This window comes from Streptomyces mesophilus, assembly GCF_011044995.1.
Taxonomy (GTDB): Bacteria; Actinomycetota; Actinomycetes; order Streptomycetales; family Streptomycetaceae; genus Streptomyces; species Streptomyces mesophilus.
In genome coordinates, this window is sequence record NZ_JAAKZW010000001.1 from 1 (window position 1) to 115,343 (window position 115,343).

The 115,343-nt window shown below is 70.1% G+C and carries 89 protein-coding genes and 4 pseudogenes (1 of these 93 running past the window's edge); 49 read left to right on the forward strand and 44 right to left on the reverse strand.

Annotation, left to right across the window (positions count from 1 at the left end; genetic code table 11):
* On the reverse strand, nucleotides 1–566 hold a 566-nt coding region (locus tag G6045_RS00005), incomplete at its 3' end, for a TerD family protein (RefSeq protein WP_165329742.1).
* A gap of 351 nt (nucleotides 567–917) precedes the next feature.
* Between G6045_RS00005 and G6045_RS00010 the strand changes: the two genes are divergently transcribed.
* The 3 genes from G6045_RS00010 (at nucleotide 918) to G6045_RS00020 (ending at nucleotide 3,686) form a co-directional block, all read left to right on the forward strand.
* The gene (locus G6045_RS00010; protein ID WP_165329606.1) at nucleotides 918–1,916 is read left to right on the forward strand and encodes a class I SAM-dependent methyltransferase; all 999 of its coding nucleotides are present in this window, start codon (nucleotides 918–920) and stop codon (nucleotides 1,914–1,916) included.
* Nucleotides 1,917–2,344: 428 nt separating this feature from the next.
* On the forward strand, nucleotides 2,345–2,803 hold the full coding sequence (locus tag G6045_RS00015) for a DUF6643 family protein (protein ID WP_165329607.1): 459 nt from the start codon (nucleotides 2,345–2,347) through the stop codon (nucleotides 2,801–2,803).
* 70 nt (nucleotides 2,804–2,873) lie between these two features.
* Nucleotides 2,874–3,686 carry an MOSC domain-containing protein gene (locus G6045_RS00020; RefSeq protein ID WP_408056281.1) on the forward strand — a complete coding sequence of 271 codons (813 nt, stop codon included), beginning with the start codon at nucleotides 2,874–2,876 and terminating at the stop codon, nucleotides 3,684–3,686.
* Nucleotides 3,687–3,828: 142 nt separating this feature from the next.
* On the opposite strand, the gene G6045_RS00025 is transcribed toward G6045_RS00020, so the two are convergent.
* The gene (locus tag G6045_RS00025) at nucleotides 3,829–4,218 is read right to left on the reverse strand and encodes a RidA family protein (RefSeq protein WP_165329609.1); all 390 of its coding nucleotides are present in this window, start codon (nucleotides 4,216–4,218) and stop codon (nucleotides 3,829–3,831) included.
* Nucleotides 4,219–4,291: 73 nt separating this feature from the next.
* Between G6045_RS00025 and G6045_RS00030 the strand changes: the two genes are divergently transcribed.
* The 3 genes from G6045_RS00030 to G6045_RS00040 all read left to right on the forward strand — a co-directional run bounded on the left by G6045_RS00030 (nucleotide 4,292) and on the right by G6045_RS00040 (nucleotide 8,570).
* Nucleotides 4,292–5,248 (forward strand): LysR family transcriptional regulator, encoded by a 957-nt coding sequence (locus tag G6045_RS00030; RefSeq protein ID WP_165329610.1) that lies wholly within the window; start codon nucleotides 4,292–4,294, stop codon nucleotides 5,246–5,248.
* Nucleotides 5,249–5,438: 190 nt separating this feature from the next.
* A complete protein-coding gene (locus tag G6045_RS00035) occupies nucleotides 5,439–6,038 on the forward strand; it encodes an Rv1733c family protein (protein ID WP_165329611.1) in 600 nt (199 codons plus the stop codon).
* 138 nt (nucleotides 6,039–6,176) lie between these two features.
* On the forward strand, nucleotides 6,177–8,570 hold the full coding sequence (locus tag G6045_RS00040; RefSeq protein WP_165329612.1) for a right-handed parallel beta-helix repeat-containing protein: 2,394 nt from the start codon (nucleotides 6,177–6,179) through the stop codon (nucleotides 8,568–8,570).
* Here G6045_RS00040 and G6045_RS00045 read toward each other — a convergent pair.
* Nucleotides 8,540–10,822 carry a hypothetical protein gene (locus G6045_RS00045; protein WP_235967338.1) on the reverse strand — a complete coding sequence of 761 codons (2,283 nt, stop codon included), beginning with the start codon at nucleotides 10,820–10,822 and terminating at the stop codon, nucleotides 8,540–8,542. The genes G6045_RS00040 and G6045_RS00045 overlap by 31 nt on opposite strands.
* A gap of 300 nt (nucleotides 10,823–11,122) precedes the next feature.
* On the opposite strand from G6045_RS00045, the gene G6045_RS00050 reads away from it, so the two are divergent.
* The 3 genes from G6045_RS00050 to G6045_RS00060 all read left to right on the forward strand — a co-directional run bounded on the left by G6045_RS00050 (nucleotide 11,123) and on the right by G6045_RS00060 (nucleotide 13,172).
* Nucleotides 11,123–11,953 (forward strand): DeoR/GlpR family DNA-binding transcription regulator, encoded by an 831-nt coding sequence (locus G6045_RS00050; RefSeq protein ID WP_165329613.1) that lies wholly within the window; start codon nucleotides 11,123–11,125, stop codon nucleotides 11,951–11,953.
* Nucleotides 11,954–12,108: 155 nt separating this feature from the next.
* A complete protein-coding gene (locus G6045_RS00055; protein ID WP_165329614.1) occupies nucleotides 12,109–12,591 on the forward strand; it encodes an SRPBCC family protein in 483 nt (160 codons plus the stop codon).
* Nucleotides 12,592–12,632: 41 nt separating this feature from the next.
* Nucleotides 12,633–13,172: a YciI family protein gene (locus tag G6045_RS00060; RefSeq protein ID WP_165329615.1), complete on the forward strand. Its 540-nt coding sequence runs from the start codon at nucleotides 12,633–12,635 to the stop codon at nucleotides 13,170–13,172.
* Nucleotides 13,173–13,205: 33 nt separating this feature from the next.
* Here the strand turns inward: G6045_RS00060 and cds1 are convergent, their stop codons facing one another.
* The gene (gene cds1 / locus G6045_RS00065; protein ID WP_165329743.1) at nucleotides 13,206–14,303 is read right to left on the reverse strand and encodes an L-cysteine desulfhydrase Cds1; all 1,098 of its coding nucleotides are present in this window, start codon (nucleotides 14,301–14,303) and stop codon (nucleotides 13,206–13,208) included.
* A gap of 378 nt (nucleotides 14,304–14,681) precedes the next feature.
* Between cds1 and G6045_RS00070 the strand changes: the two genes are divergently transcribed.
* Entirely contained in the window at nucleotides 14,682–15,011 is a 330-nt protein-coding gene (locus G6045_RS00070; RefSeq protein ID WP_165329616.1) for a hypothetical protein, read from the forward strand.
* A gap of 230 nt (nucleotides 15,012–15,241) precedes the next feature.
* Nucleotides 15,242–15,721, forward strand: coding sequence for an ATP-binding protein (locus G6045_RS00075; RefSeq protein ID WP_165329617.1), 480 nt, complete (start codon nucleotides 15,242–15,244; stop codon nucleotides 15,719–15,721).
* 214 nt (nucleotides 15,722–15,935) lie between these two features.
* On the opposite strand, the gene G6045_RS00080 is transcribed toward G6045_RS00075, so the two are convergent.
* The 9 genes from G6045_RS00080 to G6045_RS00120 all read right to left on the reverse strand — a co-directional run bounded on the left by G6045_RS00080 (nucleotide 15,936) and on the right by G6045_RS00120 (nucleotide 26,019).
* The gene (locus tag G6045_RS00080; RefSeq protein ID WP_165329618.1) at nucleotides 15,936–18,500 is read right to left on the reverse strand and encodes an ABC transporter permease; all 2,565 of its coding nucleotides are present in this window, start codon (nucleotides 18,498–18,500) and stop codon (nucleotides 15,936–15,938) included.
* Complete coding sequence (locus G6045_RS00085; protein ID WP_165329619.1) at nucleotides 18,497–19,267, reverse strand: ABC transporter ATP-binding protein; 771 nt, start codon at nucleotides 19,265–19,267, stop codon at nucleotides 18,497–18,499. Before G6045_RS00085 ends, G6045_RS00080 begins: the two co-directional genes overlap by 4 nt.
* Nucleotides 19,264–19,557, reverse strand: a complete 294-nt coding sequence (locus tag G6045_RS00090; protein WP_165329620.1) for an SHOCT domain-containing protein — start codon at nucleotides 19,555–19,557, stop codon at nucleotides 19,264–19,266. Before G6045_RS00090 ends, G6045_RS00085 begins: the two co-directional genes overlap by 4 nt.
* A 325-nt stretch (nucleotides 19,558–19,882) precedes the next feature.
* Nucleotides 19,883–20,842 carry a DUF4073 domain-containing protein gene (locus tag G6045_RS00095; protein ID WP_165329621.1) on the reverse strand — a complete coding sequence of 320 codons (960 nt, stop codon included), beginning with the start codon at nucleotides 20,840–20,842 and terminating at the stop codon, nucleotides 19,883–19,885.
* Between the two features lie 127 nt (nucleotides 20,843–20,969).
* Entirely contained in the window at nucleotides 20,970–21,980 is a 1,011-nt protein-coding gene (locus G6045_RS00100; protein WP_165329622.1) for a LacI family DNA-binding transcriptional regulator, read from the reverse strand.
* A gap of 110 nt (nucleotides 21,981–22,090) precedes the next feature.
* Nucleotides 22,091–22,513 carry a cupin domain-containing protein gene (locus G6045_RS00105; RefSeq protein ID WP_165329623.1) on the reverse strand — a complete coding sequence of 141 codons (423 nt, stop codon included), beginning with the start codon at nucleotides 22,511–22,513 and terminating at the stop codon, nucleotides 22,091–22,093.
* Complete coding sequence (locus tag G6045_RS00110; protein ID WP_165329624.1) at nucleotides 22,510–23,739, reverse strand: ROK family transcriptional regulator; 1,230 nt, start codon at nucleotides 23,737–23,739, stop codon at nucleotides 22,510–22,512. The genes G6045_RS00105 and G6045_RS00110 overlap by 4 nt, the downstream gene beginning before the upstream one ends.
* Before the next feature lie 135 nt (nucleotides 23,740–23,874).
* Nucleotides 23,875–25,347, reverse strand: a complete 1,473-nt coding sequence (locus tag G6045_RS00115; RefSeq protein WP_165329625.1) for a translation initiation factor 2 — start codon at nucleotides 25,345–25,347, stop codon at nucleotides 23,875–23,877.
* Nucleotides 25,348–25,362: 15 nt separating this feature from the next.
* Complete coding sequence (locus G6045_RS00120) at nucleotides 25,363–26,019, reverse strand: alpha-ketoglutarate-dependent dioxygenase AlkB family protein (protein WP_165329626.1); 657 nt, start codon at nucleotides 26,017–26,019, stop codon at nucleotides 25,363–25,365.
* Between G6045_RS00120 and G6045_RS42300 the strand changes: the two genes are divergently transcribed.
* Nucleotides 26,018–26,203 (forward strand): hypothetical protein, encoded by a 186-nt coding sequence (locus G6045_RS42300; RefSeq protein WP_408056282.1) that lies wholly within the window; start codon nucleotides 26,018–26,020, stop codon nucleotides 26,201–26,203. The two genes, G6045_RS00120 and G6045_RS42300, sit on opposite strands and share 2 nt — an antisense overlap.
* A 61-nt stretch (nucleotides 26,204–26,264) precedes the next feature.
* Here the strand turns inward: G6045_RS42300 and G6045_RS00130 are convergent, their stop codons facing one another.
* Entirely contained in the window at nucleotides 26,265–26,921 is a 657-nt protein-coding gene (locus G6045_RS00130; protein ID WP_165329627.1) for a GntR family transcriptional regulator, read from the reverse strand.
* A 206-nt stretch (nucleotides 26,922–27,127) separates the two neighbouring features.
* On the opposite strand from G6045_RS00130, the gene G6045_RS00135 reads away from it, so the two are divergent.
* From G6045_RS00135 to G6045_RS00180, 10 genes are all read left to right on the forward strand, one after another.
* Complete coding sequence (locus tag G6045_RS00135; protein WP_165329628.1) at nucleotides 27,128–28,600, forward strand: chlorohydrolase family protein; 1,473 nt, start codon at nucleotides 27,128–27,130, stop codon at nucleotides 28,598–28,600.
* A gap of 98 nt (nucleotides 28,601–28,698) precedes the next feature.
* Nucleotides 28,699–29,904, forward strand: a complete 1,206-nt coding sequence (locus tag G6045_RS00140; RefSeq protein ID WP_165329629.1) for an amidohydrolase family protein — start codon at nucleotides 28,699–28,701, stop codon at nucleotides 29,902–29,904.
* Nucleotides 29,905–30,174: 270 nt separating this feature from the next.
* A complete protein-coding gene (locus G6045_RS00145) occupies nucleotides 30,175–31,371 on the forward strand; it encodes an MFS transporter (RefSeq protein WP_408056283.1) in 1,197 nt (398 codons plus the stop codon).
* 312 nt (nucleotides 31,372–31,683) lie between these two features.
* Nucleotides 31,684–33,456 carry a SpoIIE family protein phosphatase gene (locus G6045_RS00150; RefSeq protein WP_328707606.1) on the forward strand — a complete coding sequence of 591 codons (1,773 nt, stop codon included), beginning with the start codon at nucleotides 31,684–31,686 and terminating at the stop codon, nucleotides 33,454–33,456.
* Between the two features lie 472 nt (nucleotides 33,457–33,928).
* Complete coding sequence (locus G6045_RS00155) at nucleotides 33,929–34,972, forward strand: beta-ketoacyl-ACP synthase III (RefSeq protein WP_328707612.1); 1,044 nt, start codon at nucleotides 33,929–33,931, stop codon at nucleotides 34,970–34,972.
* Between the two features lie 64 nt (nucleotides 34,973–35,036).
* A complete protein-coding gene (locus G6045_RS00160; RefSeq protein WP_165329632.1) occupies nucleotides 35,037–35,276 on the forward strand; it encodes an acyl carrier protein in 240 nt (79 codons plus the stop codon).
* A 12-nt stretch (nucleotides 35,277–35,288) separates the two neighbouring features.
* On the forward strand, nucleotides 35,289–36,044 hold the full coding sequence (locus G6045_RS00165) for an SDR family NAD(P)-dependent oxidoreductase (RefSeq protein ID WP_165329633.1): 756 nt from the start codon (nucleotides 35,289–35,291) through the stop codon (nucleotides 36,042–36,044).
* A gap of 17 nt (nucleotides 36,045–36,061) precedes the next feature.
* Entirely contained in the window at nucleotides 36,062–37,396 is a 1,335-nt protein-coding gene (gene ccrA / locus G6045_RS00170) for a crotonyl-CoA carboxylase/reductase (RefSeq protein WP_165329634.1), read from the forward strand.
* A 63-nt stretch (nucleotides 37,397–37,459) separates the two neighbouring features.
* Nucleotides 37,460–38,458: a 3-oxoacyl-ACP synthase III family protein gene (locus G6045_RS00175; protein WP_165329635.1), complete on the forward strand. Its 999-nt coding sequence runs from the start codon at nucleotides 37,460–37,462 to the stop codon at nucleotides 38,456–38,458.
* Nucleotides 38,455–39,369, forward strand: a complete 915-nt coding sequence (locus G6045_RS00180) for a 3-hydroxybutyryl-CoA dehydrogenase (RefSeq protein WP_165329636.1) — start codon at nucleotides 38,455–38,457, stop codon at nucleotides 39,367–39,369. Before G6045_RS00175 ends, G6045_RS00180 begins: the two co-directional genes overlap by 4 nt.
* Here the strand turns inward: G6045_RS00180 and G6045_RS42070 are convergent.
* From G6045_RS42070 to G6045_RS00220, 8 genes are all read right to left on the reverse strand, one after another.
* On the reverse strand, nucleotides 39,344–39,916 hold the full coding sequence (locus G6045_RS42070; protein WP_165329637.1) for a 4'-phosphopantetheinyl transferase family protein: 573 nt from the start codon (nucleotides 39,914–39,916) through the stop codon (nucleotides 39,344–39,346). The genes G6045_RS00180 and G6045_RS42070 overlap by 26 nt on opposite strands.
* Complete coding sequence (locus tag G6045_RS42075; protein WP_165329638.1) at nucleotides 39,909–40,337, reverse strand: MaoC family dehydratase; 429 nt, start codon at nucleotides 40,335–40,337, stop codon at nucleotides 39,909–39,911. Before G6045_RS42075 ends, G6045_RS42070 begins: the two co-directional genes overlap by 8 nt.
* On the reverse strand, nucleotides 40,334–43,612 hold the full coding sequence (locus tag G6045_RS42080) for a beta-ketoacyl synthase N-terminal-like domain-containing protein (protein ID WP_165329639.1): 3,279 nt from the start codon (nucleotides 43,610–43,612) through the stop codon (nucleotides 40,334–40,336). The genes G6045_RS42075 and G6045_RS42080 overlap by 4 nt, the downstream gene beginning before the upstream one ends.
* Nucleotides 43,609–44,880: an acyltransferase domain-containing protein gene (locus G6045_RS00200; RefSeq protein ID WP_165329640.1), complete on the reverse strand. Its 1,272-nt coding sequence runs from the start codon at nucleotides 44,878–44,880 to the stop codon at nucleotides 43,609–43,611. Before G6045_RS00200 ends, G6045_RS42080 begins: the two co-directional genes overlap by 4 nt.
* A gap of 86 nt (nucleotides 44,881–44,966) precedes the next feature.
* The gene (locus G6045_RS00205; RefSeq protein WP_165329641.1) at nucleotides 44,967–45,716 is read right to left on the reverse strand and encodes an SDR family NAD(P)-dependent oxidoreductase; all 750 of its coding nucleotides are present in this window, start codon (nucleotides 45,714–45,716) and stop codon (nucleotides 44,967–44,969) included.
* Nucleotides 45,713–48,883, reverse strand: a complete 3,171-nt coding sequence (locus G6045_RS00210; RefSeq protein ID WP_165329642.1) for a hotdog fold thioesterase — start codon at nucleotides 48,881–48,883, stop codon at nucleotides 45,713–45,715. Before G6045_RS00210 ends, G6045_RS00205 begins: the two co-directional genes overlap by 4 nt.
* On the reverse strand, nucleotides 48,880–49,305 hold the full coding sequence (locus tag G6045_RS00215; RefSeq protein WP_165329643.1) for a nuclear transport factor 2 family protein: 426 nt from the start codon (nucleotides 49,303–49,305) through the stop codon (nucleotides 48,880–48,882). Before G6045_RS00215 ends, G6045_RS00210 begins: the two co-directional genes overlap by 4 nt.
* Before the next feature lie 60 nt (nucleotides 49,306–49,365).
* Nucleotides 49,366–50,760: a cytochrome P450 gene (locus G6045_RS00220; RefSeq protein WP_328707607.1), complete on the reverse strand. Its 1,395-nt coding sequence runs from the start codon at nucleotides 50,758–50,760 to the stop codon at nucleotides 49,366–49,368.
* Nucleotides 50,761–51,068: 308 nt separating this feature from the next.
* Here G6045_RS00220 and G6045_RS00225 point away from each other — a divergent pair, with 308 nt between their 5' ends.
* From G6045_RS00225 to G6045_RS00240, 4 genes and pseudogenes are all read left to right on the forward strand, one after another.
* Nucleotides 51,069–52,472: a hypothetical protein gene (locus G6045_RS00225; RefSeq protein WP_165329644.1), complete on the forward strand. Its 1,404-nt coding sequence runs from the start codon at nucleotides 51,069–51,071 to the stop codon at nucleotides 52,470–52,472.
* A 227-nt stretch (nucleotides 52,473–52,699) separates the two neighbouring features.
* Complete coding sequence (locus tag G6045_RS00230; protein ID WP_165329645.1) at nucleotides 52,700–53,311, forward strand: glycoside hydrolase family 6 protein; 612 nt, start codon at nucleotides 52,700–52,702, stop codon at nucleotides 53,309–53,311.
* 479 nt (nucleotides 53,312–53,790) lie between these two features.
* On the forward strand, nucleotides 53,791–54,084 hold the full coding sequence (locus tag G6045_RS00235; RefSeq protein ID WP_165329646.1) for a hypothetical protein: 294 nt from the start codon (nucleotides 53,791–53,793) through the stop codon (nucleotides 54,082–54,084).
* 416 nt (nucleotides 54,085–54,500) lie between these two features.
* Nucleotides 54,501–54,800: pseudogene (locus G6045_RS00240) on the forward strand (DNA-binding response regulator); the annotation flags it as partial.
* Nucleotides 54,801–54,826: 26 nt separating this feature from the next.
* On the opposite strand, the pseudogene G6045_RS00245 reads toward G6045_RS00240, so the two are convergent.
* Nucleotides 54,827–55,354 (reverse strand): annotated as a pseudogene (locus G6045_RS00245) (LuxR C-terminal-related transcriptional regulator); the annotation flags it as partial.
* A gap of 95 nt (nucleotides 55,355–55,449) precedes the next feature.
* On the opposite strand from G6045_RS00245, the pseudogene G6045_RS00250 reads away from it, so the two are divergent.
* Nucleotides 55,450–55,881 (forward strand): annotated as a pseudogene (locus tag G6045_RS00250) (MMPL family transporter); the annotation flags it as partial.
* Between the two features lie 29 nt (nucleotides 55,882–55,910).
* On the opposite strand, the gene G6045_RS00255 reads toward G6045_RS00250, so the two are convergent.
* Entirely contained in the window at nucleotides 55,911–56,918 is a 1,008-nt protein-coding gene (locus G6045_RS00255) for a LacI family DNA-binding transcriptional regulator (protein WP_165329648.1), read from the reverse strand.
* 120 nt (nucleotides 56,919–57,038) lie between these two features.
* Here G6045_RS00255 and G6045_RS00260 point away from each other — a divergent pair, with 120 nt between their 5' ends.
* Nucleotides 57,039–57,794, forward strand: coding sequence for a sugar phosphate isomerase/epimerase family protein (locus G6045_RS00260; RefSeq protein WP_165329649.1), 756 nt, complete (start codon nucleotides 57,039–57,041; stop codon nucleotides 57,792–57,794).
* Nucleotides 57,791–58,888, forward strand: a complete 1,098-nt coding sequence (locus G6045_RS00265; protein ID WP_165329650.1) for a Gfo/Idh/MocA family protein — start codon at nucleotides 57,791–57,793, stop codon at nucleotides 58,886–58,888. The genes G6045_RS00260 and G6045_RS00265 overlap by 4 nt, the downstream gene beginning before the upstream one ends.
* A 92-nt stretch (nucleotides 58,889–58,980) precedes the next feature.
* Here the strand turns inward: G6045_RS00265 and G6045_RS00270 are convergent, their stop codons facing one another.
* Nucleotides 58,981–59,442: an alkyl sulfatase C-terminal domain-containing protein gene (locus tag G6045_RS00270; RefSeq protein WP_328707608.1), complete on the reverse strand. Its 462-nt coding sequence runs from the start codon at nucleotides 59,440–59,442 to the stop codon at nucleotides 58,981–58,983.
* A 199-nt stretch (nucleotides 59,443–59,641) separates the two neighbouring features.
* On the opposite strand from G6045_RS00270, the gene G6045_RS00275 reads away from it, so the two are divergent.
* The 5 genes from G6045_RS00275 to G6045_RS00295 all read left to right on the forward strand — a co-directional run bounded on the left by G6045_RS00275 (nucleotide 59,642) and on the right by G6045_RS00295 (nucleotide 74,691).
* Nucleotides 59,642–62,755, forward strand: a complete 3,114-nt coding sequence (locus G6045_RS00275) for an ATP-binding protein (protein WP_165329652.1) — start codon at nucleotides 59,642–59,644, stop codon at nucleotides 62,753–62,755.
* 77 nt (nucleotides 62,756–62,832) lie between these two features.
* Nucleotides 62,833–63,192, forward strand: coding sequence for a hypothetical protein (locus G6045_RS00280; protein WP_165329653.1), 360 nt, complete (start codon nucleotides 62,833–62,835; stop codon nucleotides 63,190–63,192).
* On the forward strand, nucleotides 63,189–66,515 hold the full coding sequence (locus G6045_RS00285; protein ID WP_165329654.1) for a S8 family serine peptidase: 3,327 nt from the start codon (nucleotides 63,189–63,191) through the stop codon (nucleotides 66,513–66,515). Before G6045_RS00280 ends, G6045_RS00285 begins: the two co-directional genes overlap by 4 nt.
* 330 nt (nucleotides 66,516–66,845) lie before the next feature.
* On the forward strand, nucleotides 66,846–70,658 hold the full coding sequence (locus G6045_RS00290; protein ID WP_165329655.1) for a S8 family peptidase: 3,813 nt from the start codon (nucleotides 66,846–66,848) through the stop codon (nucleotides 70,656–70,658).
* 319 nt (nucleotides 70,659–70,977) lie between these two features.
* Nucleotides 70,978–74,691 (forward strand): S8 family serine peptidase, encoded by a 3,714-nt coding sequence (locus G6045_RS00295; protein WP_165329656.1) that lies wholly within the window; start codon nucleotides 70,978–70,980, stop codon nucleotides 74,689–74,691.
* A 92-nt stretch (nucleotides 74,692–74,783) separates the two neighbouring features.
* Here G6045_RS00295 and G6045_RS00300 read toward each other — a convergent pair whose 3' ends face one another.
* Nucleotides 74,784–75,794 carry a helix-turn-helix domain-containing protein gene (locus G6045_RS00300; RefSeq protein ID WP_165329657.1) on the reverse strand — a complete coding sequence of 337 codons (1,011 nt, stop codon included), beginning with the start codon at nucleotides 75,792–75,794 and terminating at the stop codon, nucleotides 74,784–74,786.
* Nucleotides 75,795–76,098: 304 nt separating this feature from the next.
* Between G6045_RS00300 and G6045_RS00305 the strand changes: the two genes are divergently transcribed.
* The gene (locus G6045_RS00305; RefSeq protein WP_165329658.1) at nucleotides 76,099–79,830 is read left to right on the forward strand and encodes a S8 family serine peptidase; all 3,732 of its coding nucleotides are present in this window, start codon (nucleotides 76,099–76,101) and stop codon (nucleotides 79,828–79,830) included.
* Between the two features lie 85 nt (nucleotides 79,831–79,915).
* On the opposite strand, the gene G6045_RS00310 is transcribed toward G6045_RS00305, so the two are convergent.
* Nucleotides 79,916–81,874, reverse strand: coding sequence for a thioester domain-containing protein (locus G6045_RS00310; protein WP_165329659.1), 1,959 nt, complete (start codon nucleotides 81,872–81,874; stop codon nucleotides 79,916–79,918).
* Nucleotides 81,875–82,035: 161 nt separating this feature from the next.
* Here G6045_RS00310 and G6045_RS00315 point away from each other — a divergent pair, with 161 nt between their 5' ends.
* Nucleotides 82,036–82,392 carry a SpoIIAA family protein gene (locus G6045_RS00315; protein ID WP_206343108.1) on the forward strand — a complete coding sequence of 119 codons (357 nt, stop codon included), beginning with the start codon at nucleotides 82,036–82,038 and terminating at the stop codon, nucleotides 82,390–82,392.
* Between the two features lie 12 nt (nucleotides 82,393–82,404).
* Here G6045_RS00315 and G6045_RS00320 read toward each other — a convergent pair whose 3' ends face one another.
* From G6045_RS00320 to G6045_RS00340, 5 genes are all read right to left on the reverse strand, one after another.
* A complete protein-coding gene (locus tag G6045_RS00320; protein WP_165329660.1) occupies nucleotides 82,405–84,336 on the reverse strand; it encodes an alkyl/aryl-sulfatase in 1,932 nt (643 codons plus the stop codon).
* A gap of 117 nt (nucleotides 84,337–84,453) precedes the next feature.
* The gene (locus tag G6045_RS00325; protein ID WP_165329661.1) at nucleotides 84,454–85,290 is read right to left on the reverse strand and encodes an SDR family NAD(P)-dependent oxidoreductase; all 837 of its coding nucleotides are present in this window, start codon (nucleotides 85,288–85,290) and stop codon (nucleotides 84,454–84,456) included.
* Entirely contained in the window at nucleotides 85,287–85,658 is a 372-nt protein-coding gene (locus G6045_RS00330; protein WP_165329662.1) for a MaoC/PaaZ C-terminal domain-containing protein, read from the reverse strand. The genes G6045_RS00325 and G6045_RS00330 overlap by 4 nt, the downstream gene beginning before the upstream one ends.
* Complete coding sequence (locus G6045_RS00335) at nucleotides 85,655–86,113, reverse strand: MaoC family dehydratase N-terminal domain-containing protein (RefSeq protein WP_165329663.1); 459 nt, start codon at nucleotides 86,111–86,113, stop codon at nucleotides 85,655–85,657. Before G6045_RS00335 ends, G6045_RS00330 begins: the two co-directional genes overlap by 4 nt.
* Nucleotides 86,113–87,303 carry a lipid-transfer protein gene (locus G6045_RS00340; RefSeq protein WP_165329664.1) on the reverse strand — a complete coding sequence of 397 codons (1,191 nt, stop codon included), beginning with the start codon at nucleotides 87,301–87,303 and terminating at the stop codon, nucleotides 86,113–86,115. Before G6045_RS00340 ends, G6045_RS00335 begins: the two co-directional genes overlap by 1 nt.
* A 168-nt stretch (nucleotides 87,304–87,471) precedes the next feature.
* On the opposite strand from G6045_RS00340, the gene G6045_RS00345 reads away from it, so the two are divergent.
* The 3 genes from G6045_RS00345 to G6045_RS00355 are packed head-to-tail and all read left to right on the forward strand — an operon-like array spanning nucleotide 87,472 to nucleotide 90,901.
* Nucleotides 87,472–88,629, forward strand: coding sequence for an acyl-CoA dehydrogenase family protein (locus tag G6045_RS00345; RefSeq protein ID WP_165329665.1), 1,158 nt, complete (start codon nucleotides 87,472–87,474; stop codon nucleotides 88,627–88,629).
* Nucleotides 88,626–89,855 (forward strand): TetR/AcrR family transcriptional regulator, encoded by a 1,230-nt coding sequence (locus G6045_RS42085; protein WP_165329666.1) that lies wholly within the window; start codon nucleotides 88,626–88,628, stop codon nucleotides 89,853–89,855. Before G6045_RS00345 ends, G6045_RS42085 begins: the two co-directional genes overlap by 4 nt.
* Nucleotides 89,852–90,901 carry an MBL fold metallo-hydrolase gene (locus G6045_RS00355; RefSeq protein WP_165329667.1) on the forward strand — a complete coding sequence of 350 codons (1,050 nt, stop codon included), beginning with the start codon at nucleotides 89,852–89,854 and terminating at the stop codon, nucleotides 90,899–90,901. The genes G6045_RS42085 and G6045_RS00355 overlap by 4 nt, the downstream gene beginning before the upstream one ends.
* A 73-nt stretch (nucleotides 90,902–90,974) precedes the next feature.
* On the opposite strand, the gene G6045_RS00360 is transcribed toward G6045_RS00355, so the two are convergent.
* Nucleotides 90,975–92,522, reverse strand: a complete 1,548-nt coding sequence (locus G6045_RS00360; protein WP_165329668.1) for an acyl-CoA synthetase — start codon at nucleotides 92,520–92,522, stop codon at nucleotides 90,975–90,977.
* Nucleotides 92,523–92,800: 278 nt separating this feature from the next.
* Between G6045_RS00360 and G6045_RS00365 the strand changes: the two genes are divergently transcribed.
* Both G6045_RS00365 and G6045_RS00370 read left to right on the forward strand, forming a co-directional pair.
* Nucleotides 92,801–94,171, forward strand: coding sequence for an MFS transporter (locus G6045_RS00365; protein ID WP_165329669.1), 1,371 nt, complete (start codon nucleotides 92,801–92,803; stop codon nucleotides 94,169–94,171).
* A gap of 42 nt (nucleotides 94,172–94,213) precedes the next feature.
* Nucleotides 94,214–95,404: a TetR/AcrR family transcriptional regulator gene (locus G6045_RS00370; protein WP_165329670.1), complete on the forward strand. Its 1,191-nt coding sequence runs from the start codon at nucleotides 94,214–94,216 to the stop codon at nucleotides 95,402–95,404.
* A 55-nt stretch (nucleotides 95,405–95,459) separates the two neighbouring features.
* On the opposite strand, the gene G6045_RS00375 is transcribed toward G6045_RS00370, so the two are convergent.
* Nucleotides 95,460–97,367: an alkyl/aryl-sulfatase gene (locus G6045_RS00375; RefSeq protein ID WP_165329671.1), complete on the reverse strand. Its 1,908-nt coding sequence runs from the start codon at nucleotides 97,365–97,367 to the stop codon at nucleotides 95,460–95,462.
* A gap of 420 nt (nucleotides 97,368–97,787) precedes the next feature.
* Here G6045_RS00375 and G6045_RS00380 point away from each other — a divergent pair, with 420 nt between their 5' ends.
* The 4 genes from G6045_RS00380 to G6045_RS00395 are packed head-to-tail and all read left to right on the forward strand — an operon-like array spanning nucleotide 97,788 to nucleotide 102,517.
* Complete coding sequence (locus G6045_RS00380; RefSeq protein WP_165329672.1) at nucleotides 97,788–98,717, forward strand: acyl-CoA thioesterase; 930 nt, start codon at nucleotides 97,788–97,790, stop codon at nucleotides 98,715–98,717.
* Nucleotides 98,718–98,745: 28 nt separating this feature from the next.
* Complete coding sequence (locus G6045_RS00385) at nucleotides 98,746–100,230, forward strand: aldehyde dehydrogenase (RefSeq protein ID WP_165329673.1); 1,485 nt, start codon at nucleotides 98,746–98,748, stop codon at nucleotides 100,228–100,230.
* Nucleotides 100,231–100,263: 33 nt separating this feature from the next.
* Nucleotides 100,264–101,340 (forward strand): zinc-binding dehydrogenase, encoded by a 1,077-nt coding sequence (locus tag G6045_RS00390; RefSeq protein WP_165329674.1) that lies wholly within the window; start codon nucleotides 100,264–100,266, stop codon nucleotides 101,338–101,340.
* 37 nt (nucleotides 101,341–101,377) lie between these two features.
* Nucleotides 101,378–102,517, forward strand: coding sequence for a CaiB/BaiF CoA transferase family protein (locus tag G6045_RS00395; RefSeq protein WP_165329675.1), 1,140 nt, complete (start codon nucleotides 101,378–101,380; stop codon nucleotides 102,515–102,517).
* A gap of 63 nt (nucleotides 102,518–102,580) precedes the next feature.
* On the opposite strand, the gene G6045_RS00400 is transcribed toward G6045_RS00395, so the two are convergent.
* Genes G6045_RS00400 through G6045_RS00435 form a run of 8 tightly spaced genes read right to left on the reverse strand, consistent with a single transcriptional unit; the run spans nucleotide 102,581 to nucleotide 112,108 of the window.
* On the reverse strand, nucleotides 102,581–103,372 hold the full coding sequence (locus G6045_RS00400) for an enoyl-CoA hydratase/isomerase family protein (RefSeq protein WP_165329676.1): 792 nt from the start codon (nucleotides 103,370–103,372) through the stop codon (nucleotides 102,581–102,583).
* A gap of 12 nt (nucleotides 103,373–103,384) precedes the next feature.
* Entirely contained in the window at nucleotides 103,385–104,401 is a 1,017-nt protein-coding gene (locus tag G6045_RS00405) for an acyl-CoA dehydrogenase family protein (protein ID WP_165329677.1), read from the reverse strand.
* Nucleotides 104,398–105,534, reverse strand: coding sequence for an acyl-CoA dehydrogenase family protein (locus G6045_RS00410; protein WP_165329678.1), 1,137 nt, complete (start codon nucleotides 105,532–105,534; stop codon nucleotides 104,398–104,400). Before G6045_RS00410 ends, G6045_RS00405 begins: the two co-directional genes overlap by 4 nt.
* Nucleotides 105,531–107,258 (reverse strand): AMP-binding protein, encoded by a 1,728-nt coding sequence (locus G6045_RS00415; RefSeq protein ID WP_206343109.1) that lies wholly within the window; start codon nucleotides 107,256–107,258, stop codon nucleotides 105,531–105,533. Before G6045_RS00415 ends, G6045_RS00410 begins: the two co-directional genes overlap by 4 nt.
* A 9-nt stretch (nucleotides 107,259–107,267) precedes the next feature.
* A complete protein-coding gene (locus G6045_RS00420; RefSeq protein ID WP_165329679.1) occupies nucleotides 107,268–108,413 on the reverse strand; it encodes an acyl-CoA dehydrogenase family protein in 1,146 nt (381 codons plus the stop codon).
* Between the two features lie 39 nt (nucleotides 108,414–108,452).
* A complete protein-coding gene (locus tag G6045_RS00425) occupies nucleotides 108,453–109,658 on the reverse strand; it encodes an acetyl-CoA acetyltransferase (RefSeq protein ID WP_165329680.1) in 1,206 nt (401 codons plus the stop codon).
* Nucleotides 109,659–109,660: 2 nt separating this feature from the next.
* The gene (locus G6045_RS00430; RefSeq protein WP_165329681.1) at nucleotides 109,661–111,166 is read right to left on the reverse strand and encodes a zinc ribbon domain-containing protein; all 1,506 of its coding nucleotides are present in this window, start codon (nucleotides 111,164–111,166) and stop codon (nucleotides 109,661–109,663) included.
* A gap of 21 nt (nucleotides 111,167–111,187) precedes the next feature.
* On the reverse strand, nucleotides 111,188–112,108 hold the full coding sequence (locus tag G6045_RS00435) for a LysR family transcriptional regulator (protein ID WP_165329682.1): 921 nt from the start codon (nucleotides 112,106–112,108) through the stop codon (nucleotides 111,188–111,190).
* A gap of 158 nt (nucleotides 112,109–112,266) precedes the next feature.
* Here G6045_RS00435 and G6045_RS00440 point away from each other — a divergent pair, with 158 nt between their 5' ends.
* The 4 genes from G6045_RS00440 (at nucleotide 112,267) to G6045_RS00455 (ending at nucleotide 114,520) form a co-directional block, all read left to right on the forward strand.
* Nucleotides 112,267–113,202, forward strand: a complete 936-nt coding sequence (locus G6045_RS00440) for an SDR family oxidoreductase (RefSeq protein WP_165329683.1) — start codon at nucleotides 112,267–112,269, stop codon at nucleotides 113,200–113,202.
* 1 nt (nucleotide 113,203) lies between these two features.
* Entirely contained in the window at nucleotides 113,204–113,647 is a 444-nt protein-coding gene (locus G6045_RS00445) for an FAS1-like dehydratase domain-containing protein (RefSeq protein WP_165329684.1), read from the forward strand.
* Nucleotides 113,644–114,069 carry a MaoC/PaaZ C-terminal domain-containing protein gene (locus G6045_RS00450; RefSeq protein WP_165329685.1) on the forward strand — a complete coding sequence of 142 codons (426 nt, stop codon included), beginning with the start codon at nucleotides 113,644–113,646 and terminating at the stop codon, nucleotides 114,067–114,069. Before G6045_RS00445 ends, G6045_RS00450 begins: the two co-directional genes overlap by 4 nt.
* 64 nt (nucleotides 114,070–114,133) lie before the next feature.
* On the forward strand, nucleotides 114,134–114,520 hold the full coding sequence (locus G6045_RS00455) for a Zn-ribbon domain-containing OB-fold protein (protein ID WP_165329686.1): 387 nt from the start codon (nucleotides 114,134–114,136) through the stop codon (nucleotides 114,518–114,520).
* Between the two features lie 45 nt (nucleotides 114,521–114,565).
* Here G6045_RS00455 and G6045_RS00460 read toward each other — a convergent pair whose 3' ends face one another.
* Both G6045_RS00460 and G6045_RS41070 read right to left on the reverse strand, forming a co-directional pair.
* On the reverse strand, nucleotides 114,566–114,994 hold the full coding sequence (locus G6045_RS00460) for a DUF7144 family membrane protein (RefSeq protein WP_165329748.1): 429 nt from the start codon (nucleotides 114,992–114,994) through the stop codon (nucleotides 114,566–114,568).
* A 228-nt stretch (nucleotides 114,995–115,222) separates the two neighbouring features.
* Nucleotides 115,223–115,343 (reverse strand): annotated as a pseudogene (locus G6045_RS41070) (SulP family inorganic anion transporter); its annotated part runs 269 nt beyond the window's last position; the annotation flags it as partial.

Sequence of the window (115,343 nt, forward strand, 5' to 3'; positions counted from 1 at the left end):
GCCGGGGCGGGTGCAGGTGCCGGGGCGGCGGCGGGCGTCGCCTGCTGGGGTTCGTCGACGGTGATCCCGAAGTCGGTCGCCAGGCCTTCGAGTCCGCTGCTGTACCCCTGGCCCACCGCGCGGAACTTCCACGCGCCCTGGCGCCGGTAGAGCTCACCCAGGACGAAGGCCGTCTCGACCGAGGCGTCCGCGCTGTCGTACCGCGCGATCTGCGCCCCGCTCGCCGCGTCCACCACGCGGATGTTCAGTCCCGGCACCTGCCCGAAGGTGCCGCCGTCGGCCGAGGCGGCGATCACGATCGTTTCGATGGCCGGCTCCACGCGCCCGAGGTCCACGCTCAGGCTGTCGACGGTCTGCCCGCCCTCGGCTCGCTTGCCCTCGTACCGCACCGCACCCGACGTGTGCGCGGCCTGGTTGTAGAAGACGAAGTCCGCGTCGCTGCGCACCTTGCCGGCCGCGAGCAGCAGCGCCGAGGCATCGGCGTCGGGCACGCCGGGGCCCGACTGCCAGCCGATCTCGATCCGAACGGCGGGCGCGGGCACCGCAACGTTCGAGCCCTTAGGCATGGACTGCATGGACATTCGTGCCCCCACTAGCGCGTCGTCGCGTCGACAAGGTCCCCACCGGCGGGGCCACCGGGCATCGCCGCCGGTGGGACCCCGGATGTTCCCGCACAACTTAGCCCGACCGCCAGGTCCGGCGCTTCCGGTCTTCACGGCAAATTCCTGGCCGGCCGGTGGTGGTACGGCGGGATTCACCGTCGTACGGCGATGCGGCGTTCATGGCATGTACGCCGGGTCGTCATGGCGCATCCATCCGCGCGCGCGAGCCTGCGACACCCACAAGTGCCTTGCTCCCCCCACCACTTGGCTCCGCCGTTCGACGTTCACCGGTTCCGCGCGAGACATGAGGTCACCATGCCGACCCTCGGCCAGCTCTACCCGCAGCTCGACTCCGTCCAGCTGCCGGAGAACCTTCCGTACACCCAATGCAGCGCCTTCGAACTGCGCTTTCTCTACCTGCTCGGCAAGCACCGGCTGACCGGCGCACAGGGGGACCTGATCGAACTGGGCTCGGGCGGCGGGGGTTCCACTTACGCCGCCGCACTGGGTCTGAGCGAGAACCCCGAGTTCGACCGGAGTTCCGCGAAGCTGCACGCGTACGACTTCTTCCGCGTCGGAAAGGGCACTTTCGCCACCGAGAAGTTCTTCGCGGGCGGCAAGGCACCGGACGGGCAGAGTTCCTTCCTCGAGGACTTCCAAGAAGTCCTCGGCCCCTTCCTCGACTTCGTCGAGATACACGCCGGCGACATCTGGGAGACCTCCGACCCCCACGAGAAGCGGCCCATCGAGTTCCTCCATGTCGACATCGCCAAGACGGCCCGGGTGTGGACCTGTGTGGCCGAGCGCTTTCTGCCGCGTCTTCGGCCCGGATCGGTGCTCCTTCACCAGGACTTCGCCGGTCCGCGGCTGCCCTGGCTGCACTACAGCACCGGTGCACTGCTCCCCTACATCGAGATCGCGGGCCCGCCGATCCGCTCGACCCTGGCCTTCGAGGTCACCGAACGGATTCCGGACGAGGTGTTCCGGGCCATCGCCGAGGACGACTTCAGCATCGAGAAGAAGATCGATCTGATCTCCGCCGTACAGGAACAGATCGACCGCGATCACACGGACGGCATCCCTTTCCGGTCCGTACTGGAACTCGCCAAGGCCTTCGTGCTGCATTACGAGGGTGATCACCGACGGGCCTGGAAGATCGCGGAGCCGCTGACCGACGACGCGTATCTCGCCCGGACCCGCGCCGACCACTTCCGCCAGATCAAGGCCGAACTGCCCGCTCCGGCACCCGCCGTCCGGCGCTCCACCATGCGGCGCCGTCTGGGCCGGCTCGCCCGCAAGGCCGGGCTGCGCTGACGGCCAGTTACCGGATCCGGGTTCCCTGGTCACGGCGGCAGTCCGGCTCACCGTCCCGGGTGAACTTCCCGGGGGCGGCGAAGGGGGCAGCCGGCCACCCTTCGTGCGCCCCCTGTACGCGCCGGGCTCCCGCTCCTCGAGGCCGCCGGCTCGAACGGATCCGGAGCTTCGCCGCGCCACTTGTTCCTGCGGCCCGCGCCGCCCGAGTCCGAGGTTGCGCGGGCCGTGCCTGTCCCGTGGCCGGTTCCGTGAAACCAAACTGGACAATTGAGCGACATTTTGACCGTTCGGATGCGACTTCGGGGCCGCCGAGTTGAGCCCATGGCTCGCAAAGCGAAACGGGTGCGTCAAGTCCTGATGATTTCCACACAAGCCCCACCGATGTCAGGGCTATCCAACCAGCACATCGTGGGCTTAACTTATGTGCCATGACCTCCCCCCGCTCCACCTACGGCGGCGGTTACTACTCCGCGCCGTCCTTCCCGGACACCCCGATCTACGACTCCCTCGTGGCCGAGCGGGGTACGCCGCAGATCGCCCCGATCCGGGTGCCTTCCGCGTACGACACGTCGGGCAGCTACCTGCCCGCCCTGCCGGCCGCGCTTCCCGCGCTGCCGGCCGCCCCTTCGCCAGGGCCCGCGCAGCACTCGTACTCCTACGGCCAGCAGCAGGCGCCCCTGCAGCACGCGCCTGCCCCGTACATCCCGCAGCAGCCTTCGGTGCAGCGCGGCGGCTACGCCGGTGCGCAGCCCATGCCGCAGCCGCAGCGCCCGGTGGCGGGCTCCGGCTACGAGGCCATGCGGCCCGCCGCCCCGCGGCCCGCACCGGCGCCCGTGCCCTACGAGGACCCGTACTACCGCCAGCATCCTGGCGGCCGCGGTTACTGATCGACCGGCTGCGGGGGCCTGGGAGCGGACTGGCAGGATGGGTGTCATGCCGACCGCGACATCGCATTCGATGACACTGCATTCGATTCATGTGCACCCGTTGAAGGCGGCGCGAGGTTTCGCGCCGCCTTCAGCTGTGGTCGAACCCTGGGGTCTCGCCGGTGACCGGCGCTGGCTCCTGGTCGACACCGACGGTCGGCTGGTCACGCAGCGCGGGCAGCGTCAACTGGCTCTGGTCGAGCCGGAATTGACGACCGGCGGTGTGACGTTCATCGCGCCCGGACGCGCTACGCTGTCCGTCACCGTCCCCGCGTCCGACGAGACCGTGACGGTGGGGGTGTGGCAGGACAAGATCGAGGCCGTGCTCGCGGACGATGAGGCGCACGCCTGGTTCAGCGACTATCTGGGGACCGACGTCCGGCTGGTCCATCTCGACGATCCGGCCACCCGGCGGCCCATCGACCCCGAGTACTCCGAGCCCGGCGAGACGGTGTCGTTCGCGGACGGCTATCCGCTGCTACTCACGACGCTCGCCTCGCTCGACGCCCTCAACTCGCTGATCGCGCAGGGCGATCATGCCGATGAGGGTCCGCTGCCGATGAATCGTTTCCGCCCCAATGTGGTCATCGCGGGCACCGCCCCGTGGGCCGAGGACGACTTCCGGCGGGTCGCGATCGGGGAGGCCGTCTTCCGGTTCGTGAAGCCCTGCGGGCGCTGCGTCGTGACGACGACGGACCAGACGACCGCCGAGCGCGGCAAGGAGCCACTGCGCACGCTGGCCCGCCACCGCCGCTTCGACGACCAACTCGTCTTCGGCCAGAACCTGATCCCCGAGACCACGGGCACGATCCGGGTGGGGGATACGGTGCGGGTGCTCGACTAGCGGGCGCCTCCCTTGCGAGGGCAGCCGAGCCCGGCAGTACGCGTGCAGCTCAGCCCGCGCGGCCTTACCAGTACAGCCAAGCCCGGCGGTCTCCGCCGCCGGGCAGGCTTGCCAGCCGGTCTTCCCTGCCCGGGCGCGCCCATCAACCAGCCTGCCGGCGCGCGTACACCTCGATTTCGATCTTCATTCTCGGGTCGGCGAGGCCGCACATCAGCATCGTGGCGGCCGGGCGGATCTCGCCGAAGCAGCGGCGCAGGACGGGCCAGCAGGGCTCGAAGTCCTCGCGGTCGGGCAGCAGGTAGCGCACCCGCACCACGTCGGCGAACGTGCACTGCGCCTCGGTCAGTGCGGCCTCGATGTTGCGCAGGCACTGCTCGGCCTGTTCCACCACCTCGTCGGAGATCGTCATCGTCGCGTAGTCGAAACCGGTCGTCCCGGACACGTGCACCCAGTCGCCGTCGACCACGGCGCGGGCATAGCCGATCTGTTCCTCGAAGGCCGAACCGCTGAGGATCGCGCGTCGCTCTGTCATGCGCCGAACGCTAAGCGGGCCGAAACCGATACGTCTAATACGTCTGTACGGATGCTCTGATATCCCTAGGCGTATGGAGCGCCCCGAACTCCCCCTCCCCCAGCTGCACGCCTTCGTCGTCCTCGCCGAGGAACTCCACTTCGGCCACGCGGCCGCACGGCTCGGCATCGCCCAGCCGCCGCTGAGCCAGCAGATCCGCCGCCTCGAGGACAAGGTCGGCCACGCGCTGTTCACCCGGGCTTCCGGTGGTGTCGCCCTGACCCCGGCCGGCCGCGAACTCCTGCCCGCCGCACGGCAGTCACTCGCCGCCCTGGCCAACGGCCTGTCCGCGGCCAGGGATGCCGGCAGCGGCCGGGCCGGCCGGCTGCGGATCGGCTTCGCCGCCTCCCTCGCCCTGACGGTCCTGCCCGGCCTACTGCGCACGTATCGCGACCGATTCCCCGGCGTGCAGTTGGACATTCACGAGATGACCACCGCTCCGCAGCTCGCCGCCCTGCACGAGGGGAGCATCGACGTCGGCCTGGTACGCGAACCCCCGACCGACGAGCCGGAGCTCCGCTTCAGGACGGTGCTCAGCGAACCCTTCGTGGCCGTGCTGCCGTCCGCCCATCCACTGGCCGCCCAACGGACCGTACGAATCGCGCAGTTGGCGGACTCACCGTTCGTGCTCCTGCCCCGCACCGTCGGTCCGACCCTGCACGACCGGATCATCGGTCTGTGCACCGCGGCGGGATTCACCCCCGAGGTGGTCCAGCACACGGTGGAGTGGCAGACCGTGTGCGCGCTCGTGGAGACCGGTCTCGGCGTCTCCCTGGCGCCCGCGAGCATCCGGCGCATCCGCCTCAAGGGCGTCGCGTTCCGCACGCTCGCACCCGGCACCGCCCGCACACACGTGGCCGTCGCCTGGCGCGCGAACGACCACAATCCGCTGGTCACCCACCTGTTGGAGACCGTCAGTCAGGATCCGTCGGACGAGCACCGGCCCGGACGACGAGCCGCTCGCCCCTCCGCAGGGAGCCGCGAAACCTGACCCCGCTCTGGGAAACCGCAGGGGGACGGGGGAGAATCACAGACACGCGAAATGCCCCGCGGCCGTGGCGGGCCCGGGGCGATCAAAAGGGGCGCCATCGCAGGGATGACGCCGTCCGTTATGGGCACCTGTTGTACTGAACCGTGCCGTGCCGTCACCGCGGACACGGAAGGGGTGCGCAGTGTTGCAAATGATCACAGGACTGTGGCGCTGGCGGGGAAATCCGCTGCGCCGCGCGACCGACGCCCTGGAGGCCTGGGTCGCACTGTCCGCCTTGCTCGCCATGCTCCTTGTGGCACCACTCGTCGGGGCCGCGGTCGGGGCATCGAGCAGTGCGGCGCTCAACCGTGCAGTACAAGTTCAGCATGACTCCCGGCATCGTGTACAGGCGACGGTAGACAAAATCTCCGGGCTGTACCGCGTCGATCCCGACCCCGAGACCTCGAGCGACCGGGACACCGGTGCCCGCGTCCAGGCCGACTGGCAGGCCCCGGACGGCACATGGCAACACGGCTCCGTGGCCAGCGGCAGGGCCCACCCGCAGGTGGGCGACACGTTCACCCTCTGGGTCGACGACCAGGGCAAGCCCGTCGCACCGCCCATGGCCACCGGCACCGCCGGTGTCCATGCCGCGCTCGCCGGAATCGGTGCGGCCGGTCTCACGGTCGGCCTGATCGAGGGGCTGCGCCGGCTCGCCGTCTGGTCGATGCTGCGCCGCCGTTACGACCGGTGGGACACCGAGTGGGCGCAGGCGGGCCCCGACTGGGGACGTACCGGTACCGGCAGTTGAGGCCACCGGCCACGCTCGGCGGTGTGGGTTCCTCGTCACGGTGACGACCTGGCCGACCGGTCAATGCGGTCGTCGCGCGCACGCTACGGTGGTGCGTCAGACGCGACGAATACGCAGAGGTGGGGGCTAAGCAGCGCCATGGCTCAGGGCACGGTCCAGGTGACGCACACCGGCACGTCGCGGTGGCGGCGCCGCACCGGCGAGTACGCCTCCCTCGCCGCCGCACTGGAGGCGGCGGGCGACGGCGATGTCCTGACCGTCGCCCCCGGCACGTATCGCGAGAACCTGGTGGTGCTGCGGGCCGTGACCCTGCGCGGCCCCGAAGGCTCGCCCGGTTCGGTGCGGCTCGCGCCCGTGGACGGGGTGCCTTTGACGGTAAGAGCCTCCGCCGTCGTACAGGATCTGCAGCTCGAAGGACAGGACACGGCGGCGCCCGCGCTGCTCGTGGAGGACGGGGCGCCCCAGCTCGCGGATCTGCGGATCGTGACGCGCTCGGCCAGCGGCCTCGAAGTGCGCGGAGGCGCGCGGCCCACCGTGCGGCGCTGCACCGTCGACAATCCGGCCGGCATCGGGATCGCCGTACTCGACGGTGGCGGCGGGGTGTTCGAGGAGTGCGAGGTCGTGGCCGCCGGCCAGACCGGTGTCGTGGTGCGCGGTGGTGCGCACCCGCGGCTCGAACGCTGCCGGGTGCACCACGCCTCGGGCGCGGGCCTGAGCGTCACCGGGGAGAACTCGGCGCTCGAGGCGCTGGGTTGCGAGGTGTACGAGATCAAGGGCGCGGGCGTCCAGATCACCTCGCGGGCCACCGCACATCTCACGGACTGCGATGTGCACCGCACGACCGCCGACGGGGTCACGCTCGACACGGACGCGGTACTGACCCTCTCCGACTGCCGGTTGCACGACATCCCGGAGAACGCGGTGGATCTGCGCTCGCGTTCGGTGCTGACCCTGACGCGCTCCACGGTGAGCCGCTTCGGGCGCAACGGTCTGTCGGTGTGGGATCCGGGCACCCGCGTGGACGCCAACCAGTGTGAGATCCATGACAGTACGGGCGACTATCCGGCGGTCTGGGTCAGCGACGGCGCCACGGCCGTGCTCGATGCCTGCCGCGTCCACGATGTACCGGACGCCTTGTTCGTCCTGGACCGCGGCTCGCGCGTCGAAGTGGTCGACTCCGATCTCTCCCAAGTACGCAACACCGCCGTGTCGGTGAGCGACGGCGCCACCGCCCAGCTCGACGACTGCCGGATCCGGGAGGCGGCGACCGGCGCCTGGTTCCGCGACCACGGCAGCGGCGGCACGCTGTCCGGCTGCACCATCGACGCCGCGCAGACCGGCGTGATCGTCACCAAGGGAGCCGATCCCTCGATCGAACGCTGCACGGTGACCTCGCCCGCGGAGGCTGGCTTCTATGTGTCGGCCGAGGGCCGCGGTTCGTTCCACGGCTGCCGTGTGACGGGCAGTGGCGGCTACGGCTTCCATGTCCTCGACGGCTGCCGCACGACACTGCGCAAATGCCGTACGGAGCGATGCGCCCGCGGCGGGTACGAGTTCGCCGAGGACGGTCCGCAGGTCGAGGACTGCACCAGCGACGAGAGCACGGTCACCCGCCCCGCCGTCCAGGAGGGAGCGGTGCAGACGGCGACGCAGACCGCCGGGCTGCTCGGCTCGATCCCGGGGCAGCGCAGCACGGAGCACGAACCGTCACCGGTGCCGGTGCGCACGTCGAACGCCGTGCTCGGTGAACTCGACAAGCTGGTGGGCCTGGAGAGCGTCAAACGGGAAGTGCGGGCGCTCACCGACATGATCGAGGTCGGCCGCAAGCGTCAGCAGGCCGGACTCAAGGCGGCTTCCGCGCGCCGGCACTTGGTGTTCACGGGATCCCCCGGCACCGGAAAGACCACGGTCGCGCGTCTTTACGGGGAGATCCTGGCCGCCCTTGGAGTCCTGGACAAGGGCCATCTCGTCGAGGTGTCCCGGGTCGATCTGGTCGGCGAACACATCGGATCGACCGCGATCCGCACCCAGGAGGCCTTCGAGAAGGCCCGCGGCGGTGTGCTGTTCATCGACGAGGCCTACGCCCTGTCCCCCGAGGACTCGGGACGCGACTTCGGCCGCGAGGCGATCGACACCCTGGTGAAGCTGATGGAGGACCACCGCGAGGCGGTCGTCGTGATCGTCGCGGGCTACACGGCCGAGATGGAGCGCTTCCTGTCCGTCAACCCCGGTGTGGCCTCGCGCTTTTCGCGCACCATCACCTTCGGCGACTACTCGCCCGAGGAGCTGCTCAGCATCGTGGAGCAGCAGGCCGAGGAGCACGAGTACCGGCTCGCGCCCCACACCGGTGAGGCGCTGCTCAAGTACTTCACCGTGCTGCCGAAGGGCCCGGCGTTCGGCAACGGCCGCAGCGCGCGCCAGACCTTCGAGGCGATGGTGGAACGGCATGCGGGACGGGTCGCCCAGCTCGCCGAGGTGGACACGGACGACCTGACCCTGCTCTACCCTGAGGACCTGCCCGAACTGCCCTGAGATCCCTCGGAGTCAGGCCCGGGCTGGGACGGAACCGCACCGAGCCCCTGGGTCACGGCGGGCCGCAACCGCTGGAGCAGCTCCTCGCGCTCCTCGTCGAACGCGGGGTCGGCCTGGTATTCGGAGTGCCCGAGGATCGGCGCGGGCAGCGGATGCGTCTGCGTACGCCCGTACGCCAAGGGGTCCTTGAGCGGCGGATGGTCGACGGCCGGACCGCACTCTCCTTCGAGGCCGATCGGTCCGCCGATCGGATCGGTGGGCCGGTGCAGATTGCGCCAGCAGTCGACTTCGCGGTGCAGCGCGGTGAGTGCGGCGGGTCCGAAGTGGGCGGGGAACCAGCGCCCGTAGAGCCGCTGGAGCGGTGAGCCGTAGGTCAGCAACCCCACGCCCTTGCGGACCGCGGGGCTCAACTGCCAGGCGGCCGCGGCCGCGAGGACACTGCCCTGCGAATGCCCCGAGATGATCAGACGGCCCTCGGTCTTCTGCGTCCACGTGGCCATGCGCCAGGTGAGATCCGGCACCGCGCGCTCCGCGTAACAGGGCGGTGCGAACGGGTGCGCGGCCCGCGGCCAGAACGTGCCGACGTCCCACAGGATGCCGATAGTGCGGCGCGCGGAGGCGTCACGGTAGGCGCGCCGGCCCCAGGTGACGAACAGTATGAACCCGAAGCCGATCAGCCAGGATCCGAGCGCCTGCGCGGTCTGAGCGGCCCCACCTATGAAGCCGGGCGCGCCGGCCGCCGCCACTCCGGGCACCTCACCGGTCGTCCACGCCCCGGTCAGTGCGCCGGCGCCGAGCAGCAGCGTTATGGCCGCGACGCAGCCGATGAGCACCGGTGCGCTGTCGGTGAGGGCGGCGGTCGCGCGCACCCGGGCGATCTTCCGGGTGCGGGGCTCATGCGGCCGCTCCCCCGCGTACTCCCGTTCCACCCGGGCCTGTTCGAGACGGCGGCGGCGCAGCGTACGCACGCCGAAGACCAGGGCGAGCAGCAGCACCACGACGAGAAGCAGCGGGATCATGGCGGCCTGCCAGGACAGCAGGACGGGCGGGCCCGGCAGCGGTGCGTCGGCGTCGCCCGGTGTGGCCGACCCGTCCAGCCAGTCGCCGACGCGCTGGGCCACGCCGCCCGACATCACTGAGCCGAGCGCGCAGGCCAGCATCGCCACGCAGGGGCCGCCGAGGCCGCGCAGGGCCGTGCTCGCCAACCGGTCGCTGCGGTACAGGACGGCCGCGGCGACGGCGAGCGCCAGCACAAGCAGCCCCTGCACCAGCGTGATCCCGCCGAAGGTCTGGTCGCCGGGAAGCCGGCCGGACGAGACCCAGCCGGGGCGGTCCCACCCCGCGTACAGGAGACAGAGCGCGAGGACGGCGAGGCAGGCGAGCGGCAGGACGGTGACGACCATACGGTCGAGATGCGCGTCCACCGTCGTGTCCTTGCGGCCTCGGCGGCACAGCACATAGACGACGATCAGGCCGCCCGCGATCAGGACGCCTTCGAGCACCCGGCCCGCGCCGTCGAGCAGCGCGGGTCCGCCGGCCTCACGGTCGTGGCGGGCCGCGGAGGTGGCGACCGCCGCGGCGACCGTGAGCAGTCCGGCCGCGGTGTGCGCGGCGCGCAGCCGGGCCACGAAGGGGCGGCCGTACCAGAAGCCGGGCCGGGAGAGCGCGCTGCGGTGCGGGTCCTCGTCCTGTTCCCGCTGCTGCGGATACGGCTGCGCCGATTCGTATGCGCTCCAGGTGCGATGCGAGAGATACCAGAGCAGTCCGGTGAGCGCGGCGGGCACGAGCGCGGCGAGTGAGAGCCGGCGTCCGGGCTGGCTCCACCAGCCGCCGCCGGACACCTCGGGCGAGAGGAATCCCAGCCATGCGCGGTCGTCGGCGCAGGACGGGGTGCCCGCACACTGCCAGGCCGTCAGATCGAGCGCGACCTCGCAGGCCGCGGCGACCAGGAGCACGGTCAGGGTGAGGCCGACGAGCCGGACCAGGACCCCGTACACGCGGATGGTGCGTCTGCGCCCGCGCGAGCTCGGGCGCATCCAGTGCGCGAGGTTGGCCACCATGAACGGCAGCAGGAGCAGCCACAGCGCGCGGGCGCCGTTGCCTGAGGTCAGGCCGCACCAGACGTAGGCCTCGGCGACGGGTTTGTCCCGGTAGTCCTCGGGGCGCTGTTCGGCGTCCGCGTCATCGGTGCGGCGGTATATGGCCGCGGTGTCGTCGCCGGTGATCCGCACGGTGCGCGGGTCACCGAGCATCTTCTCGGGTGTGGCCCCGCCCACTCCGTGGACGAGCAGTTCAAGAGCGGTCTTCTCCGCCGTGGCACGCTGCACCGGTCAGCAGCTCCCCCGTGAGTCACCTACGTACTGAGCGAACGTGTGCGAGATCAGGATCCCGCCACCACCGGCCCGTGTGCACCCCTCGTCACGGAATCTCCCCGCCGTGTACGGTTCCGTTCCCTCCCTCGGACCGCGGGGACGAGGACGCGGTGTCACGTGCAAAGATGAGGGCTCTTTCGCCCGAGGGGCGACGCGACGGCAACAGGAGTGGGAGCGGGCGTGAGCGAGAACCAGAACCTCCTCGCGGAACAGCGCCGCGCCCTGATCCTCGACGAGGTCAGGCGCCGCGGCGGGGTCCGCGTCAATGAACTGACGCGCAAGCTCGGTGTCTCCGACATGACGGTGCGCCGCGACTTGGACGCGCTGGCCCGTCAGGGTGTCCTGGAGAAGGTGCACGGCGGCGCGGTGCCGGTGGTCGAGGCGTCCACGCACGAGCCCGGGTTCGAGGCCAAGTCGGGACTCGAACTCAGCGCCAAGGAGGACATCGCGCGCTCGGCCGCCGAACTCGTGGCGCCCGGCAGCGCGATCGCCCTGTCCGGCGGTACGACCACCTTCGCACTGGCGCACCGGCTGCTCGACGTCCCGGATCTGACCGTGGTCACCAACTCGGTGCGGGTGGCCGACGTGTTCCACGCGGCGCAGCGCGCCGGCAGCCAGGGACAGGGCGCGGCGACGGTGGTGCTGACCGGTGGCGTGCGCACTCCGTCGGACTCGCTGGTAGGGCCGGTCGCGGACCAGGCGATCGGCACGCTCCACTTCGATCTCCTCTTCCTCGGCGTTCACGGCATCTCCATTGAGGCCGGGCTGTCCACGCCGAACCTCGCCGAGGCCGAGACCAACCGCCGTCTGGTGCAGTCCGCGCGCCGTGTCGTGGTGGTCGCGGACCACACCAAGTGGGGCACGGTGGGCCTGAGTTCCTTCGCGCAGCTGGAACAGGTCGACACCTGGGTCACGGATGCGGGTCTGCCCGGCGAGGTGCGCGAGGAGATCGCGGACCGGGTGCAGCGGCTCGTGGTCGCGGGCAAGGACTCCGAAGAGACGCAGAGCTGAACGACCGCGCGGGCCGGGGCAGTTGCCGTCTGCGAACTGCGCCATGGCCAGTCGGTCGGCGAGTGCGGTCCTTCCGCATCTGACACACCCTCAGCTATGGTGACCGGGCCCGGCCCACGGGCGCTGAGCTGCTGGATTCAACTGGGGGGATTCCCATGGCACGCCGACTGAGCCCGGTGGGGCTCGACTTTCTCGAGGTGGCGCCCGTACGTCTGGTGTTCGCGCGCGAGATCAGCGCGACGCCCGCCGAGGCGTACCACGCGATAGCCGAGGAAGTGGAGTCCCTGCCCACGTGGTTCCGGTCGGTCAAGCGGGCCACTCCGCACGACGAGGGTGCTCGGCGCACCGTTCAACTGGCGGGCGGTATCCGCTTCGAGGAGACGATCCTCGCCAAGGAGCCCGACGAGGTGTACGCGTACCGCGTGGACGAGACCAACGCCCCGGGCGTGCGTCATCTCGTCGAGGAGTGGCGGATCACTCCGGCCGGGACGGGCAGCCGTGTCCAGTGGACGTTCGCGGTGGACGGCGCGGCTCCGCTGCGCGCGTTCTTCAAGATCGCGTCGCCGGGGCTCGGCACGGCCTTCCGCGGAGCGGTGTCCTCGCTCGACAAGCAGCTCACCAAGGCGCGGACTTCGTAGCTCTTCGCCGGGCAACGCAGCTTCCCGAGTACCTTCTGCGCATGCTGTTCTACGTGCACGCCACAGACGCTCCGGATGTCCAGGACCGGATGATCGCGCAGGGCGAGGCGCACTGGTCATACATGGACCGCTTCGCCGACCGGCTCGTCCTGCGCGGTCCGACGCTCTCGGCGGACGGCGAGGAGCACACCGGCAGCCTGCATGTCGTGGAGGTGGCGGACCGCGCCGCCGCCGAGCGTTTCGCGACGCAGGAGCCGTACTGGATCAGTGGTCTGTACCGGGACTTCACCGCGGACCGGATCATCGTGCGGCAGCAGGGCGAGATCAGCCGCGACGAGGACGCGACGCTGGTGACGGCCCGGTGGAGCGCACGGCCGCTCGACACCGGCGAACCGAAGCTTCCCCATGACGTGTTGGGCTTCTTCGGCCTGCTCGTCGATGACGAGGGCGTACGGTCCACCGGTTGTGCCGCCGTCGTACGCACCCTCGTGGACAAGGAAGTTCAGGCCCTCGTCGACGAGATCGCGGACGAGGGCGTGACGGTCACGGCGCGGCGTTGGTGCCGGGGCGGACGCGCCTGAGCAGTCACCCGCCGCGGGGCAGGGCCCGCCGCGTCAGCTGGGCCAGATGCCCGTCTCCAGGAAGGACTCGATGGCGGCGCTGTACGGGCCGATGTCCAGGCCCTGTTCGGCGAGCCAGCTGTCCGAGTAGTACTTGTCGAGATAGCGGTCGCCCGGGTCGCAGATGAGGGTGACGACACTGCCCTTCTCCCCCGCGGCGACCATCTCGGCGATGATCTTCAGCGCGCTCCACAGGCCGGTGCCGGTCGAGCCGCCCGCCTTGCGGCCGATCGCCGACTCGAGGGCGCGTACGGCCGCGACGCTCGCCGCGTCGGGCACCTTCATCATCCGGTCGATCGCTCCCGGCACGAAGCTGGGTTCCATCCGCGGTCGGCCGATGCCCTCGATACGGGAGCCGCAGTCGCTGGTGCAGCCCGGGTCGCCGTTCAGCCAGCCTTCGAAGAAACAGGAGTTCTCCGGGTCCGGTACGCAGATCCGGGTGTCGTGCTGCATGTAGTGCACATAGCGCGCGATCGTCGCCGAGGTGCCGCCGGTGCCCGCCGTGGCCACGATCCAGGCCGGCTCCGGGTAGCGCTCCAACTTCAGCTGCTGATAGATCGATTCGGCGATGTTGTTGTTGCCGCGCCAGTCGGTGGCCCGCTCCGCGTACGTGAACTGGTCCATGTAGTGGCCGCCGGTGCGCTCGGCGAGCGCGGCCGCCTCCTCGTACATGGCGCGCGAGTCGTCCACGAAGTGGCACTGCCCGCCGTGGAATTCGATGAGTCGGCACTTCTCGGCGCTTGTCGTACGCGGCATCACCGCGATGAACGGCACCCCGATCAGCTTCGCGAAGTACGCCTCCGACACGGCGGTCGACCCGCTGGACGCCTCGATCACGGGGGCGTCGGGACGGATCCAGCCGTTGCACAGTCCGTAGAGGAACAGCGAACGGGCCAGGCGGTGCTTGAGACTTCCCGTCGGGTGGGTCGACTCGTCCTTGAGGTACAGGTCGATGCCCCACTGCTCCGGCAGCGGGAAGCGCAGCAGATGGGTGTCCGCCGAACGATTCGCGTCCGCCTGCACCTTGCGCACGGCCTCTTTCAGCCAGCGCCGGTACGCGAGATCGCTGCGGTCCACGTCGACGGTGGACATCACCGCTGAGGTCTGAGGCTTCTCCACCGTGCTCACCGCGGACGCTCCCTTGGTTGCCGCATACCTGCCGGGTCTCCCGGCAGGCCCTTCCGGCCCGCTGAAAACGTCTCGGCGAAGCCGTTGCTCCGCCTCAAGCATAGACATCCAACCCACGCTTCTCACCTGCACAAACACCCCTTTGGGGAGCCCAAAGGCACCCTTGGGGCTCCCCATTCGCACGCCCGCCATGCGCAACCGGGGCACAGGTGCGCGACGTCCTGAGGGGCACTGGTGCTCGAGCCGTATCGCGGGCAGACTGCCAGGACCGTCCCCCCGGCGGCCAGCCGTTCGCGGCGGGGGCGGACCACGGCGGATGCGGACAGCTTGGGGGCGAGCTTCATGGCGGAGACGGAGTTTCGGGCCACGGGCGTGCGGATCGGCCGGCGGCTGCGCTCGCTCACGCGGGCCGGGCAGGTGCGCATCGCGGGTGGCCGCCTGGAATTGCTGACGAGCAGCGGCCGGGAGATCGACAGCGCGCCCCTGACCGAGGTGAGCGCCGGTCAGCCCTGGTTCGTGCCCGAGGACAAGGCTCTCGCCACCGTCAACGGCACCCGCTATTCGCTGACGCTCGGTGAGCGCGACCCGGCTCCCGGCGAGGCGGGGCCGCCCGCCGCGAGCCGCTTCATCGAGGCCGTGCGCCAGGCCACCGGCCGTTTCAAGCGCAGCTGACCCTCGGGGCCGACGGGGTCGCGCCCCGCCGTGTGACCTCGCGGTACGTCACGCAAGTTGCACAGCCGTATCCCCTGGGTCACCCTGGACTCACCTCGCTACTCAGGGTTCAACGGCGGTCACGCTGCGACCCAGCCACCGCCCAGCAGACAGCCACTGTGGGACATCCGGAGGCGACTCCGGATGCGTCAGCCGTCTTCTTCCGGACCTCAATTCGGGGAGTCGCAGCCGTGATCAGCCAGCCAAGCAGGCACTGCACGGTGGAGCTCCAGGCCCTGCCGTCGCGGATCGGGCAAGTCCGCAGAATCGTCTCGGCGCAGCTGCGCTACTGGCATCTCGATCCTCTGATCGACTGTGCCGCGCTCGCCGTCACCGAGTTGCTCACCAACGTCCACCGGCATGCCGAGCCGGACAAGATGTGCACGGTCGAGATCGAGCTGCTGCTCGACCACCTCACCGTCTCCGTGCACGACCACGATCCCCGTGTGCCGCAGATCCGCACGGCCGATCCGCTGGCCACCTGCGGGCGCGGGCTCGCGATGGTCGCGGCCGTCAGCGAGAGCTGGGGTGTGCGGCCGCAGGGCCCGGCGGGCAAGACCGTGTGGTTCACCCTGCCGGCCCCGTCCCCGGCGGTGGCGCTCCCGGCGTACCCGATGCACGGCGCGATCCCCTTCACCGAGACTCCCGCCCGGCCGGCCGTGGTGGGCTGACCGGGCGGTGATCTTTTTCTTGTACGGGGTGGACGCGCCCTCCTCCGTACGGGTTGGACGCGCTGTCCTTCGTACGGGTTGGGAGGGTTCTCCGCCGTAATGGTTGGGAGCGCCCTCCGCGGTAAGGGTGGGGAGTGCCCTTGCGCCGTACGGGGTAACGGCGCCCCCCTCCGTGCGAGGGGGACGCCGTCAGCCGCTGGCGGGTGCCGCGCAGTCACTCCGCGGCGATGGCCCGCAGCACGTTCAGCCTTGCCGCCCGCCGGGCCGGTCGGAGGCCGGCCACCGCGCCCGCGGCGAGGCCCACCAGGGCCACCACCGTCAGCTGAAGCGGCGGCAGGGCGAAGGCGAACGCGCTGTCGCTCGCGCCGTCCGAGGCCTTGACCAGGATCCAGCCGAGGAAGCCGCCGAGCGCGAGCCCGCCCGCGGTGCCGAACGCGGCGACCAGGACCGATTCCCAGCGGACCATCGCGCGCAGTTGGGCGCGGGTCTGGCCGACGGAGCGCAACAGGCCCAGTTCGCGGGTGCGTTCGTGTACGGACAGGGTGAGGGTGTTGGCGATGCCGAGCAGGGCGATCAGGACGGCCAGGGCGAGGAGGGCGTAGACCAGGGTGAGCATCATGTCGATGCCGCCGGCCGCGGACTGTGCGTACTCGTCGCGGGTCTGTACCTCGGGTCCGCCGTAAGCGGCCGCGGTCTTCTCGACCGCCGCGCGTCCCTCGGACGCGCTCACGCCGTCCTTGAAGGTGACCGCGATCAGGGTGTCGGAGTCCTGTGCGCGGTGCGGGGCCCAGGCCTCACGGGTGATCACGTAGTCGCCCGCGAGTTCGGACCGGTCGAAGACGGCTCGTACGGTGAAGGGTTCCTTCTTGCCGTCGGTGAAGGCGAGTTGGGCCGTGTCGCCGACGGTGAGGCCCCTCTTGTCGGCCTCGTCCCGGGCGATCGCGAGCCCGTCCGTGCCGAGGCTCCGGAGCGAGCCGTCGACGGTGCCGAGGTCGAAGCCCTTGGCCAGGTCCACCGGGTCGGTCACGGTCAACTGGCGTCCTGCGCCGTCGACTTCGGCCACCCCCCTGCCCAGGCCGACGGAGTTGCCGACCTCGGGGAGCTCGGCGATGGCGGGTGCGAGCCGGGGGCTGAGTCCGCTGCCGCCCGCGCCGAAGGCTGGCGCGCTCACGGCGACATCGCCCGCGAAGGAACGGGACACGGTCTGGTCCATGGTCGCCTTGAGGGAGGCGGCGAACACCGTGAAGAGACCGACGACCGCGACCCCGATCATCAGCGCACTCGCGGTCGCCGCGGTCCGCTTGGGGCTGCGCAGTGCGTTGCGGCGGGCGAGGCCACCGGTGACGCCGCGCAGCCGGTCGAGGGGTCCGCCGAGGATCCGTACGGCGCGGCTGGACACGACCGGCCCGAGGACCACGAACGCGACGAGGGCGAGCACCGCTCCCGTGCCGGCCAGCCAGAGCGACGGGCTGACGAGGACACCGACGAGCGTGATCGCCAGCGCCAGGACGCTCAGCGCACCGCCCGCGACCGCACGTCGGCGCGAGGCTCCGGAGTCGTCGACCTGGCTCTCGCGCAGGGCGGCGAGCGGCGCGGTGCGTCCGGCCCGTACGGCCGGCAGGAGCGCCGAGCCGAGGCAGACCACGATGCCCACGATCAGCGGCAGTGCCATCGAGAGGGCCTTGATCACCAAGTCGCCCTCGGGGAACGGGAATCCGATCGCCGGGAACAGCGCCTGCAGCCCGGCCGCGATGCCGATCCCGCCGAGAAGTCCGGCAGCGGAGGCGGCCACCGCGACGACGGCCGCCTCGACGAGGGTGGCGCCGAGCACCTGCTGACGCGAGGCGCCGAGCGCGCGGAGCAGCGCGTTCTCTCGGGTGCGCTGGGCGACGACGATCGCGAAGGTGTTGTGGATGGAGAAGGTCGCGACCAGGAGCGCGATGCCGCTGAAGACGAGCAGGAAGGTGGTGAACAGGTCGAGGAACTGCCCGGAGATCATATCCGTGTTCTCCTCGGCGGACGCCTGGCCCGTGATGGCCTCGACGCCCTGAGGCAGTACGGGAGTCAGCGCGTCCACCAGCTGCTGCTGGCTCACGTCGGGTCCCGCGCGGACCGAAATGGTCGCCGCTTCACCGGGGTTGGGAGTGAGGTACTTCTCCGCGTCGGCCTGCGTCATGCCCGTGAACGTCACCTGCGCCATACCGTCCGCGCCACCGAACGTCGCGAGGCCGACGACGGTCACCTTCACCGGGTCGGGGGTGCGCAGCGTCGTCGTATCGCCGATCTTCAGATCGCCGCTCTTCGCGGCGCCGCGGTTGATGACGACCTCGCCGGACTTCTGCGGGGCGCGTCCTTCCGCGAGTTGGTACGGGTTGAGCTCGGGGTCGGCGATCCAGTTGCCGGCCAGGGTGGGCGGGCCCGCCCCGCCGATCGGGTCACCGTTCTTGCCGACGAGCTGACCGGCGCCCTGGATGCTGGGCGCGGCAGCGGCCACACCGGGCACCTTCTCGATGCTGTCCACGAGCGCGGTATCCACCGGGCTGCGCACACCTTGGCTCTCGCCGGGTGTGGTGATGGTGTCGGCGCTGCGGACGACGGCGTCGGTGCCGCCGGCCGCGTTGCCGAACATCGAGCCGAAGCTCGCCTTGAGGGTGTCGCCCATCACGAGGGTGCCCGCGAGGAAGGCGACCCCGAGCAGCACCGCGGTGAACGTGCCGGCGAAGCGGCGCTTGTGGGCGCGGAGCGAGGAGAGGCTGATCCGCGCGGTGGCGGCGTTCATGACGCTCCTCCCTGATCCTTGGTGCGGCTGTCGAAGGCCTTCATGCGGTCGAGGACCTTGTCCGCGGTCGGCGCGGCCATCCGGTCGACGAGCCGGCCGTCGGCGAGGAAGACCACCTCGTCGGCGTGGGCGGCGGCCACCGGGTCGTGGGTGACCATGACGACGGTGCGGGCCATCTGCCGCACCGCGCGGCCGAGCAGTCCGAGGACCTCTTCGCCCGCGCGGGAGTCGAGGTTGCCGGTCGGCTCGTCGGCGAAGACGACGTCGGGCTGTCCGGCGAACGCCCTTGCCACGGCGACGCGTTGCTGCTGTCCGCCGGAGAGTTCGGTCGGCCGGTGGTGCAGCCGGTCGCCGAGACCGACCACATCGACCAGGGCGTCGATCCACTCGTGGTCGCGCCTGCCGCCCGCGAGGTCGATCGGCAGCGTGATGTTCTCCGCCACGGTGAGGGTCGGCAGCAGGTTGTACGCCTGGAACACGAACCCCACCCTGTCGCGTCGCAGCAGGGTGAGCCGCTTGTCGTCGAGGGCGCTGAGCTCCGTATCGCCGATGAACGCGGAACCGGAGCTGAGGGTGTCGAGGCCGGCGGCGCAGTGCATGAGCGTGGACTTGCCGGAGCCCGAGGGCCCCATGATCGCGGTGAAGCGGCCGGCCGTGAAGTCGACGCTCACCCCGTCAAGGGCCCTCACCTCGGTGTCGCCGGCGCCGTACACCTTCACGGCGTCGACGACCCGGGCGGCGGTGGCGGTCAGGGTCGCGGTGCTCATGCCGCACCGCCCTTGCGGCCTTCGCGGAGCCCGAACTCCTCGTTCAGGACGGTCAGCCGCCGCCAGTACTCGTCCTCGTCGATCTCACCGGTCGCGAAGCGGTGGCCGAGCACGCTGATCGGGCTCTGCGCGTCGGGGCGCTCACGCCACGAGCCCCGCGGTCCGCGTCCGCGCCAGACGGTGCGGCGAAGGAGCGTGATCCCGCCGATCACGACGGCCGCCCAGATCAGCGGGAAGAGCAGAATCCACGGGCCGGGCCCGCCGTCGCCGAAGTGCGCCAGGGTCTGCATCCGAACCATCTCCTCGATGAGGTCTCATTGCTTCTCGATGCTTTGAGACTCGCTCGTGGACGGGGTCCGGGTCGTCGTACGGGCAGCGGCTGTCCGGCTGCTCCCCCGGGAGTACGCGGGGGCCCGAGCTGAGGCGGGAGCGCAGCTTCCGGTGGTCGCCCGGCTGGTGGGGGCCTGCGTCCATCCGCCTGCCATGGGAGTACGGCGTGCGGAGTCCTGCCTGCGTTGCCCGCTCACCGTGCAGGTCGACGGACGCGCGCGAGCCGCCCCGAGGGGCTGCCCACCTGGACAGCACCCGGAGCGGCTCGTTGTCCCCTGCCGCAGCTCAGACCGGGAGAGTGCGGATCACTCTGTTGCGCCGAAGATCGCGGGATTCGATGGTGAGCTTGCCGTCGGTGCCCTTCAGGACGCGCAGGCCCTGCGACTCGGCGCCGCTGATGGCCTTCTCGCCACCGTTGCCGTCGGGACCGTAAAGGGTCTGGATGAAGCCGGTGTTGACCACGGTGAAGCCGGCCGGGTCACCGCCCTCGACGATCTTGCGGGCGGCCCAGTCGCTGCGGGCGAGGTCCCAGTGGGTGTGGCCGGAGAAGAAGATGACGTTGGGGTGCCGGCCGAGGATGGTCAGCAGGTCGGTCTCGTCCACGAAGTCCTGGTCGTAGAAGCCCGCCTTGTCGTCTCCGATGGTGCCGGACACGGTGCCCGGCAGGACGTGGTGGCTGAAGATGAGGACGTAGGGCTCGGCGGAGAGCTCGTTCAGGGTGGAGTCCAGCCAGCTCAGCTGGGATGCCCCGAGCGTCACGAACGGCGGGCTCGTGCCGTTGACGGCTGGTGCGGTGGTGCCGATGAAGAGCAGCGGCAGCCCGGCCGCGGTCATCCGGAAGTACACATCGGGCATGCCGGTGTAGTCCAGGAACCGCTTGACCTGGGTGTCGAACGGGTCGGAGTTGTACTGCTCGTGGTTGCCCAGCGCGGCCAGTACCCGCTCGGGGTGGGGGTGGCCGGCAAGGGTGCCGTAGAGATCCTCGTACTGCTGCACGGTGCCCTGCGCCACCAGGTCGCCGGCGATGACCAGCGCCTCCGATGCGCCGAGGCCGGACAGGGTGTCCAATGCCTTGCCGAAGTCGGCGAGATCGCCCTGGATGTCGCTGATGACGTCCAGGGCGGCAGCGGGCGCCTGCGGCTTCCTGGCGGCGGCGGCCTCGGCGGCGGTCAGTCCACCCAGCGGCACGGTGGCCAGCGTGAGCCCACCCGCCGTGAGGAGCGTTCTCCGAGTGAGGGGAGTCATGGGGCGCAACGTAACGGGCGTGACCCTTGCGGTCCTTGGACAGGTGGTGCGGGATCTTGGACATTCCTGACCCGTGGCCCGGCCGGGATTCACCCGGCAACCCCCTTGGCTCGCAAGGGCGTTGCTCCTACGCCGACTCGCGCACCACAAGACGCGGTGTGAAGAGCACGTTCGGCTCCGGAACATCGTCTTGCCGCAGCCGGGCAAGCAGCAGGAGCGCTGCCTCGCGGCCCATGTCTTCGAGGGGCTGGTGGATCGAGGTGAGCGGAGGGTCGGCGGCCGCGGCGACCCAGGTGTCGTCGAAGCCCACGACGGCGACGTCGTCCGGTACGGTCCGTCCGGACTCCCGCAGTACGTCCACTGCGGCGGCGGCCATGAGGTCGTTCGCCGCGAACAGCGCGTCGAACTGCTCGCCGCCCGCGAGGAGTTGCCGCACGGCCTCCTCGCCGGAGACGCGCGAGAAGTCGCCCTGCGCGACCGGCCCGTGTGCCAGCCCTGCCTCGTCGAGCACGGCGCGAAAGCCGTGCCAGCGGTCGATGCTGGCGCGGATGCTGAGCGGTCCGGTGATGACGGCGATGCGACGACGGCCGCGTTCGATCAGGTGGTGCGCGGCGAGGCGCCCGCCGGCCGCGTTGTCGACATCGACGCCGTAGGCCGGTGTGTAGCCGGCGGGCGCCCCCACCAGCACGGTGGGTACGGCGCTCGCGTCGAGCCGCCCGAGCAGCGGATCACCCTCGTGCAGCGAACTGAGCAGCACGCCGTCGACGTGGCGCGCGCTGAGGAATGCGGTGAGCTGGGCGTGTTCCTGCCGGGACTGGGCGATGGCGAGAAGGAGCTGGATGCCTTCGGCGGCGAGGGCCGCGGACGCGCCGCGTACGAGGGGCGAGTAGAACGGGTCCTCCCAGAACCCGCGGTCGTCGGTCACCGCCGCGACGAAGGCCACGGTGTCCGTGCGCTGGCGCACCAGTGCGCGGGCGGCCGAGTTGGGGACGTAGCCGAGTTCCTCGACGGCGCGCAGGACGGCTGCGCGGGACTCCGGGCTGACGTGCCCGGACCCGTTGATCACCCGCGAAGCCGTACCCCGCCCGACCCTTGCCCGTGCCGCGACCGCCTCGAGCGTCGGCCTGTGCTCCTTCATCCGCCGGTCACCTCCTCCGGGCCGCTCCACCAGCCACTGTTGATCTCAAGCTAATCCGTACGGTGCTCCGAGGACGCCCCCTCCCGGAAAGAGGGCCGAGCGGACTTGGTTCAGTCGGCGGGCGGTGGGTCCACGCGATAGCCGGGGACCGATGGCCAGCGCACCGTCAGGACGACCGATTCCTCCTCCGCGTACCAGGAGTGGTCGACGCCCTTGCCCCACAGGATGTACTCGCCCTGCTCGGCGAGGACCACGTCGCGGCCGGGGAATTGCATTCGGAAGCGGCCGCTGATCAGGACCAGGAGTGCCGTGCGGATCTCTCCGGTGGCCCATTGCGCACGTCGGTCACCCGCTGGATGGACGCCCCATTTGATCTCCAGCTCGGCGCAGTGTCGGGGGTCGGCCGGGTCCTTGAAGTGGCCGAGGAGCCAGCCGCGGTCGAGCGCGGCGTCGCGGTCGGCCCGGCCCACGTGCACGCCGTCCACGACCTCGTGGAACGCTGCATCGCCGCCCAACGCCTCGTCGTCGCTCATGCGAGGACCCCCATCGGGTCGTCGAGTACGGGTTGCCAGGCCAACTCGGCCGCTCCGACCAGGGAGTTGTGGTCGAGCGTGCAGGCCAGGATGGGGACTCCCCCGCTGCGGCCCCACAGGCTGCGGTCGGCAACCACGGCGCGCAGTCGGTCGGGGTCGGCGTCCAGGAGGGCGCGGTGGAGGCCGCCGAGGATGATGCGGTCGGGGTTGAGGATGTTGACCAGGCCCGCGAGGCCAAGGCCCAGGCGGTCGATCATCTCCTCTGCCGCCATGCGCACCTGCGGCGCGGCATACGAGCCGCGCAGCAGATCGGTGGACTGCTGAAGGAGCGACACCTCGGGGCCGGGCTCGCGGCCCGCCGCCATGAGGAAGGCGAGCGGGTCGGCCTCGACGTCCAGACAGCCGCGGCTGCCGCAGTGGCAGGGCCGGCCCTCGGGGTTGACGGTGAGGTGGCCCACTTCGAGAGCGAGGCCCGAACTGCCCGTGTGCAGCCGTCCGTCGAGCACCAGCGCGCCGCCGACCCCGCGGTGGCCGGTGGCGACGCACAGCAGGTGCGCGGCGCCGCGGCCCGCGCCGTGGCGGTGTTCGGCGAGCGCGGCGAGGTTGACGTCGTTGCCGGTGAAGGCCTGCACGTCCAGGCCCGCGGCCTCGATGCGTTCGGCGAAGATGCGGCGTACGGGCGCGCCGACCGGCCAGGCCAGGTGCAGCGGATTGAGGGCGAGTCCCTCGGGGTCCTCGACGGCGGAAGGGACGGCCAGACCGGCACCCGCGCATCTGCGGCCGGAGGCTTCCAGCAGTTCGGCTCCGGCGTCCACCACCGCGCCGATCACCTGTACGGGATCGGCGTCGACGCTCTCGCAGCCGGGCGTCGTCGCGACGATCCGCCCGCCGAGCCCGACGAGGGCGGCGCGGTATCCGTCGGCGTGCACCTGCGCGGCGAGTACGACGGGGCCGTCCTCGGCGACGGTGAGCCGGTGCGAGGGCCGGCCCTGCGATCCGCCGGCCGCACCGGGCTCGACGGTGATCAGCCCGAGCGCTTCGAGTTCCGCGGCGACCACTCCGGCGGTGGCCCGGGTGACGCCCAGTTCGGCGGTGAGCACGGAACGGGTCGGGGCACGCCCCGTGTGCACCAACTCCAACGCGGGGCCGAGCGCTCCGCGCCCTCGGTCCAGCCGGGAACGCGCGGATCCTGACCGCACTTCACTGGGCGCCGCCTTGCCGTTCATGGCGCCGAGTCTCCCATGATCCGCCGGGGGCTCAGCGGCAGGTTCCCTCACGTTCTCGCTCAGCGTTCGAGTTCCCTGACCCTCAAGGTGAGGTCGAGACTCTGGCGGAGGGAGCCTCGGGAGACCGGCCGGTGATCATGACAGCAGGTCCCTCATCACGGTTGTCGGAAGAGCCGGATTGGCCGCGGCGTGAGCGCCCAGTTCGGCGTCGTCCAGGAGCGCCATCAGGCTGGGCGCGGGCAGCCGTGGATGTGCGGCAGCTCCGGCTCGGACGGCTGCGTCCGGGTCGTGGGTGAGCCGCTCGGCCGCGTCGGGCGCCAAGTCGGGGTCCAGGAGGGCGAGGTGGCGCTCGGCAGGCGTGTCGGCCGTCGCGAAGCGTCTGCCGAGGTCTGCGGTCGGGAAGTTCGGGTGCTCGGTGAGCAGGTCGCGGTGGTGGTCGGGGCCGGGGTGGGACAGGTAGCAGTCGAGGAGCAGGTCGGACGGGGCTGCCGGGTGGTGGTGGGCGAGCCGGAGTCGTACGCCTGCGTCGTCGTCCCGCGCGAGCAGGGTGACCAGTTCGGTGGGCAGGGCGGGGTCGGTGGCCGCCCGGCGGCGGAGCAGGGGGTGGCGCGAACGGGCGTGGGCCGCGGAGACGGCCGGGTCGGCGGGTGCGGAGGCATGGGGCTCCCACGGGACGCCCGTGTGCCGGTCGGGCTCCACGACGTAGTCGATCGCTGCCCGTTCGTCCTCGCTCAGTTCGGGCCGCAGGGAGACTTCGGTGCGCACCTGCGGGTCGGGGTCGCGCGCGAGGACCCGCACCAGGGCGGGTGGAAGGTCGTCGCGGCAGGCCAGTTGCCGGCGTACGTCGGGGTCGGGGTGCTCCATGAGCGAGGCGACCACGTCCGGCGGGGTGCTGTAGTTGTGCGCCAGGGTCCAGGCGGCGTCGCGATCGGGATCGTTCATCATCCAGTCGACGACTGTTCTGGGCAGACGGCAGTTCACCAGGAGGTGCGTGGTCCAGTGGTTGCGCGGCGGAGGCAGCGTGCCGAGCTCGCGTTCCGTCACCGCCTCGTCGTCCTCGTCACGCCGGCGTCGGACCGTGTTCTGAGCGGCCGCGCGAAGATCGGGGTCCGGGTCGTCGAGCAGCGCCGCCTGCTCCGCCTCGGTCAGCGAGCCCCACACGTTCAGGGCGTACCGGCGGACGGCGGCCAGGGGGTGCCGAGCAAAGGAGAGCTGGACACGAAACGGGATCTGGCGCGAGGAGAACAGCTCGGACAGACAGTCGTTGTCATACGTCGTGAGCATCCGGTCGATCACCCGGTCGGGCAGGGGCCGCACCGGCCGGTTCCGGTCCGGGCGGCCCGCGAGCCACGCCTGGACGATCCACTCGGGATCGTCCACGAGCAGCCCGCGCACCTCCGGTTCCACGTACGGATTGCGGGCCAGTGCCTTGCGGACGCGGACGTCCGGGTGCGCGACGATCGCAGCCGCCACTTCCTCGGGGAACGAGGCGCGCCGGCCGGCAAGGGCGGACCAGGTGTCCTCGTGCTCAGGCGCCAGCAGCTTCAGCAGCACCTGCGCCGGCGCGGCCGGATTGACGGCCAGTCCACTCAAGCGCGCGTCGTTCACCGACACCCTCCCCCGTCAGTCCGTCCACTCCAGGCCGCTCACCCGCAAGGTGATGTTGAGCCGCCCCACAAGCCCCAGTTCAGCGGGGGCGGTTCCCCCGTGCACCCGCGGCACCCCGTGATAGTTCAGCCGTGACTTCCCGCCGAACACGAACGCGTCTCCACTGCGCAGCTCCACGTCCGTATAAGGCTTGGCCCGTGTCTCGCCGTTCCCGAACCGGAAGACGCAGGTGTCGCCGAGGCTGAGCGACACTACTGGATCAAGGGATTTCTCGTCCTGGTCGCGGTGCATGCCCATGCGGGCGTCCGCGTCGTAGAAGTTGATCAGGGCGATGTCGTACGGGGCGTCGGCGAACTCCTCGCCTACGGCCGCTGCCGCCGTGCGTCGGCCCAACTCCACGAGCGCTTCGGGCATCGGCTTGACCGGTGCGCCGTCGCCGTCCACCGCGGTGCGCGCATAGCCGTACGGAAACCAGTGCCAGCCCAGGCCGAACTGACGGACGGACATCCGGCCGCCGCCCGGGGTGGCGACCTCGCGGAGCCCGGCGGGCGGGCGGGCCCAGGCGCGGCACTGCGCCAGGAGCGTGCGCTGCTCGGCAAGGTCCAGCCAGTCCGGGAGGTGTACGGCGCCGGGTGCGATGGTGCGGCGCGGGCGCCGGAACAGCTCGTCCATGAGCCCGAGGCTACGACGACGCGCCGCCGCACCGATCGCCCAGGCCGCGAACGCCGTGGGCCTGACCGCCCTGGCCCACTTCGCCCGTGATCTCCAACCTCTCGGGGCGGAGCGCCGCGCCGCGTTCGAGGAGCTCCTCGCCGCTCAGCTCGCCCAGATCGAGACGGCGATCCACCGGAGCTGACGGGCCGCTCCTGAGCCCGCGGACCCCAGAGGCCGCAAACTCCTGGCCCACGGGGCCCGTTCTACTCGGCGCCGGCCGCGTTGCGCCGATGCGCCGCGATCTTCGCCCGGCTGGTCGCGAGGTGCTGGGCGGCCAGTTCGTCGACGCGCTGCACGTCCCGCGCCTCGATGGCCAGGTACAGCTCTTCGTGCTCATGCGCGAAGACATCGAGATCGTCGTGCTGGCCGAGCAGCCAGCGCAGCCTGCTCTGCAGGATCCCGTCGAGCTCGCTGAGCAGTGCGTTGTCGGCGAGTTCGGTGACGGTCTGATGGAAGTCGGCGGCCTTGCGGCGGGCGGCGCCGCCGTCGCCCCTCTCCGACGCGGCCTGCTGCTCGTCCAGATCGGCGCGGAGTTTGGCCAGGCCGGCGCGGGTTCGGCGCTCGGCGGCGAGGCGGAATGCCAAGGTCTCCAGAGCGGAGCGCACCTCGTTGAGGTCGGAGACATCGGACTGGCTGAACTCGCGCACCACGGCCCAGGTCCGGGGCCGCGGCGTGACCAGGCCTTCGCTGACGAGACTGCGCAGCGCATCACGTACGGGCAGCCGGCTGACGCCCAGCTCGGCGGCGATCTCACGCTCGACCAGCTTGCTGCCGGGAGCGCGCGTACCGTCGATGATCTCGTCGCGCAGGGTGTTCATGACCCGCTCCGACTCGGGGGTGAATTCCTCAGCCGTTGCCATGCCGCCATTTTCGCATCCGAGATCGTCCGTGCGGCGCTCTGCGGGCATGTGGGTGGCCACAATTTGTATACCGAGTTACTTATCGGCAAGCACGAAGGACCTGTGAATTCCGGCGAATCCCCATATCAGAGGCCAGCAAGGCCGCCGAATATTTGGTATCCCAAGTGTTAGGGTCCGGGAGTCGCCCTACCCACAGGAGGCTCCTCGTGCACACCCGCTGGCGTGCCGCCCATGTGCTCGCGTACCAGAACGGGCAGCATGCGCTGCTGCGCGACGGTGAGGTGGTGTGGCAGGACGACACCATCGCCCATGTGGGCCGCGGTTGGGAAGGGCCCGTGGATGAGGACGTGGACCTCGGCGACCGCCTGGTCATGCCGGGCCTGATCGACCTGGACGCCCTCACCGACATCGACCATCTGATCCTCGACTCGTGGCACTCCCCCGAGACCGGGCCCGGCCTTCAGTGGTCCCAGACGTACGCCCGCACGAGCCGTGATGTCTTCACACGTGCCGAGCGCGCCGTGATCCGCGAGTACGCGCTGGTCCAGCTCGCGTTGCACGGCGTCACCACGTACATGCCGATCGCGTCCGAGGTGCACAGCTCCTGGGCGGAGAGCTTCGACGAGTTCGCGGACATGGCCGAGACCTCGCGGCGGATCGGACTGCGCGGCTATCTCGGGCCCAGCTACCGCTCCGCGGTCAATGTCGTCGATGCCGACGGCCGGCGCGATCTCCACTTCGACGAGGAGCGCGGACGCGCCGGCCTGCGGGACGCCGAGCGGTTCCTCGACCACGTCGAGCAGCTGGCCGACCCGCTGGTGCGCTCGGCCCTGCTGCCCTGCCGTATCGAGACGATGACCCCCGAGCTGTTGCGCGCCACCGCCGCGCTCGCGCGCAGCCGCTCGGTCCCGGTCCGGCTGCACTGCCTCCAGGGCACCGTCGAGCGGGAACTCGTGCAGCGCCTGTACGGATGCACCCCGCTCGAACTCATCGAGCGGACCGGCCTGTTCGACGCGCATCTGCTCATCCCGCACGGCATCGTCATCGACCTCCACCCCTCCGTACACGGCGAGGACAATGGCGATCTGGACACCCTCGTCCGGGCCGGCGTGTCCGTCATCCACTGTCCGCAGACCTCGCTGCGCTACGGCGATGTCCTGCATTCCTTCGGCGAGTACCGCCGCGCCGGGCTCAATCTCTGCCTCGGCACCGACTCCTTCCCGCCGGACCTGATCCGCGGCATGGACCTCGGCGTGCACCTCGCCAAGGTGGTCGACGGCCGCGCCGACGCCGCACCCGCCGAGGCCTATGTCGAGGCCGCGACGCTCGGCGGCGCCCGCGCGCTCGGCCGAGACGACCTGGGGCGGATCGCCCCGGGCGCCCGCGCCGATCTGGTGGCCTTCCGCCTCGACGACATCCGCGACGGTGTGCTCGACGACCCGGTGCGCACCTTGCTGCTCAACGGCACCGCCCGCAATGCCACCCACTCCGTGGTCGACGGCCGACCGGTCCTCGTCGACGGGTCGCTGCCCGGCGTCGACACAGGGGCGCTGCGCGTTCAGGCACAGGAACTCTTCGCCAAGATGCGGGCCGCGTACGGCGAACGGGACTTCAAGGGGCGCGACGCCGACGAGCTTTTCCCGGCCACGTTCCCGCCCTTCGTGGACGAGACGCGCTGATCCGCCTTCGTGGAAGGGATGCGCTCCTTCATGGACGAGACGCGCTGAACCACCCCGCACAGGCACCACCCCCCGACCTCAGCGAGGAGCCACCACGCATGCTCATCAGGAACGTCCGCCCGTGGGGCGGCGAGGCCTCCGACATAGAGCTGAAGGACGGCAAGATCGCCGCCGTACTGCCGCACGACCCCGCGCGCGCCGAGGCCGGCGAGAGCGTCGACGGCCGCGGCCGGCTCGCCCTGCCGACCTTCTCGGACGTCCACTGCCACCTCGACTCCAACCGCATCGGACTGCCGTTCCGCCCGCACACGGGCAAGCCGGGCGTCTGGGGCATGACGATGAACGACCGCGAGCACTGGCGCGAGGACGGCCCGGTCGCCGACCGCACCACGCGGCTGCTCGGCCGGATGATCGAGCGGGGCACCACCCGCGTCCGCAGTTACGCGCAGATCGACGCGGACTGCGGTCTCGAGCGCTTCGAGGGTGTGCTCGCCGCGAAGGAGGCGCACAAGGACCGCGCCGACCTCGAGATCATCGCGTTCCCGCAGGCCGGTCTGCTCCTGGAGAAGGGGGTGCCGGAACTGATGGACCAGGCGCTCGCCTCGGGCGCCGCGGTGGTCGGCGGTATCGACCCCTGCACGCTCGACCGCGACCCGGTCAAGCACCTCGACATCGTCTTCGGGCTCGCGGAGAAGCACCAGGCGCCCGTCGACATCCATCTGCACGAGCCAGGCCACCTGGGTGTGTTCAGCACCGACCTGATCCTGGAGCGCACCCGCGCGCTCGGCATGCAGGGCAAGGTCACGCTCTCCCACGCGTACGAGCTGGGCACGGTCGACGAGGCCACCACGCGCCGTCTGATCGAGGAGTTCGCGGACCTCGACATCTCGATGGCGACGATCGCCCCGGCCCAGCAGCTCACCGCGCTGCCGCTCGTCGAGCTGACGAAGGCGGGCGTCCGCGTCGGTCTGGGCGAGGACGGTCAGCGGGACTTCTGGTCCCCGTACGGCAATGGCGACATGCTGGACCGCACTTGGCAGCTGGCGTTCACCAGCCGCTACCGCGCCGACGAACTGATCGAGCACGCCTGGGCGGTGGCCAGCCGCGGCGGTCACTCGATCCTCGATCCGTCGCTGCAGCGTCTCACCTCGACGGCCGACCGGCCGGGCGTGGACGCCGGTGACGCCGCCGATCTGATCCTCGTCGACGGCGACACCGTCTCGGCCGCCGTGATGGACCGCGGCTCGGACCGCACGGTGATCCACGCGGGCCGTGTCGTCGCGGACCGGCTCCAGCTCGTCTGAGCACCACCGAACAACGCCCCTGCCCCGGAACTGGCTTTTGGGGCAGGGGTTTTGCTCATACGGGGAGTAGGCGCCCTCGCCGCAGCGCACTCCAGCGTCAGCGTGGCAACGTCAATCCGCCCTCCCATGCCCCATATGCCCGGGGCGAATTGGAGCATTTCCGACTTCCGCATGGCGGGCGATCGTCACCCGCCCGAGCCTTTGGTATCCCATTTGCAGAGCGCGGGAATCCCCTTGTCCGAAACCGCCCACACCCCTACGCTGTGTTTTGTGCCGCTACTGAACAAACTAGGGTCCGGATCCACCACAACCACCAAGCCGCCGAGCGCCCTCACGCGCCTGCGCATCGTCCTGACCGTCTTCTTCGCTCTCGACGGATTCATCTTCGCGGGCTGGGTCGTCCGCATCCCGGCCATCAAGGAACAGACCGGCGCCTCGTCCAGCGCCCTCGGTCTCGCGCTGCTCGGCGTTTCGGTCGGCGCCGTCATCACGATGGTGTTCACGGGCCGTCTCTGCCGCCGCTACGGCAGCCACCCGGTCACAGTCGTCTGCGCGGTGCTGCTCTCGCTGAGCGTCGCACTGCCGCCGCTGACGCACTCGGCGGCGGCACTGGCCGCGGTGCTCGTCATCTTCGGCATCGCGTACGGGGGCATAAATGTCGCCTTCAACAGCGCGGCCGTCGACCTCGTGGCCGCGCTGCGGCGCCCCATCATGCCGAGCTTCCACGCTGCGTTCAGCCTCGGCGGCATGGTCGGCGCGGGAGTAGGCGGACTGATAGCCGGCTCCCTCTCCCCCACCCGCCACCTGCTCGGCCTCACCCTGATCGGCCTGGTCGTCACCGCCATCGCGGGACCCGCCCTCCTGCGGCTGTCACCCCCGGCGGCCCCAACTGATCAACCGGCCAAGGGAAACGCCCCGCACCGCCTCGACGCCCATACCCGCCGCCTCGTCCTGATCTTCGGCTTCATCGCCCTGTGCACCGCCTTCGGCGAAGGAGCCCTCGCCGACTGGGGCGCACTCCATCTCGAACAGGACCTCAACGCCCACCCCGGCATGGCAGCCGCCGGCTACTCCCTCTTCGCCGGCGCCATGACGATCGGCCGCCTCAGCGGAACCACCCTCCTCGAACGCCTCGGCCAGACCCGGGTCATCGTCGCGGGCGGGGCCACCGCCGCTGCCGGCATGCTCCTCGGCGCCCTCGCCCCCACCGTCTGGTTGGCGTTGGTCGGCTTCGCCATCACCGGCCTCGGACTCGCCAACATCTTCCCCGTCGCCGTCGAACGCGCCGGCGCCCTCGCCGGCCCCAGCGGCGTCGCCACCGCCTCCACCCTCGGCTACGGCGGCATGCTCCTCGGCCCACCCGCGATCGGGTTCATGGCGGACTGGTTCACGCTGCCGATCGCGCTGACCAGCGTCGCCGCACTCGCAGGTGTCGCCGCGCTGATCGGGTACACGACTCGGCGGTGAATGCACGGAAAGCAACAACGTCTGAGGCTTATCCCGTACGTGGTCTCCGAGCCGCCTCGGGCGTGGTGGACGCGCATGGAGTTACGGCGCGGCCTGGGTCCCGGGTAGCAGGGCACCGGAGCCGTCGCACGCGTGGTGACTCCTCTGTCGGTGCCTGTCTTGAGGGCGACACGCTGCTCTCACTGCGATGCGCGAGGGATGCCCATACCTGGCAGGAAGCCGCAGGCATGGCTTGCCGACTCCCGGATGCGCCGGGCACGTAGCCGTTCGACTATGGGTGAAACCGTGGGCCCGTTCATGGAGAGGTGTGTCGTGAGTACCGACGCCTCCGCACGCAGGCCTCCGTTGTCCGGCGACGTCCAGGACGTTCTGGCCGATCCGCTGCGGCTGGCCGAGGAGTACGCGCTGCTGCGCGACGTGGTTGAGGGTACTGAGGCGGCGGTGTCGATCCTCGACACTCAGCTGCGCTATCGGTACGTGAATCCGCAGATGGCGCGCATGAGCGGGCTTCCCGCCGACGCCCACCTGGGCCGACCGCTGAGCGCCGTGCTGCCGGGGGTGAAGCGGTCGGACGAGGTGTTGCGCAAGGTGCTGGCCGACGGCACGCCGCGGCAACTGGTGGTGAGTGGACGGACCTGGGCGGACTCGCCGTACGACCGCCGTGTGTGGCGTGCCACCTATCACCGCTTGCAAGATCGGCAGGGACGCGTGCTCGGTCTGGTGGGGATCGCGCTGGAGGTCAGTGGACGGCGTCAGTATGTGGACGAGCTGGAGCGGGCCCATCGGCGTCTGGCCCTCCTCGACACGGCAGCCACGAAAATCGGCACCACCTCGGACGTGGTGACGACCTGCACGGAGCTCGCCAACTTCGTGGTGCCTGAGCTGGCGGACGCGGCCGGGGTCGAGCTGCGTCTTGACGAGTCGGATGTACGGTGGCGGGCACCTCAGGGCGTTCTGCGGCTGCGCCGTACGGCACTCGCCCTGCGGCCTGATCTCGTACCGCTCGCCCAGGCGGCGGCCAAGCCGGGCCAGCTGATCGACTACCAGCCCGGTGCAGCGATCCGGCAATGCCTGGAAACTGGCCGGTCCTGGTTGCGCAACAGGATCACACCACCCGAGTGGCGGGCGGTCGCAGCCCAGCCGGAGCTCGCGGACGGCTACATCGCCGCCGGCTACCACTCGGCATTGGTGGTGCCGCTGATCGCGGAAGGGCACGTGCTCGGCTCGCTGTCGCTGGCCAGGGCGAGCGGCTCGGCGCCGTTCTCCCGCGACGACGCGGTGGTGGCCAAGGAGCTGGCCGCCCGCGCCGCCCAGGGGTTGGCCCGGGCGATGCGCTTCAGCCGCGAACACACCATGGCCCTCGAACTGCAGCGATCCCTTCTCGCCGAGCCCTCCCGCGCACACCAGAACTTGGAGACCGCGGCGCGCTACCTACCGGCCGACGACCGCGCGCTGGTCGGCGGCGACTGGTACGACACCCTGTCCTTGAGCGGCGGTCGCACCCTACTCGTGATCGGTGACGTGATGGGACACGGCGTGGAGGCGGCCGTGGCGATGAGCCACTACCGCTCCACGCTGCGCGCCCTGGCCCAGGCCGGCCTGAAGCCCCACCAGGTGCTGCGGCACGCCGACCGCATGGTCGCCGAATCCGGCTTCGACCGGGTCGCCACCTGCCTGCTCGCCCTGGCCGACCCCCGCGACGGGAGCGTCACCTACGCCAGCGCGGGACATCTGCCGCCGCTCGCGCTCACCTTCGACCAGCGTGCCCGTCTGATCTCCGTGCCGGTCGGCCCGCCGCTGGGCACAGGGCTGGGCGGGTACGCCTCCTCGACCGTGTCTTGCCCCGCGGGCGGCGTCCTGCTCCTTTACACCGACGGACTGATCGAACATCGCGACGAGGACATTGACACCTCCCTGTACCGCCTCACCCGCCTGCGCCTTCCCACCACGGGCCCGCTGATGCGCATCATCGACAAGGCCCTCGAGTCCCTGACCCCTGAGGGCACTGACGACATCGCCCTGCTCGCCGCCCGGTTGGAATGCCCGGCCACGGCTTCGATCAGCCGCACCCACGGCGAGCTGTAGCCGCCGGCCCTCGCGAGACCCCACTGGTGCCCGGGGCCCGAACCGTGCAGGTGTTGCGGATTCCAGGACGTCGCGGTTCGTGCGCTCATCCTGCGGACTGGTCTTCCGGCATGGGCGATTGCCGGCCAGGTAAGCGCCGCACTGGGCGGTGGTGATCAGGTAGCAGACGAGTCCGAGGAAGGCTTCGCGGATGACCCGCCGTGCGGACACGGCCACCGGGGCCGTTGCCAGCTCATCGTGTCAGGCGATCTCAAGTCGCCGCCCGCTCCAGGAGAGTGACGTTCCCTCACCAGCACACATTGCGAAGTCTTGAAGATCTGAGATTCAACGCCTTCACGCGTTAGCCGTCGAACTCTCTATCGCGCACTACGCAGTTGATGATTCATTGAATTGTCGCCACGGACCAGTTCCCCCCTGACGACACATTGACTGCCTTGCAGCGACGGAGAGGTTTGACGTGACGCGGAATGCCGTGATTTCCGGAATGGGTGGCTGCCTACCGTCGCGAGTCGTCGACAACGACCAACTCGCAACGGAATTGGGTGTCTCCGATGAGTGGATCCGCTCCCGTACAGGCATTTCCACCAGGCGTCGCGTCGAACCCGGAATGGGCACCGCCGATCTCGCGGTGTCCGCCGGGCTTGCCGCGCTCGAGTCCGCCGACGCACGTGAGGTGGGGATGGTCATCGTGGCCACGACGACCCCGGACCGCACATGTCCTTCCACTGCACCCGAAGTGGCTTGGCGCCTCGGGCTCGGCAACACACCGGCCGTCGATCTCAACGCGGCATGCTCGGGTTTCGTCTATGCCTTGACGATGGCTTCCGCCCAGATCAGGTCCGGCGAACAGGACAGCATTCTGGTCATTGGCGCCGATGCTTTCTCCACGATCGTCGACCCGCTCGACCGGAACACGGCGATCGTCTTCGGCGACGGCGCCGGGGCGGTGGTGGTCCGCCACGGCGACATGGACGAGCCCGGGGCCGTACTCGCCACGCACTTGGGGAGCGACGGCAGCGGGAGCGACTTCGCAGCCGTGGCGGCGGGCGGGTCACGCATGCCCCGGCCCGATGACACCATTCCCCGGCAGCTGCGCTACGTCGACCTCAACGGGCGCCAGATCTATCTGCAGGCGATCCGCCGCATGACCGCGTCCACCCTGGCCGTCCTGGAGCGTGTCGACTGGACCACGGACAAGCTGGAAGCACTCGTCGCCCACCAAGCGAACCAGCGCATCCTCGACGCGGTGGGAAAGAAGCTCGGACTGCCCGGACATCTACTCATCGGCAACATCCGCGAAGTCGGCAACACGGCGGCCGGTTCCGTGCCGCTCGCCATGACCGACGCGGCCTCCCGGGGCGCCGTCGACGCCGGCGCCCGCACGGTGCTGACCGCCTTCGGCGCGGGACTCACCTGGGGAGCGATCGCGCTCAGCTGGCCGGACCTTCGCCCCGTGGTGCACGCACCCCAGCTCCGGCACCCGTCCGAACAGAGCTGCCCCGCCGGGCATTCCTGACCCCGGCCCGCCCATATCCGCCTCGAAAAGGTAGTTCCAGCACCGAAGAGAGACGAGGAATGCCGTGAGTACCGTGATCTCCCAACTCACCGCCATGCTGACGGAAAGGCTCGGCATCGAGCCGTCGAAAGTGCAGTCCGACGCCACCTTCGAACAACTCGACCTGGACTCGCTCGCCGTAGTGGAACTCACGGAGATGCTGCAGGACGAATTCCAGGTGACTCTCTCCGACGACGACATCACCCACACCAATTCCCTGTCGGACGTCATCGCGCTCCTGCACAGCAGGGGTGTGCTCGCCTGAAGGAGAACCGTCGTGTCCGAACGATTCGAAGGAAAAGTAGCCCTGGTCACCGGCGGGGGTTCGGGAATCGGTGCTGCCTGTGTGCGGCAGCTTGCACGCGAGGGTGCCCATGTCGTGGCCCTGGACACGGACAAGGACGGCGCCCAGCGCGTAGCCGCGTACGACAAGGTTCGTATCCGCGCAGTCCATGCGGACGTCACTGACGCCGACGCCATGCGCCATGCGGTCGACGACCTGATGTCCGAGCACGGAAGGCTCGACATCGCGGTGAACAATGCCGGCGTGCTCGGCGGCCTCGCACCGGTCCACGAACTGGCGTACAACGCGTTCCAGCACGTCCTCGAAGTGAACCTCGGGGGCGTTTTCCACGGTATGCGGTACGAGATCCCGGCGATGCTCGCGTCCGGCGGCGGAGTCGTCGTCAACATGGCGTCGGTGGGGTCCGCCTCCGGATTCGCCGGCGCCTCCGCCTACTGCGCCGCAAAGCACGCGGTGTTGGGCCTCACCCGCAGTGCCGCTCTGGAGTACGCAGCGCACGGGGTGCGCGTCGTCGCGGTGGCGCCGGCCTTCGTCGACACGGCGATCGGTCACCGGCTGCCCCCGGAGCAGAGCGCGGCCCTGGCTCAGCAGTTGGTCTCGGCCCAGGGCATCCAACGACCGGGAACCGCCGAGGAAGTCGCCGAGCTCACATGCTTCCTGGCCTCGGACGCCGCGTCCTTCGTCACCGGCTCGTTCCACCCCGTAGACGCCGGGTATCTGGCGCACTGAGAAGGTGAGGCTGACTCATGGAAAGTCTGTCGACAGCCGTCCTCGCAGCCGCACCGGCGGACGAGTTGCTCCGCGCGGCCATCCCCGCCCAGTACACGGCGGCACACCTGCGCATCGAGGACACCAAGATCTTCGACGCCGTCGCGGACGGCGACGACAGGGACGTGAGCCGCTCGCTCCACGTCGGCGAGGTTCCTATGCCTCAACTGGCCCCGGACGAGGCCCTCGTGGCCGTGATGGCCAGTTCGATCAACTACAACACGGTGTGGTCGGCGACCTTCGAACCCCTGCCCACCTTCGACTTCCTGCGCCGTTACGCCCGGGAAGGGGCCTTCGCGCAACGCCACGACCAGCCCTTCCACGTCGTGGGCTCGGACGCGGCCGGTGTGGTGGTACGCACCGGCGCCGGCGTCACCCGCTGGCGCTGCGGCGACCACGTCATCATCTCGCCCGTCCAGGTGGACGATCACGAACCCATGACCCACGCGGACAGCATGCTCGGCGCGCGCCAGCGGGCCTGGGGATACGAGACGAACTACGGCGGCCTCGCCCAGTACGCCGTCGTCAAGGCCAGCCAGCTGCTGACCAAGCCAGGGCATCTGACCTGGGAGGAGTCGGCGGTCACCATGCTCACTGCGGCGACCGCGTACCGCATGCTCATCGGCAGCAAAGGGGCACGGATCAAACTCGGTGACATCGTGCTGATCTGGGGTGCCACCGGCGGCCTTGGCGCATACGCCGTGCAGTTGGTGAAGAACGCGGGCGGCATCCCTGTGGGGGTGGTGGGTTCCCGGGACAAGGAGAAGGCCGCGCGTGCCCTCGGCTGCGACGTGGTCATCAACCGCCATGACATCGGGCTCACCGGCGCCCGCACCACCCAGGAGGCCGTCGAGCAGGGCAAGCGTCTGGGCAGCGCGGTCCGCGAACAGGTCGGCGAGGACCCGCACGTCGCGTTCGACTACGTCGGCAAGGAGACGTTCGGGCTGTCCGTCTTCGCCGTACGCCGCGGTGGGACCGTGGTGACCTGCGGGTCGAGCACCGGCTACGAGCACCTCTACGACAACCGCTATCTGTGGATGAACTCCAAGCGGATCATCGGCAGCCACGGCGCCAACCTCCAGGAACACGCCGAGTGCAGCCGCCTGTTCAGCCTCGGAAAGATCATGCCGGCCCTCTCCGCAGTCTTCCCGCTGGCCGACGTCGCCAAGGCTGCCCGGCTGGTGCAGACGAACCGGCACACCGGCAAGGTCGGCGTGCTGTGCCTCGCCCCGCAGGAAGGACTCGGCGTCACCGACCCGGAGCTGCGCGCGCGGATCGGGGAGGCACGCCTCAATCCCCTGCGAACCGTCTAGGGATCCGGCGCCACACGGGAGATGCCCCTCGTACCCGCATTCACCGTCCAGGAAGGCACGTTCATGCCCACGCGACCGATCGGCATCCTCGGCACCGGTTCCTACGTCCCTCGGTCGAATATCACCAACGCTGAACTGGCGGCGCGCGTAGGCGTCGACGAGGAGTGGATCCACCGGCAGACCCGCATCACGGGGCGCCGCTACGCCGCGGACGACGAGGCGACCTCCGATCTCGCGACGCACGCTGCCCGCACGGCACTTGACCGGGCCGGCATCGACGCCGGCCGACTCGACCACCTCATCGTGGCAACGTCCACACCCGACTCACCCCAGCCGCCCACAGCTCACCGCGTCCAGCACGCGTTGGGAGCGCAGGGCGCGGCCTGCTTCGACATCAACGCAGCCTGCAGCGGCTTCGTCTACGGTCTCGCGCTGGCCCGGAGTCTCGTCGCACAGCGCCGGGACAGCCGCATCCTGGTCGTCGCGGCGGATGTCTGCTCGCGCTTCCTCGACTTCAGCGACCGGCGGACCGCCGTCCTGATGGGGGACGGAGCTGGCGCGGTCGTGGTGGGTCCCGTAGAGGAGGGGCACGGTTTCCTGGACTTCGAGCTGGCCGGCCGCGGCCACGCCGCCAGGCTGATCAGGGTGGACGCCGGCGGCAGCAGGCTGCCGGCCTCGGCCCGGACGGTCGAGGCCGGGGCGCACTTTCTGCGCATGGACGGCCGTGGTGTCGTCGAGTTCCTGCTGCGGGAATTCCCCCCCTTCATCGACGCGTTGCTACGCCGCGCCGGTGTCACGGCCGATCAGGTAGACCACTTCGTTCCGCATCAGCCCAACGGAGTGCTTCTGAGCAGGCTCGTGGAACGCGCCGGGCTGACCAAGGCACGCACCCACCGCACCGTGGAGGAGTACGGCAACACCGGTGCTGCCTCCGTACCGCTGACGCTCGACATCGCCCACCGCACCCGGGAGTTGCGCCACGGCGATCTGGTACTGCTCGCCGGCTTCGGCAGCGGCATGTCGCTTGGCGCATCGCTGATGCGCTGGACGGAGGTCTCATGAACACGCATGTCCCCGACGACGCATCCATCAGCCGCGTAGGTGTGGTGGGCTGCGGAATCATGGGTGCGGGAATCGCCGAGGTCTGCGCGCGGTCCGGACTGCACGTGCGGATCGTCGTCTCCCGGCCCAGTGCACTGGGGCGCGCCGCCGGACAGCTGCACGCCTCGCTGGACCGGGCCGTGGCGAAGGGGCGGATCTCGGAGGCCGAACGGGAGCGCGCCGTCGGTGCTGCAGAGTTCACGGCCGACCTGGCGGACCTCGCGGACCGGCAGTTCATCGTGGAGGCCGTGCCCGAGGACGCGTCCGTCAAAGCGGGGGTCTTCCGTACCCTGGACAGCCTGCTCGGCGATTCCCCGGCCATTCTTGCCTCCACCACGTCCTCGCTGCCCATCGGCCGGATCGCCGAAGCCACGTCCCGCCCCGGGCGGGTGCTCGGCACGCACTTCTTCAGTCCGGTCCCGGTGGCACCGCTCGTCGAGTTGGTGGGAACACGGTTCACGGAGCCTGCGCTCCTGGACCGGACCGAGTCCCTGCTGACGGTAACGCTGGGCAAGGAGGTCATCCGGGCCGGGGACCGCAGCTGCTTCGTGGTGAACGCTCTGCTGGTGCCGTATGTCATCTCTGCCATCCGCATGGTCGAGTCCGGATTCGCCCGCGTCGAGGACGTGGACCGCGGCATGGTCCTTGGGTGCGGCCATCCCATGGGGCCCTTACGGCTCGCGGATCTGGTCGGACTCGACACCGTCGCCGCCACCGCGCGTTCGCTGTGCGAGGACTCGGGGGAATCCCTGCACGCACCTCCGGCACTGCTCGAGCGCATGGTCGAAGAGGGACGGCTGGGGCGCAAAACCGGCACGGGCTTCTACGAGGACTACCGGTCGGGCGTCACCGATCGCGCATCTGGACACTGAAGTTCGCCGGCCCGGCGCAGGCGACCGCCAGCACGTACGGGCCATAGCGCAGGTCCCGTACTCGGTGCACGGCGCCGCTGCGACCGACGGCGAAATGAAGCCGTCCGTTCCCGCCGACCGGTACCGGCCAGTCCCGCGGGTCGGCCCACAGCCCGGCTCCCACCGCCTTGAGCACCGCCTCTTTACGTACCCACCAGGGCACGAGCGCTTCGGCGCCGCACCGCGCGGCCTCCCGGCGCTCGTCCAAGGTCATGAACCGTCCGAACGCGTCCGGGTCCGGCTGCTGAGCGGCCGGTTCGGCGTCCACACCCAGCTCCCGCGGACCGCCGACAGCTACGGCCAGCAGTCCGGGGCAGTGCGTGAGCGAGAAGCGCAGGCCGGGGCCGGCCGGCGCTTGGACGTACGGTTTTCCCCTACTGGTGCGCGCCAGGACGAGTTCGTCCCGGCTGCACCCCAACTGCGCGGCCAGCAGGGCCCGTACGAGATCCTGGTGTCGGCGGCGCGGCACGTACGGACGCAGATGCAGTACGACTCGGTCCTCAGTCACCGACGGTCGCACCCTGCACCGTCGCCTCGGGCCGGTGTACGGGGTCCGGCGGCAAGGAGCAGCCGACCGTGCCGCGGCCCAGCAAGTCGCCGTGCTGGTTGCGGAGGGTGAAGTCCGCGTTGAGCAGGACACCCAGCTGTCCGCCTGACTGGACGTCGGTGATCTCGATCCTGGTCTCCACCACGTCACCGGCGTACGCGGGGGCCATGAGCTCGACAGTGATCCGGTGGCCCAGGGCGCTGCGGCCGCCGAGCATGGACAGCGCGGCCAGCAGATAGGCGCCGTGCGCGACGGGGCGTTCCACCGCAGGTGACACATGGTGGGCCGCGAGATCCGCGGTGAGTTCGCCGAAGGCGCGGATCATCGAGGCGCTGATGCGGCGGCGCACCACATGGACATCGCCCACGCGCGGCCCGGTCACCGCGCGCCCCCGGACGCGCGCGTGTAGAGCCGCAGCCCGCGCACTTCCGCCAGGACTGTGCCGTCGGGCGCAATGGCCCGTTGCAGGCGATCCGTCGCTCCGCCGGTTGCGGCCGGCCGATGGTGCAGTGTCACTCCCGAGCCGAACAGGCCGGCCAGGGCGAGGTCGTTCGCCTGCGTGTACAGGGTGAGTTCGCTCAGGCCGACCGGCATGGGCGGTTCGTGGGCGAGATGGTGCTCACCGTTCAGCTGCCCGGTGCGGAACATGGCGTCCAGGAGCACGGCGGGAGTCCGGAACTTTGAGAAGGCCGGGTGGTCCGGTGCGATGGTGCACCGCCAGAGCGCCGTCCCTCCGCGGTGGTGTGCACGCAGTCGACGCAGCGAGTCGAAAGTACCGCTGAGCAGATGCGGTCGGTTGGGGCGGCAGTAGACGTCGGGGAGTTCCGGTGCGTCGGACGAGGGCTCCGGGAGGTCGTCGGCGTAGGGACGTTGGCCGATGAACGAGGACAGCCGAACCTGGGCGGACATATGGATCCGGTCGGCCTGGATGACCTTGCCGTCGGGCAGCGTCACATCGCTCAGGAGGCGCACAAAGACCGTGGCCCCCGCGTCGTCGCAGTGCAGGACTTCGGCGTCTGCCTTGAGCGTCAGGGGCGGTCGCCCCGTGTCAGGGAGGCGTACGAACGCCTCGAACTCCACCTGGGCGAAGGACTGCGGCAGGAAGCGCGGCACCAGTGCGGTCGCGGCCTCGGCTGCCAGCTCCAGCATCAACGTGCCGGGCATCGTGGGCCGTCCGTCCACCCGGTGCTCCGAGAGGAAGCCGTCCCGGTCCCTGTCCAATGGCACCCGCCAGCGAGCGCGCTCGGCACTCCGCTCGACGGTTTCCCGAAGGTAGAACGCCTCCACAGCTCTGGGCGGTTGCTTCGGTACGGATGTCGGGTGCGCTGCAGCCAGTCGAAGCGCCGGCAGGTGCCGGTCCTGCTCGGGTGCGATGACAGCATCCCCGGCGTCGGAGGCAGTGGCGCGCAGGATTCTGACGGCGCTGTCGGCTCCCAGGAATCCGGTGTGTGCTGCGGGCCGCGGCTCGGTCGGCGGCTGCCTCTTGCCCTGTGTCCTCTCAAGGCGACGCAGAACCGGGAGCTTCAGTCGTTGTGCGGTGGAGCGGCGGGTCAGGGCCAACGCGAACGCTCCTTCGCGCAGTCGCCGCCCCCGCGCGAGACCGAGCAGCGCGTCGCCGTGCTCCGCGTTGCCCGCCACCGCGAAGACCAGCGCGAACTCCACTCCCCCGGTGACGAGTTGCAGACGGGCCGCTTCGAGTGCGGCGAGCGCGGAGTCGGGTCCCGCCTCGAAACTGAGGGCGGGTCCGTGCAGGTCGTACTGCACGGCCACGCGCGAGGCCATGATGCAGCACAGCAGCCCGGTGTAGGTGTCGGAGATGCCGCGCGGCACCTGTCCACGCACTTCCTCGGCGAGCCGACGGGCGGTGAGCTGCCGGGTGCCCGGCAGCGGATCGTCACCCGTCCTGCGCCGGAAGTCGTCCATCGAGGCGCGCAGTGCATAGGCGACGCTGCCCGCGGTCGGCCCCATGTGACCAAGGAAGACGCCTGTCTCCGCGGCCAGTTGTCGCCAGGCTCCGCCGAGCTCGCGGTCGAGTCCGTGGGCGCTGTCGAGGATCATCAGGTGCGAGCGGTCAAGGGTGTCGAAGGTGGCCGGAGGGAGCCGGCACGCCGCGAAGGGCGGTGGCGGATACGGGGTGGGGAAGGCATCGGCCCATGTCTGTGCACCGGTGGACAGCCATCGCTCGACGGCTGCGCGGTGCGGAGCGCCGGGCAGGTGCGCGTACCAGGCGGTGACCACCACGTCGTCGGCGGATGGCACGGATGCGGTCGCTTCGCCGGCGTGTGCCGAACGGGCCTCAGGCGTCGTTTCAACAGCGAGCGGCCCATCGCTGATGACCGCACACCCGTTGACACCACCGAGACCGTAGGCGCACACGGCCGCGATACGCGGTGCGCTCTGCGTACGGCGCCGCCACGCCACGTCCTCGGTGGGGATGGCCAGCGCGCCACCGCGGAGCAGCGCCGGGTCGGTCACCTCGTCGAACTGCCGCTGTGCGGGGATGAGTTCATGTTCCATAGCGAGCAGGCCGTGGATGACGGAGGCGACGCCGGCCGTCCAGCCGGTGTGTCCGATGAGCGCCTTGTTGGAACTCACCTGCCAGCGCGCGCCGTCCACCAGTTCGCCGAGCATGCGCAGTTCGGCGGCGTCACCGGCCCGGGTGCCGGTGCCGTGGGCGATGATCCACTGCACGTTTGCGGGCACGATCCCGGCCTGCCGCAGGGCGCGCCGGACGGCAAGCTGCTGTCCCTTGGGGTTCGGTGTGACGATCGACGTGCCGGGCCCGTCCGTCGATGCGCCCGTGCCGAGCAGCACGCCGTGGATGCGGTCACCGTCTGCCACGGCCCGGTCGTAGCGTTTGAGCGTCAGCAGTCCGGCTCCCTCGCTGAACACGGTGCCGTCGGCGCCCTTGTCGAAGGGGCGGACACCGCCGGTACGGGGCGCGGCCCGCATCACGGAGCACAGCACATTGGTCAGTCGGTTCAGCACGAAGGTGCTGCCGCAAACGGCGATGTCGCACTCGCCCGACCTCAGGGCCCTGAGTCCGGCGTCCAGGGCCTGCAGGGAACCCGAACAGGCCCCTTGGAGCACCGAGATCTGGATGTCGTCGGGCAGGACCCCGGACGCTGCTGCTTCCACCTGACGCGGAGCGAGGTAGGAGGCGGGGGTTGCTCTTGCCTGCGGATAGTGGTCCTGCAGGCTGCGGCGCACCTCGTCGACCCTGCGCCCGTCCTCGCAGAGCAGCGTGGCCACCCTGTCGACGACCAAGGACTCCTCCAGGCGCTGGGAGGATTCCGCCGCCGCCCCCACGGCAAGCAGCCAGCGGTCCGCTTCCTCGCGCCCGATCCCTTCGGTCGCCTGCAGCAGACAGTGGCGCAGCCACCGTCCGGCCTCGGAGTCGAGGTCCGCCGGCGCACCGCGATCGATGTCCGCGTGCGGGCGAAACCCGGTGACGTACCCCATCTCCCGCCGGTAGACCCGGTCTTCGGCTGTCAGCTCGGGAGCGAAGAGTGTCTCCAGGTCCCACCGCTCATCCGGCGGGCCGAACTGTGGCTCGTCCTGGCACAACACCCGCCAGAACTCCTGGGGCGAACTGGCGCCCGGCACCACGAGCCCCATCCCGACGACGGCGACGGCTTCGCCGCGGTGCGCGCTCACTTTCCGGCCCCGGGAGCGGGGGCCGCGTGGGCCCGTACGAACTCCAGGATCTCGCCCATCGTCGGGTAGGCGGAGACGGCGAAACTGTCCGGCAGGTCGGCGAGTTCGAACCGGTTGAGCACCTTGCCCAGGATTTCGGTCTGCCGCATGGAGGTGATGCCGAGGTCGGCCTCCAGATCGGTTTCGGGCTCGAACGCCTCCGGCGGGTAGCCGAGCGCCTCGACGTACACCGCACGCAGCTCGTCGAAGGTGCAGGTCTCGCCGGGCGGAGCCGGTGCGGCGACGGGAATCTCGGGGGCAGGCAACGCGGTCTCCCGACGCTGCTGGGGAGGTACGCTGCGGCGCTCCGCGGGCTCCGTGCGGGCCGGAGCACCAGGTGTCAGGACGGTGGCGATGAGCGGGGTGAGCAGAGGGCGCGCGGCGCACTCGATGAACTCCTCCACTCCCGTGCTGTGCAGGAGCTGCAGGGCGGTACGCAGCCGCACCGGGCGGGAGATGTGGTCCGCGACGGCGCGCGCCAGGTCTTCGCCGTCCCGGTAGAAGCCGCCGCTGATCGGCGAGTACACGGGTTCGCGCAGCGGGCGCTGCGGCAGGCCTTTGATGTCATGCCAGAGGCGGTCGCTCACGTGCTGATAGGACGGATGGTGCGACGCGAACGGCGTGGCGATCCGGCTGGCCCGCAAGCCCAACTGCTGGGCCAGGTCATGAAGTTCACCGACCGCGGTGGCCGGGCCACAGACGACGGTCTGTGTCGCGGTGTTCTCCACCGCCACCGCGAGCGACGGGTTTCCGAGTGCCGCCAGGAGGTGCTCCGCGCGTTCCGCGTCCGCCTCCAGGACCACCGCTCCCGTGTCCTCACCCAGCAGATCGCACAGGAGCCGGGTGCGGTGCGCGACGATGCGGGCACCGGACACGACGTCATACGCGCCGCCCGCCACCAGCGCCATCACCTCGCCGAGGCTGAGCCCCAGGAGAATCCTTCGATGGCCTTCTGGCCGTTCGGGCAGAGCGCGGTAGGCGGCCAGCGCACCCGCGTAGATGGCCAGATGGAAGGCGATCGGATCCTCGCGCATCAGGGTCGGCAGATCACGCTCCCCGCGTTCGAGCAGCGGTCCGGTCACCGGTCCGCCGTCGAACTCCTGAGAGACCTCGTCGATGACGGACAGGAACCCGCGCACCGTGCCGTCCTTTTCGGCGAGGGAAGCAAGTGCCCCGGGCTGATAGGAGGCAGCCCCGGGAAAGGCGATCAACGTCGGTGAGTCACTCATGCCTGTCTCCGATCCGGCGGACCGAAATCCCCCAGTCTTTCCTGTCGGTACGCGAAGAACCGCGGTGTGTTCCGCACCGGCACCCGTCAGCCACGCCCCAGCACCGCCCCACCGTTGACCTGCAGGATCTGGCCGGTGACGTACGAGGCGTCGGGGGACGCGAGCCAGCGCACCGCCGAGGCGACCTCTTCGGGGCGGCCGGGCCTGCGCAGCAGCACCTGTTCGATGGCCTTGCCGCGTGCCGCGGCGCCCGCGCCGACCGCCGCGGCGTTCTCGGTGCCTTCGATGAAGCCGGGGGCGATGGTGTTGACGGTGACCCCCTTGCCGCCCAGTTCCGCGGCGAGGGAGTACATCCAGGTGTGCAGGGCCGCTTTGGCCGAGGCGTACGGAGCGTTTCCCGGAAGGAACGCACCGTACGAGCTGATCGTGATGACCCGCCCGCCGGGTCGTCGCAGGCGTGTCCGCAGCGCACTGGTCATCAGTACGGACGGCATCACATTGGCGCGCCACTGCCGCTCCCAGTGTTCCGCGAGAGCGGCAAGTCCCCAGGCGGGACGGTCCTCCGTGACACCGGCATTGTTGACCAGGATGTCCACCGTGCCGCCGCAGTCGTGCAAGGCGTCCTCGACCGCCCTCTCGACCGATGGGGGCAGCGTGAGGTCGCTTTGGTACCAGCGCGCGGCGCCGCCCTCGGCGGCCACCTGGTCCGCGGCACGTTTCAGTGGCTCGCGACGACGTCCGAACAGCGCGACGTCGATGCCGTCCCGCGCCAGAGCCAGCGCGCAGGCGAGACCGATGCCGGTGCCCGCGCCGGAGATGAAGGCGGTTCTGTTCATCGCCACGATCCCGTTGCCAGACCTCGGGTACGAGGCACCTGCACCAGGCTGAGCCCCCTTGCCTCCACGAGGACATGTCCCGTGGCGGCAACCGCTCGCAGGTGACGCACAGCCGTCCCGCCGTGGTCCCCGGTCAGGTCCCACAGCTTGACCGTCGCAGGGTCGGGCGGGTCAGATGCTCCGCCATCTCCCGCGGTGTACAGGCGCAGGCTCCGCAGCGCGACGGGAACGCAGTCGGCATGTGCGGTTGCGGATTGGGGCCAGGTGCGGAGCAGGGCCTCGATGAGGCCGACGGGGATGCGCAGCCTCCACTGAGCCGTCGGCGGAACCGGAAGACAGTACGTCGTGGCCGGCACCTGCGCGGTGTCGCTGCCGTCGGGCCGCTCCTGGGGTGGTGGTTGGCCGTTCGGTCCGCCCATGCGCACGCTCATCCGGGCATGGAGGGGTTGGCGCCGGAGCATTCTGCCGCCGGGCAGTGTCAAGTCCCGGGTGATGGCCACGTCCACGACGGCCGCGCCCTCACTCGTCTCGCGGACGTGGGACGAGAGGATCACTTCGGGTGGCGCGAGCCCCGAACGCTGGGGCGGGAGCCTGACGAACGACTCAAAGGTGACGTCAGTGAACTCCCTCACCACCAGATCGGGCACGAGGTCCGCCGCAGCCTCTGCGGCCATCTCCAGGAGCGCCGCTGCCGGCACCGTGGGCCTGCCGTCCACCGAGTGCCCGTACAGACACTCGTCGTCAGGCGTGCCGAGCGGAACGGACCATACGGATTCCCGTTCTCCACGCGAGATCCGACGCCGTAGAAAGAACGCATCCGTGTCCGCTGCGGCCCGTGGTGAGGCCGACCGTGCGCAGGCCGGTGGAAGGGTCAGCACGATGCCGGGTGTCAGCCGGTCCTCGCCCGGGCCCAGGACGGCCCGCGGAAGCCGTTCGTGCAGTGCCCGCAGCAGACGGACAGCGCTCTCGGCGCCCAGGAAGCCCGCGTGGCCCGGAAGGACCGGCACCGGAGTGCCCCTTTGGGCCTCGGCCGTGCCGATCTCCGCCAAAAGGGGCAATCCCAACGCGCCGGCCCGGCTCGCCCGGGTCAGCACCAGGGTGAACACGCCCTCGCGCAGGGGACCTTCCGGTTCGCCGTCCAGGAGCAGCGCGCCGGACGCCGTGTTCGCCGACACGGCAAGCACCAGGGCGAAGTCGATGTCGCCCGCTTCGAGGCATCGGCGGGCCGCATGCAGTGCCGCCAGGGCTGCGTCACGACCGGCGTCCAGGGCCAGCGCCGGCCCGTGCAGGTCGAATTGGACGGCGACGCGTGAGGCGATGACATTGCAGATGAAGCCGGTGTACGTGTCCGAGTCTGCGCGGCGGACCCTTTCCCGTACGGCCGCGGCGAACTCCGCGGCGGTCATCGACAGGCCCTCGACCCCGGCGTCCTCGATGCGGCGGCCCAGATCGTCGGCGCCCACGCGCAGTGTGTACTCGATGCTGCCCTTGGTCGGCCCCAGGTGACCGACGAACACCCCTGTCCGTTCACCGTCGTTGGCCCACGGCGGATCCCTGTGACCGGCCAGCTCGTGCATCGCGTGCATCGTCATGAGGTGGGAGCGGTCGAGTGACGGATGTGTGGCCGGCGGCAGCGTCGTCACCTCGGCGCGGAGCGCCGGGTACGGATCGGCGAAGGCATCCGGCCAGGTGGAGGCACCGGTGCCCAGCCAGGCCTCCACCTCTGCCCGCGGCGGCTTGCCCGGCAGGTGTGCGTGCCAGTCCGTCACGACGATCGCATCGTGCGGGAGGTGTCGGCGGGCCGGCCCGCGCGCCGCGGGCGTCGGCTGGTCCGGCGGATCACCTACGAGTACACAGCAGTTGCTTCCGCCAAGTCCGTACGAACACACTCCTGCCACGCGCGAATGCCCCGTGTCCGACCGAACCCAGGCCACGGGCTCCGTCGGTACCACGAGGGCTCCCCCGAGCAGCGCGGGACGCGCCGGCTCGACGAAGCGGCGCTGCGCGGGAATCACACCGTGCCGCAAGGCGAGCAGCGCATGGATCACCGAGACGATGCCGGCGGCCCAACCGGTGTGTCCAATCAGGGACTTGTTGGAGGTCACCTGCCAGCGGGCACGGTCGCCGGCGGCGGTGGACAGCATCTCCAGCTCCCGCGCGTCGCCCACCTTCGTCCCGGTGCCGTGGCCCACGATCCACTGCAGGTCCTCGGGCTCGAGGCCGGCTCGGTCCAAGGTGCGTCTGAATGCCCGCAGTTGACCCTTGGGATTCGGCGCCATGATCCCCTTGCCCCGGCCGTCGGTCGAACCCCCGACGGCGTGCACGATGCCGTGGATGGGATCTCCGTCGGCGAGCGCCCTGTCGTAGCGCTTGAGGATGACGACGGCGGCGCCGTCGCTGAAGAGCGTCCCCGCCGCATCCCGGTCGAACGACCGCAGGTCGCCGGACGGCGCGTAGCCGCCCATCTCGGAGAACAGCACGTTGGTGCGCCGACCGAGTACGAACGACGCACCGCACACGGCCACGTCGTACTCCCCGGCCACCAGCGACTTCCACCCGCTGTCCAACGCGTAGGAGGCGGTCGAGCAGGCAGCGTCGACCACCGACACCTCGCACAGTTCGGGCAGCAGACCTGCTACCGCTGCCCGGACCTGGCGATAGGGCAAGTAAGTTGTCGGCGGCGCATCCGCGTGCGGATAGAGCGCTCGCAGCGCACCACGAACCCGGTCCGCAGGGCCTGCCCCGTTGAGCATGTCGGCGGCGAGCGTGGCCGTCAGACTCTCCTCGAGCCGCTGGCTGCCCTCGGCCGACGCACCCACCGACACCAGACAACGGTCGGCCGCAGCGAGATGCACCCCTTCCAGCGCCTGCAGTACGGAGTGGCGCAGCCAACGGCCCAACTCGTCGAGCCCTTCGGCCCCTTCCGTGTCCGTACGCGGATGCGCCGGAAAGTCACGGTGGATGTAGCCCATCTTGCGGTGCCGCACGCGGTCTTGCGCGTCCGGACGGTCCGAGTGCAGCGTGCCCAGGTCCCAACGGTCGTCCGGTTCGCTGAACTGCGGTTCGTGTTGTTGCAGGACCTGCCAGAAGTCGTCCGGGGACGCACACCCCGGCACGACCATGCCCATACCGACCACTGCGATGGCCGGCTCCGGTGCGCTGGTCATCGGGCAGCCAGATCCGCGGTGTTCCAGTAGTCACGGTGTACCCGGATCCGGCCGTCAGGACCGAGTTCGTCGATGCACGCGCCACGCAGCCGGATCGGCGTAGCGGCAGGCGCCGGGCCCGATCCCCCTCCGTCGGCTGCCGCCTCGGCACGCGTCACCGTCAGTTCCCATTCCGTGACCCCCACCGTCCCGAGCGACGTCACCGACAGCAACTCGGCTCGCGTGCTGGGGAATTCGGCAACCCAGTCCAGGAAGAGAGTGCGCAGTTCCTCGCGACCCTGGCCGGTCCGTTTCATCGCCACGTCCTCGAATTGAACGTCCTCCGTGAAGTGCAACACCATCCCGTCGATGTCCTGAGCGTTGATGGAATCCACCCAAGCCTTCATCAGTTCCCCGTACGTGGGCACGTCCGGCTCTCCCATTTCCCAACCTCCTGGCACGAGTTGCGGCATTCACGGCTTGGACGGATCGGCTGCACCGACCTACGCTGTTCGCCAACGAATCGGCAGATGCTTGAGACCGTTGACGAAGTTCGACGTCATCCGGACAGGGGGGCTCGCGATTTCCAGGTCCGGCAGCCTCTCGATGGTCTGACGGATCATGGCCTTCAGTTCGATGCGCGCGATGTGGGCGCCGCTGCAGTAGTGCGGCCCGTACCCGAAGCTGATGTGGTCGTTGGGCGTTCGCGCGATGTCGAACCGGTCGGGTTCCACGAATGCGGCCTCATCGCGATTCGCCGAAACCATGTAGACACCGACCTTGTCCCCGCTGCGGATTCGTTGACCGGCGAGTTCCGTATCACGTGTGCAGGTACGTCTGAACATGATGCCCGGGGACCAGAAGCGCAGCATCTCCTCGACCGCGGAGTCGAGCAATTCGGGTTGTGCACGCAGGCGTTGGAATTCCTGCGGATGCGTGAGCAGCGCGTGCAGCCCGCCGGGCGCACTGGCGCGGATGGTCGCGTTGCCGGCCAGGATGAGCCCGAAGAACATGAGCTCGAACTCCTCGCGGTTGAGACCGCCTTCCTGCATCCGCGCCATCAAGCTGCCCGGCCGTGGGGCATCGGCGAGGGCATGGGCGTACGCGAAGATGTCGGCGAGCGCGGCACGCGAGCGTGGATTGACCGGTGCCCCGCCGGAACGCGGTGCCGGGACGGTGCGCAGCGCGAGGGACATGCGGCCGATGTCGGTGAGCGATTCGGGGTCCACGCGCGCCCCGCCCGCATAGTCCGCGTCCTGATATCCGATCACACGGTTGGTCCAGTCGTAGATCAGCGGACAGTCCTGCTGCGGCATGCCGAGGATGTGGCACAGCGCCCAGATGGGCAGGTCGGCGACGAGCTCGGCGAAGTCGACGGCTCCGGAGTCCGCGACCGAGTCGACCAGATGCGCGGCGCGCTCCTCGATCGCATCCGCCAGTTCTCGTACGGCACGCGGCGAGAAGGCCGCCGCGATGCTGCGCCGCAGCCGACTGTGCTCCGGCGGATCCTGATTCACGATCATGGACCGCAGGAACTCCAGGTCCTCCGGGGTGTCGGGGTCACGCAGTTGCGCACCGCCCGCGTACGAAGAGAAGGTCTCGTAGTCCTGCAGCACCTTCTTGACGTCCGCATGCCGAACAACGGCCCAGTAACCGGGTCCGGCCGGCCAAGCTCCCACCGGACGCTCAGGAATCCACGTCACCGGATGGTGTGCGCGCAATTCGCGGAAGAGATCGTACGGAACCCCTCGGGCGAATGTTTCCGGCAGGAAAATATCGGTTGCGGTCGCCATATCCCTGAACTCCCCTACCAGTGGCTCGATCGGGGGCAGGCATACCGTTTCGGCCCGGCAACCACCTCCCTGGAACACATGGATACGGTGCCCGAGCCGCAGCACGGTCCGCAATACACAACGAGACCGGCAGCGTGAACGCGTTGAATCACCAGCGCCGCACTCTCACGTCAACTCGACGGGTTTCAGCACGCCCCCAAATGCACCCGCCTGCGTGCCGTTTAGCCGCGCGGACCTGAGGGAAACCACCTGACTGTCCACCGCCGAACTACCGTCACACTCGCAGGTTTCACCACCGGGTGCAGGACTCGCCGCACGACTGCGGCCCGAAGTGCAGGTGCCCTCAGACACCCTTTCCGACTTCCTCACCCCTCGCGCATCCTTGGCGCGCATGAACCACGTTCAGGAATGAAATGGCTCACCCGAAGAGGGCCAATAGCGCCCTGCCCATTCTGCTGCGCGAAACCGGTTTGACCGGCGGCGAATTGGCCCGTCACGTCAATGAACTCGGCCGATCCCAAGGAATACGACTCAACTACGACCGCACCACCGTCGCCCACTGGCTCACCGGATCACGACCGCGCCCACCGGTCCCGGCTTTGGTGGCTCAGGTGCTCAGCCGCAAGGCCGGCCGGCTGATCCGTCCGACGGACACTGGGCTCGTCGAGCACACCCCGGAGCCCGACAGCCCCCCTTCGGCGGGACCTTTCGCGGGACGGCCCGACCCTGTCGATCAACTGCTCGAACTCTGCAGGACGGATGCCGACCCGGTCCGCTGCGGCATCCTCACGCGCGCCCTCTACGAGTTGCCGGACTCCCCCACCGAGCGGTGGCCGGCCGATGCGCTGCCGGATCTGCAGCAGTCTGCCGCGGTCCCGCTCGTGGGGCGGGCGCGCACCGCCGACGCCGATTTCCTGCACGGACTCGTCGAGATCTTCGCCCAGCTCGACGAGCGATACGGCGGAGGGCGGGGGCGCCAGGCACTGGCCGCCTGCCTGCGGCACGACGCGGTGCGCTACTTGGTGTCCGTGGCGCCGCCGGAGCTCGGAGCCCGCCTCCTCACAGCGACGGCACAACTGACACACCGGCTGGCCGGGATGCACCTCGACATGTCGGCGCACGGAGCCGCACAGCAATATCATCGTGCCGCGCTCGCCCTCGCGCATCGTGCGGACGACCGTGACACCTACGCCAGGATTCTGAGCAGCATGAGCGAGCAGGCCTCGCTGCTGCGCCACGACCACTACGCGCTGGAACTGGCTGTCGCCGCCGTCGACTCGGCAGGGACCTTCGTGGCCGCTGACACCCACGCGCTCGTCCTGACACGGCGCGGAGTGGCCCGTGCCGTGTGTGGGGACATGCCCGGTGCGATGGCCGACATGTACCGCGCCGCAAGCCATCTCGATCCGGACGCGAGGACGCCGGAATCTCCGCTCGCCCATCCCCGGTCCGACCTCTATCACCAATGGGCACGGCTGTACGAGTCACAAGGCAGTCACCCGCGTGCCGCGACAGCCCTGCAGTCCTCGCTTCAGCACCGCAACGATCCGTGGAGCCGCACCTACGCCCTCACCCAAGCACGGCTCGCTCGACTACTGGTCCGAATCGGCCACTTGGAGGCCGCATGCAAGCACACGGCCGCGTTTCTCGACCAGCAGCATCACTTCGACTCTGCACAAGTTCGCCAGACGCTCGCCCAGCTCCACCAGCAGTTCCGGCCGTTTCACCGTCAGGCATCTGCCCGCACCGTACTTCAGCGACTGGACGCAGCACAGGCTGCATATACCGATGCCGTACGGGCTGTCGCGCTTTCCTGACGGTGGTACGCGGCATCGATCTGCGAGGCCTCGCCATGTACTTGATCTCGCTGCACCGGCTCGCGACTGGTTGCCGGGCTGGCCTCGCGCAGGTGTTGCCGCCGCTCAGCAGGTCGGCCCGGCGTTTCAGGTCAGCCGCGTCCGATCAACACGTGACGTCCCACGGACCGAGTTCGATTGCTTGACCGGCCGCGTACGTGGTGTGGGTGAGAACGTCCTCCGCGGCGGTGAAGCTCGCGCCGGACGCACTCGGCGACTTCGAGTGCATGACGCAGGCACAGATCGACGAGCGGCTCGGCATGCTCCGCTATGCCACCGAGAAGTTCCGCGAGAAGGCGCCCAAAACGTACGCCTATCTCGATGGCGGCAACGCCGACTGGGTCGCGGCGGGCACCACGCCCGACCAGCTCGAGGCGGCGGGCATCCGCAATGTGTGGGGCTTCGCGGTCAACGTGTCGAACTACTACACCACTTCGGCCTCCGCCTCCTACGCCCAGAACGTCGCCGGCGGGCTCGGCTACGACGCGAAATTCGTCATCGACACCACCGCAACGGCAACGGTTCGAACGGCTCGCCAGGCAGAGTGCAAGCGGAACCCCAGCAACTCCCTCCACGTCTACGCCGCCGGGGCCGCGGCATTGTCGCCCGCCCGCGTCCGCATGGGGCGAAAGCACAGGGCCAGGGGGCGAGGGGGGCGCCATACGTGCACGTCAAAGACGCGTTGTGCTTCGGCTAAGGCCGGATCGCGGCGGCGGAGCGATGTCGACGATCGCCGCGTCGTGCAGTCGACCCCAGATGGTCTCTGCGCCGACTTTCACCTGAATATCCCTCTTTGGTAGGCGATTACAACCCTTTGACCTTCAGGATGGCCGTGGCCCTTTAGCGTCTGTTTCGGTCACTCCACCCGGATGGACGGTGGGGAACGCAACCCGGGGAGACATGCGCATGCGTAACGCACGTACCGCAGCCGTCGCCGTTTCGGCGGGGCTGATGTTGAGCGGACTCATTGCGGCTCCGGCTGGTCGCCGGATTCGACAACGGTCAAGGGCTACGTCCAGGTCCAGTGCTCGGACTCACTCGACGACGCCAACACCCGCGCAAAGGTTCAGATCTTCCGGGACGGTGGCTGGAAGAATCACGGCGCGGGAGTCACCAGCTACTCCACGGCCAAGGTCATTCACGTCAACGACTCGGCACCGAAGCGGACCAGTAACTGGCGCTACCGCACCAAGGGCACGCACTTCGGCCGGCACGGCAACATCTTCACGCTGCCGACCTTCTACTCTCCGACCCGAATGCTGTGGAGGCAGGGCTAGTCATGCGGAAGATGTCCGAGAATGCTCGGGACCTGCTGATGACCGCCAGCGACCTCGCAAGACTGCGTGACGGCGCGGAGCTGTCTCCACGGGATCTCGCCATGGCGGTCATCGTGCACCGATGGGAGCGGCGGGAAGAGGCCCTCCCCTCCCTGTCCCCGGAACAGCTTCACATGGCGGACTCAGTCGAGCGTGTACTCACGGGGGCCCGGGGGCCGGTTGATCTAGCCGAGTTGGTGGACCTGGCTGCTGCAGAGAACCCGGATCTCGCGGAATACCTGGGGCATGGCGGATGAGGTGTCGGACATCCATTGCAGGGCTGCTGTGCGCTGTCACCATGACGGCGTGCACGGCCCTGTACGAGGCGCTGGCGAACCTTGGAGAGGGCAAGGCCCGGGGCTTCAAGAACGCCGGCGGGACGCATCTCTGACGCGGGACGTAAACGGCGGAGAACTGGCCGGAACCGTCAAGGACGCCGCTCAGACGTGCACGACGATGCGCGTGGAGTACGACACAGTCCACGTGGCCTACCGAATCGAGCCCACATGCTGGTTCGCGTCAACGCCCAGGAGGGGAAGACTCGGCTCGTACGCGTCCGGAACAGCAACCTTTCCCTGACGCCCCCAGTACGCCGTGATGGTTCGACGCCATTGACGCGCTGAAGCCACGGGCCCCTCGACTGCCGGGGCTGTGACACTGGCCGGATGCGTGCCCCCCCCCACTCGGCGACGACGGGTTGCGGTCCGCGGTGCAGCTGCGCAAGGAGTTCCCCGGACTGCCGGTGCTCGTCCTCCGTCAGTACGTGGAGCGCTCCTACGCACTGCGCCTGCTGGACTCAGGCGGCGGCGCCGGGGTGGGCTATCTGCTCAAGGAACGGGTCAGCGGGGTGACCGACTTCATGGCCGCGGGCGGCACGGTGGTGGACCCCGAGGTGATCCACCAACTGGTCCGGCTTCGTCATGACCCGCTGGAGCGGCTGAGCCCCCGCGAGCGTGAGGTCCTCGCCTACCTGCGGTCCTGCCCCGGAACGCCGGTCCGCTAGCGCTCCCCGGCTCTGACCAGCCCGTTCTCGTACGCGATGACCACCAGCTGCGCCCGGTCACGCTCCCCGAGTTTCGCCATGGCACGGCTGACATATGTCTTCGCCGTCAGCGGCGACATAATCAGTTCCTTGCCGATCTCCTCGTTGCTAAGTCCGGCCGCGACCAGGGCCAAAACGTCGCGCTCCCGGTCGGTGAGCGGTGCGAGGCGTTCGGCGCCCGCGGCCCCGGGGGGTTTGAGGTTTGCGAACTCCTCCACGACACAGCGGGTGACGGCCGGAGCGAGGAGGCTGCCTCCGAAGGCGACGTCGCGGATCGCCGCCCTCAGGTCGTCCGGCTCGATGTCCTTGAGCTGGAAGCCCGCCGCTCTGTGGCGCAGGGCTTCAAAGACGTAGGCGTCGACCTGGTACGTGGTCAGCATGATCACGCGGACGCCGTCAAGAATGCGGTCGGCCGCGATCCGGCGGGTGGCCTCGATGCCGTCGATGACGGGCATGCGGATGTCCATCAGGACCACATCCGGCCGCCTGTCAGGTTTCCGTCGCCGGAGTCGCTGCCCGAGGCTCCTGGCGTTCCGCGCAGGCCGAGTTCGTCCAGGAGCGCGAGCAACTTCCCGGGCTGCACGCGGCCATGCGCACCGCGCTGTGCCGCTCCGGCCCCGCAATCCACGCCCCCGCCGGCACCATCGCCGTCGGACTCGCGTGCCTGGCCTTCGCCGGCATCAACGTGTCCCGCTCCCTGGGCCTGGTCGGCGCGGTGGGTGTGGTCTGCGGCTTCCTCGCCATGGTCACGGTGCTCCCGGCTCTCCTTGTGATCGCCGGGCGCCGGGTGTTCTGGCCGTTCGTGCCGCGCTTCGGCACACCCGCCCGTAAGACGAAGACGATCTGGTCGCGCATCGGCGCGGCAGTCGCAAAGCGGCCCCGCTGGGCCTGGATGATGTCCGTCGCCGTCACCGGCGTACTCGCCCTCAGCGCGCCCGGCATCCACATAGGCCTCACCCAGTCCGAGATGTTCCAGGACAAACCCGAGTCGGTCGGCGCGCAGGAGCAGGTTCCGCGACCTCTTCTTGCCCGGCGCCCGGCTCAGCCACCGGACCGTAGGCCGTGGCCCCTGGGCGCCGCCGTGCTGTCCCGCACCACCAAGGTCGTCGCGAGTTCCACCTGGTACGGCTGGACCGCGCTGCCCGCGGCGGCGAGCCGGAGCATGCGGAAAGCCGTCGCCGCCATGGCCTCCAGCGGCTGACTCACCGTCGTGAGCGCGGGCGCCGCCCACGCGGCCACCGACACGTCGTCGAACCCGGTCACACTCATGTCCGCCGGCGCCCGCAGTCCTCGTTCGGCCAGCGCCTGGAGCACGCCGAACGCCTGCCCGTCGTTGCCCGCGACGATCGCGGTCGGCGGCTCGGGCAGGTCCAGCAGCGCCAGCGCCTGGGCGTGGCCGGCCGCGGGACAGAACTCACCGCTGCGCACCAGCGCCTCGTCCACGCCCACCGACGCCTGAAGCAGGGCGGCGCGGTACCCGTCCAGGCGGGCACGGGCCGACCAGACGCTCAACAGCCCCGAGATCACGGCGATACGGCGATGGCCGAGCTCGAGCAGATGACGGGTCGCGCTCAGCCCGCCCTGCCAGTTGGTGGAGGCCACCGACCGCACCGAGGGTTCGGGCTCCACCGGGGGGTCGATCACCACCAGCGGAACTCCCTTGGCCGCCAGCCGCTCGCGGACGGCCGCGTCGGGCAGGTGGTGCACGGTCAGCAGGCCGTCCGTGCCGCGGGCGGCGATCTTGTCCAGGACCGCGCCGAGGCCTTCACCGTGCGGTGGCGCGGTGTTGACCACGATGCGGCAGTCCTGCTCGGCGCCCGCGCTCACCGCCCCTGCCACCAGGGCGTCCGCCCAGGGGCTGTGCAGTGTGCCGATGACGAGGTCGACCAGGCCGCTGCGGCGCGGGGTGCGATAGCCGTGTTCGGCCAGCAGCCGGCCCACGCGTTCCCTGGTCGAAGGGGCCACGTCGGTGCGGCCGTTGAGGACCTTCGACACCGTCGACACGGACACACCCGCCTGCACCGCGAGCTCGCTCAGGGTGGACCGCATACACCGCTCCTCGCCATGGCAGTTTTTCGAAAAACTTCCGTGCACTGTACGCCCGTTGACCTGGACACAGCAGCTCCGTACCGTCGAAAGCGAGCGAAAATTTATCGAAAAGAGAGGTCAATGGCCGCACCCCTTACGGCAGTTCAGCTCTACTCGCTGCGCGACCAGCTCACCGCCGACCGCAAAGGCACGCTCGGCGCCCTCGCCTCCTTCGGATACCGGGCCGTCGAGTGCCACGACGCCCTGAGCGACCCCCGGGCCCTGCGCGCCGATCTGGACGCCGCCGGGCTCGTCGCCTGCAGCGCCCATGTGCCCGCCCTGACCGACCAGGCGCAGGCCGCCTTCCGCGGGGCCCGCACCCTCGGTGCGACGAGCGTCGTCGTGCCGTTCCAGCCGCCCGAGCGGTTCACGGACACCGATGGCGTACGAGATCTCGCGCGCGAACTGAACGATGCGGCCGCCCGGGCCGCCGACCACGGCCTCGAACTCGGCTACCACAACCACGACTTCGAGCTCGCTCAGCACATCGACGGCGTCCCCGCCCTGGAAGTGCTCGCGGACCATCTGGACGAGGCAGTGTTCCTCGAGGTCGACATCTACTGGGCCGCCGTCGGCGGCCAGGACGTCCCCGCGCTGCTGCGCCGCCTCGGCGAGCGGGTCACCCATCTGCACGTCAAGGACGGCCCCGTCACCAAGGACGATCCGATGACGGCCGTCGGCGCCGGCCGGATGCCGATCGCCGACATCCTCGCGGCCCAGCCGTCCGTACGCCGGCACATCGTCGAACTCGACCGGTGCGCCACCGACATGCTCACCGCCGTCAAGGAGAGCTACGACTGGCTGCAGGACCATCACAACGCGCGGGGGCCACGATGAGCGATCCACTCGGCATCGCCGTGATCGGCTGCGGCACGATCAGCGACCAGTACCTGCGCAACCTCACCGCGTTCGCGGACCTGCGCGTCCTGTTCTGCGCCGACCTCGACACCGAACGCGCCCGCGCGCAGGCCCAGGCGTACGGGGTTCCGGGACATGGCAGCGCCCAGGAGGCACTCGCCCACCCGGGCGTCGAGCTGGTCGTCAACCTGACGATCCCGGCCGCCCACTACGAGGTCGCCGCCGCCGCCATCGCCGCCGGCAAACACGTATGGAACGAAAAGCCCCTCGCCCTCGACCCGGACACGGGCCGCAAACTCCTCGATGAAGCGGCCGACGCGGGCGTACGGCTCGGCTGCGCGCCGGACACCTTCCTGGGCGCCGGGCTGCAGACCGCACGACGGCTCGTCGACGCGGGGCACATCGGCGTACCGCAGAACGCACTCGCTCTGCTGCAGGGACCCGGACCGGAACGCTGGCACCCGTACCCGGAGTTCTACTACCGGCGCGGCGGCGGACCGTTGTACGACATGGGCCCCTACTACCTGACCGCGCTCGCCACCCTCCTCGGTCCCGCCGAACGCGTCGCCGCGGTGGCCCGGCGCGCCCGGGAGGTGCGCACCACCGGCGCCGGACCGAGGGCGGGCACCGAGTTCCCGGTCGAGGTGGACACTCATGTCACCGCGCTGGTGGAGTACCAGTCCGGGCCGGTCGCCTCGCTGGTGTTCAGCTTCGACTCACCACTCCCCCGAAACGGCTTCCTGGAACTCACCGGCACGGAGGCAACGCTCGCCCTGCCCGACCCGAACACCTTCACCGGACCGCTGCGGCTGCGCCGCGCCGGAAGCGACGAGTGGACCGTCATCGAGGCAGAAGGCTCCACGGCGGGCCGCGGTCTGGGCGTACTCGACATGGCCCGTGCGCTGCACACCGGCGCGGCCCACCGGGCCTCGGCCGAACTCGCCCAGCATGTCCTGGAGACGATGGACGCCATCGAACGCTCCGCAGGATCAGGCCAGTTCACCACCATCGGCGGCGCCTTCGACATCCCCGCACCGCTACCGGACGGGTGGACACCTCATCGGGATGCCTGAGAGCGCGGCGCAGGCGCACCACGTGGACGGTCCTTCCGTGGTCGGGCCACCGTGAGGTGGGGGCGATAACCGAGGTCCGGCGGCGGGCCGGCTCAAGGGATGACGATGTTGAACTGCGGGTCGAAGGTGTCGGTGACGCCGGCGAGGATCTCCAGTACGGAGACGTCGCCGTCGGTGGGCAGGGAGTGCTTGGCGATGGTTTCAGCCGCATGGCCGGGGTCCAGCAGGAGGGCCACGAGGGCGGCCTTGGGTCCGGTGACGGTGAGCTGGGCGTCGTCCGCCTGCCCGGGGCGGGCGTTGAGAACGCCGTGCCGCACCCACATGTGCCACGGTTCGCCACTCTGGCTGCCCGGAGCAACGAAGTTGAGGTTGATTCGCAGGTCAACGCCCTCTGCGGCCTTGCCGTTGATGTGCACGGCGGCGAAGTCGAAGAGCAGGTCGGCCGGCATCGCCAGAACCGTGTCGAGATTGTCGGTGTGGACGACGCATATGAGGCACCCCCTGTGCCCGCGACTCCACGCAGGTTTCCCAAGTTCGGACAAGCGGACGAACACCTCAGGGCTCAGTCAGGCACCGATAAGCGGCGAGTGGAAAACGGCAGCCATAGCGGCGGCCAGTCGCCCGAAGGCCACGACGCAGCCATTCGGGTGAACTGCCGTTCGAGAGCCGTTGGCACGGTGATCCGTCCGGCGCGGAACCAACCCCTCCCCCTGGCGTCAACCGGCCCGGAACCGGCTGGTTATGGTGTGCGCCATGTCAGGACCGGCCGGCCCCTCACCCGCACCGCAGTTGTCGCTGAACCTTCTCGGCGGGTTCGCGGCAGTGCGCGAGGACGGCGTTGACATACCCAGGCGCTGGCGGCGCAGCACTGCCCAGACCCTGGTGAAGCTCCTGGCCGTCGCCCCCGGCCTGCGGCGCCATCGCGAACACGTGATGGATCTGCTCTGGCCGGGAGTGCCGATGGAAGCGGCCGCCAGAAACCTTCGTGTCACTTTGCACGCCGCACGTCATGCCCTGGAGCCGGATCTCGCCCCCCGCAGCCCCTCTTCGTACCTCCTGTCCGACGGGGACCTGCTCCTCCTGGCGCCCGGCCGTGTACGGGTCGACACGGAAGAGGCCGAGGTTGCGGCACGCACCGCGCTGGCCTCAGGCGACGCCGATGCCCTGGCCGCGGTAGTGGAGGTCCTGAGGTACGAGCTGCTGCCGGAGGACCGGTACGCCGATTGGGCGGCCGAGCGGCGGCGGCACATCGAGGTGCTGCGCGAACGGCTCGTACGGACCCTCGCGGAACGTCTCCTGGCTGCTGGACGTACAGACGAAGCTGTCGATGTCCTGCTGGAGGCGGTGGAGCGCACGCCGACCGACGAGGCCGCTCACCTTCTGCTGGCCCGCACCTGGTGCCGCATGGGTCGGCCACGCCAGGCCATCCGCCAGTACCACGCCTGTCGTGAGGCCCTCGCGGACGAGTTGGGCATGCGGCCCGGAACTGAGTTCGAGAACGTGCACCGCGACGCCCTGGCCGCACTCGACGCCCCGTCGACCCGGGCCGCCGCACGGCCCGTTCCGCTTCCCGCAGCCATTCGAAGACCCGAGCCGCTCCCTTTGTTCGGGCGCGAACGACCGCTGGACCTCCTCGTGCGGCACGCGACCTCGAACCCCGACGACACCCCTCTCGTCGTGCTGCGGGGTGAGGCCGGGATCGGGAAGACCCGCCTTGCCGCCGAAGCGGCACGCCGCGCAGCCGAGGCAGGGGTGCAGGTGCTGTGGGGCACGGGCCACGAAGCCGAGGGGCAGACTCCCTACGGGGTCTTCGCGGACGCGCTCGACGGTCATCTCGTGCAGTGCGGCGCCGACGAACGCGCGCGGCTGAGCGCCGAACATGTGGGCCTGGCAGCGCTCGTCCCAGCCCTGGGTGCGGGACCGCTCGCGGCCGCGACGCCGGAAGAGGAACGAGCGCGGCTGTTCCGGGCAGTCGACGGCGTACTGGCCGACCTTGCGAGCGGCGGGCCGGTCCTCGTCGTCCTGGACGACCTCCACGCGGCCGATATCGAGTCCCTGGGACTGCTGCACCACTTGGTGCGGACCACTCACACCCAGCGCCGTCGGTTCATCGCCACGTACCGCGACGACATGCTTGAACCGGACGCCCCCCGCCGACATGTCCTCGACGGCATCAACCGACAGCGCATGGCAGTTGATGTCGACCTGCTGAGGCTGAGCCGCGCCGACTGTGCAGGGCTCGCCTCCGCCGCATCGAACCGCTCCGGCCGTGACATCGACCGCAAGGCCGGATCACAACTCTTCAGACTGTCGCTCGGCAACCCCCTCTTCGCCTTGGAGCTGGCCACCGGTCCGGCCGTCGATCTGGCACGCCTCGCCCCCGCCTACCCCACCCCCGGTGAGCCGGTCCCGGACGCCGTCCCGGACAACATCCGCCGACTCGTGCGCGGCCGGCTCGCCCGACTCCCCGACGACACACGGCGCATACTGCACGCCCTGTCCCTTGCCGCAGGCGCCGCCGTGTCGCTCACCGCGATCGAGGCCGTCGCGGAGCGCGGGCTTCACCCGCCGCTCAGCGGGCCGGAGGTGACCGTCGCGCTCGACGCCGCAGTGCTCGTCGGGGTGATCGAGGAGCGGGATGTCGTACTCGGTGGCCGGTCGACGCTCGGATACGCATTCCGGCACCCCTTGGTACGCCTCGCCTGTGCGGAACAGATGAGCCGGGCGAGTCGACGAAGGATCCACCAGGCCTACGCCGACGTGGTGTTGCGCCTGCGCCCTGACGCCGTCGACGCTCTCGCGCACCACATGACGCTGGCGGAGGACGCCCGCGCCCCTGTCCACCTGCGAGCCGCCGCCGACCGCGCGGCCTCCCTCTTCGCCAATGACAGCGCGTGCGCCTACTACCGGGAACTGGTGGACCTCCTGGACGCGCGCGACCCGTCCGCGGCTCCCGAGGCACGCCTTGCCTGGGGACTCGTACTGCGCCGCGCCGCCCGCTATGCCGAGGCGGAAGCCGTACTGCGCAGGGCCTACGACGATCTGATGGCCGCCGCCGACCATGTCCAAGCCCTCCGGGTAGCCGTCTCCTTGGCCGAGGCGCTCGGTCGCGCCGGACGGCCGCTGGAGGGCCTCGAGGTCCTCGAGGCAGCGCCCCAGTCCTCCCTGTCCGAGGCGTCCGATCGTGCAGGCCGGGACCTCGCCTGCGGGGCGCTCAACTTCAACGCGGGCCGTTACGACGAGGCACTGGCAGCCCTCGGCCGGGCCGAGGACGAGACCGTGAACCTCGACGAAAACGGGCGCGCCCCCCTTCGCGCACGGCTGTTCACGATCCGCGCCGCCGCACACCTGGTCTCAGGGCGCCTCCGCGAGAGCCGTGCGGCCACCGAAGAGGCCCTACGCACCGCCGAGGCGACGCAGGACGCCACGCTGCTCTCCGGCGCCTTGTCCGTCGTCGGGGAACTCGCCCGCGAAGAGGGCCGGGTGGAAGACGCACGGGACATCGCACGGCGCGCCGTGACCACGGCGCGCCGGACAGGCGACCCGACCCTGCTCGCCTTCGATCAGAGCAATCTCGCCGGAGCAGAGCTCCTCGCAGGTGACCAGGTCCGGGCCACGGCCCTGTCCAACTCCGCTGTCCGACTGGCGCGTTCACTCGGCCCTTCATGGGTGCTGCCCTACGCGCTGGTGTGCCGCGCGGAGGTGGAACTGAGGTGCGGTCGGCTGCCGGAGGCGGAAGCGGCGTTGGAGGAGTGCGCCGAGGCAGTGGAACTCACCCGCGACCCACAGGTGCTCGAAGGAATGCGTCGCCTGTCGGTCGAGCTCTCCGCCGCCCGCAGCGGCAGCCGGCACCCGGGTCACCGGTAATACCGGGGTAACAGCGCCTGCCTACCGTGCGGGCCAGCCCCGTCCCCCGGGGAACATCCCGTCGCCGGAGAAACCCCGTGTCTGCCACCTCGCTGCCTCTCCCGCCAGGCGCACCCCCGCCGGACGATCCGCCCCGCGTCGTCGTCGACGCGGGCGGAGAACCGTGGGCCCGCCTGCTCAGCCTGCTGGAGAGGCGGCGTAGTGAACTCCCCGCCGGCAGCGTCCTGCAGATCCACAGCGCCAATCCGCTGATCCGTGGGCCTTTGTGGGCCTGGTGCCGCTCCACCGGCTGCGCTCTCACGGCCGAGACGGAATCGCGCGCGGCGGAAACCGGCGACCAGAGCACCTACCGCATCACCCTGTCCCCCGCGCCCGCCGCGCGGGCGGGGTGGCTGCCCCCGTCCTTCGAGCACGTCGAGAACCCGGAGCAATCATGAGACCCCTCGCCCGCGCCAGACTCACGGCCGCGATCAGTATCGCCGCCCTGTGCAGCCCGGCGGTGATACCCACCGCGACGGCGAGTGCCGCCGCGCCGTCCGTGACCGCCAAGGACGGCTCCGTACACCACACCGTCACGCTCATCACCGGCGACCGGGTGACTGTCACCACGATGAAGGACGGCAAGAAGGCGTACAGCGCTGTGCCTGCGGAAGGTTCGGCACCCGGCACGGTGCTGATGCGTACGGAAATCGACGGCGACGCGTACTTCTACCCGAGTGACGTCATCGACAAGGTCGGCTCGCTCCTCGACCCACGGCTGTTCAATGTCGACGGCCTGGTGCGCGACGGTTACGACGACTCGCATTCCGAAGCGCTCCCCGTCATCGTGCGGCGCACCGGCGCGGAGCGCCCCGAAGCGCTCGCCGCCGACGGGCTGCTCCCCGCGAAACGGGACTTCCGTTCGGTGAAGGCGAGCACGGCCGTCGTCGACAAGGACGACGCCGACGAGGTCGGTGCGGCACTCGACGGCAAGGACGAGGCCGGGACGCTGGAGGGAGTCAAGTCCATCTGGCTGGACGGCAAGGTGCGCGCCGACGCCCTTGACCGCAACCTCACCCAGATCGGCGCCGACAGCGCCTGGGACTCCGGTCGTACGGGCAAGGGCGTGAAGGTCGCCGTCCTCGACACCGGAGCAGATGCCACCCACCCCGATCTGGCGGGCCGCATCAGCGCGGCCAAGGACTTCTCCGGCAGCGGCAGCACGCTCGACAAGAAGGGGCACGGCACCCACGTCGCGGCGACCGTCGCGGGCAGCGGCGCAGGCGCACCTGGTGTGCGGTCCGGAGTCGCACCGGAGGCGGATCTCATCATCGGCAAAGTGCTGGGTGACGACGGGTCCGGTTCCGACTCGCAGGTCATAGCGGGCATGGAATGGGCGGTCGCGCAGGGCGCGAAAATCGTCAACATGTCGCTGGGCAGCGGCCCGACCAACGGCCAGGACCCCGTCACCCAGGCCCTTGAGAACCTCACCACGTCCTCCGGCACTCTCTTCGTAGTCTCGGCGGGCAACGAAGGCCCCAACATCAGTACTGTGTCCGCCCCCTCCATCGCCCCGCATGCCCTGTCGGTCGCGGCGGTGGACTTCAGCGGAGGGACCGCGTCCTTCTCCAGCCGAGGCCCCTCATTCAACGGAACGGTCAAGCCCGAGATCGCCGCCCCCGGCGTCAACGTGGTCGCCGCACGAGCCACCGGCGTGAACATCGGCACCATCCAGAACGACCCCAACTACACCGCCGTCTCAGGTACATCGATGGCCGCGCCGCACGTCTCCGGCGCCGCCGCGCTGCTGGCTCAGGAGCACCCCGACTGGACGCCTGACCGCCTCAAGCACACGCTGATGGGGACCGCCACCGCACCGGGCTCCGGTCAGTCGGTGTACGACGTCGGAGCCGGAGTCGTCGACGTGCCGGCAGCCCTGAAGCAGTCCGCCGTGGCGGACACCGGGGCCGTCGACTTCGGCCGCGTCGATGCGAACGACGGCACCGCGCAGCGCACGGTCACGCTCACCAACACCGCCGACACCGCGGTGACCCTGGATCTGAAGGGCGACCTGGCCTCATCCGGTTCGACCCCGCCCGACGGACTCCTGAAGCTCTCCGCCTCCACCCTGCAGCTCGCACCGGGCGCCTCCGCCCCGGTCACCCTCACCGTGGCCGCGGCCGGCACCCCCACCGGCACCTACAGCGGCAGCCTGACGGCAACACCGGCCGACGGCGGCCAAGCGCTGCGCATCCCGCTGCTGCTCGACCGCGCCCAGTCCGTCAAGGTCCGCACGCTCGACCGGGAGGGCAAGCCGGCTGCCGCCCAGATCTCCCTCCTGAACGCCGACAGCGGCGCCTCACTGAACGCGGAGGTCCGCGCCGAGGGCGTCCGTGATGTGCGGGTTCCCGAGGGCCGCTACATGGGCCTCGCAATGATCGCCACGACGATCGACGGGCGCAAGCAGATCGCGATCGTCAGCGCCGACATGGCAGACGGTGCCGACGAGCTCGTCTTCGACGCGCGCAAGACGCGCCGCTGGACCGCATCTGTGGAAGGCTCGGACACCCGGCCGGAGTTCATGGCGGGCAACCTGACCCGCACCACCGACGACGGCCGCTACGGCATCCGCCACAGCATGGTGGCGGGCGGAGCATACGGCGCCTTCGCCCGCGACGCCCTCTGGATCAGCCCCACGACCGCACCCCACCTGGGCAAGGTCGCCTTCAACGAGCGCTGGCGCCTCGCCGACGCGGACAGCGACATCACCGTGGGCGACACCTCCACGCTGTACGACGTGGCGTACGCACAGAACGAGGTGAGCGACTCTCCCGGCAGACGAGTGACGCGCGCCGAGGTGGAGAACCTCGCCAAGGTCCGCATGACGTACAAGGGCATGAACGAGAAGATCCGGATGCAGGAGGGCAGCACCCCGTACGGCACAGGACTGTCCGGCCTCAACGTCTCCTCACCCTCGTATCTGACAGTCCCGCGTGAAAGGACCGAGTACATCCAGGCAGTGGACCGCACCTGGCTCCGTTTCACCTATCGGCGCCAGAGCGGAGTCGAAATGGACTACACGCCGCGCCAGTTCACCTACGAGGCGGGTTCCTCCACCAAGGACACCTGGTTCACCGGCCCGTTCACCGTCGGTCTCGCCGGGCAGAGCACAGGCGCCCGGCTGCAACTGCGTATCGAGGACAACGTCGACCCCAGCGGACTCGTAGGCGAATACGCAGACTTCAACTTCCCCCAGCGATTCCAGGGCACGACGCGGCTGTACCGGAACGGTGTCCTCGTCGCCGACCGGGGCAGCCTCATCGACAAGACGTTTGCCGACTCATCCAAGGCGTCCTACGCGCTGAGCCGCACGTTCACCTCCGCCGGGATCTTCCCGATGGGTGGCGAGGCGAGCGCCAAGTGGACGTTCACGGCGGGCGGAACGGGCGAAGCGCCGACGGCTGTCCACCTGCTGAACGCGTCCTTCGACGCACCGCTCGACGAGATGAACCGGGCGCGCGCGGACCGTCCGCTCGACGTCCGGGCGGATGTCTCCGGCGCGGTCGACGGTCTGCAGTCCGTACGCGCATGGGTGACCGGTGACGGCGGCACCACCTGGCAGGCGGCGACGACGCACCGCGACGACAACGGCCGTTACCGCTTCACGGCCCCGACCGACCTGCTCCACAGTGGCGGGTTCCTGGGCGTCCGGCTGACCGCCGAGGACGGCGCGGGCCACACCGTGGACCTGGCGCTGCCGCGGGCGATCCCGGTCGGCTGATCTCCGGCAACTCCCTTGGGGTACCGCCGCTTCACACAAAGCGGCGGTACCCCCTTTGCCGTGCTCGGCTCCCCGTCGGCCGTCAGCAATCCCAGGCCGACAAGGCCGCAGGGATGCGGTCTCGACTGGAGGACAACTCCCTTGGCGTGCAGGTGAGTTGGCGGGCGCCGCGGCGCCTTGACGCATAGGCGTCACTGGCACCGTTACGCCACTCTCGCGCCTTCTGCCACTGCATCACCGCAGGTAGCGTCCGGCACGGCCTGCACCGCTCATGGCGGTTCCGCCACGTCGCGACCCGCGTGCGAAACATCCCTGATCCAGGAGGAGCACATGAAGCGCCCCCAGGAGAGAACGAGAAACCGACTGCTGGCCACCAGCCTGGCCATCGCCGTCGGTATCACCCTCCCCGCAGTGTCCGGAGCCCAGGCGACACCCCCGCTCACGGGTCTGGTCACACCCACCCAGGGAGCGGCGAAGCAGTCCGCCGTCACCCTCGTCACCGGCGACCGCGTGCTGGTGAACACCGACGCCCAGGGCCGCCAGTCCGCGTCGGCCACCGCGGCCGACGGCACCGCCAAGACCTTCCAGACGATGACCGACCCGCAGGGCAACCTCTTCGTCTTCCCTGCGGACACGGTCGAGGGCATCGCCTCCGGTGCCCTCGACCAGCGGCTGTTCAACGTGACCCAGCTCATCAAGGACGGGTACACGGACGACCGGGCGGACACCCTGCCCGTCATCGTCGCCTACCGGGACAAGCCGACCGCGGCCACGCTGAAGAAGCGGGCCGATGCCCTGCCCGGCGCCGAACGCGGGGCGATCCTGGACCGGATGGACATGGCCGGCGTCGGCATCGCCAAGAAGGAGGCCAAGTCCTTCTGGCAGCAGGTCAAGCCGGTCAACAAGGCTCCCCGCAAGGGCGAGCCGGTCACCGCGCCGGGCCGCGCGGGCGTGGCGAAGGTCTGGTACGACGCCAAGGCGAAGGTCACCCTCGACAAGAGCGTTCCGCAGATCGGCGCTCCCGAGGCGTGGGCCGCAGGCTATGACGGCAAGGGCGCCAAGGTCGCCGTGCTCGACACCGGCGTCGACCCCGACCATGCCGACGTCAAGGACAACTTGACCGCCACGGCCAGCTTCGTGCCCGGCCTGTCGGTGAACGACGGCAACGGCCACGGCACGCATGTCGCCTCCACCATCGCCGGCAACGGTGCCAACTCCGGCGGCCGCTACAAGGGCGTCGCTCCGGGCGCCGACCTGATCGTCGGGAAGGTCCTGGACAACCAGGGCAGCGGCCAGACCAGCTGGATCATGGCCGGTATGGAGTGGGCCGCCGCCCAGGGCGCCGACGTGGTCAACATGAGTCTCGGCGGTGCGGCCTCGAGCCCCGACGACGCCATGACCGAGGCCGTCGACCGCCTGAGCGCTTCCACCGGCACTTTGTTCGTCGTCGCGGCCGGCAACTCCGGCCCCAAGGAGACGACCGTCGGCACCCCCGGCACCGCGGACTCCGCACTGACCGTGGGAGCCGTCGACAAGTCGGACGTTCTCGCAGGCTTCTCCAGCCGCGGCCCCCGCGTCGGCGACTTCGCCATCAAGCCGGAGATCACCGCTCCTGGTGTCGGCATCCTGGCCGCCCGCTCCGCAGGCACCTCCCTGGGCACGCCGCTCAACGCGTACTACACCTCGTTGAACGGCACTTCCATGGCCACGCCGCACGTGGCCGGCGCCGCCGCGATCCTCGCCCAGCGCCACCCCGACTGGTCCGGGCAGCGGATCAAGGACGCGCTCACCGCACACTCCAAGACCATGGAGGGTGCCACCGTTTACCAGCAGGGCAACGGCCGTACGGACATACCCGCGGCCCTCGACCCCAAGCTGGAGCTCTCCGGCACGGCCGACTTCGGGCTCGTCGAGTGGCAGGACGCGGGGTGGGAGAAGGAGACCCGAAAGATCACCCTCACGAACCCGACCTCCAGCGCCACGACGGTGACGCTCGCCCTCGACGCCGGCAGCACGCTGCCCGCCGATGCGCTGACGATTCCCTCCGAGCCGGTCACCATTGCGGCCGGCGGCACCGCCGAGGTCTCGGTCGTCCTCGACCCGAACGACGTCCCGCTCGGCCAGTACGGCGGACACCTCAAGGCGACCACCGCCGAGGGCGCGACCGCGCACACCGCCTTCGGTTTCACCAAGGAGCCGGAGCGCAACAGCCTCACGCTCGATTTCAAGGACCGCAGGGGCAACCCGGCGGCGCTCGCCTCCTTCCTCGTGCTGGGCCTCGACAACGGCTACTTCGCCAGCCTGACCGTCGCGGGCGGTCACAAAGAGGTACGTCTTCCGGCCGGGCGTTACTCGGTCACCGGCCAGCTGAAGACCGCCGCGACCGGCAACGGCACCGAGTCCTACGCAAACGATCTCTTCGCCCAGCCCGAGATCGATCTCACCGAGGACGACAGGTCGGTGACGGTCGACGGCACCGAGGCCACGGACTTCGACCCCCGCCTTCCCGACGAGAGCCGGCCGCTCGAGCGGTCGAACCTCTCGTACCAGACCGTCCGGTTCACCGAGAAGCGCGCCCTGCACGTCACCACCGGCTTCGCAGGTCTGGTCACGTGGTCGGATACGCGCTTCGGGGCGATCCCTGCCGAGAAGCCGGCCACCGGTGAGCTCTGGACCTCCTTCTTCCATGCCAAGAGTGAACCGCTGATCCGCGCGACGCTCACAGCGCCCGAGACGAAGGAGCTCACGGCGAGAACGTCCAACTACCTGAAGCGCTTCGAAGGCACCCGCAAGTACGACGTCGTCGACGCGGGCAGCGGGTCCGCGGCCGACCTGGCGGCTACCGACGTACGCGGCAAGGCGGCGCTGGTGCGCCTGGACAGGATCGGTGGGACCGCCGGTCCGACACTGCGCGCGGTCGAGGCGGCGGGTGCCACGGCGATCGTTCTCGCACCGAACGACGACTCCCCGCAGTCGATCGTCGTCATCGGGGTCAATGTCCCGTATTTCGCCACCACCTACCGTGAGGGTCGCGACCTTGCCGCCACCCTCGTGAAGTCCCCCCGCACCAGCATCACCCTGCAAGGCGTGAACGAGTCCCGCTACACCTACGCGGGAGAGTGGGACTTCAACGAGGGCATCCCTGCGAACCTGGGGATCACCGTGCGAGCCGACCGTTTCGCCAAGGTCGCGGACCGTTACCACACGGACGGTGTTGCGCGCATCGGCTACCAGTCCTTGAACTCCTGGGGACCGTTCCCCATGACTTCCTTCCGCTCGGGCACGTTCCTCCAGCAGGGCGAGGCGAGGGACAACTACATCCTTGCCGCTGAGGGAGTGACGTACCAGCAGCACGTCATCCCGAGCACCTCGTACAACGCCGACATGCGCGAGACCACCAAGGCCTACCGCCCAGGCCAGGTCAGCGCGGGCGACTGGTGGGGACCGGCGATGCACAACGGCACGGCCACCGAGTTCGCGTGCAACTTCTGCCGCTCGGACGCCGGTGTGGTCTTCCAGCCGCACGTCGGCGGCGACGGACAGAGCGACCACTATCTCCGGGGCGGCCGCACCACGACCTGGGCGTACTACCGTGACGGTGAGCCCATCCCGGCCGGCGGCCTCATCTTCGCGCCCGAGAAGGCCACATACCGATTCGAGACCGACTCGGTCAGGGCCAAGGGCTACGAGGGTGTGACCCTCGGATCGAAGGTCCACACCGAGTACACCTTCGAGTCGGCCGCACCGACCCAGACGTCCGTCAAGGACTGCACGACTCTGGTTCCCAAGGCCACGAAGTGCGAGGCCCTGCCCGTCGTGGTGCTCGACTACGGCATGCAGGCCGACCTCCTCAACCGGGCCGAAGCCGGCGAGGACTACGGCGTGACCATCGACGCCTCGCGCGCCAAGGGCTTCACCGGCTCCGCCGACATGGCGGGCGCGCAGCTGTCCGTCAGCTACGACGGCGGCGCAACCTGGAAGCAGGCCGACGTCAGCCGCAAGGACGGCAACACATTCCGGGCCGAGTACACGCACCCCGAGGTCTCCGCGACCGACGGCTTCGTGAGCTTGCGGACCGAGGTCTGGGACGCTGCGGGCAACCGCACGCTCCAGGAGATCACCAAGGCGTATGCGCTGAAGTGAGGTTCGCTCGTAGCGGTGTGCACCCGCACCGCGACGAGCGACCAGATCAGGGGCCGTCGACCGCGCTTGCGGGCGACGGCCCTCGTTTCGCCCCGGCACCGTTGGCGTACGACTGCCAACGGCACACAGACGACAAGGCATTTACTTCCCGGCGGCCCACTCAACTGACAGCGTTCCCCCTGGGACCCGGGCGGCCCGGCGGCAGGCAGGACATCGCCGATGCGCCGCCGCGAGCGGTCCGTTCGCAGGCCGCCGGAGGCCGCGCGCTGTGGGGGTGCGCGGCCTCCGGCCTTCTTTCCGTACAGGAGACAACTCGCTCATGCACCGACACATGTCCGCGGCGTCGACAGTCGTCGCGCTCGCCGCGCTGATGGCCGGCACCGCGCCCGCCGCCCTCGGCGCAGACGCACCGTCGCAGCCCCAGGTGACGGCCCTGCGCCCGCTGACCGCCGCGGCCGTCCACACGGTCCGTCTCATCACCGGCGACACCGTCGTCGTCTCCGGCACCGGCGCCGCACAGACCGTGTCCTTCCAGCCCGACGGCGACAGCCCCACGGGCATCGCCCGCATCGACCAGACCGGTTCGCAGATCACCGTGGTTCCCGACGAGGTGCGCGCGCTGCTCGACTCCGGCGCACTGGATCCCCGCCTCTTCGACATCGACGGCCTGATAGCCCAGGGCTACGCCGACGGCGCCGACCTGCCGCTGATCGTGCGCGGTGAGCGCGCGGACGTGACGCTGCCGTCGGGAGCAGGCAAGGTCCGCGAGTTGCGTGCACTGAAGTCGGCCGCCACGCACGTCGCGCCCGGCCGCACCGGCGTGTTCTGGTCCGGACTGCGGTCTTCGAAGCAGGGCGCTTCGAGCAGGAAGCTCGCCTCCGGCATCGAGAAGGTGTGGCTGGACGGCAAGGTGAAGGCCACCCTCGCCGACAGCGTGCCGCAGATCGGCGCCCCCGAGGCGTGGGCGGCCGGCAAGGACGGCAGCGGCGTCAAGGTCGCTGTGCTCGACACCGGAGTGGACCGGACGCATCCCGATCTGACCGAACGGGTCGGCGAGGCCCGCAACTTCACCGACACGGAGGACGCGGTCGACCACCACGGCCACGGCACCCACGTCGCCTCCACCGTCGCGGGCTCGGGTGCCGCCTCCGGAGGGAAGAGCAAGGGCGTCGCGCCCGGCGCCGAGCTGCTCGTCGGGAAGGTCCTCAACGATCAGGGTTCCGGCGCCGATTCGTGGGTGCTCGCCGGCATGGACTGGGCCGCGCGCAGCGGTGCCAAGGTCGTCAGCATGAGCCTCGGCAGCAGCGCCGCGTCCGACGGCACGGACCCTCTCAGCGAGGCCGTGAACCAACTCACCGCGGACACCGGCACGTTGTTCGTGATCGCCGCCGGCAACACGGGCCCCGGTGCCCCCACGATCGGATCGCCCGGGTCGGCCGACGCCGCACTGACCGTCGCCGCCGTCGACAAGCAGGACGGTCTCGCCTCGTTCTCCAGCCGAGGTCCTCGACTCGGGGACAATGCGCTCAAGCCTGACATCGCCGCGCCGGGCGTGGACATCGTCGCGGCCCGTGCGGCCGGCACCGCCATGGGCAAACCCGTCAACGAGTCGTACACCACGGCCAGCGGAACGTCGATGGCGACCCCGCATGTCGCCGGGGCCGCCGCGATCCTCGCCGAGGCGCACCCCGATTGGAAGGCTCCCGAGCTCAAGGGTGCACTGATGGCGAGCGCGAAGGTCCTCAGCGGTGGCGCATTCGCCGAGGGCTCGGGACGCGTGGACGTCCCAGCGTCCCTCGGCGCGACCGTGTGGGCCACAAACGCGTCGTTCGGCAGCATCCCGGCAAGCGGCTCCACGGCTCCGATGACCCGCAAAGTCACCTTCCACAACACCGCCGACCGTCAGCGGACCCTCTCCCTGGCGGCGGATCTCAAGCTCGACGGCGGGGCGGTTGCCCCCGGCGCGCTCACTCTCGGCGCGGACACCCTGACCCTCCCCGCGGGTGGCAGCGCGGACGTGGACGTCACCGTGACGCCCGACCATGCCACGGCCGCCGGCACGTACACCGGCACCATCACCGCGTCCGGCGACGGTGTCACCGCACACGCGACCGTGGCTCTGAACCGCGAACAGCCCACCAGGCAGCTCAAGTTCAAGGCGTTGATGCCCGACGGCAGTCCTGCGACCTCCGCCAGCACGATCACGCTTCGCGACCTGAAGGACTCCGGGCCGCCGATGTCGCTGCGGCTGGGCGCCGACGGTGTGGCCACGGCCCGCGTCAAGCCCGGCCGGTACACGGTCTTCGGTCACCTGCGTAAGGACAGCGACTTCGTCACTTTCGGGCTGCCCGACATCGAGGTCGACGAGCAGGACGTCTCCCTCTCCGTCGACGGCCGCGACGCCCGCCCCATCGAGGCCCGCACCCCGCGGCGCAGCGAACTGCGCAGTCTCACCCTGTCGGTCGGCCGCAAATCCGCTACACAGTCCACCGGCGCCTCGTCCACCTACACACTTGGCCGCGCGGGCGGCCATGAGTGGGCGTTGCCCAGCGCAAAGCCCAAGGACGGCACCTTCGGGATGAACGTCAACTGGACGCTGCAGAGCCCGCCGATCGTCGCCAAGGCCCAACTCCCCGACACCCTGATGGACTTGAAGGCCGAGTCGTACTCCTTCTCCGGCCGCTTCGACGGAACCCGTCATCTGGCGGCTGTGGACGCCGGCAACGGATCCGCGGCCGAGATCGCCGCCGCCGACGTCAAGGGCAAGCTGGTGATGGTCCGCCGGGCCACCACGGCCGAGATGTACCTCGTGGTGGCCCGGCTGACCGAGGCCGGCGCCGCGGCGATCATGTACGTCAACACCGTCGACGAGCGCTTGCCCGGCGCGGTCCCCAGCACCCTGCCCGTCTTCGGCGTCCCGAAGAGCAGCGGCGACCTGCTCGCGGCGGCTCTCGCCAAGGCGTCCGTGAACGTCAAGCTCACCGGCGAGGCGAACCCGTCGTACCTCTACGGTCTCGTGCGCGGCGAGGTGGACGGCATCCCCGCCGACCAGACCTTCGCGCCGGACGAGGACCAGTTCGCCGACATCGCGGTGAAGAACTACTCCCCCGCGGCGAACCCCACGGACATCGTCAACAGTCAGGACGGCTGGCTGGGCGTCAGCGACCTCACGCAACGCGGCACCGGCTCGTTCGCGCCCATGTCGTTCGGCACGACGCAGCACGTCTATGTGAACGCCGAGGGCACCAAGTGGCAGCGCGTCGTCCTGCCGGGCAACGGCGCCACCATGACGTCCATGGTGCGGCCGTACGCACCCGGGAAGACGGTCACCGAGGAGTGGTTCAAGCCGGTTCAGCGTCCGACGTCTCCCGTCGATGTCCACGCCCCCGGAACGGGCATGACGCCTTCGCGCAACGATCAGGAGATGATGGTCCAGATCCCCGTCTGGGCATCGCCGGACGGGCACTTCTACGAGGGCAGCTCCCAGGCGCCGGGCGACGTGGACGAGTTCCGTGTCTATCGCGACGGCGAACTCGTCGGTACCGCCCCCTACCCGTATGCGTCGATCACCGGCCTGCCGGCGCAGTCGGCCCGATACCGCTTCGAGCTCGACGCGAAGCGCACGCAGCCCTGGTGGCAGGCGAGCACCGAAACACACACGGCATGGACCTTCAACTCCGCGAAGCCGGCCGACGTCGAGTGGCACACACTGCCGCTGCTCCACACCGACTACGACCTCGCCGGAGTGCAACTCGACAGCTCCGTAGCGCCGTTGGTGGACCGTAAGCTCACGGTGTCCTTCCGCAATGCGGACGGAACCGACTCACCGCTGACGAAGTCGTCTGTCGAGGTCTCCTACGACGGCGGCAAGACCTGGCAGCGCCCGAACGCGGAGACGACGGCACGGGCCGCTACCGTCCACCTGCGAGCTCCTCGGGGCGCCCACTCCGTATCGTTGCGTGTGAAGGGCGAGAACGCCGCGGGCAGCACCATCGAGCAGACGGTGATCGACGCCGTACGCGTCACGGCCTGAGAACGTCATCGCACGAGCGTGAGGGCCGGCGACCGCATCGGCGGTCGCCGGCCCTCACATGTGACATCTCCGGTGCCCTGCAGTCAGTACGTCTATGGAGTGAGCCACCCGCCCCGCGCGGCCTGCCAGGCGAGCTGAGCCCGGTTGTCGACACCCGCGCGTGCCATCAGGCGGGTCAGCCGACGCTGCACGGTTCGGACGCTGGTTTCGAGTTGACGGGCGATCGCCGCGTCCGTCAGCCCGGCGAAGAGCAGACCGAGCAACTGGATGTCGAGCGCGGGCAGTCCGGTGTCGTCCACTCCGGGACTTCCGTCCGCGGACGTGAGCGGGACGCTTCGTTCCCACAGCAGCTCGAACAAGGACACCAGGCCCGCCACCAGGGAGCCGCCGGTCACCGCCAGCCACTGCCCGGGGCGGTCGTCCCCGCCGGGGAGCAGCGCGGTGGTCCGGTCCGAGATGAGCACTTTCACGGGCAGCGCGTCCAGGACACGTACCTGCTCGCCGGCCGCCTGGTAGGTGGTGATGTCCTTGAGGGAGCCGGGCAGTTCGAGGGCGAGGCGGTCGTACACCGAACGACAGTGGACGTTGCGGTCGAGGACGCCGAGGACGTCCACCGTGACGCCTTCGCCGATGAGGAACGGCGGCCGGCTCAGGACCAGCAGTTCCCGCGTGGTGTTCGCGACGGCCTGGGCATAGCGGCGACGGCACACCTCCGAGCCCTCGAGCACCTCGACCGGACCGGGGGCCTCACCGGGCCGGTGCCCGGCACGGTATTCGGCGATGAGATCGGTCAGGCCGGCACGAGCCCGGGACAACTCGCCCTGCCGGTACCCGATCAGCCGCTCCACCGCCACCTCAGGAGCCGCGGCGGCCCACCGCTCGGGTACGCCCGCCGTGCGGCTCACCAACTGGCGGGCGGCCAGGCTCTCGGCGTGTTCCCTCACCTCGGCGGGCGACTGGCCCAGGGCCGTCGCAAGCTCCCTCGGGGACACGGGACCGTTGCGCAGCAGGTGGCGGTAGAGCCGTTCCGCTTCCGCGTTCACACCCAGCGACGCGAGCGTGGACGGGGCCGTCCTCCCGCCCTGATGTGTCGCGCGACCCATCTCCGCACCTCGCTCACCTGCCGAAATTCCAGTGTTCCGCGGGGACGTTAGGCACCGGCTGTTACCCGTGAATTACCACGAGCGCCCCCTCCGGCGGGCGCCCGGACCGGCAGAGCGGACGCGTGCGGCGCGGGTCAACGATGGGACCGTATGCGGTGGTTGCCGACTTGCGTCACGAAGGCGCTGGCGCCTTCGTGACACCTGGCACGAGGTCGCCACGGACACCCGTGTACTCCACGTGTGCCGAAGGAATGCTCCCGGTCGGGCTCGAGGTCCGAGCCCGATGACAAGGAGCACCTCACTCATGCGAAGACCCCTGATACGGGCATCGGTTCCGGCCGTGGCCGCCCTGGCGGCGATCATGGTCGCGGGAGTCCTCTCCCCCGCCGGTGCGTCACCGGCGGCCGATGACCCGGTCCTGCAAGCCGTGAAGCCCTCGGCGGTGGCCGGGAACAGTCACACCGTGCGACTGATCACCGGTGACACCGTGGTGGTCACCCAACGCGGCGGACAACGCCATGCCACGTTCTACCCCGACTCCGACAACCCCTCGGCGTCGGCGCAGATTCTGCAGCACGGCAAGGACATCACCGTCGTACCGCTCGAAGCCCGCCCGCTGCTCGACGCTGGAGTTCTGGACCCGCGGCTGTTCGAAGTCGGCGATCTCATCGACCAGGGCTACGCGGACGGCGCCGCCCTGCCGCTGATCGTGCAGGGGTACGACGCGAAGGCGGCCGCGCCGACGGGCGCCGAGCAGACGAGGCGACTGCCCGGCATCCGGGCCGTCGCCGCGCGGGTCAAACCCGGGAAGGCGCAGCGCTTTTGGGCGGGACTGCGGTCGGGCAAGGACGGTGCGACGGCGCGGAAGCTGGCCGACGGCACCCGGAAGGTCTGGCTCGACGGCAAGGTCACCGCTCTGCTCGACCGGAGCGTTCCGCAGATCGGTGCACCCACCGCCTGGGCGGCGGGATATGACGGCGCGGGTGTGAAGGTGGCCGTACTGGACACCGGCGTGGACGCCACGCACCCGGACCTGGCCGGCCGCCTCGGCGAGGTCAGGAACTTCTCCACGTCCGCCGATGCCGTGGACCGGCACGGCCACGGCACCCATGTCGCCTCCACCGTCGGCGGCTCCGGGGCCGCGTCCGACGGGAAGAACAAGGGAGTGGCTCCCGGGGCGAAGCTCCTTGTGGGCAAGGTCCTGGGCGACAACGGTTCGGGCACGGACTCGGGCGTCATCGCCGGTATGGAGTGGGCCGCTCGCAGCGGCGCCAAAGTCGTCAGCATGAGCCTCGGCAAGGCGTCTCCGGACAATGGGAGCGACCCGACCAGTCTCGCCGCCAACGCCCTGACGGCCGAGACGGGCGCCCTGTTCGTCATCGCGGCCGGCAACACCGGGCCGGACGCCACCACCATCGGCTCGCCCGGTTCCGCCGACGCCGCGCTCACCGTCGCCGCCGTGGACCGGCAGGACAAGATCGCCTCGTTCTCCAGCCGGGGTCCGCGCGCGGGCGACAACATGCTGAAGCCCGACATCGCCGCCCCCGGTGTGAACATCGTCGCGGCCCGGGCCGCCGGCACCTCCATGGGCAGCCCTGTCAACGAGCACTACACGGCGGCCAGCGGCACCTCGATGGCCACGCCGCACGTCGCGGGCGCCGCGGCGATCCTCTCCCAGCAGCACCCCGACTGGAGCGCGGCCGACATCAAGGGCGCACTGATGTCGAGTGCCAAGGTGCTGCCCGACGGCGCCTTCGCCGAGGGCTCCGGCCGCGTCGACCTGCCTTCCGCCCTGAGCGCGACTGTCTCGGCCACCAACGCCTCCTTCGGCCGCTACGCACAGGGCACCACGGCCGACCCGGTCACTCGAACCGTCACCTTCCACAACCTGGGCGACGAGGCCGTCACCCTCGGCCTCACCACGGCGTTCAGCCGTGACGGCGACGGGCCGGAGATCCCGGGGGCGCTGAGCCTCGGCAGCGACAGCATCACCCTTCCCGCAGGCGACAGCCAGCAGGTCGCTGTCACCGTCGACCCTGACGTCGCGGCCACCGGCGGCACGTACACGGGCACGATCTCCGCCACCGGCGGCGGGGTCACCGCGCATGCGACCGTCGCGCTCGCACGCGACCTGCCGACGTACAAGCTGGACTTCCGGCCGACGATGCCGGACGGCAGCGCGCCCATGGCCATCTCGGCGCACTACTACGACCTGCGCTCCAACAAACCGCCGGTGAAACTGTCGACGCGGCCCGACGGAACGGGCAGCGCCCAGGTGAGGGCCGGCCGCTACTCCGTCTCCGGGCATCTGTTCGGCAAGGACGGGAGCTCCGTGACTTTCATGGTGCCCGACGTCACCGTCACCGACCGCGGCGTCACGGTGGCCGTGGACGGACGCAAGGCGGCCCTGATCAAGGCGAAAGCGCCGCAGCCGACAGAGGCGGCAGGTGTGTCCGTCGTCGTGACCCGGCAGTCGGCCGAGCAGAGCATCGGGGTGGCGGACATCCTGGCCGCGGGGCCCGGCGCCCAGTACCTCATGCCCAGCGAGCCCGCCCAGGACGGGGAGATCACCTCCACTGTCACCCATGCACTGCGGTCCCGTCCGGTCTCCGCGCTGGCCGAACTGCCCACGGGGAAGCGGGAGCTGACTACTCAGAGCATCCACGGGACGCTCCGCTTCGACGGAAACCGCACCCTCACCGTCGTGGACGCCAAAACCGGATCCGTCGCGGACCTCGGCGCGCACGACGTCACCGGAAAACTCGCCCTGATCCGGACCGGAACGGAGGACCTCAACACGGTCGTCCGACGCCTCGTGTCCGCGGGAGCGTCCGGGGTCATGTTCGTCGGCGCATCCGACACCCTGAAAGCGCTGGGTGTCCAGAAGACCGGCATTCCCGGTTTCAGTGTGCCCAAGAGCGAGGGTGACGCGGTGGCTGCGGCCGCCGCCGACCAGACGGTCAGAATCCGGCTCACCGGTGAACGCACCTCGTCCTACTCGTACCAGCTGGTCGCCGGCCGCAAGGGCGCCATCTCCGCCGACCAGACCTACACGGCCCAACAGTCGGAGTTCGCCGAGGTCCGCCTGCAGCAGTATTCCCCGGCGCCGAATTCCGACACCGAGCTCTACAGCCAGGCCGCCTGGGCGGGGCAGAGCACCGTCACCGGATGGGCCACCGGCCTGGCCGGCGAGACGCACCTGGGCTCAACCCAGCGCGCCTATCTGCAGGCCGCGGACACGATCTGGAGCCGTTCCATGCTCATATCGGGCTGGTTGTCGGCCCAGACCACCGACTCGACACCGGTCAGGTACCAGCCCGGTGAGCGGACCACACAGCACTGGTTCCGTCCTGTCCTGCACTCCGCGACCAGCGCGAGCAACACCGATCCGGCGACCGGCAGTCAGCCGTACCGCACCAAGGACGACATGGTCGTCGCCATCCCGAAGTACGCGGACGGCCGATCCGGCTTCACCGAGTACGGCGGGCGCAACGCGGACGGGGACTACAGCCAGTTCCGCGCCTACCGGAACGGCACCCTGATCGGATCCGGGCCGCACGCCTGGGTCGTGATCAAGGGAGTCGCTCCCGAACCATCCCGCTACCGCTTCGAGCTGGACACCAAACGAAGCAACATGTGGTGGTCGGTCAGCACCGAACAGCACACCGCCTGGACGTTCTCCTCGGAGCACGTCCCCGGCGAAGAGAGGAAGCAACTGCCGCTGCTCCAGGCGGACTACGACCTGGCCGACGTCGATCTCCGGTCCGGGGTCACCGGCGGCGAGGACCACGAACTGGAGGTCGCATTCCGCGACCCAGACGGTTCGCGGGCCGCACTGGTCGAGGCGAGTGTCGATGTCTCGTACGACGACGGTGCCACGTGGCGGACGCTCCCGGCAGCCGTGGATGGCAGCGCTGTCACGACGATGGTGCACGCCCCCGAGGGCGCCAAGGGCATCTCTCTGCGGATCCACGGCGAGAACTCCGCGGGCAGCACCATCGATCAGACCGTGATGCACGCCGTCCACGTGCGCTGATCCGGTCCGGTCCCGGCCGTGCGCTCCTCGGGGCGCACGGCCGTTCCCTTCTCTCCTGTCACGTGCCACGAAGCAGCGCAGGTGTCTACGCCCGACGGTGGCCGTTGGTCCACCTACGCTGCCCCGCCACCAGAAGCACCCCGAGCGCCAGACAGCAGAACGCAGCCACGGCGAGTGCGCCGAGCGGCCGGTCGTCACCGGTGTCCGGGAGGGAAGGACGCGGGTCAGGAGTCGGCGACGGCTTGGGTGTGGGCGACGGGCTGGGGCTCGGTGCCGCGGTCACGAGCACAGTCTCCGCCGGCAGCCCGAGGCCGTGCCCCACCGGTACCTCTCCGCCGGTCAGGGCGTCATGGGTGGCTTCGGCGTCGAAGCTGTAGCAGCCGGGCTTGTCGAGGGTCACGAGGCCGGTGGCGTAGGTGGAGTTCGAGCGGATGACGAGCGGCGGAAGGCGCTTGGCCACGGGAATCCCTGGGGCCGACCAGTCAAGGCCGGTGCAGGTGCCGTCGGCAGCGGGCGTGAGCGGCCCGTAGAGGGAGACGGTGGCGGTGAGCGTGCGGCCGTCGGGCAGCCCGGTCACGGTGATCCGGTCGCGCACGCTGCCACCCACCTGAACCTTGGCGGCTGAGGCCCGCGTGGTCACAGAGAGCACCGGAGGCACGTATCGAGGCCGCGCCAGGAACGTCTCCAGAGGGTCGCCGGGGGCATGCGACACGTCGTCGCCGACGGCCGGGTCCAATGTGGCGCCGAACGAGTAGCACCCCGGCTCATCGATCGTCTGCTCCGGCGTGGTCGTGCGGCCGGACCCGGTCAACGCCACGGGCGCGTAGCGGCGCGCGACGGGTGGCGTGCCGGACCAGTCGACCGTGGAGCAGGAGTCGTTCACCGCGGGCAGCGGTCCGAACAGCGTGATGGCGAGTGTCGCGGGTCCGGTGAGCCCGGATACGGCGAACGTGTCGGTGACGGGCTGCCCGGCGGTGAGTGTGGTGGCGGAGACCTCGCTGGCCAAGCGGGGCGGGTCTGCAGCCGCGATGTCGATCGTGCGGGCCGACTTGCCCTGTAGAGGCAGCGAGCCCGTGGTTGTCATCGACTGCACCTTGTACGCCGGATCGCCATCCATGCGGGTCCCGAGGGGTGCGGTGACGGGTCCGGTCACCATGATCCGGGCGGCTCCCGGTGTGTCGGAGCGGAGCCAGAGCTGCGCCCCGGGGGCGAGGGTCTCGCCGCTGGTGAAGGGCTGCGTGCCGGCGGCGTCGGTGTAGGCCGTGGCGTTGTCGACGGTGACGGTGAGCGGCCCGGTGGCATTCGCTCCGATGGTGTACGGGCCGATAAGGGTGCCGGTGTCGCCGCCGTCGGGGCCTTCGATGGTGGGGGTCGGATCGGCCGGGGCAGGGGCGGGTCCGGCGGCCAGCACATCGGTGACGATCTTCTTGACGACCTCGTAGAGGGCCGCCGACTGGTAGTCGGGCGGCAGCACGATGCCGTCGGTGAAGTAGTGGATCGCCATGGCGACCGTGCCGGAACGCTCCCGGTTGGCGGCCTTCGCGCTCGTGGACGGTACGGCGGGCTCGTTCGTCGCGGGCCAGTAGTTCTCCAGGATCCGCTGCACGTAACCCGCGTTCCGGATGCCACCGGCCGGTTCCGGGTCGTAGCCGGTGCCCGTCCGCTGCCCCGCGCCCCACTCCACGCAGTACGCGGATCCGATCACGGTGGTGCCGGTGGAGTCGCGGAAGTTGTAGCGGCAAGAGTTCGTGCCGCTGGTACGGGTGAAGCCGAGGCTCGCGGGGTCGTAACCGAAGTCCGGGTAGGCGTGGTCGGCCGGGTCGTAGTCGTCGGAAGCGGCGTACGGCTTGGGCTGGGTGTCGCGTGCGCCGACTTCGATACAGCCGTTCGTGCCGTACTGCACCGCCGCGAACGGCGCCGTCGGCGGCACCTCGTCGGCGACGGCCTTGGGCAGCATCGCCATTGCCCAACCGACGAGGAACGCGAGGGCGAGCCCCGCGGACAGGAAAGTGGCGCCAAGACGGCATCGCGGCGTCCGCGGCATGGAGCAGCCCCCAGGAGACAGTCAAAGGGAAAGAAACCTGACTATCTGCTATCTATCGGACAGGGGAGACCGCGACCCGGGCGACACGCTTTGCCCGTCGCCTGTCCGCACCCGTACAGCCGCGCCGGAGAGTCGGCGCACGAGGCGAACGAGGAGACATCATGATCAGCACTTTGGACGGCCTGCCCGCCGGAGTCGTCGGGTTCGAGGCGAGCGGCGAGATCTCCGCCGACGACTACCGCGACGTGGTCGTACCCGCGATCGTTGACGCCGCGGAGGCGGGCGAGGTCCGCTTCCTGCTCGTCGTACGCGACTTCGACGGCATGTCGAGCGGAGCCGTGTGGCAGGACCTCAAGGTCGGCACCGAGCATCTGGGCTCCTGGAAGCGGATCGCGCTCGTGACCGACATCGAGTGGATGAAGCACCTCACCTCTCTCTTCGGCTGGATGACCCCCGGCGAGACCAAGGTCTTCCCTCTCGCCGAACGCGAGGCGGCAGCCGCCTGGGTGGCGGGCTGACCACCTCGACGATCACGCAGTCACTGGCGCGTCCGGGTCGGCGTGCGGGCCGAGAAGGTCGAACACCGGGGTGAAGCGGTCGAGCAGCCTCACCAGGCGGTGGAACGCCGCCACGTCACCCTTGGCCTCGATCCGGCCGGCGGCGAGCGCTTCGTCGAACGCCGCCGGCCGGAACAGGGCATCGATCAGCGTGAGCCGATCAAGTGCCAGCGTGAGGTCGGGGTCCGTGCTCGGGCGGCGCCAGTGGTTGAGGACTCCTCGGGCGACCTTCAGCGAGTACGGGGTCGGGGCGCCGCGGACGTCGAGGTCGATGGCTAGATTGACGTCGGCGGCCTGGGGGCCGTTGAGGCGTACGGCGACGAAGTCCAGAAGTCGGTCCACGGACAGTGCGGCGATCGTTCCCTTGCCGCCTGAACTGAACGGGCGCCGCGGGGGCGGGCCCTCGCGCAGTTCCTGGGCGGCTGTGAGGAAGATGTTCCGCCACTGCGGGCCCTCGGCCTGGTAGCCGAGTTGTTCGTAGGCGTCGGCCTGGACCTGGCGGGCCTGCGCGTTGCCGGGCTCCGCGTACACGGCGCGTCCCGCGAGTTCGGCCGCCCAGCGGTACTCGCCCGCCTCGACCGCTTCGCGGGCCAGGGCCACGACCCGGTCGGTGCCGCCGATCGCGTCGACGTAGCGGCGGCCCAACTCCCCGTCGGGCAGCGGGAAGAGGTGCATGGGGTTGCCGTCGTAGAAGCCGAGTTCCTTGGCGTACACGGCGCGCACGTTGTGGTGGACGGTGCCGTGGTAGCCGCGGTTCCACCAGGCGCGGCCGAGCTCGGCGGGCAGTTCGACGGACTCGGCGATCTCGATCGGGGTGAGGCCGTGGTTGGCCAGGCGCAGGGTCTGGTCGTGGAGGTACTTGTACGTGTCGCGCTGCGAGGCGAGGAATTCGGTGACGTTCTCGTTGCCCCACACGGGCCAGGTGTGCGGGCCGAAATGCACCTCGGCGTCGGCGCCCCACAGCTCGATCGCCTCGTCGAGGTAGCGGGCGAAGTTGGCGGCGTCGCGGGTGCGGGCGCCGCGCAGGGTCTGGATATTGTGCAGCGAGTGGTTGGCGTTCTCGGCGCAGCTGAGGGCCCTCAGTTCGGGGATGTAGAGGTGCATCTCCTCGGGGGCCTCGGTGTCCGGCGCCATCTGGAACTGGAAGGTCAGACCCGCGAGGACGCGTTCCTCCCCCGTGCTCCTGATCAGGTCGGTCGGCGGGATGTAGCCGCTGCGGCCGCCGCCGCCGCGGATGCCTATGCCGTCGCTGACGAATCCCTGCGCGTGCGGGGGCAGAAGACTGCCGAACGCGTGGGCGGCGCGGCGGGACATCACGTTGCCGCAGATGACGTTCTCGCCGATGGCGTACCGGTCGAAGTCGCCCGGCGCCACGATCGTGACCTTGCCCGCGGCCACGTCCTCGGGGGTGGTGACGGCGAGGATGCCGCCGTAGTGGTCCAGGTGCGGGTGGGTATAGATCACCGCGACGACCGGGAGGCGCTGCGGGCGATGGGCGTAGTACAACTCCATCGCGGCCCGGGTGCATTCGGTGGTGGTGCCGACGTCCACGATGACCAACCCGCCGTCGCCCTCGACGATGGTGACGTTGGCGATGTCGTGGTTGCGGACCTGGTAGATGCGGTCGCAGACCTGGAACAGTCCGGCGTGCTTGATGATGCGGGACTGGCGCCACAGGCTCGGGTTGACGGTGTCCGGGGCCGGGCCGTCGACATAGTCGAAGACCGTGCTGTCGAAGACGGCCTCGCCGCGGGTGTCACGGATGACGCCGCCGTCCGGGAGCGGCGCGATAAGGCCGCGGGTCATGTCGGCGAAATCGCGTTCGTCGTCGAAGTCCAGGTGGTCGAGGACGGCGGCGTTGGCCGCCTGGGTGAACTCGCTTGCGGGCTTACGGCCGGCGGTCATGAGCAGCCTCTCGTCGCGATCCAGGGCGGGCGGGACAATTCGGGTGTGAGGTCTTACGCGGGTGACGGGGCCGCCGTCGGGGGAATCGGCAACCCCGCCACCTCGCTCGCCTGCCCGCTAGTAGCCCCCTCCGCAGGTGATGACCTGACCACTCACGTAGTTGGCCTCGGGCAGGCAGAACATGTAGACGGCGCCGGCCGCCTCCTCCGGGGTGCCCGCACGACCGAGCGGGATGCCCCGCTCCAACTGCGCGAGCAGGTCCGGGTTGACGCCCACGGGCAGCTTGCGCCCCTGGATGTCGATGCTGGCCTCACCACCGGCCGGTGCCTCGGTGAGGCGTGTACGGATCAGGCCGTACGCGACCGCGTTCACGTTGACGTTGTAACGGCCCCACTCCTTGGCGAGGGTCTTGGTCAGGCCGACGATGGCCGCCTTGGCCGAGGAGTAGTTGGCCTGGCCGACGTTGCCCTTCAGGCCTGCGCCCGAGGAGATGTTGACGACCTTGCGGTGCACGGACTCGCCGCGCGCCTTCTCGGCCTTCGCCATCCGCGAGATGTGCGGCTGGGCGGCACGCAGGATGCGGAACGGCGCCTTCAGGTGCACGTCGAGGATGGCGTCCCACTGTTCGTCGGTCATCTTCTGGATAACCGAGTCCCAGGTGTAGCCCGCATTGTTGACGATGATGTCGAGTCCGCCGAAGGTCTCGAGCGCGGTGTTCACGAAGCGGTCGGCGAAGTCCTCGTCGGTGACGCTGCCGACGCACGCGACGGCCTCGCCGCCCGCCGCCTTGATGTCGGCGACAGTCTGCTCGGCGGGCTCCGGGTCGAGGTCGTTGACGACGACGCGGGCGCCCTCAGCGGCGAACTTCAGGGCGATCTCTCGGCCGATGCCGCGGCCCGAGCCGGAGACGATGGCGGTCTTGCCCGCCAACTTGGTGCTGGTGTTGCTGCTCATGCCGCGAGTTCTCCTTCGATGACGGCGGTGCCGCGCAGGGTGACCGTGCCGTCCGCGAGCTCCATGGTCAGGTCGAGGTGGGTGAGCCCGTCCTCGACCTTTGTGACCTGGGCCGTGGCGGTCGGCTCGGCGTACAGGGGGGTGATGGACGTGAAGCGGACGCTGTACGAACGGATGCGTTCCTGCGGCACGTTGGCGGTCAGCAGGCGCCCGAGGTAGGCCATGGAGAGCATGCCGTGGGCGAACACGTCGTCCATCCCGGCCGACTTGGCGACGTCGAGGTCGATGTGCATCGGGTTGTGGTCACCGGACGCGCCCGCGTACAGGGCCAGGGTGGTACGGGTGATCTTGGGGAGCTTGAGCTTCACTTGGCGGCCTCCGGGTTGCGCACGACGAGGCTGTTGTGGAGTTCGGCGACGAGTTCGCCGCCCCGGATGACCTCGGTGGAGCGGACGACGAACTCCAGTGCGCCGCCCTTCTTGCTGTACACATCCGTGATCTTCGTGCGGAAGGTCAGCCGGTCCCCGGCGTGGACGGGTGCGTGGTAGGTGAAGCCCTGTTCGCCGTGGAGGACGTGGCGGATGTCGATGCTGAGCAGCTCGACGAGGCTCGGGTGGTCCGCGGGGCGCTCCATCTCCAGGCAGAAGAAGAAGGTGGGCGGCACCGGCAGATCACGGTGCCCGGCGGCCTTGGCGGCGTCCACGTCCGCGCAGACGGGGTTGCTCTCGCCGATGGCCTTGGCGAAGAAGCGCAGGCGTCCGCGCTCCACGTCGACGGTGAACTCCGGCAGTTCGGTGCCGATGACTTGGGGGTCGATGGGCATCAGGAGACCTTTTCGTAGAGCGTGACGACGCAGGCGCCGCCGAGTCCGAGGTTGTGCTGGAGGGCGAGGTTCACGCCCTCGACCTGCCGGGCGTCGGCCTGGCCGCGCAACTGCCAGACCAGTTCGGCGCATTGGGCGAGTCCGGTGGCGCCCAGCGGGTGCCCCTTGGACATCAGACCGCCGGACGGATTGACGACGACGCGGCCGCCGTAGGTGTTGTCGCCGCCGAGGACGAACTTTTCGGCGGTGCCCTCGGGGGTGAGGCCGAGCGACTCGTACGTCAGGAGTTCGTTGCTGGTGAAGCAGTCGTGCAGCTCGACGACCTTGAGGTCCTCGGGGCCGACGCCGGCCGCCTCGTACACCTGGCGGGCGGCTTCCCGGGTCATGTCGTAGCCGACGACGCGCATCATGTCGCCCGAGTCGAACGTCGAGGCGTAGTCGGTGGTCAACGCCTGCGCCTTGATGCGGACTTGCGTGTCCAGACCGTGGCGGCGCGCGAAGTCCTCGCTGACGATGATCGCGGCGGCGGCGCCGCAGGTAGGCGGGCAGCACATGAGCCGGGTCAGCGGCCCGTACTGGTGCGGCGAGCCGAGCACCTGCTCCTCGGTGATCGGGTCACGGAAGACGGCGTACGGATTGTTCGCCGCGTGCCGCCGCGACTTGACGGCGATCTTCGCGAAGACCTCGTTGGTGATGCCGTACTTGTCCATGTACGCCTGGCCGGCGCCGCCGAACAGCTGGGCGGCCGAGGGCGCGTCATCGACCCAGCCCTGAATGTCCCGGGTCACCTTCAGACTGCGGGCCATGGCCGGCGGCCGGTCCTCGAGCTTGTTGCCACCGAGGGCGCCGCGCTGCATCTGCTCGAAACCGAGGACCAGCACGCACTCGGCGGCGCCGCTCGCGACGGCCTGGCGGGCGAGCCACAGGGCGGAGGAGCCGCTCGCACAGTTGTTGTTGACGTTGACGACGGGGATGCCGGTCTGCCCGAGCCCGTACAGGGCAGCCTGACCGCTGGTCGAATCACCGAAGACGTAACCGACGTACGCCTGCTGGACCTGCTCGTAGCCGATTCCGGCGTCCTGGAGCGCGGCGCGGGCGGCGCGCTCACCCATCACGTCGTACGGGTCGCTCTGGCCCGGTTTGCTGAACGGGATCATGCCGACCCCGGCCACATGCACTGTGGCGCTCATGTGATGCCTCCCAAGGGCGATGGTTCGTCGATGGCGGGGACAACTTCCGCCCGACACGACGCGCCATTTACTTTCATCATCAAGACCCTAGAAGTCAATGGTTCACATGGAGCCAGTGTCAGACGTAGGGTTTACATACCTGCTACTGCGAGTACCTGTGAGGTATCCATGCGCCGATCCGTGTTCAACGAGGACCACGAAGCGTTCCGCGAGACGGTCCGTGACTTCATCGCCAAGGAGGTGACGCCCGAGTTCCCGGAGTGGGAGAAGGCCGGCCTGGCGCCGCGCGACCTCTACCGCAAGCTCGGCGAGCTGGGCATCTACGGGATCTCCGTGCCCGTCGAGTACGGCGGCGCCGGCGAGACGAGCATCAAGTACGAGGCCGTGATCTCGGAGGAGACGGCTCGCGCGGCCGTCACCTTCGGCAGCTCCGGCGTCCACGTCGGCCTCTGCCTCGGATACCTGCTGCGCTACGCCACCGAGGAGCAGCTGCACCGGTGGATGCCCGACTTCATCAGTGGCGAGGCGATGTACGCCATCGCGATGACCGAGCCGGGCACCGGTTCGGACCTGGCCGGGATGAGCACGCGCGCCGAACTGTCGGCGGACGGCACCCACTACGTCCTCAACGGCGCCAAGACGTTCATCACCGGCGGCGTCCAGGCCGACCGGGTGCTCGTCGTGTGCCGTACCTCCCCCGCCCCCGCCGACAACCGTCGCCATGGTCTGTCGATCCTCGTCGTCGACGCCCAAGCCGAGGGGTACGCCGTCGGCCGCAAGCTCGACAAGATCGGCATGCGCACGTCCGACACGGCGGAGCTCTCCTTCAGCGACGTCAAGGTGCCCGTCGGCGACCTGCTCGGCAAGGAGGGGCAGGCCTTCTCCTACCTTTCGGAGAACCTCGTCAAGGAGCGTCTCGTCATCGGCATCAACGCCGCGTCGACCGCCACCGCCGCGATCCGCTTCGCCCTCGACTACGTCAAGGAGCGCCAGGTCTTCGGCAAGCCGGTCGCCTCGTTCCAGAACACCAAGTTCGTGCTCGCCGAGTGCGCTGCCGAGGTCGAGGCACTGCAGGCGATGGTGGACCGCGCCATGGACCTGTACGACGAGGACGATCTGACGCCGGCCGACGCGTCGAAGCTGAAGGTGTTCGGCACCGAGGTCGCCGGCCGCGTCATCGACAAGTGCCTGCAGCTGCACGGTGGTTACGGCTACATGCTGGAGTACCCGATCGCCCGCCTGTACGCGGACACCCGTGTCTCGCGCATCTACGGCGGCACGAACGAGGTCCAGAAGACCGTCATCGCCAAGTCGCTGGGCCTGTGAGCCCCGCCGGGTCCGCTCGTACCGCCGGGGAGCGGTCCCGGCCGCGCGACCGCAAGGCGCGGATCCTCGCCGTGGCGATGGAACTGTTCCACCGCCACGGCTACGCGGCCACGGGCATGGAGGACATCGCGGCTGCGGCAGGCGTCACGGCCGGAGCCCTGTACCGGCACTTCCCCGGCAAGCGGGAGCTCCTCGGGCGGGCACTGGCGCACGGTCTCGACGAGCTGCTGACCGAGCTCGGCACAGCGACCGATCTGCCTCACCTCCTTGAAGCGGCCGCCCACTTCACGCTGGACCGGCGCGGCACGACGGTGCTGTGGGAGCGCGAGGCGCGGCATCTGTCGGACACGGACCGGAGCGAGGTGGAGCGAGGACACGCTCAGGCGGCCCATGGGGTGACGGCCGCGCTGCGGGCGGCGGAGGGCGAGCGGGCGTCGGGCCGCGACCTCGGTCTGGTCGCCTGGGCCTGCCTCGCCGTGCTGGCCAGCCCTTCGTACCACCACACGACACTCACCCGGCCGCGCTTCGACGAGCTGCTGGTCAGCGCCGCGGCCGCCGTGTGCCGCACCGATGTGCGGCGCCCGCCGTCCGCGCCGGGCCTGCCCGTCCCAGTGGCCGGGATATTGCCGAGCACCCGACACGAAGCCCTGCTCGCCGCGGCGCTCCCCCTCTTCAGCGCGCATGGGTTCGACGGGGTCGGTCTGGAGGACGTCGCCCGTGCGGTCGGCATGTCGCGCGCCGCCGTGTACGCGCACTACGACAGCAAGGCCGATCTCCTGATGGCCACCCTGCGGCGTGAGTCGGAGGCCGCCTGGTACGCGCTGAACCGGGCGCTCGCCGAGAGCGCGAGTGCCGCGGAGGCGCTGGAGCGCGTCCTGCGCGCCTACGCCGCATCGGCCACGGCGTCCCGTGGGCTGTCCGGACTCCTGGTGAGCGAGGTGCCGCGGCTGCCGGACGAGCAGCGGGAGTCGGCACACCGCACGCAGCTCGCCTACGTCGCCGAGTGGGTCGCCCTGCTGCGCGCGTGCCGGCCGGAGCTCGACGAGTGCGCGGCCCGAGTCGCCGTCCACGCGTCGCTCACGCTCGTCAACGTGGTGTCCCGCCGCCCGGAGGTGCGCCGTCACGCGGATCCCGTCGACGTCCTGACGACGCTGGGCCTTTCCGTCCTGCTCGGGACCGGCGCCACAACTGCGACCACGACAGCCCCCAGGAGGAGCCCGTCATGACGATCGAGATCACCGGCCAAGTGCAGTGGCAGGCCTGGCAGTCGGGCACGCTGCCGCCGGTGGAGAAGGTGTCCGAGGGGGTCTGGTCGATTCCGCTGCCACTGCCGGACAACCCGCTGCGCTACGTCCTCGTGTACGCGCTGGAATGCCGGGCCGGGGTGGCGCTCATCGACGCGGGCTGGGACGACGAGCCTTCCTGGGGCGCCCTCAACTCCGGTCTGGCCACCGCCGGTTACGCGGTCGGGGACGTACGGGCCGTCCTGGTGACGCATCAGCACCCGGATCATCTCGGGCTCGCGGGGCGCATCCGTGAAGCGTCCGGCGCCTGGGTGGGACTGCACCGCCTCGACGCCCGTCCGCACGACGGCCCCCGGACCGCGGAGGAGCACGGACTGCTGCTCCGCGCCCACCTGGTCGAGCACGGCACACCCCCGGACGACGCCGACCTGATCCTGGCGGCGCTGGACATGACGTGGCTCCTGCGCGAGCCCCGCCCGGACGTGCTCCTGGAGGACGGCGAGGTCATCCGGCTGCCCGGCCGCGAACTCACCACGATCTGGACCCCGGGCCACAGCCCCGGGCACTCATGCTTCTACGATCCCGCCCGCGAAACCCTGTTCTCCGGGGACCATGTACTGCCGCGCATCACACCGCAGGTCGCCGTCCACCCGACGACCACCGGCGATCCGCTGAGCCAGTTCCTCGTCTCACTGGAACGTCTCGAACACCTGCCGGTCGACGAGGTCCTGCCCGCTCACGAGTACCGCTTCCGCGGCCTGGACCACCGCATCAAGGTGATGGCCCGTCACCATGCCGACCGGCTGGCCGATTTGTCCGCCTTGCTGGCGTCCGGGACCGGTGCCACGGCCTGGGATCTGGCGCGTGCGGTGACGTGGTCCCGCCCGTGGGAGAGCTTCGCTCCGGTGAGCCGGCGCTTCGCCCTCGGGGAGACCCTTGCTCATCTGCGGCTGCTCGAAGCGCGGCGCGAGGCCCGGCCTGTTCGGAGACCGGAGGAGCCTGTGCGCTGGTGCGCCGTACCGGCGTGATCTCCCTGCTGCACCGCGAAGGCCCGGCCGGTTCGGCCGGGCCTTCGTTCGTGCACAGGGGACCGCGGGCCCCTCAGGACACCGAGCGCTCCGCCTGTTCCCAGTACGGCTTGCGCAGCTCGCGCTTGAGGATCTTCCCGGCGGGCGACAGCGGCAGGGCGTCGCAGAAGTCGACGGTGCGCGGCGCCTTGTAGCCTGCGATGAACTCCTTGCAGTGCAGCCGCAGTTCGGCCGCGGTGACCTCGGCGCCCGGCTGCGTCACCACGACCGCGTGCACCCGCTCACCCCACTCGGGATCCGGCACGCCGATGACCGCACAGCTCGCCACCGCCGGATGCTGGGCGAGCGCGTTCTCGACCTCGGCGGAGAACACGTTCTCGCCGCCCGTCACGATCATGTCCTTGATGCGGTCGACGATGAAGATGTACCCCTCGTCGTTCATGTAGCCGGCGTCGCCGGTGTGCATCCAGCCGCCGCGCAGCGTCTGTGCCGTCTCCTCGGGCCTGTTCCAGTAGCCGAGCATGATGCCGCCGCCGCGCACCACGATCTCCCCGACCGCGCCCCGGGGCACCTCCCGGTCCTCGGGGTCGACGATCATGACTTCGGTACCGGCCACGGCACGCCCCGCGGACCGCAGCAGTTCGGGCCGCGCATGGTCCTCGGGACCCAAGTGGGTTGCCACGGGTGACAGTTCAGTCATGCCATAGCCCTGGGCGAACTGCGCCCGGGGGAAGCGCGCCATCGCCCGGCGCAGCAGCGCCTCGGCGATCGGTGAGGCGCCGTAGCCCATCCACTCCACACTGTCGAGGTCGTGATCACCGGCCGCGGGGTGGTCCACCAGCATCTGGATCATCGCCGGTACGAGCAGCAGCGAGGTGGGCCGCAGGTCCTGGATCGCGGTCAGCACCGCCGTCGGCTCGAAGGCCGGGAGGAAGATGTGCGAGCCGCCCATCACGTTCTGGTTGTTCCACACGGCGAGCCCGGCGAGGTGGAACAGCGGGGCGCAGTGCAGGGTGCGCCCGCGCGGGGACACCGTCCGTGTGGTGGCGAGGCCGCAGTAGGCCGACGTGAGCATGCTCGCGTGGCTGAGCATGACGCCCTTGGGGAAGCCCGTGGTCCCTCCGGTGTAGAAGATCCCGGCAAGCCGGTCCCCACCTGCCCGCTCGTCCTCCAGCGGGTCGTGTCCCGCGACCAGTTCCTCGTAGGAGAGGAGCCCGGGCGGGGTGGGCCCGTCACCGCAGTGCACGACGGTGTGCACGCCGTCCCACAGGGCGCGGAGTTCGTCCACGAGCGGCACGAACGTGTCGTCGACGACGAGCACGCGGGTGTTCGACTCCTGGAGCGAGTACGCGATCTCCTTGGAGCTCCACCGGGTGTTGACGGGGTTGACGGCGCCGCCCGCCCACCAGGTCGCGAAGAGCGTCTCGTGGTAGCGGTCGGAGTTCAAAGCGAGCAGACCGACCCGCGCCTGGTCACCGATCCCGAACGACCGCAGCGCGCCGGCGAACCGCGCGATGCGGTCGACGCTCTCGCGGTGGGTGCGGGTGCGCTCGCCGTAGAGGGTGGCGAGCGCGTCCGGGGTGTGCTGCACGGCTCTGTGCAGGCTCTGCGTGAGATACACGGCGACGCTCCTTGAGGTGAGGGCAGGGAGGCCTCGCGAGCGTGGTCGACCCCGTCGGCCGGAGTGACCACGCACAGGAGGGAGAACGCGGGACCGGCACCACGTTGCACCTCGACCGCTGAATTCCATATTTACTTTCATGGTGAATCAGCAGGCGCGTCAAGGTGTCTGCCATCCACATCTCGTACCCGCACTTCACATCAGAGTGTCCGCAACCATTGACATCGCCCTTGCGGCGACCTCAAAGTGACCCGCGTCACCCACACTGAGGAGCCGTCATGGCCGACCGTGGTTCTCCCCTGCCCACGCCCGTATCCGCGCCCGCCGAACCGTCCCTGCCCGACACCCCTGCCGCCGGTCCGACGCGACGCAAAGCGTGGCTCATCGCGTTCCTGCTGTTCGCTTTCATGGTCGTCAACTTCGCCGACAAGGCGGTGCTCGGCCTCGCGGCCAAACCGCTGACGAAGGAACTCGGTCTGTCCGCCTCCGAGTACGGAATGATCGCCGGCGCCTTCTTCCTGCTGTTCAACGTGGCCGCGGTGGCGGGCGGCTTCCTCGCCGACCGCGTGCCCGGCAGGTGGTTCCTGCTACTCATGGCCCTCACGTGGTCACTCGCCCAACTGCCCATCGCGGCGGCCGCCGGCTTCGGCGTGCTGCTGGTCAGCCGTCTCGTCCTCGGGGTGGCGGAGGGGCCGTCCGTCGCCGTGGCCACGCACACCCTGTACCAGTGGTTCCCGGCGGACTCCCGCACTCGTCCGACCGCGTTGCTGACTGCCGGAGCACCGCTCGGCGTCGTTGCGGCGGCGCCACTGCTCGGCGCGTTGATAGCGGCGCAGGGCTGGCGGTCCGCGTTCCTCGCGGTCGCGGCAGCCGGAGTGGTGTGGGCGGCCCTGTGGTATGTGTTCGGCCGTGGCGGCAGCGACTCCAAGAGCGAAGTCCCCTGCCCGCCTTCCGTCACCGAGGAATCCACGAGCCCTCGGGTGGGATATCGCCAGGTCATGATGAGCCGTACGTTCGTCGCCAACACGGTGGTGGCGTTCGCCGGTTACTGGAGCGGTGCGCTTCTGCTGGCCTTCGTGCCGTCGTACATCGAGGACGTCCTCGGGCACGACACGGCGGCGGCCGGGCGCCTCGTCGCACTGCCGTGGGCCTTGTCCGCACTCTCCTTGCTGGTGCCTGCGTTTCTGGTGCCGTGGATGATCCGCCGGGGCGCAACGGCACGCGTCGCGAACAGCGGGGTCGCGGCCGCGGCGGCCGCCCTGTCGGGCCTCTGCCTCATCGGACTCGCATACGGACCCGCCGGTCCGGCCCGGATCGCCTTTCTCGCGGTCGGCTTCAGTGTCGCCATGGTCGTCTTTCCGCTGGCGCTGACGTCGTTCGGCACACTGGCGCCCGCCCGCCTGCGCGGCGGAGTGATCGGGGTCTACACCGGCGTGTATTCCCTTGCGGGCGTGGTCTCGCCGGTGGTCGCCGGGTGGCTGCTCGACGCCGGCGGGCACGGCGCTGCGGGTTATGCCACGGTGTTCCTGGTCGCGGCGGTACTCCAGCTCGGCGGCGCCGCCGCGGTGGGCTGCTTCGGCCACCCGGAACGCGACGCCGCGCGCCTGGCCGCGCTTCCCGCGCCGGGCACACGCCCAGAAGGGCGGTGACCGGCGGCGTTGCCTGGGCCGCCCCCACCTAGGATGAGTCGGATGACGACCAAGACCGTCCGCTCCACGCGACGCCCGCGCGACCGCAAGGCGCAGATCCTGGCCGCCGCCATGGAGTGCTTCCGGCGCTCCGGTTACCAGGCCACGGGCATGGAGGACATCGCGACGGCCGTGGGCATCACGGCCGGAGCCCTCTACCGGCACTTCCGCAGCAAGCAGGAACTGCTCAGCCTGGCGATGCTGGACAGCGCGGAACAGGTCCGGGATGTCGCGCGGTCCGCGGACGGTCTCGACTCCGTGCTGGCCGCATTGTCGTCCTTCACTCTCGATCACCGGGCCTACGCGAGCGTATGGGACCGCGAGACGCGCAACCTCGCTCCTGAGGACCGCGCGGAAGTAACGCGACGGCACGCGGATATCGCCGAAGCCGTCGCGAGTGCGCTCAGTACGGTCCGGCCCGAACTCGACGCGGACGACACCTCGTTGCTGGCCTGGGCGGCGGTCACCACCATCGCGGGCGCCTCCTACCACCACGTGGAACTCCCCCGGCCCCGGTTCGACGAACTGCTGGCGTCCACGGCCCGCGCCGCCTGCGACACCTCCCTGCCGGACCCACCCGCGGGCCCGGAGGCCACGGAGGCGGCAACTCAGGTGGGTGCGGGGCTCAGGCCCGCTTCCCGCCGCGAGGCGCTGATCTCCACGGCGATCCCGCTCTTCGCCGCGCACGGCTACCAAGCCGTCAGCATGGAGGACCTCGGTGCCGCGGCCGGCGTCTCACGGCCCGCCGTGTACACGCACTTCAGCGGAAAGGCGGATCTCCTGGCGACGGCGCTGCACCGCGAGTCGGAGGCCAAGTGGGCCGGTCTGGCACGGGACTTGCGCGGCAGCCGCGACGCCGGCGAGGCCCTGGACAGGCTCGTCGAGTCGCACGCGCGCGGTTCCGTGGCGAACAAGGGGGCGGCCGGCCTGGTCCTGGTCGGCGACATCGCGCACCTACCCGAGGCGGACCGGGAAGCGCTGCACCGTTCACAGGTCGATTTCGTCTCGGAGTGGGTGGCGCTGCTGACGGCGACGCGGCCCGAGCTCGGCACCGCCGAAGCGCGGGTGATCGCACAGAGCACCTTCACGATGCTGAACATCCTGCCGAGGCTGCCGCTCCTGGAGCGGTTCACCGACCCCGCACCTCGGCTTGTCGCCATCGCCCGCTCCACCCTGGGCGTCGCCTCCCCCTGAGCTGCCCCCACACCTGCAAACCGGCCGCGGCACTCTGCCGCGGCCGGCACGCCGGTCAGGGGACGGAGATGTTGAAGTGCGGATCGAAGGCGTCCGTCACCTCGGCGAGGCGGTCGAGGGCCGTCACGTCGCCTTCGGCGGTCATGCCTTGCTGCGCAAGGGCCTCGGCCGCCGCAGCGGGCTTGAGCAGGAGTGCGGCGAGGGCCGGTTTGGGACCGCTGACGCTCAGTTGGGCGTCAGCGGCGTGGCCGGGGCGGGCGTTGAGCACGCCGTGATGTACCCACATGGTCCACGGCTGCTCGGCGGGCCCGGTGAAGGTGAAGTTGACGCGGATGTCGACGTCGGCAGCGGCCGGACCGTTGATGTGGACGGCGGCGAAGTCGAAGAGCAGGTCGATGGGCATGGCCAGGATGGTGTCCAGACTGCCGGTGTTGAGCTGCCCCTCGGTGCGTACTCCTTCGCGCAGTTCTTTGGCGGCGGTGAGGAAGATGCCGCGGTACTGCGGGACTTCCTGCTGGTAGCCGAGCTGTTCGTAGGCGTCCGCCTGCAGTTCCTTGGCCTCGGTGTCGTCGGGGTCGGCGAAGACCAGATGGTGCAGGGCCTGGACGGCCCACCGGTAGTCGCCGGCCGCGATGGCGTCGCGGCCCTCTTGAAGGAGCTTGTCGCGGCCGATCAGGTCGACATGGCGCCGGGCATTGTCCTGGGGCAGCAGCGGCAGAATGGTCGACGGGTCGCCGTCCCAGAAGCCGAGCTCCTTGTGGAAGACGGCGCGGACGTTGTGGTGCAGGCCGCCGTGGTAGTAGCGGTTGAACCACTTCTTGCCGATCGCTTCGGGCAGCTCCACGACCTCGGCGGCCTCGAGCGGTGTCAGCCCCTGGTTGGCCAGACGCAGGGCCTGGTCGTGGATGTACTTGTACATGTCGCGCTGGGACTCCAGGAACGCCACCACATTCTCATTGCCCCAGACCGGCCAGGTGTGCGGGCCGTAGTGCACCTCGACGTCCTCGCCCCAGCGGATGAGGGTCTCGTCCAGGTAGCGGGCGAAGTTGCGGGCGTCGCGGGTGCGGGCCCCACGAATGGTCTGGATGTTGTGCATCGAGTGGTTGGCGTTCTCCGCGCAGGTAAGCGCCTTGATCTCAGGGATCCAGATGTGCATCTCCTCCGGCGCCTCGGTGTCCGGCGCGTAGAGGAACTCGAAGGTCCAGCCGCCGAGGGTGCGCGTCTCGCCGGTCTTGGTGACAGGGTCGGTGGGCGGAATGTAGCTGAGGTTGGTGTGCATACCGTCGTCGCCGGCGCCCAGGCCCACCGTGACGATGCCGCAGTCGCACTTGGGGAGCAACAGCGCGAAGGTGTACGCCATCCGCCGTGACATCGCGTTGCCGGTGATCACGTTCTCGCCGATGGCGTGCTTGTTGAACGACTCGATGGTGCCCGGCGCGACGACCGGGATCTTCCCTGAGAGCACGTCGGCCTCGTCGATGATGCCCTTCACACCGCCGTAGTGGTCGAAGTGGGTGTGGGTGTAGATCACGGCGACGACCGGCTTGGTGTTTCCCGTCTCGCGCCGGAACAACTCCATCGAGGCCTCGGCCAGGTCCACGCTGAGGCCGGTGTCGATGATGACGAGGCCGTCGGGGGCGTCCACGATGGTGATGTTCGCGGCCAGGCGGACCTGATAGAGACCGTCGACGACCTTGAACAGGCCCTCGCGCTTGATCACCTGCGACTGGCGCCACAGGCTCGGGTTCACCGAATCCGGCGCGGGCGCGTCGTCGGTGATGTAATCCAGCAGCTTCGCGTCCCGGATCACATCGCCGTTCTTGTTCCGCAGCTCGTCAGGGAACCCCGCGAGAAATCCACGGTCCGTGTCGGCGAAGTCCGCCCGGTCCTCCATCGCGTACCGACTGGCCGCCGCCCGGTTGACCTCTGCCGTGAAACCGCTCGCCTGCTTCGGCTCCGCCATCGTGCACTCCATCCCATCGGCAAGACGTCTGAAGTGCGCGCAGAGCACACCGCGAAAACCGTAAGCAGCCGTCACACGCTGCGCGACCGGACCGGAGGTGCCGAACCAGCCGCCGCCCGCGCTTCGACAGCAGTTCGGTCCCCAAGCCGGAAGGGGCCCACGTCACGGTCGAACAGATTCCCTGCCCCACCAAAGGGGGCCATCCGAGTGACACCCCGCGGTCCGTGCCGTCGTTCCACTCAGCCCTGACCCGCTCGCGCAGAGCCAGTCCGATCATACCGAGCACGCCTTGACTCACAATTCACTTAGGGGCATGTTTTTACTCTTGCAGGCTCTTTGCAGATCAATGATTGAAGACGTACGGTTCACATCATCGGTATCGGGCCGACCCGTTCCCCCGCAGCCCTCCCGGAGCCCTCCGTGCACCCACGCACCCTTGTCGACTCGAGCGACGCGCTGACTCCCGTCAGTCCTGCCGGCAAGAAGAACCTGATCGACTTCCTCAGCCTGGAGCGTGTCGAGCGCGACCTCTTCCGCGGCTGGTGCCATGACGGCGCCCGGCTCCGGGCGTTCGGCGGACAAGTCGCGGCCCAGGCCCTGACCGCCGCCGGGCACACCGTCGACGAAGCCTTTGCGGTGCACTCGCTGCACGGCTACTTCCTGCGGGCGGGCGACACTCGGCGGCCGATCGTCTACCAGGTCGAGCGACTACGGGACGGACGCGGTTATGTCTCCAGGCGGGTCACCGCCGTCCAGCTCGGTGAGCCGATCTTCACGCTGTCCGCCTCGTTCAAGGTGCCCGAGGAGACGGCCCCCGGCGAGGCCCGTCACGTGACGATGCCGCCTGCGGTGCCGCCCGAGGAGCTGCCGGACGCGTTCGCCCCGGTGCTGGGTTCGGGCGACCTGCCGGAGGACCACGATGTCCGCGAGTTCCACCGGGCCCTGTCGGTACGGTTTGTGCCGCCGCCGCGCCCCGCGCCCGAGGGCGGCACGGAGCAGTGGCTGTGGGTCAAGGCGGCCCATCCGCTCCCCGACGATCCGATGCTGCACGCCTGCGGGCTCGCCTACGCCTCGGACCTGCTGCTCGCGCCGTCCGCGGCGCTGCACCGCGAGCCACCGTGGATCCAGCGGAAGCGGCCCGACACCGTCTTCCTCACCTCGCTCGACCACGCCATCTGGTTCCACCGGCCCTTCCGCGCCGACGAGTGGCTGCTCGTGGTCCAGCGCAGCCCCACCGCCGGCGACGGGCGCGGCCTCGCCCACGGCGACTTCTGGACCCGGGACGGACGCCTGGTGGCCTCCGTCGTCCAGGAGACGGTGCTGCGCACCGTACGCCCCCGATCCGTCTGATCCTCACCCTTCGCCTCAGGAGCAATCCATGCACGCCCCGACGTCACCCGCTCAACTCATAGAGCACCGAACCCTGTTCATCGACGGCAAGTGGACCGAGCCGTCCGGCACCGAAGTCATCGAGGTGGTCTCGCCCGCGACCGGACAGGTCGTCGGCCGCGTGCCGCACGGCTCGCCCGCTGACATGGACCGGGCCGTCGACGCTGCCCGCCGGGCCTTCGACGACGGCCCCTGGCCGCGCCTGCCGCTGGCCGACCGCATCGAGGTCGTCAGCCGTATCCGGGACGCGCTCGCCGAGCGACGCGAGGAGATGGCCCAGCTGGTCACGCTCCAGAACGGCTCCCCCATCACCTGGTCCCGGGCCGGTCAGGCGATGTCCGGGGTGGCCGCGTTCAGCACGACGCTCGCCGCGGCCGCCGAGCTCTGCCTCGAGGAGGAGCGGCAAGGTCTCGGCGGGCCGGTGCTCGTGCGACGAGAACCGATCGGCGTCGTGGCGGCCATCACCCCGTGGAACGTCCCGCAGCTGACGCTCGCCGCCAAGCTCGCCCCGGGACTCGTCGCGGGCTGCACCTTCGTGATCAAGCCGTCGCCGGAGACTCCGCTCGACGCGTACCTGCTCGCGGAGATCTGCGCCGAGGCCGGACTGCCGGACGGGGTGGTGAACGTCGTCCCCGCCGACCGCGAGTCGGGCGCCCACCTGGTCGCCCACCCCGGGGTCGACAAGGTCGCCTTCACCGGGTCGGTCCCGGCGGGCAAGGCCATCATGGCCTCGGCCGCCCAGAACCTCACGCGGGTCTCGCTCGAACTCGGCGGCAAGTCCGCCGCGTTGATCCTCGACGACGCGGACGTCGCGGCGGCCATCCCGGCCATCGTCGGCGGTACGTGCGCCGCCAACAGCGGTCAGGCCTGCGTGGCCCTCACCCGCGTCCTCGTGCATGCGTCACGCTACGACGAGGTGGCCTCGGCCCTCTCAGGCGCCTTCGCGCAACTGAAGGTCGGCGACCCCGCCGACGAACGGACCATCGTGGGGCCGATGGTGACCTCTCGGCAGCGCCAGCGCGTGCTCGACTACATCCGTATCGGGCGCGACGAGGGCGCCACGGTGCTCACCGGCGGCGGTGTGCCCGACGACCTGGACACCGGCTGGTTCGTGCAGCCGACGCTGTTCGGGGACGTCACCAACGACATGCGCATCGCCCGCGAGGAGATCTTCGGCCCGGTCGTCTGCCTGATCCGCTACGACGACGAGGACGAGGCCGTCCGGATCGCCAACGACTCACCCTTCGGGCTCTCCGGTGCGGTGTTCACCGCCGATGTGGAACGTGGCATGCGCATCGCCCGGCGCATTCGTACCGGCACGCTCACCGTCAACGGCTTCCGCCTCGACCTCGCCGCGCCCTTCGGCGGCTTCAAGCAGTCCGGCATCGGCCGCGAGTTCGGCGCCGAAGGCCTGGCGGGCTACTTCGAGTACCAGTCGGTGGCGCTGCCCAAGGCCTCCACCACCGTCCACTGACCCCTTCCCCCTTTCCTCTGTACGGAGCTACTCATGCACGCAGCAGTTCTTCGCTCGGTCGGCGACACCTCGCTCGACGTCACCCAGGCCACCGCGATCTCCTTCGGTCCCGGCCGTGTCCGGGTCCGCCTCCACCGCGCCGGTCTGTGCCACTCCGACGTATCGATCATGAACGGCACGCTCCAGCACCCTGCCCCCTGCGTACTGGGTCACGAAGGAGCCGGCGAGGTGACCGAGGTCGGCGAGGGCGTCAGCGACGTTCGCGTGGGTGACCGCGTCATCGTGTGCTGGATGCCGCCGTGCGACGCATGTACCCACTGCCGGGCCGGCGAGGGCCACCTCTGCCGCTCGGGTTTCGCCAACCTCGCGACGCCCAACTTCGAGGTCGACGGCGTTCCGATGCCCGGGATGATGGGCGAGGGCACCTTCGCCGAGGAGGTCGTGATCTCCGCGGCGGCCGCGATCCCGATCCCCGACGACCTGCCGTACGACATCGCCGCCCTGATCGGCTGCGGGGTGACCACGGGTGTCGGTGCGGCACTCAACACCGCGCAGGTGAAGGCGGGTTCCTCGGTTCTCGTCGTGGGACTCGGCGGCGTGGGCGTCAGCATCGTGCAGGGCGCCAAGGTGGCCGGCGCCGCGCAGATCATCGCCGTCGACCCGGTCGCGGGGCGCCGCGAGTGGGCTCTGAAGTTCGGCGCGACCGAGGCGGTCGCGCCCGAGGACCTGGCAGAGACTCTGAAGCGGGTCACCGGTGGTCAGGGTGTCGACTACGCCTTCGAGGCCGTCGGCAAGCCGGCCACGCTGCGCGCCGCGTACGACAGCGCACGACGTGGCGGCACCGTCTGCCTGGTCGGCGCCGGAAAGCGGACCGACATCCCCGATCTCAACATGTCCGACCTCGTCACCAGCGAGAAGAAGCTGCTGCCCTCCTTCTACGGAGGCGACGACCCGCGCCGCACCTACGCCCGCATCATCGAGCTGTGGCGCGCCGGACGCCTCGACCTCGCCTCGATGATCACGCACCACGTGCGGCTGACGGAGATCGACGAGGCCCTGCGCCAGATGCGTACGGGCGAGGCTCTGCGCACGATCATCGATATCGCGTAGCCGCACCCAATCCCCTCGCAGAGAAAGGAACTTCCCCATGCCCGGACCCCTGGCAGGCGTCAAGGTCGTCGAGCTGGGCGGCATCGGCCCCGGCCCCTTCTGCGCGATGGTCCTCGGTGACCTGGGCGCCGACGTGGTCCGTGTCGACCGTCCGGCGGAGGCGGGATCGGACGCGGCGCGTCCGGTCATGCACCGCAACCGTCGCTCCGTGACCGCCGACCTCAAGAATCCCGCGGGTGTCGAGGTCGTCCGCACACTCGCCGCCGGCGCGGACATCTTCATCGAGGGATTCCGCCCGGGTGTGACCGAGCGCCTCGGTCTCGGGCCGGACGAGTTGCTCGCCCGCAACCCCCGCTTGGTGTACGGCCGGATGACGGGGTGGGGCCAGGACGGGCCGATGGCGCAGGAACCGGGGCACGACATCGACTACATCGCGCTCACCGGCGCGCTGCACGCGATCGGCCCGGCAGACGGCGACCCCGTGCCGCCGCTCAACCTGGTCGGCGACTTCGGCGGCGGCGGCATGCTCCTCGCCGTCGGCGTGCTCGGCGCCGCCCTCAACGCCCGCACCACGGGCCACGGTCAGGTCGTGGACGCGGCCATGACGGACGGCTCGGCGCTGCTCCTTTCGATGATGTACGGGTTCCTCTCTATCGGACGGTGGAAGGACGAGCGCGGCGCCAACTTCCTTGATGGCACGGCCCCTTACTACCGCACGTACCGGTGCGCGGACGGCGGGCACATGGCCGTAGGTCCGGTGGAGCCGCAGTTCTACGCATCACTTCTGCGGGTCCTCGGCCTGTCGGACGATGCCGACTTCGCCGCGCAGAACGACCGGGCGAAGTGGCCGGTCATGACGGAGCGGCTGGCAGCCATCTTCGCGACGCGCACGCGGGACGAGTGGGCGAAGGGGTTCGCAGGGCAGGAAGCCTGCGTCGCGCCGGTCCTGTCCCTGATGGAGGCGCCGCAGCACCCGCACAACGTCGCGCGCGGCACCTATCTGGTGGGCGAGGACGGCCTGGTCGAGCCCGCCCCGGCTCCCCGCTTTTCGGCCACGCCGACTGCGACTCCGCAGCCCTCGCCGCTGGTCGGCGCACACACGGACGAGGTCCTCGCCGAGGCCGGGTTCGACACCGGCCGCATCGCGGAACTGCGGGCGGCGGGCGCGGTGCGCTGACCCTCCTACAACGACGTGGGCCCGCCTCCTGAGGAGGCGGGCCCACGTCGTTGTTCGGCGGCGTCAGTTCTTCTTCGGTCCGACGACCCCGTCCCGGAACGTCGCCATGGCCTTGCGTGCATCATCGGTCGACATGACCACCGCCATGTGCGACGAGATCAGGTCGAGGCTGGTGCGGATGTCGAGGCGCTCACCGGCCCGTACGGTCCGCTTGATGATGCCCATCGGCAGAGCCGGGTTGGCGGCCAGCTTCGCGGCGAAGGCATAGGTCTCGTCGAGGAGACACTCGTCGTCGTAGACCCGGTTGACCATGCCCATGCGCAGCGCCTCCTCCGCGTCGACGAACTCGCCGCTCAGCAGCAGTTCCAGCGCCTTGGCCTGGCCGACGAGGCGCGGCAGGTACCAGCAGCCGCCGTCGCCGGGGACCAGGCCGAGACGGATGTACGACTCCGACAGGCGGGCCGAGCGTGCGGTGAACCGCATGTCGCACATGAGGGCCATGTCGAGGCCCGCTCCGGTGGCGTCGCCGTTGATGGCGGCGATGACCGGCTTGTCCAACTCCTCGATAGCTCGGGCCACTTGGTGGACCTGAAGGTGCAGGAGGTTCTTCTGTGCGAGCGGTGTGTCCTCGACAGCGAGGAGGGTGTCCATGTCGACGCCCGCGCAGAAGCCCTTGCCGGCGCCCGTGAGGACGATGACGCGTACTTCGGGGTCGGCGCCTGCTGTGCGCAGGGCCTCCGCCCAGTCGTCGATCATCTCGAGGGTGAAGGCGTTGCGCCGCCGGGGGCGGTTGAGGGTGAGGGTGGCGATGCCGTCGGCGACGCCGTACAGCACCGTGTCCTGATCAGTGGTCATGGGACAACTTTCTTATGTGGTGGGTGCGGTGACGAGGTGCCACGGGTCTTCGGACGCAGCACTGGTGAGCCGTCCGAGGACGGTGGACCAGGCGTGTTCATTGCCGTACTCCTCGCGCCAGGACCACAGGCGCAGCGTGGCGCGCCGCAGATCGTGCTCGTGGGTGGTGCCGATGGCGCCGTGGATCTGGTGGGCGAGTTCGGCGACGACTCCGGCCGCGCGGCAGGCGTTGACGCGGGCTGCGGCGACGGCGACTTCACTGTCCTGGCGCGGGTCGGCGAGCGCGGCGGCCGCCACCTGGGCGCCGAGATCCATCAGGGCCACCTCGCCGGCCATCTCGGCGAGGTACTGCTGGACGGCCTGGAACGCGGCGATGGGGCGGCCGAACTGCCGGCGTTCGCCCGCGTACCGCAGGCTGTGGTCGAGGGCCCGGCGGGCGGCGCCCGCCAGCTGCACGGTGCGGGCGAGCGCCGCCCGCAAGCGCAGGGACGGCCCCTCGGGCAGCGCGGCCACGTCCGCGGCGGTCAGGTACACCGAGTCGAACGTGACGTCGTCGCGCGGCTCACCGGCGAGGTTGTGGTGCGTCTCGAAGGTGCAGTGCGACGCGTCGACGGAGCACAGACGTCCGTCGGTGACGACGACGATGCGCCCGGCCTGTCTGGCCCAGGGGACCTGCGGCAGGGTGCCGTCGAGGACCCAGCCGTCCCCGTCCGCCGTGAGCCGCACCTCGTCGTGCGCGGCCTCGGCGGCGGTGAGCGGCCCGGCCGGAACGGGCAGGCCCGCCGCCGCGAGGAGCGGGGCGGCCAGCCATTGGGTCTCGGCCAGCGGGATCTCGGCACAGTGGTAGGCGGCGGCACGCAGGATGATCACGGCTTCGGTGCTGTCGCCGCCGCTGCCCCCGGCCTTTTCGGGAACGCCGACCAACGTCAGACCGGTGTCCTCGATCTCCTCCCACAGCCCGGGCCTGTCCCGGTATCCGGCGAAGATGTCGGATGCGGTGTTCTCAAGGAGATGCAGGTCGGAGTTCATCTCACTCCCAGGGCTCGGGCGATGATGCCGCGCAGGATTTCGTTGGTGCCGCCGCGCAGGGTGCTGCCGGGCGCACGGACGACGGACTCGGCGAGGACCCGGGTGAACGGATCGATGGAGGCCAGGTCGGGGCGTACGCCGGTGGCGCGCGCGGCGTCGATGACCTCGCGTTCGAAGCGGGTGCCGAGGTCCTTGACGACCGCGGCCGCCGTGTCGGGTGCAGCGCCCTCGCTGAGCTGCACGGCGACCGCGATCGAGGCCTGGCGCAGCGTCCACAGGCGGGCCGTGAGTGCGCCGATCACACGGGAGTCCGCGTCGTCGCGGGCCGCGAGCAGCCTCAGCAGCAGGGCGGTGGACAGGAAGCGTTCCGGGCCGCTGCGCTCGTAGGCCAGCTCTCCCGTCACCTGCTGCCAGCCATTACCGATCGTGCCGAGGACCATATCTTCCGGGACGAACGCGCCGGTGAACACGGTCTCGTTGAAGTGGTGGGCGCCGTCGAGGGAACGGATCGGGCGGATCTCCACGCCGTCGTCGGGCAGCGTGACGATCATCTGGCTAAGCCCCTCGTGCCGGCTCTCGCCCGCGGGGCCGGTGCGCACGAGGGCGACGACGGCGTCGGCGATATGGGCCCCGGTGGTCCAGATCTTCGTACCCTCGACAAGCCAGCCGCCCTCGGTGCGCGTCGCCTTGGTCCGTACGGAGGCCAGATCGGAGCCGGAGTCCGGCTCACTCAGACCGATCGAGAAGAGCGTGCGGCCGGAGGCGATTCCGGGCAGGAAGCGCTCCTTCTGCGCCTCGGTGCCGTGCTGGAGCAGGGCGGGCGCGATCTGCCGGTCCGCGATCCAGTGGGCGGCGACGGGGGCGCCGGCGGCGAGGAGTTCCTCGATGACGACGAACCGTTCGAGAGCGGTGCGTTCGGCACCGCCGTATTTTCTGGGGACGGCCATTCCGAGCCAGCCGCGTTCACCGAGCTTGCGGGAGAAAACGGGGTCGGCACCGGACACCCAGCTGTCGGCGACGGGCGTGAATCCGCCCGATGCCTCTTCGGCCGCGAGGAACTCCCTCACTTCGGCGCGGAGTCGCTCGGTCTCGGGCGGCAGTGTGCCGGGTTCGAAAAATACTGTCGCCTTCATGATCCGGCTTCCTGTTCCCTCTCGGCCCGGGTCATTGCGTGCACGTCGTTCTCCTTCTCGGCGAGGGCGCGCGCCCACGCGTAGTCGGCCTTCCCGGCCGGGGAACGCCGGATCGCGGACACCCGCAGGAACGCTTTGGGGAGCTTGTAGCGGGCCAGGCGTTCGGCGGCGGCCTCACGCAGGGCTGCGTCGTCCATGTCCTCACCCGGCCCATCCAGCTGGACAAGGGCGATGACCTCCTGGCCCCAGCGGAGGCTGGGGCGGCCGACCACGAGCGCGTCGCGCACCTGCGGCTGGTTCAGGAGGGCGCGCTCGACCTCTTCGGCGTAGATCTTCTCCCCGCCGGAGTTGATGACCATCGACGCCCGCCCGTGCAGCACGAGCCGGCCGTCGGCCCGCAGGTGGGCGAGGTCGCCGGGGAGAGCCAGGCGTTCGCCCTGGACGGTGACGAACGTCGACGCCGACTTGGCGGGATCTCCCAGGTAGCCGAGAGGTATGGGGGCACGGGCTGCGAGCCAGCCGGGTTCTTCGTGCCCGGGTTCGAGTACGCGAGTGAGTTCCAGGTCGACGACGCAGGCACGCGGCAGGGGCATGAACACGCCCTCCTCGCCCACGCCTTGAGCGGTGGACAAGCCGCGGACGATGCCACCTGTCTCGGACGAACCCGCGCTGTCGGCCACGTCGGCCCCCGGGAGCGCGGCCAGAATCCGCCGCTTCGTCTCGGCGGTCAGGGGTCCGCCGCCGCTGAGCACCATGCGGACGCGGCTCATGTCGTACCCGCCTCGCTCCAGTTCGTCGGCGAGCGGGCGGGCGAACGCCTCGGCAACCAGGGGGAGCGCGTCCAAGCGCTCACGTTCGACGGTCCGGCACACGTCCGCCGCGTCGAAGCGGTGCGTCACGTCGGGGACGACCGTCGTGTCGCCGTTGGTCATCGCCCGGATGAGGTACCACCAGCCGGCGCCGTGCATGAACGGGGCGATGCCCAAAAAGCGCTGGCCCGCTTCGGTGTTACGGACATGCTCCGCCAGGCGCGCGGGTGAATCGATCTCGGGCCGCTGCCAGCCGCCGAGCAGACCGGTCCACACATCGCCCTGCCGCCACAGCACGCCCTTCGGCATGCCGGTGGTGCCGCCCGTGTAGACCATGTAGAGGTCGTCGGGCGAGGGTTGGGGCAGGGTCACTTCGGCCGGCGCCTCGGCGAGGGCCGTCTCGTAATCCAGGGCCCCGTGCAACAGCCCGGTGGCCGAGCTGTCGGCAACCTGGAGGAGCATGGGCCGTCGGGGCAGGTCGGGGAGCACTTGCGCGAGCGTCTCGGCGAAGGCGGCGTGGTAGACGATCGCCGCCGGCGCCGCATCCCGCAGCAGCTGCCTCATCTCGTACGCGGTGTAGCGGTAGTTGACGTTGAAGGGGACGGTCCGTGCCGCGAAGGCACCGAAGGTGGCCTCCGCGTACTCATGACCGTTGTGCAGGAGCAGCGCCACATGGTTCTGGCCGGACTCGTGCCCGCGCAGTTCCTGTCGAACGCGGCGGACCCCCAGGCCGTGGGCGGCAAGCACCCGGCCGAGTCGCTCCACCCGGTCGCGGGTTTCGGCGTAGCTGCGCCGCACGGAGCGATGGACGAGGCACTCGCGGTCCGGCACCGCGTCGGCCACGGCGCGGAAGAGGTCGATGAGGGGTGACTGCATGCGGTACTCGCCCGTCATGCGCGGTTCGCTGATCAGCATCGCAACCCCTCACAGTCCGAGGGACTTGGCGATGACCGTCCGCATGATCTCGCTCGATCCGGCGGCGATCCGGGACAGCCGGATGTCGGCGTACAGGCGGGCGATCGGGTACTCCAGCATGTAGCCGTAACCTCCGTGCAGTTGAAGACACTTGTCGACCACACGGCCCGCGGCCTCGCTGCTGAACAGCTTGACCATGGCCACGTCCGACACCGTGAGGGTGCCCGCGTTGTACTGGAGTACGGCCTGGTCGACGAGGGCCTGGGCGGCCGCGATCTCCGTCGCGCAGTCGGCGAGCTGGAACTTGGTGTTCTGGAATGCGGCGACCGGCTTGCCGAAGACCTTGCGTTCGCGGACGTAGTCCTTTGCGGCGGTGAGCGCGGCGCGGGCCGTGGCGACGGCGCCGACGGCCTGGGTCAGGCGCTCGGAGACCAGGTTGGCGGTGAGGTAGCCGAACCCCTTGCCCTCCTCTCCCAGCATGTTGGCGGCCGGGACGCGTACGTTGTCGAAGAACAGCTCGGCGGTGTCGGAGGAGCGCGTACCGAGCTTCTCGAGCTTGCGGCCCTTGGTGAAACCGGGCATACCGTCCTCGACGACGAGCAGGCTGAGACCGTCACGCCGGTCCTCGCCGCGCGAGGTGCGGCAGGCCACCAGGACCAGATCGGCGTTGATACCGCCGGTGATGAAGGTCTTGGCTCCGTTCAACACCCAGTCCTCGCCGTCACGTTCGGCGTGCGTGGCGATGCCGGACAGATCCGATCCAGTGCCGGGCTCGCTCATGGCGATCGAGCACATGGAGGTGGCGGCCGCGATACCGGGCAACCAGCGGCGCTTCTGCTCCTCGGTGCCCAGGCCCACATAGTACGGGGCGACGATGTTGGAATGGACGCTCAACGAGCCGAGGCTCGCGTAGGTGAGGGCGGCCTCCTCGATGAGGACCACGTTGAAGCGGAAGTCGTCGATGCCCGCGCCGCCGTACTCGGCAGGGATGTTGAGCCCGGCGAGGCCCAGCTCGCCGAAGCGCGCGTACACCTCCTTGGGGAAGATTCCCGCGGCTTCCCACTCGGGGAGCTTCGGGGCGATCTCGGTGGTGAGGAACTTGCGGACCATCTCCCGGAAGTCCTCGTGGTCCTGCTCGAACAGGGTGCGGATCATGGGTGGTTCCTTAGAACGGGCGGAACGGGTGGGAGGTGGTCACATGGAGGGTTCGGAGCCGACGACGGAGACGAAGCTGACGCAGTCGCCGGGCCGTCCGCCGAGGTTCTGGGTGAGGCCGAGCTTGCGTTCCCCGCGCGTGATGGAGGCGATCTGCCGTTCGGCCGGGGCCTCCTGCCGGAGCTGGAGCCAGCACTCGTAGAGCATCCGCAGCCCGGACGCGCCGATGGGATGGCCGAAGCTCTTGAGGCCGCCGTCGGGGTTCACGGGCAGCTCGCCGGCGAGGTCGAAGACACCGCCCATGACGTCGCGCCAGCCGGTGCCACGCGCGCTGAAGCCGAGGTCCTCCATCAGGAGCAGCTCGGTGGGCGTGAAGCAGTCGTGGACCTCGGCGAGGGCGAACTCGGCCCGGGGGTCGGCGACTTGGGCCTCGCGATAGGCGGCCTCGGCCGAGCGGCGGACCTCCTTGATGGTGGTGAAGTCGAAGCCGGGGTCCATGGGCCCGTCGCCGGGTCCGGCGACCATCGACAGGGCCTTCACATAGATCGGCTTGTCGGTGTAGCGGTGGGCGTCCTCGGCACGCACGATGATCGCGGCGGCCGAGCCGTCCGAGACGCCCGAGCAGTCGTGGATGCCGAGCATGCCGGCGACGCGCGGACTGTTGCGGATGACGTCCATCGGGACTTCGGAGCGGAACTGCGCGAGTTCGTTGCGGGCCCCGTTGTAGTGGTTCTTCCACGCGATGCGCGTCAGCACGTCCTTGAGGGTGGCCTCGTCGAGGCCGTGGGCCTTCATGTACGCGGGGGCCAGCATGCCGAACGCGGCCGGTGCGGTGAGCGGGACCGTGGTGCCGTCACCGGGTATGTCGGCGCGCACGAGGCCCGAGTACCCGGAGTCCTTGAGCTTCTCCACGCCGGTCGCCATCGCGACGTCGATCGCGCCGGACGCCACGGCGTAGCAGGCGTTGCGGAAGGACTCGGAGCCGGAGGCGCAGAAGTTCTCGACGCGGGTGACCGGCTTGTAGTCGATCTTCAGGGCGCGGGAGAGCAGCTGCCCGGAGTAGCCGGAGCCCATGGTGCCGAGCCAGTAGGCGTCGACGTCGGGCAGCCGCATGCCCGCCGAGGCGAGGGCGGCGTGCGCGGCGTCGACGAGGAGGTCCTCGGCGCTCTTGTCCCAGTGCTCGCGGAACGGCGTGCAGCCCATGCCGACGATCGCGACCTTGTCGCGGATTCCGTGTGTGGCCATCGTCAGTTCTCCTCGCCTGCGGTACGGGCGTGTTCGGTTCCGGCCTCTGCCGTACGGGACTTCGCCTGGTAGGGCGCGTCGGCGGAGCGTGCCGGGCGGGCCTTCCAGAAGTAGTTGTGGATGCCGTCGCCGGTCGTGTAGAGGCGGCGGAAGGTCATCTCCAGGCGGTCGCCGATCGCGAGCTGAGCGACGTCCGCGTCGGTGACCTCAAGGACGGCGCGGCCGCCGCCGTCGAAGTCGAGGACGGCCGCCGTCAGCGGCGGATTCAGCGAGTACGTGAGCAGGTCGGCCTGGAACGTGGCGACCGTCGCCGTGAGGTCCGAGACCTGTTCGCGTGCCATCCGGTCCACGGAGTGGCACTGCCGGCAGACGCGGATCGCGGGCAGATGGCGGGTGCCGCACTCCTCGCAGCGGGAGCCGGTCAGGCCGTACTTCCAGTGACCGTTACGGGCGGAGGGCGGTGCGGCCGGACGGTCCGGGTCGGGGCGGCGAGGCGGCTCGCGGCGAAGGAAGCCGCGCCAGGTCAGGAAGGTCTGGTACGTCACCTCCGCTCCCTCAGCGGCCTGTTCGGCGACCGGAGCGTACGGTCGCTGCTCCCGCCAGGCGGCGAGGGCGTCTGTCGTACGGAAGACGAACGCGTCGGCGCCGTCGCCGAGGACGAGCAGCAGCACGGTCTCGTCAGGCCCGGCCTCGTCGAGAGCGGACGCGAGCAGGACGCCGGGCTGTGCGGTGCCGGTGGCGCCGATGACGCCGGCGAGGTCGTCGACGACAGTCGCGTCCTTTCCGAGGGCGCGGGTGACGGACTTGACGGCGCGGCGGTGCAGTCCGGCGACGGCGACGCGGTCGATCGCGGCCCGGTCGAGTCCGGCGTCCTTCAATGCCGCGTCGACCGCCTCGTCGGCGAGCTCCTTGTAGATGCCCTCGGCGAACCGCTCCTCCCACAGGCGGCTGGACTGCTCGCCCTGCGGCCGCCAGCGCTCGAGGAACTCGGCGGATGCGCTGCCGCGTCCGGCGAGACGCGCGAGGACGGCGTCGCCGGTGCCGAAGAGCACGGCCGCGGCGGCGTCACCGCCGTCGCGTTCCTCGGCCGAGCCGGGCAGTCCCGTACGGATGTCGGAGAGCACGGCGAGCGAAGGACGGCCCGCGGCGGCGGAGTCGGCGGCGGCGGACAGCGCGCCCGCGCCGGAGCGGGCGGCACCCGTGAAGTCGTAGGCGGAGACGCCGCGTTCGAGGCCGAGCGCCGCGTGCACGGCGGTCGCGTTCGTCTTGTCGGTGTACGCGGGGGTGGCCGTGGCGAAGACGAGGCTCCGCGGGTCGCTGGCTCCGGCGAGGGCGCGGCGCGCGGCCTCGACGCCCATGGAGGTGCTGTCCTCGTCGTACGAGGCGACGGCGCGGGTGCCCTTGCCGCCGCCCGAGCCGAGGGCCTTGCGGATCTGTGCGCGGTCCAGCCGCCACAGCGGCAGATGGACTCCGTAGCCGGTGACACCGACGTCCGGTATCGCGGTCATGACGCTCCTCAACGATGCAGGTCATGCCCGGTCCATGTCCTCATGCGTCACCCGCACGTCGGCCGCGGCGGTGTCGGCGGCCAGCGAGACGAGAGCCAGCGCGGCGGGCGACAGGGGCCCACGGCGGTGGTACAGGAAGCAGGACCGGGTGAAGGGAAAGGCGAGCGGCCGGACCTCGGCGCCCAGGCGCTGTGCGGTCCGTGCCGCGGGAGCGGGGAGCAGCGTGGCTCCGGCTCCCGCCAGAACAAGCGGGATGATGGCGTCGCGGTGCGCGGTTTCCACGACGACGGGGGGCGGGGGCAACTGCTCGGCTGCCAGCGCCGCCGCGAACCATACGCGCATCGCCGACTGTTCCGGAAGCCCCTGCACGTAGTCGTGGGTCACGACCGTGTTCAAGGTCACCGGCCCGTCGGGCAGGTCCTCGGTGCCGGGCGGGAACACCGCCTGCATCGGCTGCAGGGCGAGCGGCAGCGCCTCGTGCTTGGCATACGGGGCGGGGTGATCGGTGACGAGAAGCTCCGCTTCCGCGCGGCGCAGCACCCCGAAGCCGTCCTCTCCGGCCGGCCCCTCGTGGATGGCGATGCGCACCCCGGGATAGCGGGTGCGGAAGCGGCGGACCAGCGAAAGGACCGGGTCGACGGCGTACGCGGCGACCACGGCGAGATCGACGCGCCCCGTGGCCAGGTGATCGACGTCCTGCACGGCGGCCCGCGCCACGTCGAACGAGCGCAGGGTGCGGCGGGCGGGCCCCACCAGGGCGCGCCCCGCGTGCGTGAGGCTCAGGCGGTGGCCGCGCTGGAACAGCGGCGAACCCAATTCACGCTCCAGCTCCTTGACCGACTGGGACACGGCGGGCTGGCTGATGCGCAGCTTGCGGGCGGCCGCGGAGATGCTGCCGGCCTCGACGACGGCGAGGAAGTACTGGAAGTGGCGACGGTCCATAGATTCTTCTTATCACCACGACAAGCAACTTCGCCGTTTACTTCTAGTCACAGATTGATCTAACTTCCCTGATAAGCGAGCTGCGCGGAGCTCGCGTCACCTTCGCCTTCGAAGACGAAGGATTCACATAGTTGATCCGAAGACCAGGAGATCGAGACATGGGAACTCTGGACGGGCGCGTAGCGGTCATCACCGGTGGTGGCCGCGGCCTGGGCCGCGAGCACGCGCTGCTGTTCGCCGCCGAGGGCGCCAAGATCGTCATCAATGACCTCGGTGGCGCGCCCGACGGCGCGGGCTCCGACATCAGCGCCGCGCAGGCCGTCGTGGACGAGATCAAGGCGCTCGGCGGCGAGGCCGTCGCGAACACGGACAGCGTCTCGGACTGGGCGGGCGCCTCCCGCCTGATCGACACCGCCGTGGAGACCTTCGGGGACCTGCACGTCGTCGTGAACAACGCGGGCATCCTGCGCGACCGAGTACTCGTGAACATGTCGGAGGAGGAGTTCGACACGGTCATCGACGTCCACCTCAAGGGCACCTTCGCGGTCGCCCGGCATGCCGCCGCCTACTGGCGCGCGCAGGCCAAGGCCGGCACGGAGACGGACCGTTCGCTCATCAACACCTCGTCGGGTTCCGGTCTGCACGGCAATCCGGGACAGGTCAACTACGCCTCCGCCAAGGCCGGCATCGCGGCCCTCACCCAGATCGCCGCGAAGGAGCTGAAGCGCTACCACGTGCGCTCCAACTGCATCGCCCCGGTGGCGCGCACCCGCCTCACCGTCGCCACACCGGGCTTCGGCGAGGTCATGACGTCGACCGAGAACGCCGCGTTCGACACCTGGCACCCCGGCAACATCTCCCCGCTCGTCGCCATGCTGGCTTCGGCCGACTGCCGCTTCTCGGGGCACGCCTTCCGGGTCTCGGGTGGTCAGGTCGGCCTGTACCAGGGCTGGACGATGGTCGACGAGGTCCGCAGTGAACAGCGTTGGACAGTCGAGGAGTTGGCGTCGGCCACGGCCCACATGCCCGCCTCCCCCGACAACACGATCCCGGGCGAGCACGTCAAGCAGTCCAGCCACCACAAGGACAACTGACATGGCACCCGACGCACCGACTCCGGTGACCTTCGAGGTGCCGGTCGAGCGCGGCAAGATCCGGGAGTTCGCCACGGCGACGCTCTCCGAGAACCCCGCGTACCGGACGGCAGACCCGGTGATCCCGCCGACGTTCCTCACCACTGCCGGATTCTTCTGGCAGTCCGCCGAGTCCAAGGCGCAGGCCCGCCACGGCCTCGACCCGCGGCGCACCCTCCACGCCGAGCAGGAGTACGTCTTCCACGGCCCGCCGCCGCGCGCCGGCCAGACTCTGACGGCCACGTCTCGAATCACCGACCGCTACGAGAAGGAGGGCCGCCGCGGCGGCCGCCTCACCTTCGTGACGGTGGTCATGGAGTTCCGCGACGAGCACGGCACGCTCGTCGCGGAACAGAGGTCGACGGCAGTGGAGACCGCGCACGCGCCAAAGGAGAACGACCGATGACGACGGCACAGGCATCGCCCGCCGTGCGCGTGGGCGACATGGCCGAGCGCTCCTTCGGACCGCTGACGGTGACCGACATCGTGCGCTACGCGGGCGCCTCCGGGGACTTCAACCCCCTCCACCACGACGACGCGGCGGCGAAGGCGGCGGGCTTCCCGGGAGTCTTCTCCATCGGGATGTTCCAGGCCGCGCTGGTGGGCACGTTCGCCACGGACTGGCTCGGCGCCGAGACCGTGCGCCGCTTCACCACGCGGTTCAAGGAACAGGTGTGGCCGGGCGACACCCTCACCGTGGCCGGTTCGGTGACCTCGGTACGTCCGGGCGTCGAGGGCATCGCGGTCGAGGTCGATCTGGCCTGTACCCGGGACGGTGGCGGCGTCGCGATCAGCGGACGCGCCGAGTTCCTGCTGCCGAACCCGTGACCGGCGGCGTGATCGGTCGTGCGGTTGCCCGAGCAGCCGTCCGACTTCCCGGATTGGAGTAGCCATGTACGCCCTTGGCGTTCTGCCCGAGCCCGGCGACGCCGCGACCTTCGGCCCGTTCGCACTGCGCTTTCAGCGTTGCTCTTGGTGCAGCAGTTCCGTGTTCGGCGGGCGCAGCCTGTGCCCGAACTGCGCCGGCGAGGACCTGATGTGGGAGTGCAGCCAGGGCATGGGGCGCATCCAGGACTACCTGCGCCGACCGCGCAAGGGCCAACTCCCCCTCCTGTACCCCCTGATCACGCTCGACGAGGGCTTCCGTGTCACCGGCCGCCTGACCACCGGGACACCGCCCTGGCCGGGTACGCGCGTCCGGTTCGAGTACTGCACCGCCGGAGCAATCCCGGTCTTCAGCCCGTATACCGAACCGGCCGGCAGCCCGCGTCACCCGTGACCGACAGCGGTCGGCCGTCAGTGCACCCCTACCCGGAGGTCCTCGTCAGTCGGTGGTGGCGCCGTCGGCGGTGCACAGCGCCCAGATGACGAAGACGCCGATCGCGATCGCCACGAGTGCCCAAACAGGCTGGTACGGAAGCCACATGAAGTTGGCGACCAGGGCGAGGGAGGCGAGCGCGATGCCCGCCCCGCGAGCCCAGCCGGCGCCCTTGAGGATGCCCCAGCCGGTCACGGCGACCACGATCCCGAGGATGAGGTGGATCCATCCCCAGGTGGTGAGGTTGAACTCGAAGACGTAGTCACCGAGGCGTGTGTACACGTCGTCCTTGGCGATGCCCGCGATGCCTTCCAGAACGCCGAAGACACCGTTCACGAGCATGAGGACGCCGGCGAAGAGCATGCCGCCCGACGCCCAGGCACTGCCCGCAGGCCGTGGTGTGTTTCCGGTCGGAGTGCTGGCAGTGCCGCTCATGTGGATGCCTTTCCAAAAGGGTGTATCCAGTGCATCAGGAGAACAAGTGCCACGCATTTCGGAGGAACTGCCGGAGGCGTTGTCGGCCATCCAGCGGCGAGCACGGGCGACGGCCTCACGCTGGGCGCCGAAGAGGTGGGGGGTGGTGGGGAGCACGGCGTCCTCGCCGAGTTCGGCTGCCAGGCCGGTGCGGTGCAGTACGTCGAGTAGGCGGGGCTCGACACCGGCCAGGTAGAGGCGGCCGCCGTTGTCGCGCAGATTGCGGGCGTAGCGGCGGAAGAGTTTCAGTACTGCGGACGACGGCACGTCGGGCACGCCGCGCAGACCGAGGACGACGACCGCGCCGTGT

What these genes read in the sequence shown, in the direction of transcription:
- G6045_RS00080 (WP_165329618.1), bottom strand. Translation starts at nt 18,500, where the DNA reads ATGAACGCCGCCACCGCGCGGATCAGCCTCTCCTCGCTCCGCGCCCAC.
- G6045_RS00140 (WP_165329629.1), top strand. Translation starts at nt 28,699, where the DNA reads ATGCTCATCAGGAACGTCCGCCCGTGGGGCGGCGAGGCCTCCGACATA.
- G6045_RS00300 (WP_165329657.1), bottom strand. Translation starts at nt 75,794, where the DNA reads ATGGGTCGCGCGACACATCAGGGCGGGAGGACGGCCCCGTCCACGCTC.
- G6045_RS00200 (WP_165329640.1), bottom strand. Translation starts at nt 44,880, where the DNA reads ATGAGTGACTCACCGACGTTGATCGCCTTTCCCGGGGCTGCCTCCTAT.
- G6045_RS00275 (WP_165329652.1), top strand. Translation starts at nt 59,642, where the DNA reads ATGTCAGGACCGGCCGGCCCCTCACCCGCACCGCAGTTGTCGCTGAAC.
- G6045_RS00110 (WP_165329624.1), bottom strand. Translation starts at nt 23,739, where the DNA reads ATGAACGGCAAGGCGGCGCCCAGTGAAGTGCGGTCAGGATCCGCGCGT.
- G6045_RS00455 (WP_165329686.1), top strand. Translation starts at nt 114,134, where the DNA reads ATGTACGCCCTTGGCGTTCTGCCCGAGCCCGGCGACGCCGCGACCTTC.
- G6045_RS00345 (WP_165329665.1), top strand. Translation starts at nt 87,472, where the DNA reads ATGCGCCGATCCGTGTTCAACGAGGACCACGAAGCGTTCCGCGAGACG.
- G6045_RS00395 (WP_165329675.1), top strand. Translation starts at nt 101,378, where the DNA reads ATGCCCGGACCCCTGGCAGGCGTCAAGGTCGTCGAGCTGGGCGGCATC.
- G6045_RS00440 (WP_165329683.1), top strand. Translation starts at nt 112,267, where the DNA reads ATGGGAACTCTGGACGGGCGCGTAGCGGTCATCACCGGTGGTGGCCGC.
- G6045_RS00180 (WP_165329636.1), top strand. Translation starts at nt 38,455, where the DNA reads ATGAACACGCATGTCCCCGACGACGCATCCATCAGCCGCGTAGGTGTG.
- G6045_RS00410 (WP_165329678.1), bottom strand. Translation starts at nt 105,534, where the DNA reads ATGAAGGCGACAGTATTTTTCGAACCCGGCACACTGCCGCCCGAGACC.
- G6045_RS00325 (WP_165329661.1), bottom strand. Translation starts at nt 85,290, where the DNA reads ATGAGCAGCAACACCAGCACCAAGTTGGCGGGCAAGACCGCCATCGTC.
- G6045_RS00420 (WP_165329679.1), bottom strand. Translation starts at nt 108,413, where the DNA reads ATGATCCGCACCCTGTTCGAGCAGGACCACGAGGACTTCCGGGAGATG.
- G6045_RS00365 (WP_165329669.1), top strand. Translation starts at nt 92,801, where the DNA reads ATGGCCGACCGTGGTTCTCCCCTGCCCACGCCCGTATCCGCGCCCGCC.
- cds1 (WP_165329743.1), bottom strand. Translation starts at nt 14,303, where the DNA reads ATGTCCACCGTCGACGTGGACCGCAGCGATCTCGCGTACCGGCGCTGG.
- G6045_RS00255 (WP_165329648.1), bottom strand. Translation starts at nt 56,918, where the DNA reads ATGCGGTCCACCCTGAGCGAGCTCGCGGTGCAGGCGGGTGTGTCCGTG.
- G6045_RS00035 (WP_165329611.1), top strand. Translation starts at nt 5,439, where the DNA reads ATGATCACAGGACTGTGGCGCTGGCGGGGAAATCCGCTGCGCCGCGCG.
- G6045_RS00265 (WP_165329650.1), top strand. Translation starts at nt 57,791, where the DNA reads ATGAGCGATCCACTCGGCATCGCCGTGATCGGCTGCGGCACGATCAGC.
- G6045_RS00435 (WP_165329682.1), bottom strand. Translation starts at nt 112,108, where the DNA reads ATGGACCGTCGCCACTTCCAGTACTTCCTCGCCGTCGTCGAGGCCGGC.
- G6045_RS00460 (WP_165329748.1), bottom strand. Translation starts at nt 114,994, where the DNA reads ATGAGCGGCACTGCCAGCACTCCGACCGGAAACACACCACGGCCTGCG.
- G6045_RS00095 (WP_165329621.1), bottom strand. Translation starts at nt 20,842, where the DNA reads ATGACTCCCCTCACTCGGAGAACGCTCCTCACGGCGGGTGGGCTCACG.
- G6045_RS00425 (WP_165329680.1), bottom strand. Translation starts at nt 109,658, where the DNA reads ATGGCCACACACGGAATCCGCGACAAGGTCGCGATCGTCGGCATGGGC.
- G6045_RS00370 (WP_165329670.1), top strand. Translation starts at nt 94,214, where the DNA reads ATGACGACCAAGACCGTCCGCTCCACGCGACGCCCGCGCGACCGCAAG.
- G6045_RS00120 (WP_165329626.1), bottom strand. Translation starts at nt 26,019, where the DNA reads ATGGACGAGCTGTTCCGGCGCCCGCGCCGCACCATCGCACCCGGCGCC.
- G6045_RS00045 (WP_235967338.1), bottom strand. Translation starts at nt 10,822, where the DNA reads ATGCTCGGTGACCCGCGCACCGTGCGGATCACCGGCGACGACACCGCG.
- G6045_RS00105 (WP_165329623.1), bottom strand. Translation starts at nt 22,513, where the DNA reads ATGAGCGACGACGAGGCGTTGGGCGGCGATGCAGCGTTCCACGAGGTC.
- G6045_RS00375 (WP_165329671.1), bottom strand. Translation starts at nt 97,367, where the DNA reads ATGGCGGAGCCGAAGCAGGCGAGCGGTTTCACGGCAGAGGTCAACCGG.
- G6045_RS00090 (WP_165329620.1), bottom strand. Translation starts at nt 19,557, where the DNA reads ATGCAGACCCTGGCGCACTTCGGCGACGGCGGGCCCGGCCCGTGGATT.
- G6045_RS00015 (WP_165329607.1), top strand. Translation starts at nt 2,345, where the DNA reads ATGACCTCCCCCCGCTCCACCTACGGCGGCGGTTACTACTCCGCGCCG.
- G6045_RS00085 (WP_165329619.1), bottom strand. Translation starts at nt 19,267, where the DNA reads ATGAGCACCGCGACCCTGACCGCCACCGCCGCCCGGGTCGTCGACGCC.
- ccrA (WP_165329634.1), top strand. Translation starts at nt 36,062, where the DNA reads ATGGAAAGTCTGTCGACAGCCGTCCTCGCAGCCGCACCGGCGGACGAG.
- G6045_RS00285 (WP_165329654.1), top strand. Translation starts at nt 63,189, where the DNA reads ATGAGACCCCTCGCCCGCGCCAGACTCACGGCCGCGATCAGTATCGCC.
- G6045_RS00175 (WP_165329635.1), top strand. Translation starts at nt 37,460, where the DNA reads ATGCCCACGCGACCGATCGGCATCCTCGGCACCGGTTCCTACGTCCCT.
- G6045_RS42300 (WP_408056282.1), top strand. Translation starts at nt 26,018, where the DNA reads ATGAGCCCGAGGCTACGACGACGCGCCGCCGCACCGATCGCCCAGGCC.
- G6045_RS00130 (WP_165329627.1), bottom strand. Translation starts at nt 26,921, where the DNA reads ATGGCAACGGCTGAGGAATTCACCCCCGAGTCGGAGCGGGTCATGAAC.
- G6045_RS00010 (WP_165329606.1), top strand. Translation starts at nt 918, where the DNA reads ATGCCGACCCTCGGCCAGCTCTACCCGCAGCTCGACTCCGTCCAGCTG.
- G6045_RS00305 (WP_165329658.1), top strand. Translation starts at nt 76,099, where the DNA reads ATGCGAAGACCCCTGATACGGGCATCGGTTCCGGCCGTGGCCGCCCTG.
- G6045_RS00060 (WP_165329615.1), top strand. Translation starts at nt 12,633, where the DNA reads ATGCTGTTCTACGTGCACGCCACAGACGCTCCGGATGTCCAGGACCGG.
- G6045_RS00335 (WP_165329663.1), bottom strand. Translation starts at nt 86,113, where the DNA reads ATGCCCATCGACCCCCAAGTCATCGGCACCGAACTGCCGGAGTTCACC.
- G6045_RS00405 (WP_165329677.1), bottom strand. Translation starts at nt 104,401, where the DNA reads ATGAACTCCGACCTGCATCTCCTTGAGAACACCGCATCCGACATCTTC.
- G6045_RS00290 (WP_165329655.1), top strand. Translation starts at nt 66,846, where the DNA reads ATGAAGCGCCCCCAGGAGAGAACGAGAAACCGACTGCTGGCCACCAGC.
- G6045_RS00020 (WP_408056281.1), top strand. Translation starts at nt 2,874, where the DNA reads ATGACACTGCATTCGATTCATGTGCACCCGTTGAAGGCGGCGCGAGGT.
- G6045_RS00400 (WP_165329676.1), bottom strand. Translation starts at nt 103,372, where the DNA reads ATGACCACTGATCAGGACACGGTGCTGTACGGCGTCGCCGACGGCATC.
- G6045_RS00450 (WP_165329685.1), top strand. Translation starts at nt 113,644, where the DNA reads ATGACGACGGCACAGGCATCGCCCGCCGTGCGCGTGGGCGACATGGCC.
- G6045_RS00210 (WP_165329642.1), bottom strand. Translation starts at nt 48,883, where the DNA reads ATGACCAGCGCACCGGAGCCGGCCATCGCAGTGGTCGGTATGGGCATG.
- G6045_RS00235 (WP_165329646.1), top strand. Translation starts at nt 53,791, where the DNA reads ATGCGGAAGATGTCCGAGAATGCTCGGGACCTGCTGATGACCGCCAGC.
- G6045_RS00310 (WP_165329659.1), bottom strand. Translation starts at nt 81,874, where the DNA reads ATGCCGCGGACGCCGCGATGCCGTCTTGGCGCCACTTTCCTGTCCGCG.
- G6045_RS00390 (WP_165329674.1), top strand. Translation starts at nt 100,264, where the DNA reads ATGCACGCAGCAGTTCTTCGCTCGGTCGGCGACACCTCGCTCGACGTC.
- G6045_RS00320 (WP_165329660.1), bottom strand. Translation starts at nt 84,336, where the DNA reads ATGACCGCCGGCCGTAAGCCCGCAAGCGAGTTCACCCAGGCGGCCAAC.
- G6045_RS00355 (WP_165329667.1), top strand. Translation starts at nt 89,852, where the DNA reads ATGACGATCGAGATCACCGGCCAAGTGCAGTGGCAGGCCTGGCAGTCG.
- G6045_RS00215 (WP_165329643.1), bottom strand. Translation starts at nt 49,305, where the DNA reads ATGGGAGAGCCGGACGTGCCCACGTACGGGGAACTGATGAAGGCTTGG.
- G6045_RS00445 (WP_165329684.1), top strand. Translation starts at nt 113,204, where the DNA reads ATGGCACCCGACGCACCGACTCCGGTGACCTTCGAGGTGCCGGTCGAG.
- G6045_RS00415 (WP_206343109.1), bottom strand. Translation starts at nt 107,258, where the DNA reads ATGCTGATCAGCGAACCGCGCATGACGGGCGAGTACCGCATGCAGTCA.
- G6045_RS00295 (WP_165329656.1), top strand. Translation starts at nt 70,978, where the DNA reads ATGCACCGACACATGTCCGCGGCGTCGACAGTCGTCGCGCTCGCCGCG.
- G6045_RS00030 (WP_165329610.1), top strand. Translation starts at nt 4,292, where the DNA reads ATGGAGCGCCCCGAACTCCCCCTCCCCCAGCTGCACGCCTTCGTCGTC.
- G6045_RS00315 (WP_206343108.1), top strand. Translation starts at nt 82,036, where the DNA reads ATGATCAGCACTTTGGACGGCCTGCCCGCCGGAGTCGTCGGGTTCGAG.
- G6045_RS00430 (WP_165329681.1), bottom strand. Translation starts at nt 111,166, where the DNA reads ATGACCGCGATACCGGACGTCGGTGTCACCGGCTACGGAGTCCATCTG.
- G6045_RS00385 (WP_165329673.1), top strand. Translation starts at nt 98,746, where the DNA reads ATGCACGCCCCGACGTCACCCGCTCAACTCATAGAGCACCGAACCCTG.
- G6045_RS00205 (WP_165329641.1), bottom strand. Translation starts at nt 45,716, where the DNA reads ATGAACAGAACCGCCTTCATCTCCGGCGCGGGCACCGGCATCGGTCTC.
- G6045_RS00100 (WP_165329622.1), bottom strand. Translation starts at nt 21,980, where the DNA reads ATGAAGGAGCACAGGCCGACGCTCGAGGCGGTCGCGGCACGGGCAAGG.
- G6045_RS00260 (WP_165329649.1), top strand. Translation starts at nt 57,039, where the DNA reads ATGGCCGCACCCCTTACGGCAGTTCAGCTCTACTCGCTGCGCGACCAG.
- G6045_RS00070 (WP_165329616.1), top strand. Translation starts at nt 14,682, where the DNA reads ATGGCGGAGACGGAGTTTCGGGCCACGGGCGTGCGGATCGGCCGGCGG.
- G6045_RS00025 (WP_165329609.1), bottom strand. Translation starts at nt 4,218, where the DNA reads ATGACAGAGCGACGCGCGATCCTCAGCGGTTCGGCCTTCGAGGAACAG.
- G6045_RS00225 (WP_165329644.1), top strand. Translation starts at nt 51,069, where the DNA reads ATGGCTCACCCGAAGAGGGCCAATAGCGCCCTGCCCATTCTGCTGCGC.
- G6045_RS00040 (WP_165329612.1), top strand. Translation starts at nt 6,177, where the DNA reads ATGGCTCAGGGCACGGTCCAGGTGACGCACACCGGCACGTCGCGGTGG.
- G6045_RS00055 (WP_165329614.1), top strand. Translation starts at nt 12,109, where the DNA reads ATGGCACGCCGACTGAGCCCGGTGGGGCTCGACTTTCTCGAGGTGGCG.
- G6045_RS00340 (WP_165329664.1), bottom strand. Translation starts at nt 87,303, where the DNA reads ATGAGCGCCACAGTGCATGTGGCCGGGGTCGGCATGATCCCGTTCAGC.